Below are 115,343 nucleotides of genomic sequence, written 5' to 3' on the forward strand. Positions count from 1 at the left end.
CTGACTCCGCCCGTTGACGCAATGTCATCAGGCCGGCCTCCGTGATGTCGTCGGGTAAGCCTTTGCCGTTATCGACGACGTCGATGCACAACTCGTCGGCAACCTCGATGGCAATGGTGAGCTTGGTCGCGGCGGCGTGCCGTACCGCGTTTGTGATCGCTTCCGTGACAACAGCTTCGGCTTCTTCGGCCAGCGCACCCTCAACCACCGAGAGCGGACCCTTGTACTGAACGGTGGTGGCCAGATCTTCTGACAGTCGGCCGATCACTTCATCTAAACGCTGGCGTAATCCGGTGACATCGGTGGGTTTACGACGCAGGTCGAAGATCGCCGTGCGAAAATCTTGCACGACCGCGTGAAGATCGTCGACCGCGGTGTTGAGGCGCTCCCGCACGTCGACCGAACGTGCCCGCATGATGGTGCCCTGGAGCGCGAGGCCGACAGCGAAGACGCGCTGGATTGCATGATCTTGCAAGTCCCCGGCGATGCGGTCACGTTCGGCGAGCACTTCGGCCTGGGCGCGGTTCTCGGCGAGCTCGGCCTGGAGTGCCAACTGTTGGGTGATATCGCGGATGGCCGCCGATACCATCACGCCTTGCTCGGTCTGCAGTGGGCTAAGGCTCACGTCGACCGGGAACACTGTCCCGTTGCGACGCTGTCCCCAGAGCTGCAGACCCGCCCCCATGCGCCGCGCCGCGGGCTTGTGGAAGAAGCCGGCTCGATGCCGTTCGTGGGCGTCGCGCAGCCGGGGCGGGATCAGGATCTCGATTTCCCTGCCGAGCAAATCTTCGCGCTGATAGCCGAACATTTGGTCGGTGCGGGCGTTTGCGAGCATGATGCGCCCGTCGGGCCCGACGATAACCATCGCGTCGGGGGCCGACTCCAGCAACGCATGAAACATGGTTTCGGCTCGCTGGTGCTCGGCGGTCACATCCCGCATCACTTTCGTGAACCCGGTGAAGGCGCCCGTGCCGTCCTTTATCACCGCCAGCACCACTCCGGCGCGAAACCGTTGACCGTTCTTGCGCACCCGCCAGCCGTCGAACTCGATGCGTCCCGATTCGCGCGCCCCAGCCAACTCGCGTTCGGCCAACCCGGCGGCACGGTCCTCGTCCGTATAGAACATGGACACAGGTTGATCCAGCGCTTCGGCCACCGAGTGGCCCATCATCGCCTCTGCGCCCGGGCACCAGCGGACCACGTCACCGTTCGCATCGAGCTGAATGATCGCGTAGTCGGTGATCACATCAACCATTGCGTCAACGTCAAATAGACGCTCCCGCAAGCTCTTGTTGAGTAATGTCGCGCTCAGATAGCGTTCGGCGCTGGGCGATGTCATCAGGGCCCTCTCTCGTTGCCTCGAGCTCCAAAGATGCTACCGTCCGGACACACGCATGACTTGGGAATTCCCATCCGCCGCCTCGGAAATCCGCCGTTCGGAGCTCTTCCCCGGCGCAACGAGGTCCGTCATTGAATCGCGATGTCTGACATGCCGTTCACAGCGCTGCCTTGGCTTTCGACGGTCCGGGCTGCGCGGTGCCCGCACGCCGAATTGCTCGACCGGCCCGTACCAACCGCTCGACACCATGTTCAATTCCACGGGCCAGCGCATCGATGTCTGGTGCGGTGTCGTAGTCGGCGGTGATGCCGAAGTTGAATTCATCGGCGTAACTGACCATCGCGATGCCCGTGCGCAACTGAAGAGCGATCGGAGGAATGGGCAGGATCTCCAGCACCCGACGCCCCATCAATCGCTGCTGTCCTCGCGGACCGGGAACGTTGGTGGCCAGGGCGACGACCGCTCGCTGCGGCAGTCGCATCAGCAGTCGGATCGTCCACGCGGAGAACGCGAACGGGACACGCCTGACCGCTGAAACCACAGCGTTCCCGCCTTCGCTCTGGCCGCTCGCTTTGGCTCGGATGAGCCGATCATGCACCAGCCGCAGCTGCTTAACCGGGTCTTCCTCGTCGACCGGCAAGAGCGGCAACATGGCCGAGACCCGGTTGTCGGGGACATTGAACTGGTCGGCCGAGCGGACCGAAACCGGAACCAGCGTGCGCAGTGAGTTGTGTCCCGGCTGCTCACCGCGTTCGAGCAGCAGCGTGCGGTAGCTGCTGGCAATCGCGGCAAGCGCGACGTCATTGATTGTCACACCGAATTGCTTCGCTACCTTCTGCATGTCCGCCAAGCGGACCCGGGCGGCGCTGTATCGGCGCATTGTCGTCACCCGTCCGTTGAGTGACGATTCCGGGGCGGGGACAAGCAGACTGGCCGCTAGTTCGGCCGCCCCCACCGCAATATGCTCGACGGCGGCCGCCGCACCGATGGCGCTCCGTCCGAACCCACCCACCCAGTTCAACGGGTTGAGGCTCGGTTTCGCCGAACTCGGCTCGCGCCCGGCCGACCGCTGAGTTGCGTGAATATTTTTGGCGAAGCTGCCGGCCGTGTCATCGTCGCCGAACTTCGCCATCAATTGCGTTGCCGCGATGCCGTCGGCAATGCAGTGGTGAATCTTGGTCAGCACCGCCCACCGGTCGTCACTGAGCCCTTCGACGAGCCAGCAATCCCACAGTGGCCGTTCGCGATCTAATCGGCGCTCCATCAAAGACGCGACCATCTCGAACAGTTCGGTATCGCCCCCGGGATGCGGAAGCGCTAACCGGTGAACATGCCGCGCGATCTCAAAGCTGGGGTCGTCGATCCATTCGGGCGGACGCAGATCGAGTGGATGAGTCCGCAGCATTTGCTTGAATCGCGGAATTGCCGGCGTCCGTTCGGCAACAGTCGAAACGAACTCGTCGTAGCTGGGGGCCGGACCCTCCACGATCGACACAGCGCCCACCGCGAGACTCACGTGTGGGTCGGAGTCTTCGGCCTCGAGGAAACCCGCATCCAAGGCGGTTAGTTGCTCCATTCCGTCCCCTTCCGGGCCGGTCTTTCTGATGCAGAGACCGCGTATGTGGATGGTGGTTGGCGGTAGACAGCGGCGCCGCCAGTAGCGCCGGCACCAGCAACGACGAGAAGGATTTGAGCGCCGGTGGGTGACGTGTCGGCGTGCTGTCCGAATGCTGCCGCCAGCGCCGCGGTGTGCATACGCGGGTCGTCAGCGACGATGATCTTGTCGATCGGCACCCCGAGCTTGTCCCTGAGCAAGGTGTGGTATCCGTGGCGCGAGGGCGCCGCGACTATCATGTCGATATCAGCCAGTCGCGCCGATTGGGCTTCGAGGCACGCACACACCGCCGTTGCGGCCGCGCCGGCGAACCGCTCATCCATCTCGCCCGACTGGTCGAACCGGAGAACATTGCGCGAGTCGGCGAATCCCACTGTGGCGGTGAAGCTCTGCGTTTCTCCCATCGGCTCTTCAGCATTCGACCACGACACCGGACTCAAACCGTAGTCCTCGTCGGTCCACCGACACAGCAGCGCGGCACCGGCGGCCGAAAACGGGAAGCGCTCGCTCATTCCGTGTCCGGGATCGGCATCGCTGGCGACGATGAGTGCCAGGTGGATGGCACGTGAACTCAGAAAGCCATCGACAATCTGGAGCGCGGTGAGCACCCCGCAAGCGCCGTTGGCGATGTCGAAGGAAAATGTGCCGTGGGCGCCCGTGTGCGGATCTTCGGGATTCGCCCCGATGTCGTCTTGGATCAGCGCCGCCAATGCCGGTTCTCCGAGATTCCGGTCGCGATAGATGCCCGCGTTGACCACGAGATCGAGTTCGTGGGGATCGCGGCCGGCTAGCTGCAGGCAGTCCTTCCCGGCGGCCGTGGCCAGATGCAGCGCGCTGTGCCGGCCACGCCACCGCGGGTGCGCGATGGCCACTCGATCAATGATCGTGCCCATACTGGCTCACCAATCCCTCGTCCAGGGTCATTAAGACCACGCCGATTTCGAGCCCTGACGCCAGTGCGAGCAGGGCGATCCTCTCCCCCCCCGCGATGCGGCCCGCTTCGAGTTCCTCGACAAGGGCCACCGTGTGCGTCGTGGATGCCGTGTTGCCATATCGATCGACGGTGATCACGGCGTCATGGCGGGGGCTGTCGCCGAATGCTTCCGACATTCGTGCCATTCCTTTGCGGATGGCACGCGCCGAGGTCTGGTGCGTGATCACGTGGTCGATGTCGTGAATCGAAATGCCCACGGCATCAAGGACTTCGTGGAGCAACAGCGGTGTGTCGGCGATCGCGGCGCGCTGGATGGCGCGGGAATTCGTGAACATCCGCGCACCTGGATCGTGCCCCTGCGGATACGCCAGGCAGAGCCTGCTGTAGTCCGCGACGGTGGTGAATCCGGCCAGGGTGATGCCGGCTGAGCCGACGGGCGCCCGCTCGAGGAGCAGAGCCGCCCCGGCGTCGCCCAGGGTCAGGCACGCCAATTCTTTACTCATGATGTTGCGGATGTGGCGTGCCGCGTTGTGGCTCAGCTGCGAGATGTATTCGCCGCTGACCACGAGCCCACGCTCGACGATCCCCTGCCGAATCCAGTTGTTCAGTATCGTCACTCCGGTGAGCATCCCCGCACACGCGTTGGACACGTCAAAGGTCATCGCTTGCGGAGCGCCGATCCCGCGGGCCACGGCACTGCTCATCGTCGGCTCGAGCCATTGAGTCAGGCCACCACGAAATTTTGTGATACTGCAGCTGATTACCACGTCGAGCGACCCCGGATCGTGTTGCGCCCTGGCAAGGCAGTCGATCGCTGCCGAGGTCGCAAGGCTGTACGAATCTTCCTCGCCGACAGAGATTCGGCGTTCGTGGATTCCGGTCAGCCGTTCCAGGTCGATGTGCGTCCGATGGCGCGTGGTGGCCATCAACTCGTCGGTCGTCAGGTGCGTCGGGGGCAGGTGCCTGCCGGCACCCGCTAAACGGGTGACGTATGGTGCCGTGGCGCCCTCCCCGCAGGCGTCCATCACCAGCCAATGCCGCGGCATCGGTCACGCCTGGTTTCGGGGCGTGGTCCAGCTGCTGGCGGATGCCGCTTCCAATAACAGTCGCCGTTCGGCGGCGGCAACCGCACGCCGAGTGGCCGCGACCGCATCGGGGTTGACCGACACCGAGGTGATCCCCATCCTGACGAGATGCTCGGCAAAAGCGGGGTTGGTCGAGGGCGCCTGGCCGCACAGCGATGACGTGATGCCGTGCTTGCGGGCTGTCGCAACAATGCGGCCGATGGCGTCGAGGACGGCCCCGTCCGACTCATCGAACAGCTCGGCACAGATTTCGGAGTCGCGATCGACCCCCAGGATCAGCTGGGTCAAATCATTGCTGCCGATGGAGACTCCATCCACGCCGAGTCCGATGTATTCGGGCAGCCAGTACATCACCGAGGGCACCTCGGCCATCACCCACCGATGCAGGCCACGCTGGGAACCCAGCGGACTCATGTCGACGAGAGAAAGGCACGTTTCCAGTTCCCACCGGGTCCGGACAAAGGGGATCATGAGATGCACGTTCGGATTCCGTTCACGCACCCGCGCCAAGGCCTGGAGCTCCAGGCCGAACAGGTCCCGTTCTTTGACGTATCGATAACACCCGCGGTATCCGATCATCGGGTTGTGCTCCACGGGTTCATAGGCCTCACCACCCTGCAGTCCGCGGAACTCGTTGCTACGGAAATCCGTTGCACGGTAGATCACCGGCCGGTTCCCGAAGGCCGATGCGATGCGACCGATCGATGTCGCGATGGTCTCGATGAGAGCGAACTGCTCGCCGTGCGCGATGAGATCGCGGGGGTGCCTGCCGGAAAGCGCCTGGGTGAGCAGGAATTCAGCTCGCAGTAGTCCCACGCCGTCGACATCTTGGGCCGCGACCGCTTCCGCGGAGTCGGGGATCGCAAGGTTGACGTAGATTTTGGTACCGGTTGTCTCGACGCCACCGGTCGTGACCGCCGGATGCTTGGCAACCGAAACTTGCAACTGCGGGCCTAAACTGCCGGCGCTGACGTTGCCGCTCGAGCCATCGACGGTGACGGATTGACCGTCACGCAGAACGGTTGTTGCATCGCGGGCGCCCACCACGCAGGGAACGCCGAGTTCGCGCGCCACGATGGCCGCGTGACAGGTCATACCGCCGGTCTCGGTCACCACTGCCGCCGCGCGCCGGATGGCGGGCAGCCAATCCGGATTGGTCATCGGGGCCACCAGAATCTCGTTGTCCATCAACCGGTCGCCCTCTTCCGGGGTACGGAGGACTCGAACGCGTCCGGAAGCAGATCCGGGTGCCGCCGGTAGACCCCGTACCAGGACTCCCGTTGATTCCGCCTCGTCGGGTGCGTGTGTGTCCAGCGTCGTGATCGGCCTGGCCTGGACCAACCAGACCTTGCCGGAAGCGACCGCCCATTCGACGTCCTGCGGGCAACCATGGTGCGCTTCAACGGCAATCGCCAACTCGGCAATGCGGCGCAACGATATGTCGTCGAGGACTCGCGCTTGAGCCTGTACGGGGTCCAATTCCACGATGACGTCGTGTCCCTCGGGACCGCGCTCGATCTTGAAAGCCTGGTAACCGACCTTGACGTCGACCACGTCCATCGTCATTTTGTCGACGACGTAGGTGTCCGGCTGAACCTTTCCGGACACCACGACCTCGCCAAGCCCGAGGGCGGCTTCGATAACGATGTGTTCCCGGTCCCCCGTGCTCGGGTCGGTGGTGAACGCGACGCCTGACTGCTCAGACGCGATCATCTGCTGAACGACGACCGCCATCGCGGGATCGGCGGCGAATCCGCGGCTGGCCCGGTAAGTGACGACCCGGGGGCTGAACAACGAAGTCCAGCAGGTGGTAACCGCCTCGAGGAGAGCGATTTCCCCTGTCACGTTGGTCACCGTCTGGTTCATTCCGGCGAACGACGCGTCGCGGCCGTCTTCACCTGTCGCCGAAGAGCGCACCGCCACAGTACAGTTCGGGCCCAGCGCACGGTAGGACTCGAGCAGCTGATCACGGACGTCTTGACTCACACCCGCTTTCGTCACCAGGGTCCGCAGGCGTTGACAAAGCTCAGCCAGGCGGGCGGCGCTGTCCACCTGCGTCAACGCTTCGCGATGTAAGGCGGCGAGTTCGGTATCGACCCCGCCTGCCTCCATCGAAGCCAAGTAGCTACGCCGCATCAACACGAAACCCGGCGGCACCGGAAGGCCTGCGGCGACCAACTCACCCATGTTGGCACCCTTGCCGCCGGCCTCATCCGCGTCCGATAGGCGTAGCGTCGCGATGTTCGAAACATACTTGTCGGTAAGGGTTTCGGTTGACATGTCTAGCCTTTCTCAATCTGGTTTCGCTGCGTCGGCAGGTAGGCCGCCTGACGCCAGACATCGTGGGCTCGTTCGATCGAGCAGTCGAGCGCCTGCGTCGTGTCCAGCGGGTGGGCCGTCTCCCACTCGTCGTTCAATTCGAGCTCTCGACGGCATGCACGTTCGCGCTGCTCCGGTGTGCGGAAGTCGAGAAAGTCGGTCAGCACCGGCGTCTTCGCCTTGTATGCGCGATCACCGGCCAGCACCACCGCACCGGTATGGGTTTCGTGAATGTCGACATAGGGTGCGGTGGACGCACCCGATGCTGAGGCGCCGGCAGCCACGCCCCCGGGCCCTCACAGCCGTCGGTTTGTGCGTCGCCGTTGACATCGGTGTGGCTTAAGACGGCCGGGCCACGATCACCGGCATGCGAACCGAGTGAACGACGGCGTTGCTCACTGAGCCCAGCAGGATGCTCGTCAGGCCCCCGCGGCCGTGACTACCCACGACGGTCAGCTGGGCGGTCTCCGATTGCTCGATCAGCTGCCGGCCCGGCTGATCGCACACGACGATTCGGTGCACCGTGACGTCGGGGTAGCGTTCTTGCCAGCCCGCCAGACGTTCGGCCAGACTTCGCTTCGCTTCTGCCTTCACCGCCGCCCAGTCCATCCCGGGAAGCTCGAACACAGGGGTGTCGCTCCAGGCATGAACCGCCTTCAGTTCGACGCCACGCCGTGACGCCTCATCGAAGGCGATGGCCGTGGCGAGGTCGGAGGCCGGCGATCCATCGATCCCAACGAGGACGGGCGCCTGCCGGGGGTACGGCATCAAGGGGTCCTCGTCGTGAATGACGGCGACCGGACAAGTCGCTCGTCGCACTACGCCGGAACTGACCGAACCTAGTAAGGCCCGGCCGATGGCTCCGCGCCCATTGGATCCGACGACGACCATCTCCGCCTCTTCCGACATCTCGACCAGTGTCGGCACCGGGGGTGCGTGCCAGAGTTCGCTCGCGATGTCGATTTTGCGGCTCGTTCTGGTGGCGTCTTCGGCGATCTTGACCGCTTCTTGCAGGAGCCGGCGGCCGTCGTCCTCCTGCCATGCCAGCGCTTCGGCCGCCATGGGCACCTGCGGCCACATCGTCGTGGCGTTCACCATGTGGACCAGGGTGAGCGGGACGTTACGCATCGCCGCGTCCCGCGCGGCCCAGCAGACGGCGAAGTTCGACGCGGGCGATCCGTCGACCCCGACGACGATGCCATGGCGCTTCGTGGATGCAGTCATTTCGTTCTCCCTCGCTCATCCAGAACGCTATTGCCCGAACTGGCACCGGTCAGGAGACTTTCGTCCTCAACCGCATGGACGAGAGACCCTCATTGGGCGCTGGGGCTTGACCGTGGCGCGGGCTGTGGAATCGTGACGAAGGTGACCGAGTGGCCCGCCACTCTTGACAGGCGCTACCACGATGGCGTGATTTTCGACCTCGCTTGCGTGGTCGAAAAGACCGGCGCGCAAAAGGCGAAGGCCCGAGATTCCACCCCCTTCTTGTTCCGGAGGCTGCGAGATGTCGGCATCGCAATCGCCGTCTACTCATGTGCCCCGGGCTGCGGGGAGGTCCTGCGAACCGCAGAGATCGACGAATCCGTCGACGTAGCCATTGATGCGGAGAGTGGCGGACGTCCCGACTCGGCATTCCTGGCGAAAGTAGCGACGCGCTTGGGCGTCCGTAACGAACGTTGCGTGGTGATCGGACCCGATCAACCCGGCGTCGATGCCGCCATGGAGGTCGGCTTCGGTCTGATCATCGGCCTTGGCCACCACGGGGATGCCGAGACCCAACTCCTTACACACGGCGCGGACATCGTTGTCGCCGACCTCGCCGAGATCTCGGTGCGAAGCGGTGGCACTCCGATGTCGGACATCGCCGACGCCGTCGCGGCCTACAGTCAGCTGAAAGAGCTGGTGGTGGCGCGACGACCGGCGGTGTTCCTCGACTTCGATGGAACACTGTCCGAGATCGTCGAGCATCCCGAGTCGGCGACGCTCGTCGACGGCGCCGCCGATGCGCTGCGGGCGCTCGCCGCACACTGTCCGGTCACGGTGATAAGTGGCCGCGATCTGTCGGATGTTCGCGCGCGGGTAAACCTCGAAGGCATCTGGTATGCGGGCAGCCACGGCTTCGAATTGCTCGAACCCAACGGAGCTCACCACGAAAACAGCTCCGCCACCGACGCTGCGGAGGCCCTAGCCCTTGCCGCCCCGCGGTTGGCGGAGATGCTCAAGGACATCTCGGGAATAAAGGTTGAGCACAAGCGATTTGCGATTGCAGTGCACTACCGTAACGCGGACGCCGGAAGCGTCCCTCGGGTGATCGCGACGGTCCGGGCATACGGTCGTTCCGAGGGCCTCCGCGCCAGCCTAGGTCGCAAAGTCATCGAGCTTCGCCCTGACATCGTCTGGAACAAGGGCACGACTCTCGATTGGCTCCTCACACGCATTGCGGACCGCGACGGGGACCGCAACGCGATGTTACCGATCCACATCGGAGACGACCTCACCGACGAAGATGCGTTCGACGCGGTCCAATTCGACGGCGTGGGCGTGGTGGTGCGCCACGATGAGGACGGTAATCGCGCGTCCGCCGCGCTGTTCAGCTTGGAAAACCCGGCCGCGGTGTGCCGATTGATTCGGCGGCTTGCCAACGATCTGGAGGAGCTAAACGCGGCATCGGCTGATGCGTGGGAACTCGTGTATGACGGCTATCAGCCGGCTGATGAGCGGCTGCGAGAAGCTCTCTGCACGGTGGGCAATGGCTACGTCGCTACACGTGGTTGTGCGGCGGAGGCGTCGGCGTCCGAAGCGCACTATCCGGGTACCTATGCGGCCGGCGTTTACAACCGACTCAGCGATAGGATTTCGGGCCGCGTTATCGAGAACGAAAGCTTGGTAAACCTGCCTAATTGGCTCTCGCTGACGTTTCGAATCAACGACGGGCCATGGTTTCACGTCGACAATGCTGAATTGGTGTCGTATCGGCAGGTGTTCGATTTGCGTCATGCCACGCTTACTCGCACGCTCCGGTTCGTTGACAGTGCCGGCCACAGCACAACGCTGACCCAGCAGCGTTTTGCGTCGATGCACCAACCTCACGTGGTCGCGATGCTGACCGCCGTTGCTGCGGAAAACTGGTCGGGTACAATAGAATTCAGGTCGTTGCTGGATGGAACCGTACGCAACACTCTTGTGGAACGCTATCGCTCACTGTCGGACACCCATCTCACCGATATGGAGATCAGCGAAATAGCGCCTGAATCAGTGCTTTTGCGAGCGCAGACGTCTCAGTCCCGCATCGCGATCGCCGTAGCGACGCGCAGTACCGTCTGGCGGGACGATATCCGCGCTGAGGCGCGGTACGCAAGGGTGCGAGACGGTAACCGTCGCGGTCATGACATCCGGGTGGCCATGTCTGTGGGACAGTCGGTCACGCTGGAAAAGGTCGCGACGATCGTCACCGGACGTGACGCAGCTATTTCGGAAACGGCAAGTGCGGCTAGGAATTATCTCGAAGAATCCGGCCGCTATTCTGCCCTGCATCGTCAGCACGCCCAGGCATGGGATCGGTTATGGGAACAATGCGCGGTCAATCTAGATGACAACACCGAAGCTTTGCGCATCCTCCGACTGCATCTGGTCCATGTACTGCAGACAATCTCTCCACATACCGCCGAACTCGATGCCGGGGTCCCGGCCCGTGGCCTGCATGGCGAAGCCTACCGCGGACATGTCTTTTGGGACTCGCTGTTCGTCTGTCCGGTTCTGAGCGTGCGCATGCCGAATTTGGCTCGCTCCCTGCTGCTTTATCGGTATCGACGGCTTCCCGAGGCCCGTCGCGCGGCGCATAGGGCGGGATATCTCGGTGCTATGTATCCCTGGCAATCGGGCAGTGACGGAAGAGAGGTGAGCCAGCAACTGCACCTCAATCCGCGATCCGGCAGATGGAATCCCGATCCCAGTGCGCGGGCGCATCATGTGAGTCTCGCGATTGCGTTCAACGCGTGGCAGCACTACCAGGTGACCGGAGACCGCCAGTATGTAGTCGATTACGGAGCCGAGATGCTGGTCGAGGTCGCACGCTTCTGGGTCGGCCTGGCGCAATTCGACGAAAGCCGTGGCCGCTACATGATCCGGGGAATCATCGGCCCTGACGAATTTCATTCCGGTTATCCCGGCATGGAGTACGACGGCATAGATAACAACGCGTACACCAATGTCATGGCGGTGTGGGTGATCATGCGGGCAATGGACGCGCTGGAAACACTGCCGTTGCGAAATCGGCTCGATCTCGTCGGGAGGATCGGTCTGACGGCACAGGAACTCGATGGGTGGGATCACGTGACTCGGCGGATGTTCGTCCCGTTCCACGACGATGTGATCAGTCAGTTCGAAGGCTACGCCGAGCTGGCGGAACTGGATTGGGGACATTACCGGCGGCGTTATGGCAACGTCCAGCGCCTTGACCGCATACTCGAAGCCGAGGATGACAGCGTCAACAACTACAAGGCGTCGAAGCAGGCGGATGCGCTGATGCTGTTCTACCTGTTGTCATCGGAAGAATTGCTAGCACTGTTGGGCCGTCTCGGCTACAACTTCGCAGCGGAGCAAATTCCGAAGACCATCGACTACTACCTGGCACGTACGTCGCACGGATCGACGTTGAGCGCCGTCGTGCACTCCTGGGTTCTTGCTCGCGCGAACCGGCAGATGGCCATGCGCTACTTCGACCAGGTACTGCAGTCCGATATCGCCGACATCCAGGGCGGAACAACATCGGAGGGAATACATCTGGCGGCGATGGCCGGCAGCGTCGATCTGCTGCAACGGTGTTTCACCGGACTGGAAACTCGCAACGATCGACTGATACTCGGCCCGATGTGGCCGGAAACGCTGGGCCCGATGGAGTTTGCCATCGTGTACCGCGGCCAGCGCCTTCATCTTCGGATCAGGGGGCGAACCGCGACGGTAACCGCGGAAGCCGGGAAGGCCCAACCGATTGAGGTGGAATGCCGCGGCCGCGTGGAACGACTCGCGCCGGGACACACCATCGAGCTCGGTTGAACCTCGATTCAGGTGACCATTGCCGCGACGCAAGGGCCGAACGGCCCTGCCCGCGGCCGGCAACACCCAAATAGCGTCTCCGGTGACCATGAGTTATCCCGCTAGCCCAGCGTCTCGATCGGAGGAATGTGATGAACGACCCGCACTCACCACAATGGATAGTCGTGGGTATCGACGGCTCCGACGCAGCGATCAAGGCGGCGAAGTGGGCGGTCGCCGAGGCGACCAGTCAGGACATACCGCTGCGCCTGGTGTATGCCATTCCCGAGCGAAAAGAGGACGCACTCGCCAACGAGCCCCTTATCGATGTGGAGTGCGGCGAAGCTGCCTTGCGCGCCGCTTGTGCAGCGCTGCATGCCATGACGGAGGAAATCAAAATCGAAACCGATCTGGTGAGCGGCTCACCGGCCGATGCGCTGGTCGAGGAATCGCGCCACGCGACCATGGTCTGCGTAGGTTCTGTTGGGATCGGGCAGATCGCCCGAAAGATCATCGGCTCGACTGCCGAGTTCGTGGCGGAGAACGCCTATTGCCCGGTAGCGATCGTGCGCGCCAACCACGATGGCGGCGAGTCACTTTCGGGATCAATCGCGGTGGTGGTCGACGACTCACCCCAGAACGACTGTGTGCTCGAGCATGGCTTCAGAGAAGCGCGGCTTCGGAATGCGCCGATCCTGGCAATGGGTACGTGGCGATGGGGTTTCGGAGAGATTCCCTACCGTCAGTTGGACCGCCGGCTGCACCGCTGGGTGACTCAGTTTCCGGAGGTGCACGTGCGCCCCGCCGCGGCCAGACGTGGGGCCGCTGAATACCTGATTGGCACACAGGAACCCGTGCAGCTCGCTGTAGTGGACCGCTGGTATTCGGACAAGGTCTCCCGGATGATCGGTCCTCTGACGCCCCGCTTCGGACACACCGGATGTTCGGTGCTCGTGGTGCGCTGAAAGTCAGCGACCGCGGGTGACTATCACCGGAACCTTCGCCCCTTGAGCGACGTGTGAGCCGACCGATCCCAGCAGCATGCCCGCGAAACCGCCTCGCCCGCGGCTACCGACGACTACCAGCTGAGCGTGCTGGGCTTCTTCGAGCAGCCACCGCGACGGTTTGTCGCACACGATCACTCGCTTCACTCGGACGTCCGGATACTGTTCGTGGAAGCCGGCGAGGCGTTCGGCGAGGATCTCGTGTCCCTCAGCTTCGTTGTCGCGCCAGTCCATTCCCAGCATGGGAAAGACGCCCACATCACTCCACGCGTGCAGTGCAACCAGGCCCACGCCCCGGCGCGACGCCTCGTCGAAGGCCAAGGCGATTGCGGATTCCGACGCGGGTGATCCGTCGGTACCCACCAGCACCGGCGCACCGGCGGCGGGTGTCACGGATGCATCGGAGTGGATGACCGCCACCGGGCAGTGGGCATGGTGAAGTAACCCGGTAGTGACCGAACCCAGCAGCAAACGGCCCAGCGCCCCGAGCCCCTGGCTGCCGACAACGATCATCGATGCGTGCTTCGAAGCCTCCATCATCGCTGGCACAACATCGGAATAGATTGTCTCGGTGCGTATTTCGCGCGGCTTCCGGTCGTCCAAGTTGGCATTGGCGACCTTGCGCGCTTGATCCATGACCTGCTGCGCAGCTTCTCGCTGCCATTCAGGCATGTCCGCATACAACTGGCCGGCCGGCCAACCGACGACCACCGGCGCCACGACATGCATCAGCGTCATCGGCAAGTCACGCAAGCCGGCCTCGCGGGTCGCCCACGCCACGGCGGCTTCGGCGGCCGCCGATCCGTCGACGCAGACCAGTATTCCGCGATCTTTGGTCCCCGACATGTCGCGCTCCTCTACGAATGCTGTTGGCTGGCCGATGATGACACTTCGATGCGGTCGGGCAGGCCGATGTCCAGGTGGAGGACCGATCCGAAGTTGCTTCGCTCACGCGGCCAGCCGAAACCTGACAAGACAGCGAGCATCAGGTGGTTCTGAGCCAACACGTCGGCGACGAATCGCCGAATCCCATGCGTTCTGGCGATCTGTGCCAGGCGTTTGAGCAATGCCGTTCCCACGCCCACCGAATGATCTTCATGAGCGACCACGATGGCGATGTCGGCAGCCGTCGGATCAGCGCAGACCGTGTAGTTCGCCACACCGATCAGCCGGTCCCCGTCGAATGCCCCCAACGCGTATTGACCGTCCTTGGGTTCGATCAGGTTCCTCACCAGCTGGTCGAGATGGGCTGGATGCAGGGTGAAAAAGCGGAAGTACCGGTCATGATCGCTGAGTTGTCGGTGAAGAGCCACAACAGCTTCGGCGTCTTTTTCTTCGATGCGACGCAATGAGATGACCCGGTCGTCCAACAATCGGGATGTGGCAGTGTCCCTCACCGCTTGACTCCCCATTACGTCTCCTCGGGCAGGATCAGGTGCCGCGCTGCGGTCTTTCTCGCGGCCTGGGCATGACCCTATGGGCCAGGGCGATGATCGGGCAGGGCCGTTGGACCCCGCGTCGGTGCCATTGGTCCCGTTGACGCGCAAAGCGGATCAGCCACTGGTGAGCGGAGCGATCCAGTGAACACGCGTACCCCCGGTAGCCTCGTTGGAGAATTCGCAACGGCCGCCGACCTGTCCGGCGCGGTACCGCATATTCGCTAAACCACTGCGCCGCTGATTATCAGCGGGCAGTCCACTTCCGTTGTCGATGATGTCGAGCGTCAGCATGTCGCCGACATCGATTTCGACGGTCAGCCTCGAGGCGCCGGAGTGGCGGACGGCGTTGCTCACGGCTTCCGCGGTGACGGCTTCGGCGTGTTCGGCAAGCTCGCCGCAGACTGTGGTGGTCGGTCCGTGCATACGAACGGTGGTGACGATGTCGCGGTTCTCAGTGAGATCGGTGACCACTTGCTGAATTCGATGCCGGAAGCTACTTTCGTGCTCCAACGGAGATTTCAGCTGAAAGATCGTGGTGCGGATCTCCTCGATGATGGTCTGCAGATCATCCAGCGTCCTGTTGAGTCGTTCGCAAACCTCAGGCGAACGCGCGCGGGCAACGGTGCCTTGTAGGTCCATCCCCGCGGCGAACAATCGCTGGATGACGTGATCGTGCAAGTCATGCGCGATGCGCTCCCGCTCTCCCACCAGCGTCAACTGGCGCGCGTGCTCGCGAGCCGAGGAGAGCATCAGGGCCAGCGCCGCGTGGGTGGCGAAATCGCGTACCAGGTCAAGGTAACTGTCGTCGAACGGTGGCCGGTCGGCACCGCGTGCCACTGCAATCACGCCGGCAACTTCATCCCGGGTTCGCAACGGCATCAAGATCGCGCTGCGCTGACCGACGTCGGTGAACGCATGAATCGGGTAGCTCAGCGACTCGGTGACCACCGGCTCACCCGAGCGGAAAACGCCACCGCTGGTGGAGGCCTCCACCGGAATCCGTTGACCGATGACCTCAGAGGCGTTGAGCCCGACCGCCGCCGAGATCACCAGCGTATCGATCTCGTCGACGGGCAGGTCATCATCGACGGGGACCAGCACGATCGCCTGCTCTGCTTCGGTGAGAGCGCAGGCACGGTCGGCGATCAATTGCATTGGGGTCAAGCTTGATTGGGCATTGGACAGTAGGGCGGTGGTGATCTCCCGGCTGGCTTCCATCCATTTCACCGACATGCGTTCACGCTCGAAGAGTTGCGCATTGTCGATAGCGACGGCGGCCGCAATCGCCAGAGCCCGGGCTGCGACCTCATCGGATTCTGAGAACACCCGACCTGGCTCGTCGTGGGTCAGATATAGATTGCCGAAAACCGCTCCGCGGATGGTGATCGGCACCCCGATGAAGCCTTGCATCGGGGGATGATGATCTGGGAAGCCAACCGCAGCCGGATGTCTCGTGAGGTCGTCCAGGCGCAAAGCCGGCGCATCGAGAAGGGAGACAGAAAGAACTCCCTTACCGACGGGCAGATGCCCGATCAGTTCCGTTGTCTTGGCGTCGATTCCGTCGTGGATGAACGACATCAACGTACCGCCGGGGTCGCGCACGGCAAGCGCACCGTATGGGGCTCGAGTCAGGTCCTTGGCCGCGTGAACGATCCGGCGCAGCGTCGCGTCGAGATCGAGATCCGAGCCAATCTCGACGATCACACGCAGCAATCGCTCCATCTGATCGCGCGCCGCCAGCAGATCGTCGAGCCGCTGCTGCATCCTGCTTACCAGCCCAGGCTCGCCCAGTCCGGCAAAAGCCGTGTCGTTATCGTCGTTGGCCACCCAGCCTGTTACCTCCGACAACTAAGCCCCTAGCAACCGCGCGTCACACAAAACACGTCCGAAGGCATCAACGCGAAGGTGCTCAGGCCAGCTTAGTCTCATCGGGCCAGGACCCCAACCGGTACACGGAGGCCCGCGGAAGGCTATCTTCGCAGATCAGAGCCCTGTAGGCGGTGGCGCAGAGCGCTGGTCGAGCTTCGTCGCAAATACCGCGGCCTGAGTACGCCGCTCCATGCCGAGTTTCGCCAGCAGCCGCGACACGTAGTTCTTGACCGTTTTCTCGGCCAGGAACATCCGGGCGGCGATCTGCCTGTTGGTCAAACCCTCGCCGAGCAGGCCCAGTAGCGTTCGTTCCTGCTCGGTCAAGCCGGACAGCGGATCCTTCCGCTCCGTGCCGCCCCGGAGCTTGGCCATCAGTGCGGTGGCCGCGCGACTATCCAGCAGCGATTTGCCTGCACCGACGTCCTTGATCGCTTGAGCAAGCTCCATTCCCCTGATGTCCTTGACAACGTAACCGCTGGCACCGGCCAGGATCGCCTCGAGCATCGCCTCGTCGGAAGTGAAAGACGTCAACATCAGGCACCGCAACTCCGGAAGCTCCGACAGGAGATCACGGCACAGTTCGATGCCGTTGCCGTCGGGGAGGCGCACGTCGAGTACGGCGACGTCGGGCTTAGTCGCAGGTATTCGGACCATCGCCTCGGACACCGATCCCGCGTCGCCGACGACTTCCAGTTCGGGGTCCGATGCAAGCAAGTCGGTGAGTCCGCGGCGAACGACTTCGTGATCGTCGACCAGAAAGACGGTAACCATTGGCGAGCCCTTCCTACGCTGCCGTACAAACTTTAATGTAAGAACGCCTCGCGACCCTCCACATTTTCAATCGTCTCCGGCCTCACAGATGTCGGCCGTTGACGACCAGCAACGAGCAGCCGGCGGCTTGGAGTACGGCACTTCCGACCGGCCCGATCAATTCTTGAAGGTGCTCACGATTCTCGGAGCCGACAATTGCCAGCTGTGCGGATCCGTGGTTGCACCCAAGGTATTCCAGCAGGGTGTTGTGTGCCGCCGCCGCCACCTTGACATGCGGGTAACGACGTCTCCAACCGGCCAGCCGGCGATCGAGGTCGACTACCGCCCGCAGATCGCGATTACCGTCGACCGCCTTATCACAGGACACGCTTCGCCGGCACGCGATTGCGCGAACGGACGCGTTACGCATCCGAGCTTCCTCCATGGCAATGCCCAGCAACTTCGCGCTGTCGGGGGAATTGTCCACCTCGACAACGATCCCCGGCCCGGAATGGTGATCGTCAGACTTTCGGATGATAGCCGTGGGGCACAGCGCGGAGATGGCCAGAGCGGCAGCGGTAGAACCCACCCGGCCGGGCCGAAAATGGCGCAGGCCCACCGCACCCACACATGTCATGGCCGCTGAAGCTGACGCCTCGACCAACGACCTGACCGTCGGCCCCCGGACGATGTCAATCTCCGTCTTCACTTGTCGCCCCGTCGCTTCGATTGCCGTGAGTGCACGTCCGATAGCAGTTTCCGCCGCGGAGAACATGCGCGCCAAGGCCTCCGGACCGGCATCGCACCCATCACGTTGCTCGATCGCATGAAGCAGTCGCAGCGGCGCGTCGCGATCCACCGCCTCGTCCACAGCCCAGACAGCCGCCTGCAACGCCGTCTTCGACCCGTCGATCCCCACCACAATCGGGCGCTCTCTCGGTAACTCGTTCATGGGCGAACTTCGGGGCCTAATCACGGACAATCAGCACTGAGCAGCTCGGATATCCCACAATGGGGTGATAATTGGGCGTGCCAAGCTCGGCAATGTGGTTGGCATCGGCCTTACCCACAACGGCGAGTTCTATTGCTTTGCTGTGGTTTTCAGATGACCTCGGCCCGGTGCCCGTGACGATCTGGACGGGCACGTCCGGATACCGCCGAACCCAGCTGTTCAGGCGCCGATCGATCTGCCGCACCGTGGCGTTGCGCCGACGTCCTTCCTCCATAGCCTGGTGGACAACTTCTTCGTTGTCGGGCTCATCGTTGAGGACTACCGCGATCACCCCGGGCTTTGCCGGCGTTCCGTCGGGGCTGGTGCGGATGATCGCCACCGGGCAGTGTGCGCGCATCGCCAACGCGGCCTCGGTTGTGCCCAGGACCTTGTCGACGGCCCACCTGCGCTGGTCGGTGCCGACACACACCAGCGCCGCATCCAACGACTCATTGATCAATACCTGTTCCGCGTCGCCCGAGAGCAAGACCGTTTCGACCTCGACGGGTTTCCCTACGCCTTGCACCGCAACTTCAGCTTGGTATAGGGCGGTTTCGCCGGCTTCGAGCTCACGGTCCGAAGGTGGTGCCGACGTGGACCGCGGCCGCTTGCGTCCCGCGACATGAACGAGGCGAAGGGGCAGCTGTCGAGTGATCGCCTCGTCGACCGCCCATCTGGCCGCGTTAACCCCGGCTTGCGACCCATCGATGCCGACGACCACCGACTTCGAGTGCAGTTGATTCATCGGAGCTCCTGGACTTGCCGTTGTAGTCGGGCACTGATCGACTCAATGCCAGGCTATGGATTTTTCACCGGCTATGGAGGAGTCCTTAGGCCCCTTCTCGACAGCCGTTCGTCCCGAAAATGCCGCGCTGAAGACGCTCTGACGCACATTCAACGGCGCATGAGGTCGTACGGCTCGGCGGCGAGGGCAAACAATGTTTCGATGTCCGCTCGGCTGCAGACTTCGGTACCGGGTGTCCTCGACATCGCTGCGCCCGCAGCTATACCCAAGCGAACGGATTTGACCAGCGGCCATCCACGGCTGAGGCCGGTTGTGATCGCGCCGACCATTGCGTCGCCCGCCCCGACGCCGCTTCCACCGCCGGGTATCGCGATCGCGGGAAAGCGCTGGCTGACCTGCCGCGTCGCGAGGAGCGCTCCCCGGGAGCCCAACGACACCAGAACCGCTTGCGCACAGCCGTTGTCGACAAGCGAATGCGCTGCGGCCAATTGCTCCGACTCGGTGGCAAGGAGACGCCCGACACGTTCGCCCAGTTCCCGCACGCTTGCCTTCAGGAGATAAACGCCGGAAGAGATATGCCGCAACCCACCGCCCGACGTGTCCAAAATGAGGCGGGTGTCCGCATCCTGGCAGATATCGGCAACCCGCTGATAGTAGTCCGGGGGCACCCCCGGCGGCAGGCTACCGCTGGCGACGACGAACTCGGCGGACTGCGCGTCCGTCCGTAGCCGGTCGAGGCATTCCGACTGTTCGGCGGGCGACAGCCGCGGTCCGGGAAGAACAAAACGGTATTGCTGACCGGAACTGTTTTCGTTGACGGTGAAGCTTTCACGGGTCGGCGCTGCGATCTCGACCTGCTCGCAGGGCACTCCCTCATCCCTGACGAAAGAGGCGATGAGAGCACCGGCCGGTCCGCCGACGGTGAAAATGGCCGATACCGAAGCGCCGAGCACGTTGGCGATACGCGCAACGTTGATGCCGCCGCCGCCCGGATCGTAACGCGTTGTCTGGCAGCGCATTTTGTCAGTCGGCCGCACCACGTCCACACTTGTCGTGATGTCCAGAGCCGGGTTCATGGTCAAGGTGACGATCTGTACTCGTCCGGGATTCGACCGGGCTCGTGCGTCCATGTCCGTTGACTCCGCTTCGTTGGTCACAGTCCGGTGGTCAGGAGAGACGCGCCCGGTGACTCAGCCGCTCTGGCCATCGCGCCGCGATCACTGTCCGTCTGCCGAACGCACTTCGATGTGCCGCTCGGCCGGCTTTGCTGCCGAGACTCCCACCGAGACAGTGAGAATCCCTTGGTCATAGGTGGCGTCGATGCTTCCTTCGTCCGCACCCGCCGGCAGCGACACAGTCCGGACAAATGAGCCGTACGAGAACTCCGACCGTCCATCGAAGTCCTTTTTCTCGCTACGCTCCGCCTTGATCGTCAGCTGCCCGTCGCGCACGGTGATGTCGATGTCCTTTGCGGGGTCTACGCCCGGCATTTCCGCACGCACTACATAGCGGCCGTCTTTCATCTCGTCCTCGAGGCGCATCACGCGTGTGTCGAAGGCGGGGCGTAGCCCTGTCAAGGCCGGGAAGCCGGCGAACAACTCCGAAAACTCCGGGAACAGCGAGATCGGCCGGCGCTGAACGGAAATGGTGCTCATGGGAATCTCCTGATGACGAGATCTGATACTTGCACTGTCCATCGCACCAATTAGCCGGTAATGCCAAAAGGGACCGAAGTCCCCGGGTTGTAGGTCGTTCGTCAGCTCGCACCGGTCGCGAGTTATGCCCGTCAAACCCCGCCGGACGACGCACCGATGCATGCCATGACGCGGTCGAGCACGAAACCGAACGCGTCGCCGTCTTCACCGATGCTGAACAATCCCCGATGACGCAGGCCGCCGATCCAGCGGCCAGGCCGCATAGATGGCGCCCGCATAGACGGAATGCGTGAACTGCCAAGCCAGCGCGTCGACGTCGGAGTCGGTCAGCACCAGCCGATCATCTCCGGGAGCAGCCATTTCTCGCTTCCTAGCGTCGGATCCGCAACACGTCGCCCAGGGGGCGCCGGGGCGTCGGCCGGGGTGCCACCTCGTCCTCCGGTTCAACACCCACCCGGATCAAGACCTGAGGTAGGACGATGCGGCGCGTGAGATCCCTAATCATTTCCCTCGTGGCTTCCAGCTCCGTGATGTGCGTTACCGGACAAGTCGACAAGCCGGCCATCGTGCATTCCAGCAAGGTCGTCGACAACGCCTCGCCGCATCGGAGGGCATCGGCCCGGGTGTCTCCGAGTGTCGAGAGAACGAGTATTTTCGCTTCGTCGTAGGAGCCCGCGGAGCTCCGCTCGTCAAGCGGGTCGACCGGGAACCGACGGTTCACATCGACTCTGCGGTCGTCCGCTTCTGAAACCAGTGCGCTGTCGGGAATGCCTTCGAATTTCCTCGACGGCGATGTCCACCAGCTCAATTCGTGGTGATACCCGTCATCGTAGCGGCGCAGGGCTTCGGCGAGCCGAGCCGCTTCCGCCAGCCGTGGCCGCGCGTCGGCGCCCAACACGTCCAGGGTGACGAACTCGCCTTGCAAAGCGTTGCGAAGCACCGGTTCCAACGACGACCAATGTCTCGGTGGCGCGAACGGCAGGCGGCTGGTGTGGCGCCGCAGGATCGCGTCGGCGAGGTCCCGACGGGCCTGTGCGACATATTCGGTCGGTCCGAAGTTGATCGAGGCGAGGTGGTTATGATTGTTCGGATTGGGAAACCGGTCGACGTTCGTGCTCCAGCCGGACGCGGCCATCGCCACCCGAAAATGATCGAGCGCGGCGCCACAGCTGATGATCGCCTCTCTGCCGGATTTGTCGGTCGATGTCACCGTCCGGCGTGGATCGAGGAATAGGTCAACGCTGGCGTCACCGGCAACCCAGTGCCAGGGCTGACTGTTGTACAACGACGGGGCATGGCACGCCAACTCGACCGCGGCTGTGATTACGTTGGTGTCCGCGGTCAATTGGGCCATCATCCTCACCTGCCTGTCCTTTCGGTATGACCTTCCGACGCATCGGCAACCGAAGCAAGGGTCCTAGGTCCCCACAGTCAAGTCCTCGGACTCAAATCCGCCCAACGACGCCGTCGCTGCAGGCGTTGGCGCTGATCTGATGGGACGTAAATCCACTACGACTCGGCGATGGCCATGTGGCCGTGGGTCACAGCCCGTAAATCCCGCCTGAGTGAAAACTCCGAAGCGAGCCAGATTCACGACGAATGTCCCGATGGCGTGGGACTTCCGTCCCTCGCCGGCATCGCGCCCGAATGCTGAAATATCGCTATGAGATGGATATCTCATGCGCGACGACCTGTCATTGCATGGATGCCAGGCGCGCCAATAGAGGTGTAAAAATGAGTACTTCCAGTACAGAACTACCAGTGCTTCGCACCCGAGTGTTCGCCCGCGTGCTCGGTCCGTTTTTCGTCATCTTCGCCGCAACGACCGTGGCCCGCGCATCCGATATGCGGAAGCTTCTGTCAGATTTCGAGGCCAACTCCGCATTGCCATGGGTCACGGCCGGTTTCCTGCTGCTGGCCGCCCTGGTCATCATCGGGCTTCATCAGTATTGGCGAGGTGCGGCGGCGATCACCGTGTCGGTAATCGGATGGGTCTTTGCGCTGCGCGGGGTATTCCTGATGGCCTTCCCGGATGCCTTCATGGGTGTCGCCGACGCCGCAATGCGCATGACCGCCTTATGGGTGAGTGTCACCGTTCTCGTCGGGCTGGTAGGGCTCTACCTGACCTATGTCGGCTGGAAGCCGGTGCCGGCTCCCCCGTCGGCGCAAGTCACGACGTCGAGTCCCAACTTCCCGCGCGCTGCATAACGCCGGCGCCCGGCTAGCCGGCAACCAAAGTTGGTTGAGCCAGTGCGGCTGAACCTTTGGGGTGCCGATTACCAACCTGCACAAGACTTTCGGTGAAAGTATGGCCTTGGCGTCTCGCCGATAGCGGGATGCGCTGGACGCCGCCTCGGCTCGTGGACGGGCTACGGCGCCGGCCGATGCGACCGACGAGATCGAGTGGCTCAACTGAACCGCCTATAGCAGTCGGTAGCTGCAACCCACCGCGACAGGCGCGAGCTGCCAAACCGATTCCGCACCAACTCGCCAAGCACACAACTAGGGGCCAGGTCATGTCATCGCGAAACGCATCGTTGGGAGTCGTCGTCGGTGTCGACGAATCACCGGGCGCCAAAATGGCAGTGCAGTGGGCGGCGCGCGACGCCGAACTCCGCAGTATCCCGCTGACGCTCGTGCACGCGATCTCACCGGAGATCGTCACGTGGCCAACGACGCGGCTAACTGCGGGAATGGCGCGCTGGCAGCAAGATCGCGGACGTCGGCTCGTCACCGAGGCCCTCAAGATCGCCGAAAAGGCTTCGCGGGGCAGCGGTCCTGCCGAAGTGCATACCGAAGTCTTGCCCTCGGCCGCCGTTTCGACGCTGGTCGATTTGTCCAAGAATGCGGAGTTGATGGTCGTGGGGTGTCGTGGAGGCGAATGCTGGGCCGGCCGGCCTATGGGTTCGGTAAGTTCCGGAGTACTCCGCTACGCACATTGCCCGGTAGGGATTATCCCCGACGAGGCCGAGTCGATATCGCATGAGAGCCAAGCGCCGGTGCTGGTCGGTATCGATGGCTCGGCCGCCTCAGAGCTGGCGACCGCGATGGCATTCGACGAAGCTTCGCGGCGAGAAGTCGCGTTGCTCGCACTACACGCGTGGGCCGATACCGACATCTCAGAGCGCCCGGAAATCGATTGGCCGACAACACAGTCGATGGCCGAAGAGGCCTTGGCTGAGCGTTTGGCCGGCTGGCAGGAACGATATCCCGAGGTACGGGTCGATCGCATCGTCGTGCGCGACAGGCCAGCACACCAGCTGGTCCAGCGGTCCGAAGGTGCCCAACTGGTTGTAGTGGGCAGCCGTGGCCGTGGCGAAAGCGTCAAATTGTTAGTGGGTTCCGTTGGTGAGGCCGTTAGCCAGATGGCGCGGGTGCCAGTAATCGTGGCGCGCGAATCGCCGGTCTAGGCCTGCAATTGCCACCGCGCCGCCTGCACGCCCGGTTCTTCCCCCAGATGCCGCACAGCACGTTCTGGTAGGCGATCATGATGCGTCGGAATGGTTTTCGATTCCCCGAGGATGTTCATTATGACTCGGGCCCGGATGTGCAAGCCGGTATACGTCAATAAGCCGTGCGAGATCGCTTGGCGTGATGATGCCCACCACGCTGCCACCGTCGACAACCAGGGCACGGTTACAGTGACCGGCCGCTGCCAACCTTTCGATGACCGCACTGAGCGGTTCGACGGGCTCCGCGGTCGGCACGCGTTCCAACGGCAACGCGATCTCGCGTACCAGCGTCGTGGCGCGGCGGCCGGGTGCGACCTCCCGCAACTGTTTCAGGGTGACCAACCCTCCGATCGAACCGTCGGGGTCGGCGACCGGGTACGCCGAGTGCGGGGCGCCGAGCAGATAGCGCTCAATGAATTCCTCCACCGTGACCCAGCCAGGAGCCGAACGCGGATTCGCCGTCATCGCGTCGGCGACACGCACCCCCGCCAGAGCCTGCCGGGTCGTCGCTTGGAGTTCCTCCTCGCGCGCGGCCGCAAAGATGAACCAGCCGATGAATGCGAGCCAGACACCGCTGACGAGGCCGCCCACCAAGAACTCCGCCAACCCCAACACGATCAGGATGATCGCGACGATGCGCCCGGCATGCGCCGCGCCGACCGAGGCACGCACGCTATCGCCGTACCGGTGCCACAGATACGCACGCACCAAACGACCGCCATCCAATGGCGCGCCTGGTAGCAGATTGAACAATCCCAGCACGAGGTTGATCACAGCGAGCCACCAAACAACGCTGACCGCAATGGCTCCGGCGTGCACGACCGGTAGCACTGCGGCCAGCGCGGCAAACGCTGCCGACAGAATAAGACTGGTCGCCGGGCCCGCGAGGGCGATCCGAAACGCGGCTATCGGTGTTTTCGCCTCTCCCTGCATCGTCGTCACCCCGCCGAACAGCCAGAGCGTCACTTCGCCGACACGAACTCCCATACGGCGCGCGACAACAGCGTGCGCCAGTTCGTGCGCCAACAGCGACGCCAGCAGGACCAGCGCACCACACGCGCCGGCGACCCAATACATCGGTCGCGAATACCCCTTGACGGCACCGGGCAACGTGGTAGCCAAGCTCCAGGTGAATAACCACAGAATCACCATGACGCTCCAGTGGACCTTGACTTCGAACCCGGCAATTCGCCCAAGCGGGATCGCGTCACCCATCTCATTACCTCCGACGACATTCTCCAATAGCTGGTTTCACTCCAAAACCAATTGGCGAGGCTGACGGCATCTTCTGATGCTTCACGTGTTGTCCACGCTCTGGTAAGGGCGCAAAGGCACAAAGGCCTGGGGCCTTCGTCACTTGAGGTCGTGGCCGTGCGCCAAAGGCCGATGTAGTGACTCCAAGTCGTCTTCGGCAGTCCACGCCATGACAGGTCACACACGGGGACGTTCGCCGAAGTTCGCGTGACCTTTGCCTCTACCCTCGGGCCGCAAGCAGCGGCACGATCAGGGCAGCAACGTACGCTCTTAGGAGCGTAATTCGATTCGGCACCAATGGATTAGCACCATGAAAGCATTCAACCTCCCCGCCGAGAGGCCCGACTTCGCCAAGATCGAAAGTCGCGCACCGTCGGTGGCGCACATGTTCCTCAACCGGGTCGCTGCCACGCCGCACGCCGAGGCTTTTCGATACCCGCAGGACCACTCCTGGGAGAGCGTGACTTGGCAGCAGGTCAGCGAACGTGTCAGCAACATCGCCGGCGGTCTGATTTCGCTGGGAATCGAACCCGAGGACCGGGTCGCGCTCGCATCCTCGACGCGCTATGAGTGGGTGCTCAGCGATTTCGCCGTGATGTGTGCCGGTGCGGCAACCACAACGGTGTACCCGACGACCAACGCCGGCGACACCGCCTACATCATCGCCAATTCCGGGAGCCGGGTGGTCATCGCCGAGGATCAGAGCCAGCTCGACAAACTGCTCGCACACCGAGCCGAATCGCCGGATGTGGGCAAGGTAGTGGTGATCGACGGCAACGGTGACGGTGACTGGATGATCAGTCTCGGTGAGCTCGAGCAACTCGGAAAGCAACTGCTCGCCGATACACCGAATGCCATCACAGAGCGTGTCGCAGCCATCGGCCCGCGCCGGCTCGCCAGCCTGATTTACACCTCCGGCACGACCGGTCGCCCTAAAGGCGTGCGGCTGACCCACGGCGCATGGACGTACACGGCCGCGGCCATTGACGCACTCGGCATCCTCGGCCCGGACGACCTGAACTTTTTGTGGCTACCGTTGGCGCACGCTTTCGGCAAGGTCATGCTGGCGCTGCCGCTGCAGATCGGGTTCCCCACCGCCATTGATGGCCGAGTGGACAAGATCGTCGACAACCTTGCGGCCTTACATCCGACCATCATGGGCGCTGCCCCTCGCATATTCGAGAAGGCCCACGCCCGCGTCCAAGAGATGGTCGCCGAGCAGGGCCGGTTCCGCAGGAAGATGTTCGACTGGTCGATCGGAGTCGGCTTGAAGGTCTCGACCGCCCGGCAGGCGGGCAAGAAGCCCTCGTTGACATCGTCGCTGGCCTACAAGGTGGCGGACCGAATGGTCTTTTCGACGATCCGGCAGCGGTTCGGTGGGCGGCTGCGGTTCTTCGTCTCCGCTGCCGCGGCCCTCGACCATGACGTCGCGCAGTGGTTCGACGCGATCGGCATCGTCGTGCTCGAGGGTTACGGCCTCACCGAGACCGCCGCCGCGTCGTTCATCAACCGTCCCGGCGCCTACCGTTTCGGAACGGTCGGTTGGCCTTTCCCGGCCACCGAGGCAAAGATCGCCGACGACGGCGAAATCTTGCTCAGAGGACCAGGTTTGATGACCGCGTACCACGATCTACCCGATGCCACCGCCGAGGCGCTCAGCCCGGACGGTTGGTTCCGCACCGGCGACATTGGTGAAATCGACACCGACGGCTTCCTGCGAATCACCGACCGCAAGAAGGACATGTTCAAAACCTCGCAGGGAAAGTACGTGGCGCCATCGGCGATCGATGCGAAGTTCAAGGGCCTGTGTCCGTATGTAAACGAGTTCCTCGTCTATGGAGAGGACAAGCCGTACTGCGTGGCACTGGTAGGCCTCGATGCCGAGGCGATCACCGAGTGGGCCGGCAAACACGGGCTTGCGGGTAGGCCCTTCGCCGAGGTCGCCCGCGACGAGAAGACGCACGCGATGATCGCCGGATACCTCGACGTGCTGAACTCGGAACTGAACCGCTGGGAACAGATCAAAGGCTTTGCGATCGCCGAGCGCGAACTCTCTGTCGAAGCCGGCGACCTTACGCCGAGCATGAAGCTACGCCGCAAAGCGGTCATCGAAGAGTTCGCCGACCGCCTGTCGGCGCTGTATCGCTCTGCCAACGAAACTCATCAATAGCAAGAGAACCACATCAATGCAAGAGAACCACTTTGTGTGGCCAGCATCGTCTGGCCAGCATCCGCATTCAGCGGTGCAGGCCTGTGACCGGCTCGTGAGTGTTGGCTCGAATATCGGCTGATGTCATCGCGAACAACTGATCCGCGAGATCTGAAAGAGCCCGGGCCACGGCGAGCTCGTCGCCAATCCGGCTCACCGGTTCGTCGGCGGGATCGAGACGTGCCAACCCGATGCCAACGAGATCCTTTCCCGCCCAGGCTATCCGGGCCTTAGCGCGAGTCTTCTCCTCGCCGCGTCCTTCGATCAGCACGTCGATCTGATAAGCCCTGGTGCCGTGATCGTCGGCCCTCATCCGATTCTCCTTCTATCAATAGCTGATGTGCGCTAGTCGGCCAACCGGTTCTTATGGGAGATGGCCGACTGTACGGCCCCGAAACGATCCCGTGCGCGCCGGTCAGCGTCCGCCTGTTCTGCGGCGGTCACAATGACGGCATCGGGGCCCGGGAAAACCGTCGCCTCGTGGTCGTTGGCAAGCCATCGCACCACATACGGTGGTGCACCATCTGATGCGTGAACTTCGGTGATCAGCCCCCGCTGATCGTGTTGCGCAATCGTGGTGCCCTTGATCACCAGCCAGTCACCAACTTTCGCCTTCACGAGAATCTCCTTTCCCGCTGGATTTTCCTGTCGACAATCAAATCGTGTACATGTCGGGCGCGGTGACGCGAGCGGTATCAGGTCACAAGTCCGACGCCAAAGGTCCTTATGATGCAGAGATTTCGGCCGAATCAGGAAGAGGGTCCTGCGCCCGCGGCCCACTGTGTGGCTCGTTCGAGCTCGTCGAGCCCGAACACGGCAAGCTCACCTGGGACCATCCACGCCAGCGCATGCAAGGTATGCGCGACCCACTCCTTGTCGGACACGACCGCGATACGCCTGAACGCCGAATGGTGCGGCAAAACGGTGCCCAAGCCCAGCTTGATGTCCTCGACCAGACCACCTGGGCCAAAACCCTCGTAATCGGAGCCGATAACCTCCACGATCCTGACTTCGCCGGCGTTCAGCATCTCCTCAATGGCGGGTCTGGCTTCACGCAGTTCATCACCACGCAGCCGGCCCGATATGCGGATGCCGGTCACTCCTTGCGGCATGTCTGGCAACACCTCGATCATCGATTCCTCCTTCGCTACACCCCTACTCTGCGTGCGCCCCTAACGACCGCCAAGTGCCGTAGGTCACCAAACCGACCTGTGGCGCCGTCCCGAGCCGCGCTCGAACGATGTTGTTCGTTAGCTGTAAAGACGAACAGAGGTCCTCTACGGTCGGGACTTCGGTCCCTATCAACCGTTTCGGCGAACCGCTCAAATGAATGGTGTTACTGCGACGCTTCGCGGACCGAAGGGACCATGCTGTGGACGTTTTCTCACGCCACCTAGGACGTTCAATCGCCGTTCCGGCAGGAGGGCAAGTAATCGTCCTTGCACCGCATCCCACCTGGATTTCGGCGCAACGGTACGCAGCTGAGCGCCTCGCCGCGATGAGCCGTCATCCGTCATCGTCGGCGATGCGTCGCGCGCAGGGCGAGATCGGCGGGTCCAGGCGGTGAGTGAAATGCCGGCTTGCCCCGCAGACCACGTATCAAATGCCCCCTGGTTTCGAGGGTTGGTGGTGCTCTTCGCGGCCGCGCTCATGCTGCTGGCTGCGCCGCCAGGCATGGCAACAGCAGACAGCGGGCGCCAACAAGCCAAACCGGAGGAACGGGCGGCCGACCTGATTCGGCCATCGGTTATGTACCTCGCCGGCGAAGGCTACGGGCTGGTACGCCTGCCCAACGGCGAGGTCCTGTCTCAATTCGGACGCGGGTCCAGCATGCCTTTCCTGGCCACCTGGAACTGCACGGCTTTCGTCGTTAATCCCGACGGTTGGGTGGCGACGGCAGGTCACTGCGTGGACCCGGCGAGCGCCAAGCTGCTCCTCCTCAAGCGGGCCGCCAACGAGTACCGCAGTCAGTACCCGGATGCCCCGGAGTCGCGCGAGCCCGCTGAGACCCTCGACTGGCTGCAAAAGAACGCGATGGTGGAAGGTGACACGCCCGGGCAAGGTCCGCACGTGAGTTTCAAGGTGATTTCCGGCACCGGAACCAAGCTCAACGCTAAGCTGCCCGCCAGCGTCGTCGATTTCCGTCCCCTCGGAGAGGGCGACGTCGCAGTTCTCAAAATAGCCAAGCCCAACCTTCCATCCTCCGAACTGGGAGCCGACGCTGACGTCACTGTTGGTACGCCAGTCCTCGCAGTGGGTTTCCCCGAAAGCACCCAAAACATAACCGGCCCTTCGCTGGATCCCACTTATAAGAGCGGAAAGATCAGCAAGAAGTCGATTATGGGGCCAAGTCCCGAGTATGAGATCGACGCTGCGATGACGGACGGCATGAGCGGTGGCCCCACAATCGGACTGAACGGCAAGGTGGTCGGTGTGAACAGCTTCGCCCCCACCGGCGAAACCCAACCATTCAACTTCATCGCACCTGCCGATGGGCTTGCCGCACTCTTGGCTGCGCGTGGCGTGAAACCGACGCTCGGGCCTGCCGACCGCTCATATCGAAGAGGGCTGAAGAACTTCTACTCAGGTCGCTATACCGATGCGATCGGCGAATTCGACCAGACATTGGCAATGTCGCCCGGGTATCCGGGCCTCGACGATCTCAGGACCAGCGCTGTCAACCTGCGCCAGCAGTACGGAGATACATCGCCGTTGAGCGGCGCAGTGCTGTGGTGGTACCTGGCCATCAGCGTTGTATCGGTGGTCGGCGTGAGCGCCGGGCTGACGTTGTTAGTGCTCAAATTGCATTTCCCCCTTGTGCATTTGACCCCGGCATCGAGAAGTCCCATCCCCCCGGGCGGTCAATCCTCGCTCCAAGGTGTCAACGCCGAACCGACCGATGCACAGGCGATTACACCTGCCGATGAGGGATCGGTGACAGAGGTTGCCGGCGACACCAGCGGTCTGCAGGCGCTTCGTCTGATACCGAGCCAATCGGACGCCAACGAACCTCACTTCTGCGCGCATTGCGGTGCTGAGCATCACCCCGCCGAACGATTCTGTCCGAACTGCGGCCAACGAATAAATCGTTCAACATCGGCCGGGAAAACCGGATTGATATCGTGAGCGCCCTGATCGAAGCCATGTCATGCCCGAAACGCGGCGGGGTGGTCAGCGGGCGTCCGCCACTTCCCAAAGTCAAGGAAGATATCACCGCACAGGCAGGACACGGTTGATCTCGGCCACAACCGTATCGACCATCTTGGCCACGGCACCCGCGACGGCTGGGCTCAGGCCGATGCCGTGGTCAGTATGCGGCACCTCGATCGTGAAGATGACGAGTTCGCCGGGCACACGTCCAAGCGCTTGACCCAGTGCATAAGTGCGGCCGACATCAATGCTGTGGGAGTGCAAACCTTCGAATTGAATGGCCACATCAGTCAATTCGCAGCGTCGTATTCGACCAGGAGTCGACGGGCTCGCGACCGCAGCGTCGATGATCACCACCAACGAGGCACCCGTCCACGCCTCGAGCAGACTCATCGGGTCCGCTATACCGGTTTTTACGACAACATTCGGGATCGCCCGGGCATCGAGTGCGGCCGCAACCGCAATGCCGACGCCGTCATCACGCCGGTAGCCGTTTCCGATACCGATGATGACGATTCCACCGGACGCGGCCATCATGCTCGATCGACCGTCAACCGCAAGAAGTGTGCCGAGCACGAAATGCACGGATCGTAACTGCGAATCGTCTTTTCGCACAGTGCGGTCAGCGAGTCATCGTCGAGAAACAGATTGTCCGTAACAACGCGGGCCAGGTCCGCCTCGATGGCCGCCTGATTCTGAGAGGTAGGCGGAATGATGGTCGCCGACGCTATCAGCCCGGCTTCGTCGATCTGGTAGCGGTGATAAAGCAGGCCACGTGGGGCCTCGCTGACACCGTGCCCTACGCCGGGGCGGAAGGCAACGTCGACGCATGGGCGCGCCGGACGCTCATATTCGTCGATGATCCGCAACGCCTCTTCGATCGCACAGACTACTTCCACTGCACGAACAACGATGCTTTGGAATGGATTTCGGCACTCCGCCGACAATCCCGCGTTGGTGGCCGCTTGGGCAGCAATGGGCGATAGCGCCGACGAGTTCAACGAATAGCGTGCGAGCGGTCCGGTCAAGTAGCGTCCGCCGTCCAGCGTCGCATGCAGCGCGGTCGAGTACGGCACCTGCGCTTCGGCGATGTGGCTGGTGAAATCGGCCGCCGAAAACACGGGGCCGGCAGTGCGTGCGATTAGGCCATTTTCGATGGGATACCGGTGGTCGGATGCCCTCAGCGCAAGGAATTCGTGGTCGAGCTCGAGGTCGGGGAAATCGAATCCTGACACCCACTCAACCGTGGCCAGTGCGTTCTCCAGTGCCCCACGCAATTGTTCGGCCACTGGTTTGAAGTCCAGCTTTGTTGGAACGGAATAGAATCCGCCCAGGCGCACGTTGACAGGATGGATCGCCCGGCCACCAACGAACTCCATCAGCTGGTTACCGGCCTTCTTCAACGCCAGTCCTCGCTCGACTGCCGCGGCGTGCTCGCGTGCCATACCGATGATGTCGGCGTACCCGAGGAAGTCCGGTGCGTGCAGCAGGTAGATGTGCAGGGCATGACTGTTGATCCATTCACCGCAATACAACAGCCGGCGCAGCGCGATCAGATCGTCATCGACGCGGATGTCACAAGCTTCCTCGATCGCGTTGCAGGCACTGACCTGATAGGCGACGGGGCATATTCCGCAGATTCGAGCCGTCAGGTCCGGGGGCTCCGTGTAGCCACGGCCACGCAGGAACGATTCGAAGAACCTCGGCGGCTCATAGATATTGAGCTGAACGCTCTGCAGCGTCTCCCCCTCGAAGGTGATGTGCAGCGCGCCTTCGCCTTCCACCCGGGTGAGCGTGCCCACTCCCAGCGTGCGCCTTTCCGGCGTCATTGCTTTGCCCGCTCCGCCGTGAACGGTGCGACATTGAACGTCGAGAACACCCGGTCAACCTCGCCATCGGACATCCCGTCACGGCGTAGCAGTGGAATCAGTGTGGCGGTTCTGGGTACCGCCGAAGGCCCGAAGCAGCCGTAGCAACCTCGATGATGCCGCGGACACAAAGCTCCACAGCCGGCGTGCGTGACCGGCCCCAGGCATGGGATGCCGTCGGCGACCAAGACGCACGTCACTCCGCGCAGTTTGCATTCCGTGCAGACCGTCTTGGCCGGCAGCCGTGGTTTGCGCCCGATGAGCAAGGCCGCAAGGGTGTCGAGCAGCTGCCCCCGATCGATCGGGCAACCGGGCAGCTGATAGTCGACCTTCACGTGTTCCGATGCCGGCGTGGAGGTGGCCAGAGTATCGATGTATTCGGGTTTCGCGTACACAACGGACGTGAACTCGGCGATGTCGGCGAAGTTGCGCAGCGCCTGCACTCCCCCGGCCGTTGCGCACGCGCCGATGGTGACCAGTACCTTCGACTGGTCGCGAATCTCGTTGATCCGCTGAACATCACGCCGGGTGGTGATCGAACCTTCGACCAAGGACACGTCGTAGGGCCCGCCGACCGTTGCACTCGAAGCTTCTGCGAAGGTGGCGATCTGCACCTGGTCGGCCAGGGTGAGCAACTCGTCCTCGCAGTCCAACAAGGTCAGCTGACAACCGTCGCAGGAAGCGAACTTCCACACGGCCAGCGTCCGTCGGCTCATTCAGAGCTCCTTCACCGTTAACAGGGGCCCGGCAATGTCGTAGCCGACCACAGGACCGTCACGGCACAGCAGTAGTGGCCCCAACTGGCAATGACCGCACCACCCAACTCCGCATTGCATGTTGCGTTCTAGTGAAACCCGAATATGCTGCGCCGCCAGCCCCTTTGCGAGCAGGGCCGTGGCCCCGAAGCGCAACATCGGCTCCGGCCCGCACAGGAATGCGGTGGTGCGTTCGGCATTCAGTTGCAGCCGGCTCAGCGGTGCCGTGACCAACCCGACCTCACCGGTCCAGCCGGGTGTCGCGGCGTCGACGATCAAATGCATTTCGATCTGCGGTTCTTCGGCCCATTCTTCCAACTGGGCGGCGAATACGAAGTCGGCCCGGGACCGCGCGCCGACGACGAGCGTGATCCTGCCGTATCGCGCCCGCTGCGCCAGCGCGCCGAGCACCGCCGGGCGCAAAGGGCACAAACCTACGCCGCCTGCGACCATTACCAAATCCCTGCCGGCCGCCTCGTCCAAACCCCACCTGGTGCCAAATGGACCGCGCACGCCGACAACGGTTCCGGGGCCGGCGTCGTGGAGAGCTTGGCTGACGGCCCCGACCGCGCGGATGGTGTGCGTGATCGAGCCGTCAGCGACGGTGGGATCGCCACTGACAGAAATCGCCGCTTCGCCCACGCCGAACGCGTAGAGCATCATGAACTCTCCAGGTAGCGGCGTTCGCAGCGCTTCGCCGACCGGCGCGAGCGTCAGCGTGACTGAGTCCGTACTCTCCACCACGCGGGTGCGCACCCGGTACGGAACCGGCGCCATGGCTGACACCTGCGCAGGGAGTACCGCCTCGTCAGTCATCACCGGCCATCTTGTTCATCTCGGCAGTGATGTCGATGCCGGTGGGGCACCACGCGATACAGCGCCCGCAGCCGACGCAGCCCGACATGCCGAACTGGTCGTGCCAGGTGCCCAATTTGTGCGTCAGCCAATGTCTATAGCGCGATGCGCCCGACTGACGGACGCTGCCTCCGCCGTGAATGTAGGTGAAATCGAATTCGAAGCACGACGCCCAGTGTCGCCAGCGTTCGGCGTGCTCCCCGGTGAGATCGCTGACGTCTTCTGTGCTGGTACAAAAGCAGGTCGGGCATACCATCGTGCAGTTTCCGCACGTCAGGCAACGGCTGGCCACCTCATCCCACTGCGGCGACTCGCGGGAGCGGACGAGCAGATCCCGCAAATCGGCCTGCGGCATACTGCGGCCCATTCGGTCTTTCGCCGAATCGACATCGGCACGCGCAGAATCGATTTCGTCTCCCGCAGCGGCGCGGACGGGGATCATGGCGAGCACGTCGGCGCCCTCCTGGGTACCCACGTCGACAAGGTAGGACGGCTCGTCACCCCCGAGGCGCTCGGTGAGGGCCAGGTCGTAGCCCGGCCCGGCTGCGGGGCCCGTGCCCATCGATGCGCAAAAGCACAGGCCACCAGGCTCCGTGCAGTTGACGGCGACCACGAATGCCTGGCGTCGACGGCTGACAAACGACTGATCGGCATGTTCAGAAGTGCCCAGTACGCGGTTGAGCGTGGCAATAGCCGCCAGGTCGCATCCCCGCACTCCCAACAGTGCGTATCGGGGCACTTGTTCTTCGGCTTGCGGTTCCTGGGACCCGTCCCGATTGCCGGCCCACAACCGCTGCCGTGGTGGATGGAGGAATTGCTTCCACGACTGCGGACCCGCCGAGTGCCCGAACGCCGCATCGTCGTCGCGTCGGCGGACCCGGTAATGGCCCGGGGCCACGTCGACACCCCAGCCTCGCGGCAGATCGTCTGCCGAGTCGAGCTCGGCCAGCACGATTGCGTTGTCCCGCAAGGTGGGACCGACCACGCGGTATCCACGCTCCATCAGCACCTGGACGAGGCCGTGCAGCCCAGCGGCGGTCAACATCGCGGGACCGGGGTTATCACCATGTCCGCTCATCGCCCTATCATCCGCCCGAGCCCCTGCCCTGCATAGGGGCGTTTGGCCCCGATGTCATCGCCGTTTCGTCCGGCATCCCCTTTGGAGGAAACACGACTCAGCGGAGGCTGCGTTCCCGGTCGGTCGTCCATTCGACGAAATCGGAGAACTCGCGTCGCGGGGTGGACGGCAAGGGCTCGGCGTTGATCGGCGCCCACCCGATCCGCAGCAGCATCTGCGGATAGCCGCTGTCACCGAAGATCTCGGTGCGCACCGCCTCGCGTGTTTCCGCGACTTCCAGCGGCTCGGTTACCGGGCAGCTGGCTAAGCCCATGGATGTCGCGGTCAATAGCACGATGCTGGTGGCCTCCCCAGCACGCAGCTGGGACAGCCTGTCATCATTGCGGGTCCCGAGCGCCAGCACTACCGCATTGTCCTCGGCGGCCGACGATCCCGATGGCATCGACAATGCAGGACCGGCAAACAGCCGACTCGGAATCCTTGCGCTGGAATCGGATTCCGGCGTATTCCTGGCCGGCACACCAGCTTCCGATGCGTAGCGTCCACTCCATGCGGTGAGCTCGACGAGATAATCGTGGTTCATGTGGTCCCAAACCGATCGCTTCACAAGTGTATGTAGCTTGTCGGTGTCTTCGACTTGGCACAGCATCACGCCGTTGCGGGCGGCCCGCGCGGACATCACTGCGATGTCACCTACCGGTACTGCCCAGGAGTTGTAGTGGCGCCGGTCGGTTCGTCGCCGAGGTATAGCGGCGGCAAGCGCTATGTCAACAGAATTCGGAGAAGAACGCGACAACTCAATTGCGGCAAGGTGACTGGGGTCATCCGGGTTAGGTAAGCGGGTGACCTTGGGCTGCCAACCCACCGCCGCGAACGCAACGGCGCAATGGTTGAGGGCCGCACCGCAACTCAGGATCAGGTCACGGCCGTCCGGATCGGTGTTGGGCAACTGCCGATCGAGGTCAGAGTAGAGATGCACGCTCTCCTCACCCACCAGCCAACGCCACGGCTGGGTGTTGTGCACGGACGGAGCGCGAGACGCCAGAGCCAAGACCGTCCGGATGGTCCCCTCATCGGGAAAGTGCCTGGTCATAACTGGACCCCTTCCATGGCGTCGATATGTCAATGGTTCTTTGGTTACCTTGATTGCACGAGGGGATGACGTCCCGAGCCGTGAGGGACTTTGGGCCATAATCCGGGAATCACCAGGATTTCGGATGCACCGTTACGCAGCGGGCGCAGCGCTGACGCCCACGGACAGCTGATTACCGACGGCACAGGCGGTCGTCCAATCGCCGACGCACGCCGCGCGTGCCAAGTCCTCGACCAGGGGGCTGTGAGCGCCCAACTCGGCCAACCACATCGACACGATGCGGGCGATCTCACGTCCAGGCACCGCGACAGTGCGGCCGTCGTGCAAGCGGTCGGTAACGTAGTAAGTCATCTCGACTCGGCTCGAATGCTTCGGGAACCTCATCGCAGCCTCCTCTATCGGCCCTGGGATTTATCCGACCGCACCGCTTGCGAGCCGCGTAGAGCCGAACGAAACCCAGCTGCAGTGCTTCGGTCGCTTCTCACGTCCGTCCGAAGTCCCAACTGGGAAGGTCCTTAGTCCTTGCCTCCCGGAGACCCGACGACCCAAGCGTGGCCGCTGCGTATCGCTCAAATCCAGCCTATTTGGCTTGCGGCTCAGCGTTGTTGAGCGAGGGCGAGATCATCCTCCATGAGAACGAAGTAGTTTTCTTCCTCCTGGACAAAGTGAAGTCGCAACAGCGTGTATAGACCGTAGAGGCACGCGAGTAGGTCATCGACTTGGTCGGGCTGTATCGCTCCGGTCGACTGAGCAACGGCCAGATGCGTGCCGATGCGGTCGGAAAGGCTCTGAATCTCAGCGTGGGCCCGGCTCATCGTGGCCGTGGCTTCGCTGCCCAGAGGCTGGGCCAGCGCCGGATAGAGCTCGCTTTCCTCGGCTTGTTCGTGGGGCAGAATCCGCTCCACCAGCAAAGTGTGCGCGGCGGTCAGCGATCTCAAGGCCGCCGCATCTGGGCCGACCGCCAGCCGGTCCGCACTGTCGCGCAGCAGTCCTATCGTGTCGCGTAGCCGTTCGTGGTCGGCGGCGAATCGGTGCAGCAAACGTTCGGTGTCTGCGGCCAATGGCGTCTCGGTGTGAGGGTTGCCCCGCAAAGCCCGCAACGCGTTGAGGATCACCGCGAGGTCAATGCCTTCTTGCAGTAACGCACCCGGAGCCGGCGGCAACCAGCCGAGCGTGGCGATCACCATGGCGATCAGCGAGAGGGTCATACCGAAAACGGCGCTCTGCACTGCGATCCGCCGAGACCAGCGGGCTATGTCCATGGCGTCAGCGAGCCGGTCAATGCGATCGGTGGTCAGCACAACGTCGGCGGCCTCTGAGGATGCCGTGGCTCCGCGCGCACCCATTGCCACGCCGACCGTCGCTGCGGCCAATGCCGGAGCGTCATTGATGCCGTCGCCCACCATCACCGTCACCGCGCGCGAGCTTTCGTCGCGCACCGCGCTGAACTTGTCTGCCGGGGTCTGCTCAGCGCGTACCTCGTCGAGCCCCAAGATCGCGGCGATCTCGCGAGTCGGCTCGGCCCGGTCGCCGGTGAGCATGACCAGCCGATTCAGCCCCGCCTCGCGTAACCGCCGCACGGTGCGGGGCGCCTGCCGGCGCAGGGGGTCTCGCAAAAGGACCGCGCCGACGGGCCGATTTTCGGTGCAGACCCAAGCGATGGCCGCGCTGTCAAGGCGGGCGCGATTGAGCACGGTTCGTGTCCACGGACTGCTCACCGCGTCGGCCGGCAGCTTGCCCACTGTGACACGCCTTCCATCAACCGTCGCCTCGACACCACGACCCGGATGTTCGACGACGTCGGTTGGAAGCGAAAGCTCCAGGCCGCGGCGCAGCCCTTCGGTGACGATGGCCTCAGCCAGTACGTGTGGCGAAAGCTGGTCCGCCGAAGCCGCCAACCGCAGGATTGAACTCGGTTCCTCGCCCGGAGCGGCCATCGCGTCGACCACCATCGGGCGTCCCATCGTCATCGTTCCGGTCTTATCCATCACCAGAGTGGTTGCGTGACCGAGGTTTTCCAGTACGCCGCCGCCGCGGACGATGACACCGGCCCGGGATGCTCGGGACAGACCCGAGACGATTGCGACGGGTGCGGCCAACAACAACGGGCACGGCGTCGCGACCACCAGCACCGCCACGGCGCGCACTGCTGACCCGCTGGCCACCCACGCGATTGCGGCGAGCAGCAGCGCCAGAGGCAGAAACCAGGTCGCGTACCGGTCGGCCAACCGCACGATCGGTGCATTCTCTGCGCCGGCCCGCTGAGCCATTTCGACGATTCCCGCGTACGTGCTGTCGGCGGCGGTTTTGGTTGCACGCAGTTCAAACGCGCCGCCGGCGTTGATCACACCGCTACGGACAGGTTCGCCCACACCGCGCTCGATCTGGAGCGGTTCCCCGGTGAGCGCGGACTCATCCAACACCGCCGTGACGTCGGCCACCCGCCCATCTACCGGCACCACCTCACCGGGACCGATCACCACCATGTCGCCGACGGTCACATCATCCAGCGGAACCACACTCACCTGCGTTCCGATACGTCGCCGCGCAAAGCGTGGCGCGCGCTGAAGTAGAGCACGCAGGTCGTGCGAGGCACGGCGCTCGGCCGCTGCATCCAACGCACGGCCACCCGTCAACATCAGCGCTATGAGCGCGCCGGCCAGGTACTCGTCGACCAGCAGACAACCGATCAGCGACAACAGCGCGATGAAGTCGACACCTCCGCTTCGGTGGCGCAGTGCCGACATCATCCACACTGCGGCCGGCCCGATCGCAAGTATCGTGCCCGCGATCCAGCAGTCGTCGGCCACCTGGTGCCAACCGCCCAGCCATGCGATCCCCCCGGCTGTCAATGCAGCTACCGTGCCTGCCACCAATGCCGGTTCGGCCCAGCGCCGCAGCCGCGGGATTCGACGGCCGAGCGCACCGGGAACCATGGAGACTTCCTCCCGCGTCGCGATTCGCTGTCCATCGAGAACCGAAGCTGACTAGCGCGGCCATCGGTTCCCCAATCGAGTCGATCAATCCTGCATTTCCGGAGCAAGTGCCGTATTGCCCTTACTCCCCGGGCCTTTCGGCCCCAGCCGCATCGGTCTCGACGTGGTGCTCAGCTGGTCGGCTTTCGCATGGGTGGCCGTCCGGTGAAGACCGCGAGAACAGCACCACCCCGGTCCCGCTGAGGCCTTTGTGCCCTACGGCGCGGCCTTGTCACCCTGCCAATGTCGTCGTGGGAAGGAGACCGTCGAATGTCTGGTCGGGGCCGGCGAGCCGGTGAAGTCACTGCGGCGCGAACGACAACGCCGGCAGCGCCCGCTGTCACGGGGTGGGCCCTGCCGCGCGTCGTCCAGTGGTTATGAAACCGAACGTTGCCGAGGAAGCCGATCGACGGTCGCGGACCGCCCGGCATGCCGTCAGCGCTTCTCCCGCCGAGCTCCTCGACCTTCTGAACAGCTCAGCGGACGGCCTTTCGAGCCCCGAGGCCGCCGCGCGGCTGGCGCGGGTCGGCCCGAACGCGGTGCGTACCCACCACGTGAAAGCACTCGCGGTGCTGGGCCGCCAACTGCGCAACGCTGTGCTGATCCTGCTGGCCGGAACCGCCATCGTGTCGTACTTTCTCGGCGATTCGATGCAGGCCGTCATCATCGGCATCATCCTGGTCGCCAGCATCGGATTGGGGTTCGTCAACGAGTACCGCGCCGAACGTACCGCCGCGGCCCTGCATTCGCGGATGCGTCACACCGCCTTAGTGCGCCGCGACGGCCAATTCGTCACCGTGGACGTCACCGCACTGGTTCCCGGGGACGTCATCCGGTTGTCGCTGGGCGAGACCGTCCCCGCCGACGTGCGGCTACTCGAGACAACCGGACTGGAGTGCAACGAGAGCATCCTGACCGGCGAGCCGATGGGTTCGGAGAAGTCACCGGAACCGGTGGCTGCCGACACCGGTCTGGCCGACTGCACCGATTTGGCATTCATGGGCACCATCGTCAGCGCCGGCGAGGGTATCGGCGTCGTGTACGCCACCGGCCGCGACGCCGAATTCGGCTGCATCGCAGCTGGTTTGGGTGAACGTCAACCCGAAACCGACTTCCAGATCGGGCTGCGCCGCTTCTCCTATCTGTTGTTGCAGGTCGCTGTCGCGTTGACCGTGCTGATCCTGGCCAGCAACCTGCTGTTGCGCAAGCCGCTGATCGACTCGGTGCTGTTCTCACTGGCGATCGCGGTCGGCATCACACCGCAACTGTTGCCGGCGGTGGTCAGCGCCAGCCTGGCCACCGGGTCGCGACAGCTGGCCAAGGCCAAGGTGCTGGTGAAACGACTGGTGTGCATCGAAGACCTGGGCGACATCGACATCCTCATTACAGACAAGACCGGCACCCTGACCGACGGCCGCATCAGCCTGGTTGGCGCCGTCAGTCCCTCAGGCACACATAGTGATTCGGTTCTACGCCTGGGCCTGCTGGCCTGCGACATCGACTTCGTCGCCGGCGGGGCAGGCGCCAACCCCCTCGATACCGCGCTGTGGGAGTCAACCAACGCCCGGGAGACCGTAGGCACGGCCAAGCGAGTGGCGTTACTGCCCTTCGACCACGTCCGGCGCTCGACGTCGGCCCTCATCGACGATGACGCCAACCGCATCCTGGTGGTGAAGGGAGCCCCGGAACAGATATTGGCCCGCTGCTCGATGACCGAATCAGCCGCCGCCGACATCCTGGCAGAGCTGTTCACCGCCGGCCGCCGGGTGGTGGCGGTCGCGGTCAAACCCGCCCCCGACCTCACCGCCATCAGTGCCGATGACGAAACCGACCTGATGCTGGCCGGGTTTTTGGTGTTCGCCGACGAACCCAAGGTCGCCGCTCGACCATCCCTGAACGAATTGGCCGCCCTGGGCATCGAACTCAAGATCGCCACCGGCGACAACGCCCAGGTGGCCGAAAAGGTCTGCCACGAACTCGGATTGCAATCCAAGGGCACCATCACCGGCACTCAGCTCGGCGACCTGGACGACGACGAGTTCACCGAAGCCGCGATGAACCACACCATATTCGCGCGCATCTCTCCCGAGCAGAAGGCCCACCTGATCACCGCCGCGCGACGTAGTGGGCGCTCGGTCGGCTTCCTGGGCGATGGCGTGAACGACGCGCTGGCACTACACGCCGCCGACGTCGGCATCTCCGTTGACACCGCCACCGACGTCGCCAAAGACGCAGCCGACGTGGTGTTGCTCGAAAAAGATCTCGGGGTGCTTGCCACCGGGGTGGCCGAGGGCCGGCGAATCTTCGCCAACACGATCAAGTATGTGCTGATGGGCACGTCCAGCAACTTCGGCAACATGTTCTCCGCCGCCGCCGCCTCGGCACTGCTGCCGTTTCTGCCGATGCTGCCCAGCCAGATCCTGCTCAACAACCTGCTCTACGACAGCTCCCAGCTGGCCATTCCGACCGATCGCGTCGACGACGAACAACTGCATGCGCCCTCACACTGGAATGTCGCCTTCATCCGCCGGTTCATGCTCGTCTTCGGTCCGATCAGTTCACTGTTCGATTTCATGACCTTCGGTCTGATGCTCGGTGTGCTGCGCGCGGGACCCATCGAATTCCGCACCGGCTGGTTCGTGGAATCCCTTGCCACACAGACTCTGATCATCTTCGCGATCCGCACCCGCAAGGTACCGTTCTTCCGCAGCCGGCCCAGCGGGTGGCTGACCGTCGCCACCCTGTCCGTGGTGTCGATCGGAGCGCTACTCACGGTGTCCCCGCTGGCGCACACCCTGGGCTTCACCCCGCTGCCGTGGCAATTCTTCGGTGCCCTCGGCGCGTTCGTGATCAGCTACCTCGCCCTGGTAGAGCTGGCGAAAAAGGCGTTCTACTCCGAATCGATGGGACTTTTCGGCCACCCGCACCGCACCCGCGATTACGCGCATCGCATCCACCGCCGAGCGGCCCGCTTCTCGCACGCCGGCGCCATCAACTCCTAGATCACCGAAGGAGTATGTCCGGCCTAGCATTCGGCCGCCGAACCGCTCTCAGCCAACGATGTCGAATACCGCCGCAGCGGAGGTGACCGCCTTGTCGGCATTGCCCTCGTCGTGCAGCAGCATGCGCACGCCGACGCGGCCGGGTCCGCCTGGATGCGCGGACCCCTCGACCCGGAATGGCCCCACCTTGCCGCGCGACATGAACATGACATGCCAACTGACGACCTGCAGGTGTCGGCTCCCGGCGACCTCGGCGGCGAGGTCGATCGCCGCGGTCTCGAGGACGACGTGTTGAGGCCCGATGTGCAACGCGGCATCCGGCGACGCGAGTTCGGTGCTCAACTCGGGCAGTATCCAGTGACCGTCGCCCCGCCTGCTGGCGCCGAACGCCTGCCACAGCGGGGGCAGATCGGGAGAGTCCTCGACCACCAGCTCGGTGCCCGAAACATCCATGCGATCAAGGCCTTCCGGCGGTATACCGATGATCGCGCCCTGACCCTCGTTGAAGGCGATGACCCGGCTCGGGTTGTCGGCGTCGACGATGGTGCAGCGCCCGTAGCCCATGGTGCGCCCCTGGTGCACGATCCCCGACCCCACGATCTCGATCCTGTCGACGTCGTAACCGGGATCGATGATCTGGACCGACGCGATAACGGGATTGGGCACGGCGACCATGTCGGTTTGACAGCCTTCCGGCGAGGAGATGGCCAACGGCGCCACCATGATTCCGCCCGCTTCGTTGCGCATGTCACGGCGGATGGTGACGGTGTCGTCGGTCTCCCCCAGATTCATCGACGAGTGCTTGCGGCCGATGTAGCGGTAGCTCAGTAGGCCGGTCCAACGCCGGTACAGTTCGTCGCGATAGGCGTCGGAATCACCCATCAACTCTCGGATGTCGCGAAGGTGGCCGCTCAATTCCGTTCGCCTCCTTATCTTTTGCCGTGCCGCACCTGGTTGAACGGCACGCCCCGGTCGTCGGCGCGCTCGCGTGGGAAGTTCAGCACCCGCTCGCCGATCACATTGCGCGCCATCTCGGTGGTACCGCCGCCGATGCTGGCGGTCTGACGGCCCAGATAGCGCGTCCCGATGTCGACCAGCCCGCCCTCGTCGTCAACCACCGCCGCCGGGCCCGCCACGGCCAGCGCGGTATCCGTCTCGACGTCGTGTACCTCGGCCATATACAGGCGGATGATCGATCCCGCGGCGGGCGGCAGGGATCCACTGGCCACGGCGTGAAAGACGTGCTCACTGAGTACGCCCTGCGCCGCCCGGTGCACCAGCGCCCGGCCGACCATTTCCTGGAATCGTTGATTGCCAGCCTGGTTCGTCTTTTCGATCAGCGACATCAGATCGACTGAAACATCATGGGCCTCAGCGATTCCCGGCCCGCTGGTGTATTCCGAGCCGTCCCCCATCGTGCGGCGCTCGTGGTACAGCTGCCGCGACGCGACGTCCCATCCCCTGCCCGGTTCTCCGACGACGGCGTCGTCGCCGACATCGACGTCATCGAAGAACTCCTCGCAGAATTCGATCGAGCCGTTGACTTGCCGGATCCGGTTGATGGTGACACCGGGATGGTCTAGCGGCACCAAAAACATCGTCAGCCCATCGTGTTTCGGGACGTCCCAGTTGGTCCGCGCCAGGCACAGGCCGTAATCGGCGGCGAACGCCCACGTGCTCCAGGTCTTGGCGCCGTTGATGATCCACCGTCCGTCCCGGCGCTCGGCGCGGGTGATGACACCCGCCAGGTCCGATCCCCCGTTGGGCTCGGACAGCAACTGCACCAGCACCTCGTCGCCGCGCAGCGCGGCCGCGATGTGCGTGCGCTTCTGCTCTTCGCTGCCCATGTCGAGAATCGTTGCGCAGCAGATGGCGAACGATGGGACGTTGAGCAGCAACGGAGCCTCATACGCCTGGGACTCGATGTCGAACGCCTTCTTGTATTCGTAGCTCAGCCCGAGCCCGCCGTACTCGCGCGGAAAACAGATCCCGGCGAACCCGCCGTCCCACAGCAGTTTCTGCAGTTCTCGAGCCCGGTGCCACGATGGCAGCTCATCGCGCTCCAGCAGCGCCGCCCTGGCCGCATCGAGTCGCGGCATGGTCGCGGCCAGCCAGGCCCTGGCCCGGCTCCGAAATTCTTCGACCGACTCGGACGTCACCGGATGGCCTCTCATTCGAGCGTCGACCCTGTGCTGGGCGACTGTACAGCACCGCCTTGGCGGGTGTACAGGTCGGCGCCCTAAGAGCCGTTCAACTTCACCGCAGCGCGAATGAGTGCCGTCAGCGCCTTCTCGTCGATCTCGTCGCCCTCGTGGAAATCGATCGCGCGTCTGGTGTTTCCGTCCAGGCTGGAGTTGAACAGACGCGCGGGATCATGCAGCGACGCGCCCTTGGCGAAGGTCATCTTGACGACGTTCTTGTACGTCTCGCCGGTGCAGATCATCCCGTCGTGATACCAGGTTGGAACGCCCCGCCACTTCCACTCTTCGACCACCTCGGGGTCGGCCTTCTTGATCAGTGTCCTGATGCGAGCGAGCGTGTCACCGCGCCAATCCGCCAATTCTTTGATCCTGGCATCGATCAGTTCGGCGGGTGACTTGGCTGCGGCGTCGTCCTTGTTCGCCATCGGGGCTCGCTTTCGGTGAGGCTGTCGCTCGCAGGACCGTACATCAACGAATGGTGGTCGGGCGGCCCACACGCCAAGACCCCGTGTTCGGCAGCGAGGCCGCCCGCAAGTAGTCTGCGGTCGACTCGTGGGCCTGTGACGAATGCGCGGCCCGGCAGCACCGCGCCGCGTGCTCTGGCGAAGAAGGAACCCACATGACCAACCGACATCCCTTCGACGAAGCCCTCGATCTCGTCAGGCTCGGCGCGGGCGTCAGCCGTGGCCGCACCCACCCCGAATGGGCCAACATGGTCGGACCGTTCGGGGGGATCACCGCCGCCGTCATGCTGCGGGCCATCGAAGCACATCCCGACCGCATCGGGGACCCGCTGGCCCTGACCGTCAACTATGCCGCCCCAATCGCCGACGGCGACTTCGATGTCACGCTGCGGGCGGCACGCACCAACCGCACCAATCAGCACTGGATCGTCGAGCTCAGCCAGGACGATGTGGTCAAGACGACGGCGACCGCGATCTTCGCGGTCCGGCGTGAGAGCTGGGCGGACACGGAAAGCCATCCGCCGAGGGCTCCGGGCCCCGAGCGGGTGCCCGCCGTCGATCCGGGCCTGGTTCGATGGACCAGCCTCTACGACATGCGCTATGTCGAAGGTGCGATGCCCGGTAAGGGCGGGGATCCGAGCCCGTCGTCGACATCGACGCTGTGGGTCCGTGACGGCGCGGGACGCCCGGTCGACTATCCGGCGCTCGCGGCGCTGTGCGACATCTTCTATCCGCGAGTGTTCCTGCGCCGCGGCGGCTTCGTCCCGTCCGGAACCATCTCGTTGACCACCTATTTTCACGCCGACCAGGCTGATCTCGACGCCGTTGCGAGCGACTTCGTGCTGGCCACCGCGCACGCCAACCGCTTCTCCGGCGGGTACTTCGACCAGAGCGCGAAAGTGTGGACCGCCGACGGCGGGCTACTGGCAACGACCCATCAGATCGTCTACTTCAAGGGGTGAGGGGTTTACACTTCGCCAGTGAAACGTCACGCGAGGACGCTTACGGAAAGAATCGAGCCGCAATGACACCGGAAGGCCTGATCGACGAGACGCTGCCGGCGATCGAATCGATCAAGCAGCTCAAGGCCCGCTACTGCCGCTACCTGGACACCAAGGACTGGGCGGCCTGGCGGACGATCTTTACCGACGACTTCGTCAGTGACACGTCCGAAGCGGGCGGCAAGGTGATCGCCGGCGCCGACGACTTCGTGGGGTTCACGCGTCGGGCCCTTGGCCGAGCGACGCAGCCCACCGCCCACCAGGTACACACGCCCGAAATCGAGCTCACCTCCGCGACGACGGCGCGCGGGATATGGGCGCTGCAAGACGTTGTTCGATTCGGACCGGGGGTCACCCTGGTGGGCTACGGCCACTACCACGAGACCTATGAGAGCGTCGCCGGCCGGTGGCTTATCAAGAGCTCTAAGCTAACTCGCCTCCGGGAGGACATCGTGACGCCGTTCTGCTCGATCTACGTCTCTCCCCGAGTCCGCACCGCGATCGGCAAGATCGCCGGCCGGCTGATCGATCGGTGACGCGGCGATGACCGTCGAAACCGTATTGGTCACCGGCGCATTCGGGCAAGTCGGTAAGCGCTGCACGCAGATCCTGCTGGAACGGGGGCGAACCGTCATCGCGATGGATCTGCGCACCGACAGCACGGTCGCGGCCGCTAAAGAGCTTGCCGGCGCGGATCATTCGGGAACGTTGATTCCCGCCTACACCGATCTGCTGGACGCCGAGGCGGTGGACCAGCTCATTGCCGCCCACAAGCCGGGGGCCGTCATTCACCTGGCCGCCATCGTGTCCCCACCGTCATATCGCAACCCGGGGTTGGCCCGGCGCGTCAATGTGGGCGGCACCGAGAATCTCTTGACGGCCTGCTCGGCACTCCCCCGCCCGCCACTGTTTCTCATGGCTTCCAGTGCCGCGGTGTACGGATCGCGCAACCCCTACCGTCGGCCCGAGCGGATCACCCCGGATACCCCGGTGAACCCCATCGATCAGTACGGCCAGGACAAGGTGCTTGCCGAGGCGGCGATCCGCGGTAGCGGCCTGCCATACGCGCTGTTTCGGCTTGCGGGTGTCATCTCCCCGGACACACAAGCCGGTATCAACGGTGACTACCTCATACTCATGCGTTCGATGCCGATCGACAACCGCATCCACACGGTGGATGCGCGCGATGTGGCGCTGGCGTTCGCCAACGGCGTCGACCGGGAGGCCTCGATCTCCGGCAAGGTCGTGCTCGTCGGCGGCAACGAAACGTACGTGCTGCTGCAGCAGAGCCTGCAGGACGATCTGATGAGCGCGGCCGGCCTGGGCCCACTCGGGCCCGCCGCGGGCCTGCCCGGCGACCCGGCCGACGACCGCGGCTGGAGTTTCACCGGCTGGTACGACACCACCGAGGCGCAGGCGCTGCTCGACTTTCAAGAGCACGACTGGAGTCAGACGCTGGCGTGGATCGCCGAATCGCAGGGCCGCGTGCGCACCGTGCTGCGGGTGCTTGCGCCTCTGCTGCGGCCGGCGTTGCGCGCGGTGTTGATCGTTCAGCGCCGGATCGAGGGACGCGGCCCCTACGCCGCCCCGTGGTCGTTGATCGAAAAGAAATATGGCACAGCGGCTTTAGCCAGCGTCGACTAGCGCGACCAGCACCGGTCGCTAGCGGTCAATCCATGCCATCTGCGCATCGGCGTGATGCCCTCCGACCGGTGGAGTGAGTCCATCCAGTCTCGCCAGTTGGTCGGCAGTCAGCTCCACCGCGTCGGCTGCGACGTTTTCCTCCAGGCGCGTGACACGCTTGGTTCCCGGAATGGGCACGATGTCAGGGCCTTTCGCGAGTAGCCAGGCCAGGGCGACCTGGGCCGGCGTCGCGCCGACGTCCGCGCTGATGTCGCGCACCTCGTCCGCGCACCGCAGGTTGTGCGCGAAGTTGTCGTCGAAAAACCGCGGGTTCGTCTTGCGGTAGTCGGTGTCGGGCAGCTCCTGCGTGGAGCGGATGGCGCCGGTGAGGAAGCCACGGCCCAACGGCGAGTAGGCGACGAAGCCGATCCCCAAATCGCGTAGCACCGGCAAGATCTCGTCTTCTTGATCGCGCGTCCACAGCGAGTACTCGGACTGGACGGCCGCGATCCGGTGCACGGCGTGGGCGCGACGAATGGTGTCCACGCCGACTTCGGACAGACCGATGTGCCGGATCTTCCCGGCGGCGACCAGCTCGGCCAACGCGCCGACCGTGTCTTCGATCGGGGTCTGACGGTCGAGTCGGTGCTGGTAGTACAGATCGATATGATCGGTCGCCAACCGTCGCAGCGAACCGTCCACGGCGATGCGGATGTTGGCGGGGCTGCTGTCCAGACCCTCGCGGCCGGTGTGCGAGATCAGGCCGAATTTGGTTGCCAGGACCACTTGATCGCGTCGGCCCCGCAAGGCACGGGCCAGAAGTTCCTCGTTGACGTAGGGGCCGTAGACCTCGGCCGTGTCGATCAGCGTGACACCCAGGTCGATGGCGCGATGAACGGTGCGGATCGATTCCGCATCGTCACTGCCCGCGCCGGCGTAGGCCACCGACATCCCCATCGCACCCAGCCCGAGGCGACCGACCTGCAGCTCGGCGAGTTGAGCCAGTTTCATCAGATGTCTCCTATTTACGGTTGCGCGGAGCCTCAACGAGTGCCGAACGGTACCGTGGCGCTGTGTACCGCGTCGAGCTTCCCCCGATCTGATGGACCGCGCAAACACCCCGGAGCGCAATCTGGCGGTCGACTACTACCGCGTGTCGGGCGTGGTGTTGATCGTGCTGGGACACTGGCTGGCCGGATCGGTGACCTACCACGACGGGCAGTTCGGCAGGCAGAACCCGCTCGTCGACATCCCCTGGACCCAGTGGCTGACCTGGCCCTTCCAGGCTGTCCCGGCGTTCTTCCTGGTTGCCGGCTACGCCGGCGCCGTGTCCTGGACGCATCGGCATGACACCGACGGAGTTTCACGCCGGACCTGGGTGCAGCGCCGGTTGGCGCGAGTGCTCGGTCCGACGGCTGTGTACACCGCACTGGTGTCGGTGGTTGTGGTTGTGCTGGGCGCCTGCGGCGTGCCCGGCTCGATCCTCGAGTACGCCGGCTGGGCGGTGGCCATGCACCTGTGGTTCCTGGCCGTGTATCTGGTTGTCGTGTCGCTGACGCCGATTGCGATTGCCGCGCAACGCCGTTGGGGGTTACTGGTGCCGGGTGTTCTCGCATTGGTCGTCGCGATGGTGGATGTCGCCCGGCTCGCGGGCCACGTGCCCTACCTCAATTGGGTCAATTATCTGCTGGGCTGGGGCACCCTGTATCAACTCGGGATCGCTTGGCACGGCGGATCATTGGCCGGACGCAGGCCCTGGCTACTGGCCGGTGCTGCTGCAGTGGTGCTGGCGCTGCTGGTATGGCTGAGAATCTATCCGGTCAGCATGATCGGAGTTCCGGGACAGACCATCGACAACACGACTCCACCTACCGTGGCCCTATTGGCGTTCGGGTGCGCCCAAGCCGGAATTGCGATGGCGGTCACTCCAGCGCTCAACCGCGCGCTGCGCGCCATGCGCGTCGAGCGCGCGCTGTCCATCGCCAACAACAACATCATGGCCCTTTACCTGTGGCACATGATTCCCGTCGTGGTCGTAGCGATCGTCGGCTACCCGGCCGGACTCCTGCCGCAGCCGCCCGAAGGTAGCGCGGATTGGTGGCTGGCCCGGCTGGAATGGGTGGTCGTCCTCAGCGTGGTGACCGCGGTCGAGTTGGTGCTGCTGTTCTGGGCGCGAAGGCTTTTCGCGGCTCCGCTGCCCCTGCTCGGTGTCCCGCTCACGGAGCGCTGGGCGGAACCGGCAATGCTGGCCGGCGCCGCTATGGCGGCATACGCTTTGTCCCTGGTTGCCGCCGAGGGCTTCGCTCCCGACGGACGCTTTCCCTGGCTGACCGCAGCGATCTTCGCCGCGGGAGCGCTGCTGGCGGCGTTTCGCCCCATGGCCCGCGTCGCAGCTCGCGCGCGGGTCGCCCCTCGCTAAGCGACTTTCGGCCCTGCAAGAGGGGCCGTAGTGCCCTGGCCGGCGTCGGACGCGGAGAGAAACGTCGCCGGCAGGCTCGGAATCCTCGAATGCTCAAGCACCGGGCCGATGAGGGAGCGAGCACATGTTGGACAGCGTGAACGTCCAGGACGGCGAAATCCCTCAGCAGCACGCATTGAATGCCGGATACCCTGCAGCACAACTATTTTCACGAGGCTGCGCGACCGCGAACCGGCTCGCGATTCGCGAGCACGTTTGCCGCTGCCGTCTCCGTCCCGCAACTGTGTGCGGCCCGACATGACCGCGGCGCTGACGGCCGCCGGCAAATTAGGCCGACGGATGAGGCCGGGCACGGAGGTGGCCGGCGGCTTCTTCAGAATGTGCGTGCTGACGGCCAAAGCGCTGAGACAGCCGTTCGAGTGGCGCGAGTTCATCTGGAATGGCTGGTTTCTCATGCGGGTATCGCTGCTGCCCACCATCGCGGTGTCCATCCCTGAAACCGTGCTGCTCATCTTCACGCTCAACCTCTTGCTGGCAGAGATAGGCGCCTCCGACGTCTCCGGTGCCGGTGCCGCGATCGGCGCGGTCACCCAGCTCGGCCCGATCGTGACGGTGCTGGTGGTCGCCGGCGCGGGCGGCACCGCCATCTGCGCCGACCTCGGCGCGCGCACCATCCGCGAGGAAATCGACGCGCTCGAGGTGCTCGGCATCGACCCCATCCACCGGCTGGTGGTGCCCCGCGTCGTCGCCTCGACACTCGTCGCGGTGCTGCTCAACGGTCTCGTAGTCGCCGTCGGCCTCGGGGGCGGCTACCTATTCAGCGTGTACCTGCAGAACGTCTCGAGCGGTGCCTACCTCTCCACGCTGACGGCGCTCACCGGCCTGCCCGAGGTGGTGATCGCGTTCATCAAGGCCGCCACGTTCGGCCTGATCGCCGGCCTGGTCGGCTGTTACCGCGGGCTGATCGTCCGCGGCGGATCCAAAGGGTTGGGCACTGCGGTCAACGAGACGGTGGTGCTGTGCTTCATCGCGCTGTTCGCGGTCAACGCGGCGCTGACCACCATCGGCGTCCGATTCGGAACGGGGCGCTGAGATGACAACGACATCAGCGGTTCCCGCACGGCACATCCGCTTTCCGCGGGCGACCCTCAGCCGGTACGGCGCCGCCCCGGACCGGCTGCTGGTCGAGATCGGTCAAATGGTGTGGTTCGCACTGACCGCCATCGGGCAGATCCCCTTCGCGATGCACCGCTACCGCAGGGAGCTGCTGCGAATGGTTGCCCAGATGGGCATGGGTAGCGGCGCGATGGCCGTGGTCGGTGGCACCGCCGCCATCGTCGGCTTCATCACGCTGTCCGCGGGTTCGCTGGTCGCCATCCAGGGCTACGCGACGCTGGGCAACATCGGTGTCGAGGCGTTCACCGGATTCTTGGCCGCGCTGGTCAATGTGCGGTTCGTGGCGCCGGTGGCCGCCGGTCAGGCGCTGGCCGCTACGGTCGGCGCCGGCGCCACCGCCGAACTGGGCGCGATGCGCATCAGCCAGGAGATCGACGCGCTCGAGGTGATGAGTATCCGGTCGGTCGCCTACCTGGCGTCCACCCGGGTCGTCGCGGGTCTGATCGTCATCATCCCGCTCTACGGGTTGGCGATGACCATGGCCTTCCTGTCCCAACAGGTCACCACGGTTTTCTTCTACGGACAGTCCGTCGGCACGTACAACCACTACTTCCACACATTCCTGCGCCTCAACGACGTGGGCTGGTCTTTCGCCGAGGTCATCCTTGTTGCAGTCGTCGTGATGACCACCCACTGCTACTACGGCTACACCGCCACCGGCGGCCCGGTCGGTGTCGGCGAGGCGGTCGGCCGATCGATGCGGCTGTCGCTGATCACGATCGTCGTGGTGGTCGTGCTGACCGCGATGGCGGTCTACGGAAAAACGCCGAACTTCAACCTCACCGTGTAGCCGCCATGACACGCCCGGTTCAGGAGAACTCGCCACGCATCCCGCCGTACCGGACGGCGGCGTCGGTATTCCTGGTGGTCGCCGCCGCGGTGCTGGCGTTCGTGTGGCTGCAGTTTCGGGGCCAACTGTCGCCGACGACCCGCTTGACGATGTTGGCCCCCCGGTCGGGTTTGGTAATGGACCCGGGGTCGAAGGTCACCTACAACGGCGTGGAAATCGGCCGGGTGGCCAGCATTTCGGAGGTCGAGCGTGACGGGACTCCGGTGGCCAGGTTCGTCATGAACGTGAATCCGAAATATATCGAACTGATTCCGGCCAACGTGGACGCGAACATCAAGGCGACCACGGTGTTCGGCAACAAGTACGTGTCGCTGACCTCTCCAAAACACCCTGCACCGCAACGTATCACGTCACAACATGTGATCGATGCGAGGTCGGTGACAACGGAGTTCAATACGCTCTTCGAGACGATCACCGCCATTACGGAGAAGCTCGATCCGGTCAAGGTGAACATGACGCTGGCCGCGGCCGCGCAGGCGTTGACCGGGTTGGGCGACAAATTCGGGCAGTCGATCGTCAACGCCAACGCCATCCTCGACGACATCAATCCGCAAATGCCGCAGATCCGGCATGACATTCAACAGTTGGGGGCCCTGGGCGACATCTACGCCAACGCCGCGCCGGATCTGCTCGACTCCTTGAACAACGCGGTGATCACGGCGCGAACGCTGCACCGTCAGGAGGCCGACCTGGATGCCGCGTTGCTGGCCGCGACCGGGCTGGGCAATACCGGCGCGGACATCGTCGCCCGTGGCGGCCCCTACCTGCAGCGGGGGACCGCCGATCTGGTTACCACCGCCGGACTGCTCGACACCTACAGCCCCGAGATCTTCTGCACCATCCGCAACTACTACGACGAAGAGCCCCATGCCTACGAAACGACCGGCGGCGGCAACGGCTACGCGCTGAAAACAATGACCGAGCTGACGTCGGGATTGGGAAACATCCTCACGCTTCCCGGTTTGACCGGCACGGCGGCCACCTTGGGTCTCCTCGGGCTGGCCGGGCTGGTCGGCGGTGCGCCGAATCCCTTTGTGTATCCGGACAATCTGCCACGGGTGAACGCCCACGGCGGCCCAGGGGGTGCGCCGGGCTGCTGGCATGCCGTCAGCCATGACCTGTGGCCGGCGCCGAGCCTGGTGGTCGACACCGGCGCCAGCCTCGCGCCGTACAACCACCTGGACACCGGCTCGCCGTACGCAATCGAGTACGTGTGGGGCCGTCAGGTCGGGGACAACACGATAAACCCATGAAAATCACCGGCTCCGCGATCAAGCTCGGCATCGTCTCACTGGTGCTGCTGCTGATCACCGTGTCGATTGTCGTGGTGTTCGCCCAGATGCGCTTCAACAGCACCAACACCTATTCCGCGGAGTTCAGGAATGCCGGCGGGCTGAAAAACGGCCAGTTCGTCCGCGCCGCGGGAGTCGAGATCGGCAAGGTCAAAGCGGTGCGCCTGATCGACGGCGGCCAGCGGGTTTTGGTGGACTTCGACGTCGACCGCTCGACAACGCTCTTCCAGTCGACGACCGCACAGATCCGCTATCTCAACCTCTTCGCCGACCGCTACCTGGAGCTCAAGCGCGGCGACGGCGAGGGCGTCGACCGGGTCCTGCCGCCGGGCGGATTCATCCCACTGTCCCGAACGTCGCCGCCGCTGGACCTCGACGCCCTGATCGGTGGTTTCAAGCCACTGTTCCGGGCGCTCGATCCGGAGAAGGTCAACACCATCGCGTCGGCCATCATCACCGTCTTCCAGGGGCAGGGCGGCACCATCAACGACATCCTCGACCAGACCGCGCGGCTGACCGCGCACATCGCCGAACGCGACCAGGCGATCGGCGAGGTGATCAAGAATCTGAACACGGTGCTGGACACCACTGTTCGGCATCGCAAAGAGTTCGACCAGACCGTCGACAACTTCGAAAAACTGATCACCGGGTTGCAAAACCACGCCGACCCGCTGGCCGCCGGCACCGCGAACATCAGCAACGCCGCCGGAACGGTGGCGGACCTGCTCTCGGACAACCGCGCCTTGCTGCACAAGGCGATCAACTACCTGCAGGCCCTGCAGCAGCCGCTCGTCGACCAACGGGATCAGCTCGGTGATCTGATCCACAAAACGCCGACCGCGCTCAACCTGATCGGCCGCAGCATCGGGCTCTACGGGGACTGGGTGAACTTCTACGTCTGCGACCTCACGATCAAATGGAACGGACTGCAGGCCGGGGGCCCGGTGCGCACAGTTCGAATCTGGCAGCAACCCACGGGCAGGTGCACGCCGCAATGAGAACGCTGACGGAATTCAACCGCGGCCGAGTCGGGCTGATGGGCATCACCGTGCTTTTGCTCGTGGTCGCCGTCGGCCAGAGCTTCACCAGTATCCCGATGATGTTCGCGAATCCGAGCTATTACGGGCAATTCACCGACACCGGTCAACTCAACAAGGGCGACAAGGTGCGCATCTCCGGCGTGAACGTCGGCAAGGTGGAAGCGTTCGAAATCGACGGCGACCACGTCCGAATCAAGTTCTCCATCGGGGCCAACACCATCGGCACCGAGAGCCGGCTCGCGATCAAGACCGACACCATCCTGGGCAAGAAGGTGCTCGAGATCGAGCCGCGGGGAAGTCGGCCGTTGCGGCCCGGGGAAGGGTTGCCGCTGGGCCAGAGCACGACGCCCTACCAGCTTTACGACGCGGCTTTCGACGTCACCAGGGCCGCCACCGGCTGGAACATCGACACCGTCAAGCAGTCGCTGAACGTGTTGTCGCAGACCGTCGATCAGACCTCCCCGCATCTGAGTTCGGCACTCGACGGCCTGGCCAAGTTCTCCGACACCATCGGCAAACGCGACGAACAGATCAAGCACCTACTCGCTCAGGCCCACCAGGTGGCCAGCGTGCTCGGCGACCGCAGCGAACAAATCAACAGGTTGTTGGTCAACGCAAAGACGCTGCTGGCCGCTTTCAACGAACGCGGTCGTGCCATCGCTGCTCTGCTGCATAACGTTTCCGCCTTCTCGACCGAGGTGCAAGGGTTCGTCAACGACAACCCGAACCTCAATCCCGTGCTCGAGCAACTACGTGCAATCAGCGACGTGCTGGTTGCACGCAAAGACGACCTGGCCCAAACCCTCACGTACGTCAGTCAATTCGCCGCATCACTGGGGGAATCCGTCGCATCGGGACCGTACTTCAAGATAGTCCTGTCCAACCTGCTGCCCTATTGGGTCTTGCAGCCGTGGGTCGACGCCGCCTTCAAGAAGCGGGGCATCGACCCGGAAGACTTCTGGCGCAGCGCCGGTCTGCCCGAGTTCCGCTGGCCCGACCCCAACGGCACCCGATTCCCCAACGGCGCGCCGCCACCCGCACCTCCGGTGCTCGAGGGCACCCCGGATCATCCGGGGCCGGCCGTCCCGCCCGGAACGGCGTGCTCGTACACGCCGCCGCCCGACGCCCTGCCGAGGCCGTGGAACCCGTTGCCGTGCACGGGTGTTGACGGCGGCCCGTTCGGCGGCAGCTTCCCGGCGCCGATTGATGTGCAGACCTCGCCGCCCAACCCGAACGGCCTGCCACCGACCCCCGGAATCCCGATCGCCGGGCGACCGGGCGAACCCCCACCCGACGTCCCGGGCACACCGGTTCCGTTGCCCACCCAGGCTCCCCCGGGCGCGCGCACCGAGAACCTGCAACCCGCCGGCCCCACCCCGCCACCGTCGACATTCGCGCCCGGACTGCCGCCAGGGCCAACCGCCCCACCGGGGCCCGGGCCGCAGCTGCCGGCACCGTTCGTCAACCCCGGCGGCACGGGTGGCAGCGGCATCACCGGAGGGAGCCAGAATTGAGCAGCGTCTTTCACATCCGCAAACTGCGGCCCCGGACGGTCATTGCAGCGCTGGCGGTGTTGCTGGCCCTGGTCGCCGCCATCGTCGCCTGGCGGCTGTACCAAAAGTTGACCACCAACACCGTAATCGCTTATCTCCCAATGGCGAACGCGCTGTATTCCGGGGACAAAGTCCAAATCATGGGCGTTCGCGTGGGTTCGGTCGACAAGATCGAACCAGCCGGCGACAAGATGAAGGTGACTTTTCACTACGACAACAAATACAAGGTGCCGGCCAACGCGTCCGCCGTGGTCGTGAGCCCCACCCTGGTGGCGTCGCGCAGCATTCAATTGGAGCCACCCTACAAAGGTGGTCCGGTGATGGCCGATAACGCGGTGATCCCGATCGGGCGCACTCAGGTGCCGACGGAGTGGGACGAACTGCGCGAAAGCGTCGCCAACATCATCAACAAGCTCGGCCCGACACCGGAGCAACCGAAGGGACCCTTCGGGGACGCCATCGAGTCTTTCGCGGATGGGCTGGCCGGGAAGGGCAAGCAGATCAACACCACGCTGAACAGCCTGTCGCGGTCGCTGACCGCGCTGAACGAGGGCCGTGGCGACTTCTTCGCGGTGGTGCACAGTCTGGCCCAGTTCGTCAACGCCCTGCACAAAGACGACCAGCAATTCGTCGCGCTGAACAAGAACATGGCCCAGTTCACCGACAAGTTGACGGGGTCCGACCGCGACCTCTCCACTGCCCTACAGCAATTCGACAACCTGCTCTCCACGCTGCGGCCGTTCTTGACCAAGAACCACGAGGTGCTCACGCACGACGTCGACAACCTCGCCACCCTGACCACCACACTCGTCCAACCCGACCCGCTGAACGGCCTGGAGACCGCCCTGCACGTCCTGCCGACGCTGGAAACCAATTTGAGCCAGATCTATCACCCGTCGCACGGCGCTGTCATGTCCATCCCAGCGATCCCGAATTTCGCGAACCCAATGCAGTTCGTCTGCAGCATGATTCAAGCCGGCAGCCGGCTGGGCTATCAGGACTCGGCCGAACTGTGCGCGCAATACCTGGCACCGATCCTCGACGCGATCAAGTTCAACTACCCGCCGGTTGGGCTGAACCTGTTCAGCACCGCCGAGACGCTGCCCAAAGAAGTCGCCTACTCCGAGGAACGGCTGCACCCACCGAACGGATACAAGGACACCACGGTGCCCGGAATCTGGGTGCCCGATACCCCGCTGTCGCACCGCAACACCCAGCCCGGCTGGATTGCGGCGCCCGGCATGCAGGGCACGCAGGTCGGACCGATCACCGGCGACCTGATGACCCCCGAATCCCTGGCCGAATTGATGGGCGGCCCGGACGCGACTCCCCCGCCGCCGGGCCTGCAGACCCAGCCGGGACCGCCGAACGCGTACGACGAGAACCCCGTGGCGCCCGGTCCGGTCGCGCCGACCCCCGCGGCCGCATCGACAGGAGCGGGATCGTGATGAATGCGATGCGTGCATTCGGCTCTCGCGCCCGGCGCCGCACCCGGAGAGGGTTGGCCCTGTTGAGCATTGCGATGGTGCTGGCATCGTGCGCGAAATGGCATGGGATTGCAAATGTTCCGATGCCTGGTGGCCCGGGCTCCGGGCCCGGCTCCTACACCGTCTACGTGCAGCTGCCCGACACGCTGGCGCTCAATGACAACAGCCGGGTGCGCGTGGCCGATGTGTTCGTCGGCACGGTGCGCGCGATAGAACTGAAGAACTGGGTCGCGACGCTCACGCTACGTCTGGGCAAGGGCGTCAAGCTGCCCAAGAACGCGACGGCCAAGATCGGGCAGACCAGTCTCCTTGGTTCTCAGCATGTGGAGCTAGCTGTGCCACCCAACCCGTCCCCGGAGCCACTCAAGGACGGCGACACCATCCCGCTGAAGAATTCGTCCACTTACCCCACGACCGAGCAGACGCTGGCAAGCCTCGCCATCGTCCTGCACGGCGGCGGCGTCCCGAACCTCGAAGTGCTTCAGAACGAGGTCTACAACATCGTGCACGGGCGGGCCGACCAGATTCACGCGTTCCTCGGCAAGCTGGACACCTTCACCGCGCGGCTCGACGAGCAGCGCGCCGACATCACCCGAGCCATCGATTCCACCAATCGGCTGCTGGCGTACGTGGGCCCCCGCTCGGACGTCCTGGACCGGGTCCTCACCGAATTCCCGCCACTGCTCAAGCATTTCGCCGACAAACAGCAACTTCTCGTCGACGCGATCGACGCGACCGGACGGCTCAGCCAGCTCACCGACCGATACCTGTCGGCCTCGCAAAGCGACCTGCACCAGGATCTGCAGTCGCTGCAGTGCCCGCTGCGAGAACTCGGCCGCGGCGCTCCATACCTGATTCGCGCACTCAAGCTAATCCTGGTGCGCCCGTTCGACCTCGACGCGGTGCCCAAGGCGTTTCGTGGCGACTACTTCAACCTGTCGCTGACGCTCGACCTGACCATGAGCGCGGTCGACAACGCAGTGCTCACCGGCACCGGATTCTCCGGAGCGCTGCGCGCACTCGAGCAATCCTGGGGCCGCGACCCCGAAACGATGATTCCCGACGTCCGGTTTACGCCGAACCCCAACGACTTTCCGGGCCGCCCCCTGGTCGAAAGGGCGGACAGGCAATGCTGACCCGCTTCATCAAGCGACAGCTGGTCATGTTCGCAATCCTCACGGCCGTCACGGCCGTGGCGCTGGGCTGGTACTACTTGCAGATTCCCACTGCTGCAGGGATCGGCCAGTACACGCTGAAGGCCGACCTGCCCGCGTCGGGCGGGCTGTACAAGACGTCCAATGTCACGTACCGCGGTGAAACCATCGGCACGGTCACCGCCGTCGAGCCGACCGCCGCGGGAGCGCGGGTGACCATGAGCATCGGCAACCGGTACAGGATCCCGGTTGACGCGTCCGCGAACGTGCATTCGGTGTCGGCGGTCGGTGAGCAGTATCTGGACCTGGTCTCGTCGGGCAACCCGGGCCAGTACTTCTCGCCGGGTCAGACCATCACCACGGGCACGGTGCCCACTGAGATCGGGCCGGCGCTGGATGCGGCCAACCGCGGGCTCGCGGCACTGCCCAAAGACAAGATCGCCTCTTTGCTCGACGAAACGGCCCAGGCGGTCGGCGGATTGGGCCCGGCCCTGCAACGACTGGTCGATGCGACGCAGGCCATCGCCGGTGACTTCAAGACCAACATCGGAGACGTCAACGACATCATCCAAAACTCGGGGCCGATCATCGACAGCCAGGTCAACTCCGGTGACTCGATCGAGCGCTGGTCGCACAACCTGGACATCCTGGCTGCCCAAAGTGCGGAAAACGATCAGCACGTGCAGAGCATCCTGTCTCAAGGAGCCCCGACGGCCGATCAGGTCAACGACGTATTCGGCGACGTCCGCGAGTCGCTGCCGCAGACACTGGCGAACCTCGCGATCGTGCTCGAGATGCTCAAGCGCTACCACAAGGGCGTCGAGCAACTATTGGTTGCCTACCCACAGGGCGCATCGGAGGGCCAGACCGTCACGTCGGCCTTCCCGGGTTATGCGTCACTCGGCACCTCGTTGACGATCAATCAGCCCCCGCCGTGCCTGACCGGGTTTCTCCCCGCCTCCCAGTGGCGGTCTCCGGCGGACACCAGCCTGGAGCCGATGCCGCCTGGAATCTATTGCAAAATACCGCAGGACACTCCCGCCAACGCCGTGCGCGGCGCACGGAACCTTCCGTGCGTCGATGTTCCCGGTAAGCGCGCCGCGACGCCGCGGGACTGCCGCGACGCCAAGCCGTACGTTCCGCTGGGCACCAACCCCTGGTTCGGCGAACCGAACCAAATCCTGACCTGCCCGGCCCCCGCAGCGCGCTGTGACCAGCCCGTGAAGCCCGGCCTGGTGATTCCTGCGCCGTCGGTCGACAACGGCCTCAACCCGGCGCCCTCGGACCGGGTAGCGGGGACGCCGCCCCCGATCAGCGACCCACTGCAGCGGCCCGGATCCGGAACCGTCGAATGCAATGGGCAGCAACCCAATCCATGCGTCTACACCCCCGGCGGTCCTCCCCGCGCCGTTTACGCCCCCCAGAGTGGCGAACTGGTGGGGCCTGACGGTGTCAAGTATGCGGTCGACAATTCGAGCAAAACGGGTGACGACGGCTGGAAGGACATGCTGGCGCCGTGGGCCAGCCGTTGAGCACGCGCTACTTCGATGAGGTTGCGGCGGGGCAGACTAACGAGGTCACTCGTGGCGGCCGGCCGGTTGCACGCATCGTCTCGGTGGCCTAGGAACGACGTCCGCCTGCGCTACCGGCCGGTGGCCCTTTCGATACCGCGAGGAAGCTTTGCGCCGGTGACATTGTTACGACGGGTATGACCGCGACCGGGTTCCACGAGGGAGAACTCGCAATGCAGCGCCGAGCGGGCGTCCAAGGCGAGGCCGGGCGACTGGAGAGCATGCTCGATTCGTCTTACCTGTCCCGGGGCGCCGCACGCTTTCTCGCTTCACAGCGGTTCGCCGCGTTGACCGGACGCGACCACAACGGCGTCCTCTGGATCTCGCCGTTGGCCGCGCCCCCGGGTTTTCTCCGCGGGCATGAAGGCATCTTGCACGTGTCGGCCTCGCCCCGCGGCGGCGATCCCCTGCACGAGATCCAGATCGGTCAGCAGGTCGGGCTGATCGCCATCGACTTCGCCACCCGCCGCAGGCTACGAATAAACGGCGAACTCATCGGCGCTGACCACGCGAGCATGACCGTCCGCGTCGACCAATCGTATGGCAACTGCCCCAAGTACATTCACCGCCGCGCGATCGATGTCACTGATCTTAGCGCCCCTGGTTCGCAAGACCCTGGCCGCACATTGCTTCTCAGCCCCTCCGATCAAGCAATGATTGCGGTGTCCGACACGTTCTTCCTGGGCACGAGTCATCCCACCCGCGGTGCCGATGCATCACACCGCGGCGGCCCTCCCGGATTTGTCCGAGTCGACTCGCCAGACCGGCTGTGGTGGCCGGATTTCCCGGGGAACAATATGTTCAACAGCTACGGCAACCTGGCCATCGACGACGAAGCCGCTTTGCTGTTCCTCGATTTCGCTACCGGCGCCACTTTGCACCTCACCGGGACCGCGCACGTGCGATGGACCAATCCCGGCGCCCCCGGTGATGATGGCGGCGTTGGGCGAAGTGTCGCAGTCTCCGTCGGCGCCGTGGCAACGCTTGCCGGTCCTGCCACGGACAAGTAGCACGACGGCCCACAACTCGATCGGGCGCCGGGTCGCGACTGCTAAGCCTCGTCGAAGGCGCTGTCGGGCAGCGGACGTCGACATATCGCGTGCGCCTCGGCGGGGCTGAGCCCGAACAGCCGCAGAACGCTCTCGGTGACCGTGTCGGCGGCGTGCGCGTCGTCGCGGTCCGGGTGATCCCGCAATAGGTTCCCGAGTCCCAGCAGCGCGCCCCCGGCCATGGCGAGGGCAAGTTCGGGGTCTTCCACCGTGAACCTGCCGGCCTCGACGCCGGCCTTGATGTCGCGCAGGGCGCGTGGTGCCAGGCCATTGGACGACGACAACAGCGCCATCCCGTTCGCCAGCAGGATCTGGCTCTCCTGCGGGCGGCGCCGGAAGAGCCGGCCGGTGAGCCGGAAACTGGTGGCGAACGTCTCCGCCGGGTCCTCGATGGATTCGGTGAGTCGGTCAAGCATTGCCCCGTAAGCGTCGAGGACGTCGCCGACGGCCGCGTCGAACAGCTGCTCCTTGCTGTCGAAGTGGTTGTAGAAGGAACCCATCCCGACGTCGGCAGCTTGGGTGATCTCCAGGACCGGCACGTTGACCTTGCCCTCGGCGATCAGCCGCTGCGCGGCTCCGATCAGCGCCGCTCGGGTGCGCTGTTTGCGCCGCGCCAAGCGGTTGGGCGTCTGACCATCGGGCATCGCGCTCATCTTCAGCAGTATGCATCAGTTATGAGGATTCCGTCAGAACACTTGACTGAACGTTGACTCGTATGTGACGATTTCGTCAGTTAACGACGGAGATGGCCGATGCAAACGACCAAGAACGCCCACGGGGACCAACACAGCCCGCACGGCGCGCTGCCCGGGGAGCACCCGGGCAGATCGGGCAGCCCGGTGATCAAGGTCGTCGATATCGCCTGGCTGGAGTTTGAGCGACCGGACCTGACGCGCGCCGAGGCGTTCGCGCGGGACTTCGGATTTCACACGACCCGAAGCGGCCCGGGCGAAGTGCAGTTGCGTGGCACCCTGCCGGGCGGACCGTGCGTCCTCCTGCGTCGCGGACCGAGGCGACGATTCGCCGGTGTGGCGTTCCAGGCATGCGATGAGGCGGACGTGCTGAGGTTGGCCGATGCCCACGGCGCGCCCACGCGCCCGCTGCCCGACGCCGTCGGCGGCCTCTCGGTCGAGCTGATCGACCCCAGTCGCGTTCCGGTCCGCGTCGTAGCCGGCATGACCGAACTCCCGGAACTTCCGGCGCAACAACCGCTTCCGCTGAACTTCGGAGGCGACCCGCGCCGCATCAACGCAGCCCAGCGCCCCGGGCGTGTGCCCGCGCGTGTGCAGCGCCTGGGACATCTCGTCATGCAGTCGACCAAGTACGTCGAGACGCTGAACTGGTATCTGGACAACCTGGGGATGATCGTCAGCGACTTCCTGTACTTCCCCGGCCAGCGCGACCGAGGCCCGACGATGAGTTTCATCCGCTGCGATCGCGGCCTGACTCCGGCCGACCATCACACCCTCGCGCTCGCTCTGGGCCCGGCCAACCGCTACGTCCACTCGGCCTATCAGGTCAGCGACCTCGACGCATTGGCCGCCGGCGGCGAATACCTGCGCGAGCGCGGCTACTTCCGCTCGTGGGGAATCGGCAGACACATCCAGGGCAGCCAGATCTTCGACTATTGGCGGGATCCCGACGGTTACCTGTTCGAGCACTTCGCCGACGGCGACCTGTTCGACAACACGCTAGAACCCGGATGGGCGCCGTTCACCGCGTCCGGATTGGCCCAATGGGGGCCCCCGGCGAGCAGGGACTTCCTCGGCACCGACCTCAAATCGGCCCGCCATGAACTCGTTTCGATCGCGACCGCGTTGCGCCGACACAACGAATTCAATATCGGCCGCCTAGCCGGACTACTGAAAGTGCCTGCCTCATGAGCATTTCCATCTTGCACACCGCCGACGCCTGGTGGCTCAAAACCGCGCGCGGTGCCGCCAAAATCGACACCGCCGCCACCAGCACCGCGGGGCTGCTGGCCGATCGGGCCGCCATCGACGCCGCCGCCGACACCGCCGACACCGCCGAGCTCGACGGTTTGCGATTCGTCTCACCGGTGACCAGACCGTGCCGGGTGATAGCCCACATGACCAACTTCGAATCACACGTCAAAGACGCCGGAATGGACCCTTCGTCGGTGCCGCTGACCTTCTTCCGCAAGGCGTCGGCATCGATCAACGGCCCGTTCGACGACATCGTCAAACCGCCACACGTCAAACTCCTCGACTACGAGGTGGAGATCGGCCTGGTGATCGGCAGCCCGATCCCGGTCGGCACCAACATTTCCGAAGCGAACCTCGGCGACTTCATCGCCGGGCTCGTCGTCACCAACGACGTCTCCGCGCGCGATGTCCAGCTGCCACAAACACAGTTCTACGAGGCCAAGTCCTATCCGACGTTCACCCCGGTGGGCCCGGAACTGGTGCTGCTCAGCGCGGACGAACTCAAGCGGTTCGGCGATCTGCGACTGCGGTTGAGCGTCAACGGCCACGAGCGGCAGAACGCTCTCGTCGATCTCGACATGCTCTACCGTCCGCTGCAGGCGCTGCAGTCACTCACCCAGTTCCAGGAACTCGCACCCGGCGATCTGTTGCTCACCGGAACCCCGGCCGGCACCGCGTTGAGCGCTCCGCCGAAACCGCTGCAGGTCATCGGAAACCTGTTGCCACCCAACCTGAAATGGAAAGTCTTCTTCTCGCGCCAGGCCAACAACGCGAACTACCTGCAAGACGGCGACATCGTCGAGGCGTCGATCGGGACCGATGACGGCGCCATCGATCTCGGAACACAGCGCGCCACAGTCCGATTCGCGTGAACCGCGATGACATTCGGCGTCGCTCCGTTGTCATAGTCGGCGCCGGACCGACCGGTATCACCGCCGCGACCCTGCTGGCGCAACACGACGTGGATTGCCTGGTGCTCGACCGATGGCCCGCCGTCTACCCGCAGCCACGCGCCGTGCATCTCGATGACGAGATCTACCGCATCATCGCCCGCATGGGCATCGCCGGCGAGTTCGCCCTGATCTCTCGGCCCACGCGGGGTTTGCGGCTGCTGGGCGCGGATTTCGGTGTCCTCGCCCAGTTCAACCGCGAGCGGACCCGCGACGCGAACGGCTTCCCGCAGGCCAACATGTTCGACCAGCCCGAGTTGGAGGCGCTGCTACGCGCCAACCTCAAGCGCTACCCCACCGCGCAATTACGCGGCAACGCCGAGGTCACCGGTATCAGCGACGGCGCGGAGGGCATCCGCGTGACGTTCACCGACCGCTCCGACGGCCACGTTCACCACGTAGACGCCGACTATGTGCTGGGATGCGACGGCGCCAACAGCATGGTGCGCGCCCACATCGGCGCCACGATGCGGGACTTGAACTTTCGGCAACGCTGGCTGGTCGTCGACGTCGCCACCGATGCCGATCTCGGCCAGTGGGATGGCGTCCACCAGGTATGTGACCCGGTACGCGCGGGAACCTACATGCGCATCGGAGCAGCGCGCTACCGTTGGGAATTCCAGCTGCTGGCGGGCGAAACCGCCGAGGACTTCGGCACGTTGGCCGCATTGCGACCGTTGATCGCGCCCTGGGCGGAAACGGTCACCGACAACGAGCTGACCCTGTTGCGGGTCGCCGAGTACACCTTCCGTGCTCAGATCGCGGACCGCTGGCGACGCGGCAACGTGTTCATTCTCGGCGACGCGGCACACCTCACTCCCCCGTTCATCGGCCAGGGCATGGGCGCAGGAGTTCGCGACGCGGCCAACCTGGCATGGAAGATCGCCGCGATCCATCGCGGGGCCATGGCGAACGGCGTTCTAGACAGCTACGCACAGGAACGCGCGCCGCATACCCGGCAGATGATCAGGTTGGCGTTGAGCGTCGGCTGGGCGATGACCGGCGGTGGCCGCCTGGGCGATGCGGCGCGCCGGTTGGTGCTGCCGCGGCTGCGCTTCATCCCCGGCCTGCGCCGCAGGATCGTCGACTCCACCACCCCGGCGCTGCATTCCTCTGCGCTCGTGAGCAATTCGCGACTGCCGCGCCGGCTCGGCGGACGGCTCTGCCCGAATCCGTTGCTGCGCGACGGTCGACGCCTCGATGACGTGGTAGGGACGGGCTTCGCGCTGATCACCACGGTTCGTCCCGCGGCCGCCGACGAAGCATCCCTGCAGCGCCGCGGCGTCGTCGTCCTGATCGCCCAACCCGGCGATGCCTTGGCGACGTGGTTGCGCCGGGGGCACGCCAACGCCGCCGTGGTGCGCCCCGACCGGACCGTCGCCCGGGCCGGACGTGATGTCGCGGCTCTGTGCGCCTGGACAACCGGAGTGCTGCGCGAGCGGTGAGCGCGCGTTATGCGGCGTGCGGCCGAGCGACGATAACCGGTACCCGAACCGAGTGCAGGACCGCGTTGCTGACCGAGCCCAGCACCATCCGGCTCAGACCGCCCCGACCGTGACTGCCAACGACCACCAGCTGCGCGGCGTCCGCCTTGTCGATGAGGTGCCGCGCCGCGCGATCCCGAGCCACGAAACGGTGAACGGAGACGTCAGGATAGCGTTCTTGCCAACCCGCCAGGCTCTCGGCGAGGCTGCGCCGCGCTTCCTCCTCCACGGCGGGCCATTCGATGTCGAAAACTTCGGTCACCGCGGCATCGCTCCATGCATGGACGGCGACCAGGTCGACACCGCGACGAGACGCCTCGTCGAACGCGATTTCCGTCGCGAGTTCGGACGCCGGTGAGCCATCGGTGCCCAGCAGGACGTACCCAGTCCGCGCATCCGGCAGCGCTCCTTCCCTGACAACCGCGACCGGACAGTCCGCGTGCCGCGCCACGGCCGAACTCACCGACCCGAGCAGGCCACGCGCCAACAGCCCGCGGCCGGAGCTGCCCACGACGATCATGTCCGCCGTATCGGACATCTTCAGCAAGGCCGGGACGGCAGCCGAGTAGATCAGCTGCCTGCCGATGGGAACCTTATGGTCCGCCGGCATCGCCTCTTCAGCGATCTTCGTCGCGTGCATGATCGCCTTCTTGCCCTCGTCTTCCAGGCTCATGACGAGGGACTCGGGGTAAGGAACCGGCGGGAAGGTCGCGGTGGGGGTCGACACCGCGTGCGCGACGGTCAGCGGAATGTTTCTCATCGCCGCTTCGCGGGCTGCCCAGCCCGCGGCGGCAGTCGACGCCGGCGAACCGTCGACCGCGACGACGATGCCGAGCTCTTTAACGGGTGCGGACATTGCGTTCTCCCTCCATCGCGGACAACGCTATCCAAGGAGGACGTACCGAATCGTGAGGCTTTGGTCCTCACCTGCCGGGCCAGAGGTCTCCGGGCACCGCCTGTCGACGGTCTTGCTCAGCTGAACAGGCTCTGGCCGATGTAGTGACCTTCGGCGGGCGGCGGCGGCACCGCGAAGATCGCCGATCCGATGTGGCGGACGTATTCGTTGAGCAGGTCGTGCGCGCCCAGTCGGTTCTGCAGGCGGATAAAGGCTTGGGGATCGTTCTGATACGAGATGAACAGCAGACCGGCGTTGAGTTGGCCGTTGGCGTCCAGACCGTCCGTGTAGTTGTAGGACCGTCGGCGGATCATGACGCCGTCGTTGTTTTCCCGGGCTGCAAGACCGACGTGAGACATCGGATCGATGAGTGGATTACCGTCCGGGCCTTTCGCGGCGAAATTCGGTGTGTCGAATTCGTTCTTGCCGCTCAGCGGAGCACCCTCCTCTTTGGTGCGCCCGAAGATCCTCTGCTGATTGCCGATTCGGTCGACATCCCACGTCTCCATCAACATCCGGACCTTGCGGACGACCTGATACGTACCGCCGTTCATCCACGGCTGATCGCTGTTCTCGATCCAGACGAATTTCGCGTACTCGGCGTCGGTGGCGATATTGCGGGTACCGTCCTTGAATCCCAACAGGTTTCGCGGCGTGTGCTGACCGGGGCCGGCGGAGGCTCGACCGAAACCCAGCACCGCCCAGTACGGTGAGACGATGTTGCGGCCCAGCCGGGCCAGGTTGCGCACCGCGTGGTAACAGACCTGAGGATCGTCGGCGCAGGCCTGCACGGACAGGTCGCCGCCGTGCAGGCGGGGATCGAGATTGTCCCCGTTCAGCGGTGGCAGATCGGTGAACGCGGCGGGGCGCCGGGCGGCCAGCCCGAACCGATCGCCGAACAGCGAGGGGCCCAACCCGATGGTGACGGTGAGACTGGCGGGGCTCAGCCCGTAGGCCTCCCCGGTGTCCGCGGGAGGCTGCACGTCGACCTGTGGCTGGACCGTCCCGACCGGCTTCCCCTGCTGCAGGATCGCGGCGGCGGCCGACCAGCGCGCCAACAGGGTCTGCAGGTCGGTGTGGCCCGCGCCGCCGGCCACCGAGAACGACATGAACATGGCGTAACGCTGTGGGGGCGTGTCGATTCCGCCTTGGTGGGGCTGGCCGTAGAAGCGGTAGCTGCGGCGGAGATCGACGGTGTCGTCGTCGTCGTCGCCCCGCTGTTCCGCCGCCACAGCATGCCCGGCGAAGCCCCCGCCGACGGCACCAATCGTGACACCGCCGAGGCCGGCCAGCATGGCGCCGCCGAGCGCGCGCCGACGCGAGACCGCGCTGGCGTCTGACGGTGTGCCGGAGCTGTTCTCGACGTCGGAGGGTTCGGTGATGTCGTCGGTCATGATCAGCCGGCCGTGACGACTTTTTGGGCGACGGTGGACAGGCTTTGGTGTAGCGGCTGGATCACCGCGGTCAACTTCGGTGCGTCGCTGGCCTTCAGGGCCGGCGTATAGGTCTTGTAGCCGCCGAGCGCGGTCGGGTCGCGATACCCGTCCAACGTGGCGAGAACGGCTTGGAACTGCTGATCGATCTGGTGGACCAGATTGGCGTCGATCTTTTCCAGTCCCGGACGTAGCGAGGCGTACGCCTGCTGGGCCCCTTCGACATTGCCCGAAAAGTCCACCAGGTCAATGTGACTGAAGGCCTCTTCCTCGCCGGTGATCTTGGTGTTCTGAATCTCTTCGATGAGATCGCTGGCGCCGTTGGCCAAGTCCTCGGGCTTGTACTGCAGCGTCGCGACGATGCCGGTCAACTTGCCGACGTTGCCCAGCAATTCGGTACTGAGCGCCTTCGTGCCGGGCGTGATCGCGCCGCCCTGCCACAGATCGCGCTCGATGGCGTGAAAGCCCTTCCAGCCGACCTTGGCGTCGACCGGCGTCGACTCACGCATGTCGATCAGATAGTCCAGGTTGCCGGCATTGTCGCCGACCGCGAAGCCCGGCAGCACGAAGCCCTCCACGGTGGATTCCGAACGCTCCCAGAACAACCGGGCTTTGGCGTAAGCCGCCTTCGCGGCGTCGACGTTGCCCGATTGCACGGCGGCATCGAGCGCCTTCACGCCGTCGTTGAGCTGGCCGATCTGGCTGACAATGTAGGCGGCGTAGTCCTTGGTGCCCTGGCCGAGGATGCTGGCCACCGTGCCCGTCGGCGTCGCGGGCGCCTTACCCGACACCGTCAGGGTCTGGTATTCGGTGCTGGCCCCCGGGCAGTAGAGCTGGTAGGCGCCGCCGTCCAGTGAAACTGTGAACGACACCGGGTCCAGGCCGGGCGCGAGGTTCTCCTTCTCCCCCACAATCCGCTGGTCCCTGAGCAATTCGACCTCGCTGATGCCGGGCGCATTCGTATTGGCGACGGTGAAGGTCACCGGCCCGGCGGGCACGCTGGTGGTGTCCAGTGTGCAGCCGTCCTGGCCACCGTTGTTCGCCATCGTGACCTTGACCGCGTTGGTACCCCCCGGCTTCGACTGCGGGGAGTTGTCACCCGAGTGGCTGCACGCGGTCACCGGCAACACCGCCACCGCAACAAGAGCCGTCGCGGTCAACAAGTCACGAGACCGGCACGTGGCCCAGGCGATGCGACTCACCATCAACCGATTTCCTCTCATCTGATTGCCGGCGGTCCACGCGCAGCGAGGCTACCGCTGACAGCGCGCAAGCCAACGCGAAACCCACCAATACCAGTGGCAGCCAGATCTTCCAGAGCTGCCGCTCCCCGCGATGGCGCTCGCTCGCGACGATCTCGGCGAGCGTCGAGTGGTCTTCGGCAGCGGACGTGGACCAGTCTGTCGCCAGTCCGCCAAGGCTGACGGTCTTGGCACCCGTCAACCCACCGCCGGTCAAGAGCGCCGTGCGGTTGCTCGTCGCGTGCGCACTGACCACGGAATCACCCCGCGCGAACACGGTATAAACGGTGGTCGTTGACCATTGACCCTGGAACGGCCCCGGGGTCCGGCCCGCCGCGAGGCCGACTGGCAGCCGGCCCCCCGTCATGCTCAGCAACTGATCCAGCGTGACTTCCGGCGCACCATCGGCCCCGGCGGCCTCGGAAACCTGCCATACCTGCACGGGCACGCCGTCCACTGTCTGGTCGTCTGCCGGAACAAGCACGACGTCGTGGGCGGTCGAGGCGCCCTGGGAGACAATTCTCAGCTCGCGTCCGTGCGGCCCGGTCACCATCGACACCGCAGCGGTGTGGCCGGAGCGGTCGGTGACGGTGCGCACCCGCAGCGTCGGCGGCGAGGCAGCGGCGGGTGTCATGATCGCCAGCACCGCCCCGACGATGAGCAGCACCGCGGCGCCGGCCGCCAGCAGCCGGCTGCGGGCTCGCGGAGTGGCGCCAAGCCGGGCGGGCCAGAGAAAAACGACCAGGACGGGGACGGCATAGAGCACCCAGCCCAGCACCTCGATGAGCCGAGGGTCGGCGGGGATGCCGAACACCCCGGTCGTTGCCGCGCCCAGCACCGAATTGCTGGGTATCCAGCCGGACAGGTCGAGCACCTGTTGCTGGCCGATGCTCACCCAGCCGGCCTCGTGCGCGGTGCGCAGCGCGCCCAGCACCAGCCCGGCGGCGATCAGCACCAGAAACACCCCGGTGACCCGAAAGAACCGGCCGAGGTTGATCCGCAGGCCGCCGTAGTACAAGCCCACACCGAGCCCGACAGACGTCAGGATGCCCACGGCGCCGCCCAGCACGGCGAACCACCGGTTGCCGTGCGACGTCTCGGCGGCGGCCAGCAGGAACACCGACGTCTCGAGGCCCTCCTTGAGAACGGCCAGGAACGCCATCGCAGCCAGGGCGAACGCCCCACCGCGGTTGACCGCTTGACGGGCCTCGCGCTCGAGTTCCCCCTTGAGCTGCGCGGCGTTTCCGTTCATCCAGATGATCATCGACGTCACGAAGACCACCGCGATGGCGTTGATGACGGTTTCCATCATCTCTTGCTGGGCCTGCGGCAGGCTCGTGGCGAACAAGTCGAGGCCGACGCCCACGCCGACGCTGAGCAGCACGGCCACTGCGACGCCGACAAACATCGGGCGGACCGTCGAGCCGTTTCGTCTGAGGAAAGCAGCGACGATGCTCACGATGAGCGACGCCTCCAGGCCTTCACGGAGACCGATCAGGAAGGTGCCGATGAATACGCCGAAGATGCCCTGCATACGCCTTGTTTCTGTCCCGCCGGTCGAGACTGTCGGCTTAGCCTAGCCTAACTAATCGACGCGCATTAGCCCTGGTCCACCAGCCGCCGCGTCAGGAGGCCGGCGCCGTCACGAAGTCGATAAGTTCTTCGACCCGGCTGATCAGTGCCGGCTCCAGATCGTTCCAGTCGCGCACCCGCGAACGGATGTGCCGCCAGGCCCTGGCGATGTCCGCCTGATCGTGGTGCGGCAAACCGAGCGCCTGACACACGCCGTGCTTCCACTCCACCTGCCGTGGCACCGTCGGCCAGACGTCCAGGCCCAATCGCTGCGGTTTCACGGCCTGCCAGATGTCGACGTAGGGATGACCGACGACCAGCGTGTCGATGCCGCCGGGGCCCCGCCTGACCGCATCGGCGATCCGCGTCTCCTTGGAACCCGCGACAAGGTGGTCGACCAGGACCCCCAGCCGCCGCCCCGGCCCCGGCGCGAACTCGGCGACAATATCCCTTAGGTCGTCGACGCCGCCGAGCTGCTCGACGACCACGCCTTCGATTCGCAAGTCCTCACCCCACACCTGCGCGATGAGTTCGGCGTCGTGGCGACCTTCGACGTAGATGCGGCTGGCCCGGGCGACGCGGGCGCGGACACCGGACACGGCGACGGAACCGGAAGCGGTCCGGCCCCCGCCGGTCGGTGCCGGCCGGCGCGGCGCGGTGAGGATGACGGGCCGCCCCTCGAGTAAATACCCAGGGCCCAAAGGGAACCCACGCACGTGACCGCGTCGGTCTTCGAGGTCCACTCGCCCGTATTCGACGCGCACCACCGCGCCGACGTATCCCGTCTCCACGTCCTCGACCACCAGGCCCAGTTCGGCCGGGTGCTCGGTCGAGCGGGGCTTGCGTCGTCCCGCTGCGAGGACATCGGTTCCATAGCGATCCACCACGCGGCCATACTAGAAAGCATTGCGGCCAAACATTGTTACGGCGCGCCACGTTCGGCGAATCGTCACCGAAGTCACTCCGGGGTGCGCCAGCGCCACGGCCGTAAAAGTTACGTTTAACTGTGTGGCGTTACTCAGCTGATGGCATCGCCGATGGTAAGTTGCTAGCGAAGCAAGCACTGTCGCATAGGCGCAACTTGCGGCGGTTAGCGAGGTGGACATATGGACCTGTCGCATTGGGTGACGAGCATTGTGGCGTTTGTGCGAGCCGGGTACCCTTCCGGCATGCCGGCCGCCGGGTATGTGCCACTGGTGGCGTTGACGCGCCGACGACTCTGCGGCGACGACATCACCGCCATCGCAAGGGATCTCATCGCACGTCGGCTTTGGCCGATAAGTACCATCGATATCGGCGTCGAAATCACCCGCATCACCAATCAGCTTCCCTCGCCCGACGACGTCGCGCGCGTCCAGCGTCGCATCCATGCGCTTCGCTGCTCGCGCGGATAGGCACCGCCGAGTCAACAGATTCGGCGGCCATCCACATCGAAGAAATGCAGGTGCCCCGGCTCCGGGTGCAGACGCACCCTGCTGCCCTTCTGCGGTGGGTTGCGCCCGTCCGCGCGCGCGACGAGCGGCGCATCGATTACCTTGCCGGAGCCGGTGATTCGGCCATACAGATAGGCGTCTGCCCCCAGTTCCTCCACCACGTCGACCTCCATCTCGACACCGAGGCCACCAAGCTCGAAATGTTCGGGACGAACCCCGACCACGACCTCACCCGCGGCGCTGGCAATCTCCCGGGGCAGGGTTATGGGCCAATCACCTAACGACACAGTGGAATCCACGATGGGAAGGGTGAACAGGTTCATCGCCGGCGACCCGATGAAACCCGCCACGAAGACGTTGTCCGGATTGCGGTAGAGCTCGCGGGGTGGCGCGAACTGCTGCAGCACGCCGTCGCGTAGGACGGCGACTCGGTCGCCCATGGTCATGGCCTCGACCTGGTCGTGGGTGACGTAGACGGTGGTGGTGCCCAACCGCCGTTGCAATGCGGCAATCTGGTTACGCGTCTGCACCCGGAGTTTGGCGTCGAGGTTGGACAGCGGTTCGTCCATCAAGAATACGTGCGGCCGGCGCACGATCGCGCGGCCCATCGCCACTCGCTGGCGTTGCCCGCCGGACAGGTCCTTCGGCTTGCGATCGAGATACGGTTGCAGGTCAAGCAGTTTCGCCGCGTCCAGCACCCGCTCACGAACCTGGTCCTTCGGCGTCTTGGCGATCTTCATCGCAAATCCCATGTTCTGGGCCACCGTCATGTGCGGGTAGAGCGCATAGTTTTGAAAGACCATCGCGACGTCGCGATCCTTGGGATCGACGTTGGTCACGTCTCGCTCGCCGATCCGGATACGCCCGGAGTCCACGACCTCAAGCCCTGCCACCATCCGCAGCGACGTGGTCTTGCCGCACCCGGACGGTCCCACCAGGACGACGAATTCGCCGTCGTCGACGACGAGGTCAAGGCTGTCCAGGGCCGGGCGATCCGTCCCGGGGTAGCGCCGGGTCGCCTGCTCGAACGTCACCGAGGCCATGGCTAGCCGCCCATCCCGGTGACGGCGATTCCCCGGACGAACGAGCGTTGCGCGATCGCGTAGATGATGACCAGGGGCAGCATGATGAGCATCGAGGTTGCCATCAGAACCGGCCACCGGGCGACATATTCGCCCTTCATCCGGACCAGGCCCAGCGTCAAGGTGGCCAGGCTGTTGCGCTGAATCATCAGCAGCGGCCACAAAAAATCGTTCCAGACGTTGACCCAGGTGAGCACGGCGAGCACCATCACCGCCGGTCGCGCATGGGGCAGCAGGATTCGCCAATAGACCTGCCAGGGTGAACAGCCGTCGAGTATCGCGGCCTCCTCCAAATCGGTGGGCAGGGTGCGGAAAAACTGCCGCATCAGGTACGTGCCGAAGGCGCTGCCGAAAAAACCCGGCACGATCATCGCCCACGGCGTGTCGACCCAGCCCAGGGTCCGCATCACCAGGAACTGCGGGATCACGGTGACCGTCAGGGGCACCATCAACGTTCCGAGGTACACGACGAATAGCGCGTCGCGGCCACGAAAATCCAGGCGCGCGAAGGCATATCCGGCCAGCGAGCAAAAGAAGACATGTCCCGCGGTGACGCAGCCCGCGTACAGCACGGTGTTGAAAAACATTCGCCCGAACGGCATCAGCGCGAACACCTCGGTGTAGTTGGACCACCGCGGGTGGGCCGGCAGCAGGGTGGGCTCGCTGACCTCGCCTTCCGTTTTCAGCGAGCCAGACACCGCCCACGCGATCGGGAACAGCGCGCACCAGGCTACGGCGAGCAGCGCGCCGTACACGATGCCGCCGCGCACCACGGTGTGCTTGATGACATCCTCACTTGAGCCCACGCGAAGTCTCCAAAGATCGGCGATGGCTGACCCGCAACTGCACCACAGTCAGCACTAGCAAGACGGCGAACATCACCCATGCCAGCGCGGAGGCATATCCGAATTCGAGGAACGAGAACGCGTGCTGGAACAGCATGATGCCCAGGACGTACGTCGCCGATTCAGGCCCGCCACTGGGGCCGTTGAGGACGTACACCATGTCAAACGCCTGGAAGGCGTGGATGACCGAGATGATGATCACGAACGAGATCGACCCTCGGATCAACGGAACGGTGATGGAGGCGAATTGCCTTATCTCGCTGGCGCCGTCGATCTTGGCCGCCTCGTAGACCGTTCCCGGAACGCCTTGCATCGCGGCCAGCAACACCACGGTGGCGAAGGGCACGCTGCGCCAGACGCTGACGATGCACAGTGAGGCCATGGCCCAATGGGGAGCCACCAACCACGGGACGGGGCCAAGCCCGACCCAGCTGAGCATGATGTTGAGCAAGCCGTTGTCGGTGTTGAAAACGAATTGCCACACGACCGCCATCACGACCGATGAGATAGCCAGCGGCAGAAAGACAATTGTTCGGAAGACACCGATGCCCCTGACCTTCTGGTTCAGCACCCCGGCGACGGCCAGACTGATGAGGACTGTCGGCACGACCGTGCCGAGGGTGAAGACCACCGTGTTGCGCACCGCGATCAGGAAGAGCGGATCGGAGCTGAACAGGTCTGAAAAGTTCCTCAGGCCCACGAATTTCGGTGGGGTGAACACATCCCATCGCTGAAAGCTCATATACAGCGAGAAACCCAGTGGAAAGAGCATGAACACGGCGACCGCCACCATGTTGGGTGCCACGAACAACCGACCCGCCCAGGCGTGTCGGCGCCACGGGCTCGGGTCCTTCCGGGCCCTCCTCGTCGTGCCGGCCAGGGCGGTCGCGCCAGGTGCGCCCGAGGTCATGGGCTGCGCAGCACTTCGTCCACGGAACGGGACAATCCGTTCAACGAGGTGGCCGGTTGATGTCCCCGCAGAACGGGGCCAAAGTTGCGGTCCATCAACGCATTGACCTTCTCCCACGCCGGCGTGATCGGCAAGCCCTGTGAAAACGCGGGCCCTTCGGTGAGCACACTGAGGTTGCCGAGCCGTCGATGAGCCTTGGCGAATCCGTCCGACCGCAGCGCTGAGCGCAGCACGGGAACGAACAGAAGGGATTCACCGATCAACGCCTGCCCGACGGGACCGGTCGCGAACTTCACGAACTCCCACGCCTGCTCCTTGCGGGGGCTGCTCGCCGAGATGGCCAGCCCGGTGGCGCCGATATCGGAGCACGCGGCGTGGCCCTTTCCCAGCGCAGGGCCGACCGGCAATGGGGCGACATCGAAATCCAAGTCCTCGGCCCGGATGTAGGTCTGGTAGCGCCAATGGCCGCCGAGCGCGATCGCCGCCCGCCCCACCGCAAAAAGATTGGGTGTCGCCATCGACTGGGTCTCCGACGCGTTGGGCGCAACCCGGTAGGTGTTGGCCAGATCGGCGTAGAACTGCACCGCTTCCTGGAACGCCGCCTTGTCGAAGTTGAAGTGGGTCGGGTTGAGCCGCGGGTCGGACCACGCCACGCCGTTGTTCATCGCGAACAAGCCGGCCGAATAGTAGGAACCCCAGGTGTTGACGAAGCCGTACTGCGCGGCGCGCCCGGACGCGTCACGCTTGGTCAGGGCGCGCGCCGTGTCCAGAAATTCGGTGAAATCCCAAGGCTGTTCCCACGTCTTGGGCGGCGCCGGCACCCCGGCCTCGGCGAACAGCCGCTTGTTGTAGAACATGTAGTTGCCCGACCACTGTTCGGGCAACGCGTACTGCTTTTCGTTGAATGTGAAGGTTTCGTACAGCGCCGGGATGCTGTCCGCCTTGAGCTGATCGGCAAACGCCTTGTCCCGTGCCAACAGCGTGTTCATGTCCAGCAGCACGCCGCGGTCGGCGAGTTCGGCGTAGGACAGTTCCCAGGCCATGAGCACATCAGGGCATTTGCCGCCGACGCAAAACGTCGAAAGCTGTTGCATGACGCCCGGACCGGACTGCACCGGCCGAACCTCGATATCGGGATGGCGGCGCACGAATTCGTCGATGATCCGCATCCTGGCGTCGCGCTCGTCCGGGTTGGCCGCGAAGAAGAAAGTGAGGGCGTCGTCTTCGGGGGCGCACCCGGTTGGCCACGGTGCCAGCGCGGCCGCGGAAAGCGCGCCGGCGCCCCGCAGCAGGTTGCGCCGTCCGAACGGCTTATCGAGCATGACTCTCCCGGTCTTGCCCCGTGGCCGGAAGCCCGGCCGACTCTGTATGACGTCCTTGGTACCCGATGACATTGTGATGTTCCCGGATCGGCCACCGGGGCAGCGTCAGCACGGTCCGACGGATCCGCTCGGCGTCGCCGGTGATGTCGATCGTATGGATGCGACCGTCGGCGCGGATGCCTATCACCAGCAGGACCTGAGCGTGCCCGCGGGCCGCGAGCACGATGCCCGGCGCCCCGTCGATGAGCATGACAGCACCAGCGCGCGCCCGCTGCGCGAACCGACGAGTCTCGGTGGCGACTTCGGGGGCGCCACGCAAGGTGGTTGGCACGTCGGCCGCAACGAGGACCGGATCGACCGTGCGCACCACCTCGGGAGCCAGCAGTTCGAGCAGGCCGGTGATATCACCGTCGCGGGAGGCCGCCAGGAAGGCCTCCACCACCTTCGTGTGGTGGGCCGTGCGGCGCGCGGGGGCGGCCGGCTTCGCATGCACACGCCCGCGGGCCCTGCTGGCCAGCTTCTTGGTCGCGTCCGGGGAACGATGCATGACCGCCGCGATCTGCTCGAACGGCATCGCGAAGACGTCGTGCAGGACGAAGGCGACGCGCTGCGCCGGGGAAAGCCGGTCGAGCACGACCAGCAACGCGCTGCTCACCGACTCCGTCAGGAGTACGTCCTCGTCGGCAGGCGCCGACGTCGTCTGGGCCAGCCGGTCCAGTTCGTCGGACCCGGCGAGCGGTTGCTCGGCGCGACGCTTGCGCGCCCGGAGCTGGTCGAACGCCTCTCGCGCGGTAATCGTCGTGAACCAGCCGGTGAGGTTCTCGACAGCGTGAAAGTCGGCACGGCTGGCCTTGAGCCACGCCGACTGCACAGCATCATCGGCGTCGGCCACCGAGCCCAGCAGTTGGAATGCGACCGACCTGAGATGTCGTCGGTCGGCGTCGAAACGCGCCGCCAGGTCCGCCAAATCCCGTGTTGCGTTCATGGGTCACCTTTTCCGCACGAAAGTCGTCAAGGAGATGACCGTGTCCAACGGACTTCCTGTGGCAAAGGAGACAAGCACCATGACCTTACCGATTGTGCGCCGCTGCGCGCAGTGCACGCACACGACTCGCCGCTGCGGAATTTGCTGCGCGACAAGGGATTGATCCAGATGAACACCGCACTTGTCGTGATCACGCTGATCACCGCCGCCATCACCGCCGCGATCGCCATCGCCGACTTCGTCCCGGCGCGATTCGTATTGGCGAACTCTGCCCAGGTCGGGGTGCCGCAGTCTTGGTTGCCGGCGCTTGGCGCGGTGAAGTTGGCCGGAGCCGCCGGGATGGTTGTCGGCCTGCTGGGGCCGTGGCAATTGGGCATCGCTGCTGCCGCCGGCCTGGTTGCGTTTTTCGTCGGTGCGGTGGTGACGCACCTGAGGGCACGCGTCCTGTACAACATCGCGTTTCCCGGCGCGTTTTTGTGCCTGTCCACCGCATCGCTGGCGCTGATGGTGGTCCGGTGAGACATGCCTGAAGGCGGCGAATCAGGCGGGAAAGTACCTGATCCGGTTGACGGCGTCGCCGCGCCAAGCCACGTCGGCGAACATGATGGCGCGTCCGTGACCCGAGTTGAGTGAGACCGCGACGGTGGGGCCCGCGCTGTTCATCTTGGTTGCGGCGGCCCCGTCGAGTTGCTCCATCAGTTCGGCCAGTTCGAGCGGGTCATGATCACCCAAAGTTATTGCGGCATCCGATGACAGCGCCCGCACCGCGGAGAATTTGTCTGCCCGCGCGACGGCCTCGAGGAACGTCGTCAGCAGCCGCTGGTGGCGCGCTCCCGCCCGCCGGAATCCTGCCATGAAACCTGCGGTGCCACGCCAGCCCTGATTGCTTAACAACCCCTTGGACAGGTTCAACGCCGGCGCCACGGCACCCGAACCCGTGCGCAGGAACTGCACCATCATGGCGGGAAGCTCCCAGTAAGCCCGCAGTTCGCCAATCTTCCACTCGCCGTTGGCTTCTCGGAGGTCATAGCGCAGGAAGGCGGGGATGTACATCGTCACGGCCGAACCCATCGACACCTCGAGCTCGAGGTCACGCAGCACCGTCGTGCCGACGACGATGTCGAGGTCGCGATGGAACTTGATGTCGCGCGGGCCGATGAAGGTGTCGTAAAAAAGCCCAATCTGCTCCCGCCCCACATGCGGTCGCGAGCCTACCGGGTCCTCGACGCTGCCGTCGTCGGTGAACAGTCCCACCCACCCGGCGCGATCGTGCGCGGCGGCCGCCTGCGGCGAACGCTCCACGGCGGCGATCAGGCGTTCCCGGTCCAGCGGCACCACCACTACGGTCCCCCAACCAACTCGATGCCCGCGGAGCGCATTTCCGCCAGCGCTTCGGCCGCCGAGTCCGCGGTGGCGGCCGCGGTCAGGTCCACCAGCACTCTGGTGGTCAGGCCCGCCGCTGCGGCGTCCTCGGCTGTCCGTCGCACGCAGAAGTCGGTGGCGATGCCGACCACGTCGACCTCGACGACCCCCCTCGCCCGCAACCACCCGAGTAACGTCGTCCCGTTCTGGTCGACGCCCTCGAAACCGCTGTACGCCGCTGCGTGGGCGCCCTTGCGAAAGACGGCGTCGATGCGCCGGGTGTCGAGGTCCGGGCGAAGATTTGCGCCCGCACTTCCGGCGACGCAGTGCACGGGCCAGGACGACGAGTAGTCCGGGTGGTCGGAGAAATGATCACCCGGGTCGATGTGGAAGTCCTGCGTCGCCACGACGTAGTCGTAACCCGGGTCTTCGGACAGGTAGTTGTTGATCGCGGGCGCCACCGCGGCGCCGCGGGCCGTCGGCACGGAGCCGCCCTCGCAGAAATCGTTCTGCACGTCGACGATGATCAACGCTCGCACGCGCTCCACCCTATCGGTGTGGACCTTGATGTCTATGCCGGTCTAGCTGGGCATATCGACGTCGCGGTTTGCTCGACAGACAGCCGGGTAATACACCGGCCATGGTGCTCAGGAGAATCGCGCGACCCCTGTTATCAGTGGCATTCATCGGGCAAGGAGTCAATTCGCTGCTCAACCCGAAATCGGCGGCGGAGGCCGCCGCGCCGGCAGTGGACGGCCTTCAGGCGCTGCCGGATTCGGTGAGCAGCAGCATTCCCAGCGACCCCGAGACGGTCGCGCAGATCACCGCGGCCGTTCAAATCGGTGGCGGCTTGCTGCTTGCCACCGGCAAACTCCCCCGCATCGCGTCGGCGGCGCTGGCGGTGACCGTGTTGCCGGCCAATCTCGGGACGCACTCGTTCTGGAACGAAAGCGACCCGGTGGCCAAGGCCCAGAAACGGCAGCAATTCCTGACCGACCTCAGCTTGCTGGGCGGACTGTTGATCGCCTCGGCCGACACCGCTGGTAAGCCCTCGCTCGGGTGGCGCGGGCGGCGAGCGGCCGAACGGCTCTCCGACCGGGTGTCGTCGGCGTGGCCCGGTTCCGACGACTCAGCCTTCGATGCCGATCTGTCCGAGCTGGGCGATCGGATCGCACACGGCTTGCAGATCGGCGCCGAGCGGGGCCGCGAACTGGCCAGCACCGCAGCGGAGCGCGGAGCGCCCTACGCCGAAGCCGCACTCGAACGCGGCCGCGAACTGGCCAGCACCGCGGCCGAGCGGAGCGCGCCCTACGCCGAAGCCGCACTCGAACGCGGCCGCGAACTGGCCAGCACCGCGGCTGACCGCAGTAGGCCGCTGGCGAAGAAGGCCCGCAAACGCGGGGAGCAATGGGCCGACGAGGCCGCCGACCGCGCCGCCTACCTGGCCGAGAAGGCACGCAAGCGCAGCGAAGAGTTCGCCGACGAGGCGGCCGACCGTGCCGCGCCGCTGGCCAAGAAGGCCCGCAAGCGTAGCGAGAAGCTGGCCAAGAAGGCCCGCAAGCGCAGCGAGAAGCTGGCCGACACGGCTCGGGCGCGCGGCGAGGAGTTCGCCGAAACCGCCCGTCAGCGCGGCAGCGACCTGGCTGACACCGCACGTGAGCGAGTCGGCAGTCAGGTCGACACCGGCCGCCGCAAGCTGTCCTGGCAGTAGCGGCAGCGACGTTACGCGGGCCAGCGAGCCCGCAGGTTCTCCGGCGCCCACGTGGGCCAGTCGGGCGCGCCGATCGGCAAGCCTCCGCTGAGCCTCACGACGATCCGCGGGCCGCGAAGCCGGCTGTTGTCATAGACCGCTGCGAGGTCGGACATGCCGATGGCCTCGGCGACCGGTACCCACAGCCGTTGATGGCGCTGCCGAATCTTGGCTTCCGGTACGTCGTGACCGCCGGCTGTCACGCGGTGCCGGACGCGTTCGACCGCAAGGTCTTCCGGAATGAGCAGCACGTGCAGCGCGACGGTGAAGCCCGCACCGCGAGCCGCGTGAATGAGGTCGAGTTTCGACGGATGGGAGAACACCGTCTCGGCGATGAAGGACCGGCCCAATTCGATCAGCTTTGCGCGAGTGTCGGCGGCGATGTGCGCGGCGTCGTAGGCGTGCGACGCCGGATCTTCTGGCCAGCGTTGCCTCGCGATCTCGTCGGCGTTGACCACGAGGCTGCGCGGCAACAGCGGCGCCAGGGTGAACGCGATGAATGTGGACTTACCGGCGCCGTTCGGCCCGACCACCAGATCGAGTCGGTCCATCGGGCCGCCGAACCGCCGACCGACGCCGGGTCAGCGCCCGGTCGCGAGCACCACGGCGGCGCCGTCGGGGCGGTGCTCGACGATCTCGCCGTCGTCGTTGAGGGCTACGGTGGTGACCCCTTGCCCGGCAAGCGTCGCCCCGTAGTTGGCGCGCGCCAGGCTTTCTTCGATGGCCGCGGAGATCTCGGCGTTGAACACCACGCCCTCCTCGACCGTGAGTTCGCTGGTCGCCAGTTGGCCGGTGAGTGCGGCTTCGACCCGTCGCCGCGAGGCCGTGTGCTGGCTGGACACCGCGCGCCCGACCCGTGCCCAGTGATCGAGTTGCTGCTTGGCCGAGCGGCTCTGGCGGGCACCCTCGGCCGCGGCGCTGTCCATCAGGTCGGACGCGACCCGCGTGACACGATCGAGTGCCTCGGCCATGATTTCCTCCCACGCAACATCCCGCTACAAACTGTAGCATAATGCTACACAGTCCGGCCCGGCTACCCGCGAGCCTTCACGACGATATCCACGATCGCGTCGGCGCCGGGACCGATGTCGACGGTCATGCCGGCCTCGTCGGGACCGAGGGGTTCCAGGGTGTCCAATTGCGAGCGCAGCAGCGTGGGCGGCATGAAGTGGCCGGTGCGGGCCGCCAGCCGGCCGCGGATCAGCTCGGCCGAACCCGATAGGTGCAGGAATTCCACGCCCGGGCAGTGGGCGCGCAGCTGGTCGCGATACGCCCTCTTCAGCGCCGAACAGCTGACCACCCCGCCGTCGCGGTGGGCGGCCAACCAGTCGCCGACCCGTTCCAACCAGGGATAGCGGTCGTCGTCGTCGAGCGGTTCGCCCGCCGACATCTTGGCGATGTTCGCCGCCGGGTGCAGGGTGTCGGCATCGACGAACGGGACCCGCAAGCGCTGAGCGAGCGCCGCCCCCACCGTCGACTTGCCCGATCCGGAGACGCCCATCACCACGACGGGGGCCGGTCCGCTCACCTAGGTCTGTTCGCCGAGATTGCGGTTCCACTCCAGCCAGCCCACACCGCTACGCCCGTCGGCGGTGCTGATAGTGGCCCAGGCACGGGGAAACTGGCTGACTCGCCCGTCCGTTGCGACGAGCCGGACCGGTGCCTGACCGCGCACCTCGACGTCCGCGGTGATGTCCGCGGGCTGGAGCTTCAGCGTCGCACCGAGCGGTAAACCATTGCCGGCGAAGGATTCTCGCGAGTCAACTGTCTGCAGCTCGGCGACCTTGCCGTCGGCGTCCTGTTCGTAGCCGATGCTGAACGCGGGCGCCCCGGGAATCCGGATGTTCACACCGTGCAGGTGGGTGCCGTCGTCCAAGTGCAGCGCGCTCCATATCCAATCCATGCCCCACCAATCGCGCACGCCCCACGAGTGATCGCGCTGGCCCGCAACGGATTCCAGAGAGTAGCGGCGGTCATCGATCGTCACGCTGCCCGAGACGGTGCACGGAATTTCGTAACGGGTCGTGAGCCCATACTTGTACGGCGTGCCATCGGTGGCCCACACCAGGCTCATGGTCATCTCGGCCGGGGTTCCGGGCTCCCCGCGCAACAACGCCGACGGGTCGGCATAGGCCTGCGCCCGCGCCCGCACGTCGACGCGGTAGCTCTGCAGGGGTACGTCGGCTGAATGGCTGAGCTCGACGTCATCGGTGCGCAGGGTCCACGGGTCCGACGGCAGCGGCACTTGCGCGTCCACGGCGACGGTCGGCATGTCGGGTCCGCACAGCAGAACGTGTACCCACGCGATCCGCTCGTTGGCCACTCTGCCGAGTCGGAACCAGCCGCCCAATCCCTGTGCCGCATCGGCGAAGTCGGCGTACCAGCTCTCACTCCACAGCGGTTCGGCGGCGGGATCGTGGGCGCGTTCGTCCTCGGTCGACGGCCGCAACGGCTCGGGGGCTATCGCTTCGGGCAGCGTGGACAGCGCGTCCGTGTCGAGGACGTGGTCGCAGTGCCGTCGCAGCATCGTCATGAACATCTGGTCGCCGCGGTCGGTGCGCTCGACCAGCATCGACGAGACGATCGCCATCATCACGCCGAAGAAGCTCTGCCGCCGTACGCCGTCGGCGACGTCGGCCAGGCTGAGCGGCGCCTGCGGACCGAGCGCCTCGTGGTAGGCCCGCAGCAGCGCGTCGTAGTGCTGCCGGCGGTCCTCGGAAGGCAACGCGCAACCGAGGAAGTACGCCAGGTCGGTCAGGGCCGGGCCCCAGGACACCGTCTGCCAATCAACCACCGTTAGAGCGCGATCCGCGCCATCGGTGCCGAACAGCATGTTGTCCAGGCGGTAATCGCCGTGCACCAGGCCCTGGATGCGCCCTCGCCCGGCCTCCTCCGCCGCGCCCTCCTTTTCCAAGGCCAGGTAGCCGTCGAACGCGGCAACCAGGCGCTCGCACACCACGCGGTGCTCCGGCGCGATCTGGTCGCCGTAGCGGTCGACGAAACCCGCGTACAACGTGGCGATCATCGCCTGGTTCAGCGGAGCCGCACGGTTGAGCCACGGCGCCTCGGCCAGCGAGGCGTCACCGAGCAGCGGCCCGTGCAGCCGCCCCAGTTCGACCGCCCCAAGGAGGGCTTGTTCTATTGTGGCGCCGGCGATTTCGTCGCCCACGACGGCCGGTCCGGCATCCCCCAACAACAGATCGAACACGCCTGTCGAGGTGTCGACCGCCGCGTGGTAGCAGGGCGCGATGGGGCCGCCCAAGCGCGGTGCGATGTCGCCGTAGAAGCGCACCTCCCGCTCGTAGAGGCCTAGCGCCAGACCGGTCTGTCGGCTGACCGGATCGGTGGCCGCGACCTTCAGCACCACCGACTCGGGGCCCCCCGCGGATCCCTCGGCATACCTGAGCCCGACGCGATAGCACTCGCTCATCTGACCGGTACCGATGCGCTCCACCGAGAAATCGGCGACGGGTCCGGTGCCGATGACCGCGGCCAGCCAGGAGGCGGTGAGGTCACTGGGTCGTTCGATGACTTGTTCGGTCTCGGCATGCATGGGGGTTAGCGTGCCAGGTCAACGCGCCAGTGAGAAGCCGTCCCATGCCATTCGGCGATGTTGGTGCGGATCGAACTCGACGCGGGACTTGCGGTCGAAGACCATCACCGCGCGGTCTTCAGCGGTGTACCGGGGCCAGTCCTCTCCCGGCACCCCGGTGCGGCTGAACGCGCGCCAGCGCCGCTGCACCTGGTTGCTGACCCGCAACGCGGCCCGCTGGTCCGCCGCCGCGGTCAACAGCGCGCCGAATCTCGTGCGGTAGACGTCGAAGACCGCGAGCAACTCGGTGGCGTGGGTGGCACCGAACCCGGACCAGCGCAGCGTGCGCGGGGCGTAGTCATACCGGTAGAGGTACGTCGGAGCATGCGCGCTGTGGGCCTCGGCGATCTGCCAGGCCGCCGAGGCGAACGCGAAGTCGCCGCCGAGCTGGATGCAGGCCTCCCGGTCGGGATAGTTTGGGTATGCAGCGGTAATGCGTTCGCGGATAGCGGGATCCGCCTCGGCGAGCAGCTCTTCGACCATCGTCTCGTTGGTGGGCAGCATCGCCAGGAACCGCGTGAACAACCGGCCCTCTTCGGCATTCGTGCCCACGATCAACGGGACCTGGTGGGCCTCGCCGCGCCGCATCGCCTCGACCGGATCCATCGGCAGGATGTCGTCACCGAAGACGGGGCCGATCGGGAAGGCGCCCAGTCTGTCCTGCATACCCTCGTCGATCAATCGGTGCTGGGTTTCCACCAGCTGGGCCGCGGGCACCTGCATCAGTGCGTTGGCGGCGTCCTGCCTGCGCACCCCGAGCAGGTTGGTGAAGCGGTTCGCGAACTCTGCCGCAACCTCTTTCGACCGCACCAGGCCCGACGCGGGGCTTTCCGAGATCGCGCGGGCGAACAAGCCTTCGGCGGCGGGCACCGCCAGCAGTGAGGCGGTGATGCACGCACCCGCGCTCTCGCCGAAGATGGTGACGTTGTCCGGGTCACCACCGAACCCCGCGATGTTGTCGCGAATCCACTGCAGCGCAAGCACCAGATCGCGCAAATACAGGTTGCTGTCAATGGTGATCTCCGGCGTCGACAGCGACGAGAAGTCCACGCACCCCAGCGCGCCCAGTCGGTAGTTCACGGATACGTACACGCATCCCCGGCGCGCCAGAGCCGCACCGTCGTACAACGGTGTCGCCGAACTGCCCAGGAAATACCCGCCGCCGTGGATGAACACCATGACGGGCAGCGGTCCTTCGGTCGCGAACTCGGGCGCCACGACGTTGAGGGTGAGGCAGTCCTCGCTCATCGGCTGGTAGCGGCCACCCAAACCCGACATGCCGAGCAGGGTGTAACGGCGTTGCTGAGGCGCGCAGTTGCCGAAGCCATGGCAGTGCCGGACACCCGACCACGGCTGGGCCGGCTGCGGCGCCCGGAAGCGCAGGCTTCCGACCGGTGGGCGGGCATACGGGATCGACCGCCACCGAGTGACCCCGTCGCGGGTGAAGCCTTCGACGGTGCCGATGGCCGTGCGTGCGCGGACAGTGCGGTCATGCATAATCCGACGGTAACCGACATGACGGTCGTAACGCGCGCGCAGCGCCTTATTTGCCCGGCGCGGCGGTTAGCCTGACTGAATGCGGATAGCTGCGATGATCGCCGCGGCATTACTGATCGCCGGATGCTCACACGGCACGGGCGGTCATTCGGGGGCCCCCGGAAGCACCAGCCAGACATCCACCGGCGCCGCGGCGCCGGGAAGCGCATCACCGGGACCATCCGCCGCGCCGGCCGTGGGTGCGGCGATTTCCGACGTCATCGCCTGGATCGAGGCCGGTCATCCCGCCGATCCGGGGCGCTTCCACGTCGCCACCCGCGACGGGGCGACCACGCCACTGGGCGACGACATCGCGCTGACCGCGATGGCGGGCAAGGTCTCGTGCATGACCGATGCCAAACACACCGGTGGTGCGCTGGCCTGCCTGGTGAGGCTCACTAACCCGCCGCCGGCGCCGTCGACCGCCTACGGCCAGTGGCAGGGCGGTTGGATCAGCTTCGACGGGATGAACCTGCAGGTCGGATCCGCCCGAGCCGATCCCGGTCCGTTCATCAACGGCAACGGACCGGAACTGGCAAGCGAGGACTCGCTGTCGTTCGGTGACTACCGCTGCCGCGCCGACCAGTCGGGTCTGTATTGCGTGAACTACGCGCACCAGTCGGCGGCCAAATTCAGCCCCGCCGGAATCGAGCCGTTCGGCTGCCTGAAGTCGGCACCACCACCGGACGGTGTCGGCACGGCGTTCAGCTGCTGAAGCCGGCCATGATGGTCGCGAAGAGCTCGCTCATCTCGTCGGCAGTTCCGCCCGGCACCGTGTAGCCGGCTTCGTCGCGTATCTCGCCCAAATGGTCGCGCACGTCCTCGATGGACAGTTCGGGACGGTAGATGCCCTTTGTCCTGCCGATGAAGAACAGTGAAACATGGCCTGCCCCAACGGTATAGATCTCCCCCGACACCGGGCAATCCCGGTGGGTCAGGTAAGCCGCCACGGGAGCCACCAACGCGGGATCCAGCCGTTGTAGGTATCGACTCACCAGGTCATCCAGCACCGCCTGCGCGGCGGGATCATCGGGTTGAGCGGCACTGTCCACGGAGTGCGCCAGCATCCGCGTGTAGGCGATCGGGGCGATGGCGTTGACCTTGATGTCGCGACCGGCGGCTTCGGCGGCGAGAACGCGAGTCAGGCCGATTAATCCGGTCTTTGCCGAGCCGTAGTTACTCATACCGGCGGCGCCCAGGATTCCGGCCGCCGAACAGGTATTGAGAATGCGTCCATACCCTTGCTCGCACATCGCTTTCCACGCAGGCCGCGTCACGTAGAAGGCGCCCTTCAGATGCACGTCCAACAGCGGTTCGAAGCGGTCGGCGGTCATGTCCTCGAACGGCCCGTCCCGCACAATTCCGGCGTTGTTGATCAGGATATCGACTCGCCCCCACGCGCTCAGGGCGGTGTCGATGATCGCCTGCCCGCCTTCGGGATTGGTGACGCTGTGGCTGTCGGCGACTGCTTCACCGCCCAGGGCGCGGATCTCGTCGACGACGGCGGACGCCGCTGCGGCGTCGGATCCGTCCCCGGTCACCGAGCCGCCGATATCGTTGACGACGACGCGCGCGCCACGCGAGGCCAGCAGCAACGCGTACTGCCTCCCGAGACCGCCTCCCGCGCCGGTGATCACGGCGACCTGGTCGTCGAAACGCAACTCGTTGAGCGACATCGTCACCAACTCACCGGGAGTTCTTTCATCCCGTAGATGTTGGCGTCTTTGAATCTCAGTTCTTCGGCCTTCACCGCCAGTTTGAGTCCGGGCAGCCGGCGTGCCAGCGTAGCGAACGCGACCTGCATTTCGACGCGAGCGAGGTTGGCCCCGATGCATTGATGGACACCGTATCCGAAGCCCAAGTGCCCGCGGGTGTTTCGGTCGACGTCGAAGGATTCGGGATTGTCGACGAATTCCGAATCCCAGTTTCCGGCGAGCAAGCTCATCATCACATACTCCCCGGCGCGAATCAGCTGACCGCCGATCACCAGATCCTCAGTCGCCACCCGGTCGACCTGGCTGTGCACGATGCTGAGGTACCGCATCAGCTCTTCCACGATGTTGGCGATGACGGCAGGGTCCCCAGTGTCGCCGAGGCGCTCGAAGACATCGGGATGTTCCAGCAGCGCAACCGTTCCCAACGAGATCATGTTGGCCGTGGTCTCGTGACCGGCTTGCATCATGATCACGGCATTCATGGCCGTGGTGGCGTGGTTGAGTTGGCCGGTCGCCACGTATTCGGTGACGAGGCGGCTGATCAAGTCGTCGCCCGGTTCGCGCGCCTTGCGTTCCACCAACTTCTCGATGTATGCGTACATGGCCCCGAAAGCCTGTCCCTTTTCCGCGTCGGTGGACCGCTGGTCAAGCCCCTTCGTGGTGTTGAACTGGAACAGCGCGAGGTCTTCGGGTGGCACTCCCAGCAGCAGCGCGATCACCATTGACGGCACCGGCAAGGCGAATTCACGCACCAGATCGGCCGGCGCGCCGTGCTCGATCATCTGGCCGAGGTAGTGATCGACCATGTCCTGGATCTGCGGCCGCATCGATTCACAACGCCTGAAGGTGAAGTTGCTGGTCATCATGCGGCGCAAACGGTGATGCTCGGGATCGTCGGTCCGCGCGAACATCACCGGGACCTTGTTGTCGTCGTCCTTGGGCATGATGTCGTCCGGAATTGTCTTCGCGGACAGGCGAGGATCGACAAGCGCCGCCCTGATGTCCTGGTAGCGGCTCACCACCCAGACCTGATTGCCCTGGAACATCGCCTGACGCAACCCGGGGCCGTCCCGCCATTCCTGGAACTCGGGCGGGGGTGCCAGTGGGCAGGTCGCCGGCCGCGGGATGGGCAGGACCGGTAGGCCGGCGTCGGAACGCACTTCGGAAGTTGTTGACATGACCCGTGTTTCCTATTAACTGTCAGATGGCTGCCAGTTCTAGAGCGTAAAGCCAGCCTAGTTGGCAGTCAACCGTCAGTTAGGCTGTCACCATGACCGCGGTTGAGGACCGGCCGTTGCGGGCCGACGCGGCGCGCAACGTCGAGCGCATCCTGCGTGCGGCGCGCGAGGTCTATGCCGAGTTGGGGCCCGACGCCCCGATGGAGGCAGTGGCGCGCCGTGCGGGCGTCGGTGAGCGGACCCTCTACCGCAGATTTCCGGCGAAGGCCGATCTGGTCCGGGCTGCCCTGGATCAAAGCATCGCCGAGGATCTCACCCCGGTGATCGACAGCGCCCGCCTCGCCAAGGATCCGCTGGCCGGCCTGACCCAACTGATCGAAGCGGCGATCTCGCTGGGGGCGCGCGAACACAGCCTGCTGACCGCCGCGCGCCGAGCCGGATCACTCACGTCCGACATCTCGGTGTCGCTCAACGCTGCGCTCGGCGAGCTCACCCTTGCGGGCCAGCGAGCCGGCAGCATTCGGGCCGACCTCGTCACCGACGATCTGCCCCGCCTGGTCGCGATGCTCTTCGGCGTGCTCTCGACGATGGATGCGGGCAGCGACGGTTGGCGACGCTATGTAGCTCTGGTGGTCGACGCGATATCGGTCACCGACCGGCACCCGCTGCCTCCGGCCGCCGCGTTGCGTTATGAGGTGCAGCCGGACAGCTGGCCGCTATAACGAGCGGCGGCTCAGCCAGTCGGCAGGCCGGCCTTGATCGCGGCCTCCTGCTTGCGGGCGAGATCGAGCATGACATCGTCCGGCGTGGGATTGCCGATGACACAGTCGGACTCCAGGTCGACCATGGCCCTGCCCTCGACGAACACCGCCTCGGAGATCTCCATCGGGTTGGCCGGGTCGGTCCCCTGCCCGATCACCAAGAACCCGTTGGCGCCGACGTCGATGGGCTGCTGCTGCCCATTGACCTTCTTTCCGACGACATCGCGCATGTTCGCCGCCGTCTGGGTGGCCGTGGCCGCATCGGGGAACACCGCGATCGTGTCGATGATGGTGCGCTTGCCGTCGGGGTTCTTGAAAACCTGTCCCACGCCGGTGATGCCGCTGGGGTTCTGACTCGGCGGTCCGTCGGCGGTGGCGTTGGGGCCGACGTCGCTGGGCTTGATCAGCAGGTGGCTGTAGTCGGCCGGCGCTCCCGGCGAGGCCGGGCCCGCGCCTGCCGAAGCGCTCGGCGACGTGCCCGACGGCGAAGCCGAACCCGATGATGGCGGGGAGCTCTTGTCCCCGCCGCAGGCCACCGCCGTCGCGCTGATCAACACCGCGGTAACCGTCACGCCGAGCACCGTCTTCATCAGGCTCTCCTTTGAGCTCTTTTGTATCCGTTACCGCGCCCGCCGGCGGGGCGAACACCCGAAAGCGCCACATGAAAGTGCATCTGACAGCCCAGCCTATGGGCTTGACGCTATCTCAGTAAGGGCATTCGTTTGCCGGCGTGGCTTTGCCCTTCGATGTCCTAGTTGATGGTGACTCCCGCGTCGACCTTGAACTGCAGTCCCGTCACATAGCGTGACTCGTCGGAGAGCAGGAACAAAACCGCGTGACTGACTTCCGCGGGTTCGACGGCCGGTGTGGGCATCGCGTTGACGAATATGGGAATCAGGTCGGACCGCCGTTCGCCCAGCAGCGGCCCGAATGACGACGGGATCATTCCCGTCGGAACACCGGTCGGCAGCACAGCGTTGACGCGCACGTTCTGTGCCGCCAATTCGTTGGCCAAGGCCAGTGTCACGCCGACCACTCCGTATTTGGCCGCCGTGTAGGGCGTCTGTAGCGGGAAGCCTTTGATGGCACCCGCGGAGCTGACGTTGACCAGGCTGCCACCACCCTGGCTGAGCAAGTGGGGTATCGCCGCGGCGCAGGTGTTCCATACCCCGATGAGATTGATGTCGACCACCGTGCGCCACTGCTCGGCAGTCGTCTCGTCCCAAGACGCCACCGTGAGCACGCCGGCATTGGCCACGGCGCCGTCGAGACCGCCGAGCTCAGCGACGCCGCTATCGACCGCGGAGCGCACCTGCTCCTCGTCGCGAACGTCGACGACACAGCTGACGCAGCGCACCCCGAAATTCTTTACTAGCCTTACTGTTTCGGCCAGGTCGTCTTCCGTGGCCAGGGGATACTCGATCTGCGGCAGCGATTGGCAGATGTCGAGCAGGATGAGGTCGGCCCCCTCTTGGGCAAGCCGCAAGGCGTGGCTGCGGCCCAAACCGCGGGCGGCGCCGGTAACCACAATTCGCTTACCGGCGACGCGGCCGCTTATTGCTCGCTCCACATCAGCCCGCGCATCGTCGCGGACAACGGAATGTCCTCGACAGCGATGAGCCCCTGGGGCGCGCGGCACACCCAGTCGATCGCGTTGACGACCCGACCGGCCGTCGAAATGCAGCCGGCATCAGTGGAATCGAACAGCGGGTGGGAAACGTGGGTGTTGATCTCGACCCGCGGCTCGCCCTCCACGACGACGCGATGCACTCCGGTGTGACCCTCGGGCGGGAATTCCCAGTCGGGTGCGGCGGCCTGGGTGAGTCTGGTGACGTGCTCGAGGGTGATGACCGGCTCGCCATCGCGCACACCCTCGGTGGCGAACCGGACGGCGGCCATCTGCCCCGGCTGCACCGTCATCATGGTGCAGTCGATCCGTTCCGGCGTGTACCAAGGTTCGACGCGCTGACGCAGGTCATCGAGCTTGATGCCCAGGTTGTCCGCCAGAGAGCGGACCTGACCGCCCCACATCGACACGATCACCCCGGGCAGGAACATCATCGGCGAATCGTCATCCGGAGTTGATCCGAAACCCATTGCGGCACCGGTGAACTCCGCGTCGTCGTAGTTGCCGTAGTCGAAGATCTCCTGGACGGTGATCGCGGAGACCCGCGTGGTCAGGCTGGCCGCCGAGTGCACCAGGGTGTCACCGGAGAACCCGGGGTCGATGCCGTTGACGTAGAGCGACGCGTTGCCGGCCGCGCAGGCGCGCTCGAGCGGTTCCCGCAGCCAATCGTCGGCGTGGCGGGGCGTAACCAGCCAGACCATCGATGTACCGACCACGTTGGTGCCCGCGGAAAGGAATTTGGACATCTGCTCGATGGCTTCCATCGGCCGGGTCTCGCCCTGCGATGTGTAGACAACGCAGTCGGCGCCGAGGCCCACCAGCGCGTCGATGTCGTCGGTGGCGACGATGCCGGTCGGTTCGTCGAGCCCGCACAACTGCGCCGCGTCGCGGCCGACCTTGTCCGCGCCGGCGGCGTGCACGCCGACCAGTTCCAGATCCGGCCTGCCGATGATCGCCCGCAACGAATGCCGGCCGACGTTTCCGGTGGAGAATTGGATGACTCTGCGCACGGCTGCCCTCGTCCTTCCGGCGGTGGGTGACGACCCATCATGACGCTGTCGAACGCGGCGCAGGGTCAGTAATCCGGTATCGGCAGCGGCGAATTGTTCGAGTCGATGCCGCCGTCGACGTGAAAGATCGCGTTGGTCGCATAACAGTCGCGCGTGGACAGGTACACCGTCAGCCGCCCGAGGTCCTCCACGTCGCCCAGCCGATGCAGCGGCGTGGCCTCTTGCATCTTCTCCAGCGACCCGGGCATCAGATCCAGGCTGCCCCGCAGGCCATCGGTGGCGAAAGAGCCCAGGGCAATGGCGTTGACGCGGATCTTGGGTGCGAGTTCCTGCGCCATGGCGCGGGTGAGCGCTTCGAGGCCGCCCTTCGCGACGCAGTACGCCGTCAATGCCCGGATGCCGAACCGGGCCGAACCGGACGAGATGTTGACGATGGAACCGTGTCCCGCGGCGAGCATGTGCGGCGCCGCGAGCTGGCTCATGATGAAGGCTGACGTCACGCACCAGTCGAAGGTGTGCCGGAAATCCTCGTCGGTGATGTCCAGAAAACGCGCATAGGTGGAACCACCGACATTGTTGACCAGAATGTCGATGCGGCCGAACCGCTCCATGGCGGTGTTCACGACGCGCTCCGAGTCCGGGCGGCTCATCGCGTCGGCGACCAGCGCGAGGCCCTTGCCACCCGCGGACTCGATCCCCTCAATCGTGCCAACGATATCCGCTTCGGTGCGTGCGGTCCCGACGACCGTGGCGCCGGCCTCCGCCAGCACTCGGGCAATCCCTGCACCGACACCCTTCCCGGCACCCGTGACGATCGCGACCTGTCCGTCCAGCCGGAATTGCTCCAACGCCATGCCGGGCTCCCTCGATCGAGTGTGTGCGCCGTTCAATCTAAGGAGGTTGCTGACTAAAGTCAACGAATAACCGCAGCAGATACCGAAGGTTATAGTACAGGCGCAAGAATGATCAAGTTATGCAAGCGTTCCTGGCGTCGACACGGCATAATGGTTTATTGAGCCTGGCCACTTCGACTTGAGTCAGGTCAACCGTGAGGACTGGCAATGGCTGTGACGGACAGGCTGTCGGCGCGCGAAGCCAAGCGCCTGCAGACGCGAGAGCGCTTGATGGGCGCCGCGATCGCGGAGTTCGCTCGCGCAGGCATGGCCGAGGCCGACGTCAGCGCGATCGTGGCCGCCGCCGGAGTTGCCCACGGCACCTTCTTCTTCCACTTCCCCACCAAGGAGCACGTGCTGCTGGAGCTGGAGCGCCGCGAAGAGGACCGGATTGCCAAGCAGTTCGCCCAATTTCTCAAGTCGAAGCACGACCTCGTTTCCGCGTTGAACGAGGCGGTCCGCTTGGTGGTCGGATTGGAACGCCGCTTGGGCGACCTGCTCTTCAATGACTTTCTCGCGCTGCACTTCTCCCAAACCCGTCCGCAGACCGAAGACGGCCGGGACCACCCGTTGATCGTGTTGGTCGCCCGCGAAATCGAGATGGCCCAGCAGCGCGGTGAGACGGACCAAGAGGTCAATCCCATGAACAGCGCGGTGTTCTTCCTGCTGGGCCTGTACGCGCTGCTGATCACCACCAACCACTGGCCTACTGGGCATACCCTGCTGGAGGACTACGTGGCGAGGACTTTGCGCAGCCTGAAGCCCTGACGCCGGAACGGCTTTCGCGTGCTAGCGGACCACGCCGAGCAACGGCACCAACCCGAGTTCCTTATGGGTGAGGAAGCCCGGCGCGGCATCGCAGACGGCGGGAACAGTATTAGCCGGACCCATTGCCGTCCACGTGTAGCCCGGCTTCGGGTAGTTGCCCTGTGGGTCGGCCGGTGCCTGCAGGATCAGTTCGGTGGGTTCGTCGCCCTCGATCACGATGCGGTAGTGGTAGTGCCCACCCCAATCCGGTTGCGGTTCAATGGCATCGTATTCATCCATCGTGTACATCTCGTGGAAGGTGATGAGGGGCTTTTCGTCGACCCACGTCGTCCACTTGTGATGTTGCGAGGCGACGGTGCCTTTCTTGATCGTGCCCTTGAAGCCCGGCATGTCGCTGGACGGCCCTCCCTCATAGGGGATGTCGCGGATCGCCGTTCCCAGTTCGACGTCCGTCGTGTATTTGTCGACCGTCTTCCCCAGGCCGTCGACCACCATGGCCATCGATTGCGCGAAGAGTGGCCAGGCGTTGCCGAGCAGATTCGGTCCCGCCCGAAACTCCTCGGGGGTGTTCCCCATCCCCATCTCGTGCAGGTACTTCAGAGTGTCCTTGCCGAAATTCACCACCTCGTAGATGTGGATGGCGTCGATCCGGCTGACGATGCGGGCGAGCGTCAGAACCAGGAGGTCACCGGCAAAACCCGGGTTGACTCCCCCGGCATGGAATGACGTCCCGCCCTCGTGGCACGCCGCATCGATCTTGTCGATGTCGGCCTGGCTGTGCTCGGTACGAAACCACCATGCACCCCCGGACGCCACAACGTTCTTGCCCGACCGCAGCAGGCGGCAGACCTCGTCGGGATCCGACCACAACGGCGCGTAGAACACGCAATCGGCGTCGAGCGCTTCGATTTCCGCCTTGTCGGTGGTGGCGAGCACCCCGATCGGCGCGACACCGACCAGCTCCCCGGCGTCCCTGCCCACCTTCTCCTGGCGGTTGCACAGCACCCCGACCACCGCGTAAGCGGGGTTGTGCGCGAAATGGCGCAGCGCGATCGTCCCGACATTGCCTATGCCCCACTGGATAACGCGATACTTCTTCTCGGCCGGCGATTTGAGCGTCATTGCTACTCCTTTGCATGGCCGCAACGGCTGAGCGCTCGCTGAGCGTAGGCGTCCGCGGAAGCTCGTGTCAACGCAGGGAGGCTGACTCTCGTCAGTAGCACCCATTCGAAGCCTAGGCTCATTCGGCGACAGTACTCATAACTTCTAACGCTCCATCCATGTTCGGCATGGGCCTGCTCGACGTCTTCTGCTGACTACAGTCAGCCTGTTATAGTGCAGACGCCGATCCAGGAGGGTTCGTGAATCTGCCCAAGCTCGAGTCAACCGGCGCCGCGCAGGCGACCCTGACCATCGACGAGCACATGGAACGCTCGCAACTGGCCCAGCGCCGGGCCGACAAATGGCTGATCTCCGGCAGCCTGCTGATCGGCACCGCTGCCCTCGGCATCTTCGGCCTGCCGCTATTCCTGTGGGGAGTGCGGTTGCTGCGCCGCGCCCAACGCGACGGCCTCTCGGTTCGGCCCATGCTGGTCACGTTGCTCGGTTACCTCGTGATCATTGACGCCGCGATCAACACCGTCGGATGGGCGCTCGACCTGGTGGCGAACCACACCATTCTGGCCCGCGTGCTGCTCAACGGCTGGGGCAACATGTTCGACGCCGGCTACTTCTGGCACTACAACGAGTTGTGGGTCGGCGGCGCGGCCGGCCCAGGTGAAAAGGCATTGGAAGTCGGCCTCATCCTGACCGTCTTCACGATGCGCATCGCCGCCGCCATCGGGTTCCTGCAGATGAAGCGCTGGGGCCATCAGTGGATGGTCATCACCTGTTGGATGGGCGTGGTCATCTGGATCACCTATGTCTTCAACATGACCATGTTCGCCGACGTGCGCTTCGCCGGCGTCGTGCTGCCGGTCGTCGGCTGGTGGCTCTACGACATCTTCTACATCACCCCGTTCCTCGCCATCCCTTACCTGCACACCGTCAACCGCGAACTCTTCTCCGACTGAAATGTGCGAGCTGAAATCCACTACGTCACCGAGGAAGTCACATCATGGGTTATCTGTGGGAAATCCTTCGCTACATCGCCGCATGGGGTGGCACGGGCCTGATCATCTGGTTCTGGTACTGGCTGTTCTCCAACATCGGCACGTTCTGAGCGGCGGTAAGCGCGAAGCACGGGAAGTGTGCAATGGCTGACCACTCCGATGCGCACGCGATGGCGCTGGAACGCAGTTGCGCCGTCACGGCGGTCGCGCTGAGCGAGCAGCGCCGCGATGGTGTCCGGCTCGTCACGGGCGAGCGGCGGAGCTTTGGCTTGAACGCGGCACTCACGTTCGTTCATGTCCCCTATCCCATACCGCAGAACTGGACGCGCCGGACCCTGACTTGCGGTGTGGCGCTGCAGTGTTCGCCGTCTAAAGAACGCGTCACGGAGTATCGCCTGAGCGAGCTCACCGCTCGCGAGCTGTGTGCGCTCACCCTTATCGAGGCCCGCGTGGCGCTGGGCTGGATAGCGTCGCGGTGGCCGGGCCTGCTCTCCGACTTCCAACGACTCCTTGCCGACTTCAAACCCGAGGCTGCCGACATGGACGCCGCCGAGATGCTCAACCGGGCAATCGCATTGGCCGCTACAGGCCAGGAAGTGGCGATTCATCCGCTACTCGGCGCCTTGCCGCTGGCGTACACGACACCGCACGGATTGACCGACAAATTGCGGCGCAGCTTCGGCCGGATGCCGTGGACGACGACGCAGAAGCGTATTCCACGACCGTACTCGGTTCCCGTCGGGGGCGACGGCGGCGTGCGCAATCCCAACCTGCCACCGCCGAGCCGGCCGCAGGACAACGATCTCGACGTCACCCCGCAGCGCCGGCCCGGAATTCCGTATCCGGAATGGAACATGTGGACCCAACGGTTCATGCGCGACCATGTCGCCGTGATCGAGCATGCCGACGGCCGCAGCACACGCCGTCCGGTTGCGGTGGCCGTCGACGTCCGCACGTGGTTCGAAGAACACACCCATCGGGCGATGACCAACCGTCTCGAGGACGGATCGGACCTCGACGTCGACCAGTACGTCAACCACTACATCGATTTGTCCACCGGCGAGGCCAAGGAGCCGAGGGTGTTCCGCGACCTCCTGCCCAGCAGCCGCGACGTGACCACCGCGTTGCTGCTCGACGGCAGTTCGTCGCTGGGGGTGCACGGCGGCCGGGTCTTCCAGCTCGAATTGGCCTGCGCCGACGCGCTTTCACGCGCCATGACGCTGGCGCGCGAGCGGCACGGGGCATTCATGTTCACCGGCAACACCCGCCACCGCGTCGAAGTGCGGTGCCTGAAGGACTTCGAAGACCGGCGGTTCGTACCGCCCAGCGGTCTCGGTCTGGCCACCCGGGGATATACCAGACTCGGTGCGCCGCTTCGCCATTTGACGAGCCGGCTGCTCGCGCAGCCGTCCGAGCGTCGCCTGCTGATCGTCATTGGCGACGGACTGATCTCCGACGAGGGCTACGAGGGCCGCTACGCCTGGGCCGACGCCGCGCACGCCGTCGAGGAGGCCAACGAGGCCGGCGTGTCGATCTACTACGTGGGGGTGGGACCCACCCGCGTCGATCCGCTGCCCGAGGTGTTCGGGCCTCGCCGGTCGCAGCGGATCCGGCGCATCGAGGAACTGCCCCGGGTACTGGCCCATGTCCATCGTGAACTGGTCGCCGCATGAACGCCGGCCTACTGAGGAAGAGATGACCATCGACACATATTTCGCCAACGGCAACGAGGTCCAGCTGTTCGAGCAGGCCTTCCTCCGGCGCATCCCGGTCATGCTCACGGGCCCGACCGGATGCGGTAAGACCCGGTTCGTCGAGCACATGGGCTCGCTGCTGCAGCGGCCCGTGGTCACGATCAGCTGCCACGACGACCTCACCAGTTCCGACCTCGTCGGCCGATTCATGGTGATCGGCGGCGATGTGGTCTGGACCGACGGCCCGCTGACCCGCGCCGTCAAAGCCGGCGCGATCTGCTACCTCGACGAGGTCGTCGAAGCGCGGCACGACTCGCTGGCCATCCTGCATTCGCTCACCGATCATCGACGTGCGCTGTACCTCGACCGGGCGGGTGAGGTCGTCACTGCGCCCGAGGATTTCATGCTGGTGTGTTCGTACAACCCCGCCTACCGCAGCTCGCTCAAGGAGCTCAAACCGTCCTTCCGGCAACGGTTCGCGACGCTGGCGATGCACTATCTGCCGCCCGACCGCGAGGCCGAGGTGATCGTCGCCGAATCCGGGATCCCGCTGGCCACCGCGCAGCGGCTGGTCGGCTGCGCGGTCGCGGTCCGCACCGCCGACGAGGCATTCCACTTCGAGCCGCCGTCGACCCGGGTCCTGGTCACCGCTGCGCAGCTGATCGCCGCCGGCGCAACCGAGTTGGATGCGGCCGACGCCTGCATCCTGGCGCCGCTGAGTACCGACGGCGCGGTCACCGATGGACTTCGTGAAATCGCGGCGGCCAGCCTGGCCGCGTCGAGCAGTTCGCCTTAAGGAGAGGAGCAACGGACATGGATCAACAGGAGCGCAAGCGCAAGAGGGCGCTCATCGTCTTTCAGATCTTCATCTACGGCTACCTGCTGGCGATGTTCGGCGTCCAGCTCTTCATGTCGTTTGCCCGAGGCTGGTGGCATCTGTGACTCTCTCCGCCGCGCAGGCGAATTCGGTGGGCATCGACGATCATCACGACGAATCCCGCCAGGCTCAGCGCCGCGCCGACAAGTGGATGATCGTCGGCGCCGCCCTGATGGGCATGTGGGCGCCCGGCCTGATCGGATTTCCCATTTTCATGCGCGGGGTGTGGCTGCAGCGCCAGGCCCTGCGCGCAGGACTCTCGGTCCGGCCGATGATCGTCACCCTGATCGGCTATCTGGTGCTGATCGACGGGATGCTCAACAGCCTGGGCTGGGTGCTGGACCTGGTGGCCAACCACACGCTGATCAACCGCGTGCTGATGGTCGGCTGGGGCAACATGTTCGACGCCGGTTATTTCTGGCACTACAACGAACTCTGGGTCGGGGGTGCCGCCGGGCCGGGCGAGAAGGCCTACGTCGCCGGCCTGATCCTCACGGTCTTCTCGATGCGGGTGGCCGCCGCGATCGGGTTCCTACAGATGAAGAGGTGGGGCCATCAATGGATGGTCATCACCTGCTGGATGGGCGTGGTGATCTGGTCGGCCTACGTCTTTAACATGACCATGTTCGCCGACGTGCGCTATGCCGGTGTCGTCTTCCCGGTCATCGGCTGGTGGCTCTACGACATCTTTTACATCACCCCGTTCCTCGCGATCCCGTACCTGCACACGGTTAACCGCGAAATCTTCTCTGACTGAACAGGTTTAAGGAGCATTGCTATGACCGCACCAACAGATACCGATGAAAAAGACCCGACCGCAAATCTCGAACCCGGCACCACGCCGTACTACGCACGCATGCACAAGTGGATCAAGCGAGCCGTCTTGGTGTGTCTGGTGGCACTGGTGGTCGAGGGTGCGTTCACGCTGCCGTTCATGGCGGTGTACTACGGCTATCCGACGCTGAGCCTGACGGAGATCTGCAGCGAACTGCTGAAGATTCGCTATTCCAACGACACGCTGGAGTGCAAGTACCCCTACCCCCCGTTCGGTCCGCCCGAGGGCGCCGAGGGCAAGGCCACCGCCCAGGACGTGTGGGGAATCCAGCCGATCCCGAAATACCACCGGCTGGGCTTTCGCGAATTAGTTCGCATCCACGACGAACGACTCGCTCGTCAGGCTGCGCAACAGCACGCAGGGTCACACCCTTGACGTACCGCGTCGTCCAGTGGACGACGGGGAACGTGGGAAAGAAGTCGGTCCACGCGATCGCCGATAATTCATTGTTGGAACTCGTGGGCTGCTACGCGTGGTCACCCGACAAGGTCGGCCGGGACGTCGGCGAGTTGTGCGGCGTCGAACCACTGGGCGTACGCGCGACCGACGACATCGATGCGCTGCTGAGCATGAAGCCCGATTGCGTCGTCTACAACCCGATGTTCGCCAGTGTCGACGAAGTGACGCGGATTCTCGAAGCGGGGATCAACGTCGTGACCACATCGGAGTTCATCACCGGGCACGAACTGGGCCCTGACCGTCAGCGGATCAGCGAGGCGTGCGCGCGTGGTGGCTCGACCATCTTCGGTAGCGGCATCAACCCGGGTTTCATCCAGCTCTTCGCAATCGTCACGGCCGGCATCTCCGACCGAGTGGACCGTATCTCGGTTCTCGAGTCCTTCGACACCACCATCTATAACTCGCCGGCGACAGAGATCCCGATGGGTTTCGGCTACCCGATCGACCAGCCCGATTTGCACGCGATCACCGAGAAGGGTTCCGGCATCTTCCGGGAGGCGGTGCTCCTGATGGCCGACGCCCTTGGCGTCGAGCTCGACGACGTGCGGTGTGATGCGGAATATGCGCAAACCACTGAGGATCTGGTGCTGCCCGGGGACTGGACGATCAAGAAGGGTTGTGTCGCGGGCATCGACGTCCGGTGGAAGGGATTCTTCGGTGCGCGCGAAGTGGTCGAGGTACGCGGGATATGGACGAAAGGCCAATCCCTGGAACCGGCTTGGTCGACAGATTTCGGTTACACCGTCACGGTGCAGGGTCGTCCAACGATCAAAAGCACATTGAGTTTTGAGCCTCCGGCGGATTTTCAGGCCGAGACGATCGACGACTACATCATGCTCGGTTTGACCATCACCGCCATGCCGGCGATCACCGCGATACCCGCTGTCGTCTCGGCGCCGCCCGGCATCGCCACCTACAACGACCTCCCCCTACTTCTTCCGCGCGGAGTGCTGGCGCGCAACTGAGAGGACGGCAAGTGACCACCACCACGCACGCGCCCAGCATCTTCGAGGCGGGACTTCCGGCCCTCGAGTATGACGCCACTGAGTCGCCGGACAGCGTCTGGGACAGGATTCGGGCCGCACAGCGGCGGGCGCCAATCGCGATCGGTCCGCTTGGTCCCGAAGTATTGTCCTATGATCTTGCCCGAAATATCCTGCGCGACAACCGATTCGTCATCCCCCCAGGTCTCCATCTGAGCGCGCAGGGCGTGACCTCGGGGCCGCTCTGGGACAGGGTCGTCGGCAGCATCATCTGCGCGGAAGGAGCCGAGCACCATCGGCTTCGCAGCCTGGTATCACGGGCGTTCACGCCGCGGGCAATTGCGCGTCTGGACGCAACGATCGGCCAAGTGATCAACGACCTGATCGACAGTGTGGCCGCCGCGGGCCGCTGTGACGTCGTCACCGATATCGCCCGGCATTATCCGATTCCCATCATCTGCGCCCTGCTTGGTGCACCACGGGCGGATTGGACGCACTTTGAACGATGGGCCGAAGCGATCTTCAAGATGGTCAACTTCTCCGTCAATCTTGTCGACGAGATGCCCTCTGTCCTTCGGGGCTGGGCCGAACTCGACGCCTACGTCGACGAGATGGTTTCCGAAAGACGAGACCACCTGACAGACGATCTGCTGTCCAATCTCATTCGCGCCGAGGACCCTGCTCAGGCAGGCGACCGCCTCAGCGCCGACGAATTGCGTATGACGGTGGGCGGTTTGTTGCTCGCGGGAACCGATACCACCCGCAATCAAGTGGCCGCTTCCATGCAGGTGCTGCTCGACCACCCGGAACAATGGGCGTTACTGCGGGATCACCCGGAACTGGCAATGTCCGCGGTCGAGGAGACCATGCGCCACTCGCCCGCCGTGTGCAACACCGTTCGCACCGTGAACGAGGACGTCGAGTTCGGCGGATACACCTTCCCGAAGGACACGTACATCTTTGTGAATTCCTTCGCCGCCAACCGTGATCCCGCAACCTATCAGGATCCCGAGCGACTCGACATCACCCGCAAGGGGGCCCCGGCAATATTGACCTTCGGCGGCGGCGTGCACTACTGCCTCGGCGCCAACCTCGCCAGATTGGAGCTCGCTGAAGGTCTCAGGAACCTGTCTCACCGGATGCCCGACGCCCGGCGTGTCGGTCCGGCTCCGTGGAAACCGATGCTAGGCATGAGCGGACCGCAAACCCTGCCCATCGAGTTCGGACCGCGATGAACCGCCCGGGCCGCGTGGTCCGTCTCCCCGACCCCTCTCTCGATTCTGCTCGGAGGTCGCAAATGAATGATTCAGCATCACGCTTGCACCACGTCGTCTTCGCCGTGTCTCGCGACGAACATGACACCGTCGCACAACTGCTATCCGAGCTGGGCTTCAGCTTCGAAAAGATCGAGCTCGACGAACTCGGGATCCGGGTCCTCTTGGATTGGAATCGCGGCATCGAGCTGATCAGTCCCAACCCGGATTCCACGGGAGAGGTCGCGGCATCGGTGACCGAATTCCTGGCGAGTCATGGGAATGGCATTTTCACGGTAGTCCTGCAGGTGCCCGAAGCGTCGGCGGCAGAGGACACCGCCGAGCGCTACGGGTCGGCCACCCGCTTTCGGCAGGGCTTCAACGGCGACGGCAACTACCTCGAAGAGATCGACCTAACGGTGATGGGCTTGCCCCTGACCATGCTGTCGACCAACTTGCCGTGACGGGTCGGAAGGTATTGGCATGAGCCAACTTCGGTTCGACGGCCAGGTCGCCATCGTTACGGGGGCTGGTGGCCAAGCCCCAAGTCTGGGTCGGTCCCACGCCGCGCTGCTCGCCGAGCGTGGGGCCAAAGTGGTGGTCAATGACCTCGGTGTCGGTCCCGACGGGCGCGGGATCATGCGGGCGGACGCCGACCAGGTAGTTGACGAGATTCGCGCTGCCGGCGGTGAGGCGGTTTCCGATTGTCACAGCGTCGCCGAGGAACAGGGTGCCCGCCGTGTCGTTGCGAGGGCGCTGGACACCTGGGGACGGCTCGACATCCTGGTGAACAATGCCGGCGTCTGTTTCATGGCCCATTTCGACGAGATCTCTAGTGCCGACATCCGCAACGTCATCGACGTGCATCTGATGGGCACCGTGTGGATGTGCCGAGCCGCGTGGCCGCACATGCGCGAGGCGGGGTACGGGCGGATCGTGAACACCACATCAGGCGCGATGTTCGGGATCGAGAACCTTTCTATCTATGGTGCCGCCAAAAGCGGCATATTCGGATTGACCCGCGGGTTGGCCGTCGAGGGTGCGGAATTGGGCATCAAGGTCAACGCATTGGGACCGGCCGCCAACACCACCGCGATCCGCCACTTCAATGAGACGTCTCCGTTCACCGACTTGATGGAAGACCACTTCCCCACCACCCTGGTCTCCCCAGCCGTCGCGTACCTATCTCACCGCTGTTGTGAGCTCTCCGGAGCCAACCTCGAAGCGGCCGCCGGCAACATCGGGTTGCGTATCTTCGGCCAGACCGCGGGATACACCGACACCGATCTCACCGTCGAGAAGGTGCGCGACAACCTCTCGACGATTGTGGACAAAAGTACGGCCACCATGATCCCCGACCCGGGCGAATCAGCTCCCGGACCCACCGGTGCGGGCCAGCTCGGCGCCGTGCTGAAGCCCTATCGTCCGGTTGAACCGTTGCCAGCCAGAAGGATTCGTGGGTCCCTCACGGCACAGGCCCAAGTCCACAGCCAGGAGGGATCATGACCGCGACACATGACGCACCGGAGATCCTTGGCCGACTGCCGCTGCCCACTCTCACAAGGGAGACATCATGACCGTCGGCACCGCAAAGCCCAGTGTCTTCGACGCCGATCTACCGGTGTTGAACTACGACATCACCGACACGCCCCAGGAGATCTATCCGCAATTTCGGGCCGCCCAACAGGTGGCACCGATCGCACTGGGTCCCGTGGGCCCAGAGGTGCTCTCCTACGAACTCACCCGAACCGTCCTCGGCGACCCAAGGTTCGTGATTCCTCCAGGCATCCACCTCACCGCTCACGGCTTGACATCAGGCGAGCTCTGGGATCGCGTCGTTGCCAGCATCCTGTGCATGAACGGCGACGCTCATCGTCGGTTGCGCAGCCTGGTGTCGAGGGCATTCACACCCCGCGCAACCGCCCGCATGGACGAGACGATCCATGCGGTCATCAATGAGCTCGCCGACGCGGTTGTCGCGGAAGGTAATTGCGAGTTCGTCGAGCAGATCGCGCGCCCATACCCGATTCCAGTCATATGCGCCCTGCTGGGCGCGCCACGGGAAGATTGGCAGCTGTTCTCGAAGTGGGCAGAGGACATCTTCAAGGTGGTCAGCTTCGACTGCAATCTTGCCGACGAAGAGCCCAAAGTTCTGAAGGCCTGGGACGCTTTCGATGAATACATCGACGGAATGATCGCCGATCGTCGCAAAGCGCTGACACACGACTTACTCTCCGAACTCATCCGTGCAGAAGATCAAGGCGACCGCCTCGATGCCGGCGAAGTCAAGATGCTGGCGTTCAGCATCCTGCTGGCCGGAACCGACACCACCCGAACGCAGTTGGGGGCCTCGATGCAAGTGTTGTGCGAGCATCCAGAGCAGTGGGCGTTGCTCCGTGACAAGCCTGAGCTTGGAATGAACGCCGTCGAAGAAACCATGCGGCACTCCCCGTCGATGTGCAGCACCCTGCGCAGCGTGACTGACGACATCACGGTCGGCGAGTACACATTCCCGGCTGGCACCTTCATCATCGTCAACACGTATGCGGCCAATCGCGATCCGGCCATTTACGACGACCCCGTCCGTTTCGACATCACCCGCAACGATCCGCCGCCCATCTTGACCTTTGGCGGGGGCGCGCACTACTGCCTTGGGGCTAACCTCGCCCGGCGGGAACTCTCCGAAGCACTCAAGATTCTCGCCCGCCGCGTACCGCATCCTCGGTGCACCGAAAATCCTCCGTGGCGGCCACTTCTCGGCATGAGCGGGCCCACGCGCCTACCGCTCGAGTTCGATAACTGAGACGCGCGATAGGTTGCGTTCCTCGGGAATCATTCGCCTTAGAACTACTGTCGTGCACAGTTTGATCCGCCGCTTCGCAGGACACGCTGCCGGTGCAGCAAGCTCACGTTGAAATACGTCAGGTAAATAACTGTGGCGGCTACGGCGGCGCGACGAGTGCGAGAATTTAAAAGCGCTAGGCCCAGGCCCGCTTCGATGGTGCCGTTGATAAGCACGTGGGAGCGAATGTGGTCTGTGAAGGCCATTCGATTCACCGATTCGAACGCATTCGGGCGCAGAAGGTGCGCGATACCGGACGCCATGAGTCCTAGTGCCCCAAGCAATGCCCATCTTTCGGATCGTGTGCTTCCGGACTTCATGGGGTCGACCTCTCGTGGAGAACGACCGGAAGGTGGGTTGGGCCACGCAGCGAGCTGTTGGTGGACCACGTTGTCGGTCCGGTGAGCGAGATTCGGGACACGCGGTTGACCAGTTCACGGAGGACGGCTTGTGCCTCCATCCGTGCCAGCGGCGCTCCCAGACACAGGTGTGGACCGTAACCAAATCCGACGTGGGTGCGTGGATTTCGGTCCGCGCGGAAGGTGTTTGGGTCGTCGAAGGCGAGTGGATCGCGGTTGGCCGCTCCAAATGACATCAACACACGGGAACCCCGGGGGATGGTGACATTGCCTACTTGATAGTCGGCACGGGTGTATCGGTAGAGGTTTTGAATGGGACTGGTGTAGCGGATGTGTTCTTCGATGGCCGCAGGGATGAGGTCGGGGTTTGCGCGGATCATGTCGTATTGATCGGGGTAATTGGCGTAGGTGTGGAACATCCCCCCGAGAAGGTTGGTTGTGGTCTCATTGCCGGCAATCAAAAGCAAGATGGCGATGTAGAACAACTGGTTGTCCGTCATCGCACCATCGGTGCTGTGCGCTAACAGGCGGCCGAGGACGGTGTCCGATCCCTTAAGGTGACCCTCTGCCAAATGTTTCAAGAAGTAGCGGCGCAGCGCTACCGCGGCCCGCATCGATCGGGCTGTACTCGCAACGCCTTTCATCGTTGGAGTGAAGTTGATGATGCGGGTGCTGTCGTCTGACCAACGGCGGAAGTCGGCGATGTCGCTGTCCGGGACTCCGAGGATGGCGGCGATCACGCGAAGGGGCATCGGGATTGTCAGCCGCTGTACGGCATCACAGTCGCCAGCAGCGATCATGTCATCGACGAGCTCGGCGGCGAGCTCATCGATGATGCGGCGCCAACTCTCCAGTGCACCTTTGGTAAATGCCGGCTGGACTTGCTTGCGCAGGCGGCTGTGCTGTTCTCCGTCGGTGACCACAACAAGATCGGCGACCATCCGTACTCGGGTCACGCCGTGGCTGCTGGTCACCTGATCGGTGTCGCGCAGGGCTGCGCGGACATCGTCGAGTCTGTGCAGGATCCACGTGGCACGCCGGGGGTTGTAGTGAACACGTCCGCTGCGGTGCAGGGAGTCGTAGGCAGCGTGGGGCTGCGCCGCGACGGCCGGGTCCAACGGGTCGTAGTCGGTATTGATCGCACCCGTCCACCCCGTGTAGCCACGACTGCGTGTGCGGACCGCCGCAGCGACGTTTAATCGCCCCGCCGCAATGAGCGGCGACAACATGGCGATGGAACCGTCAGCGGCCTTTCCGAGCTTCAAGATGAGCGCACCTTTCCCGATAGCAGTGGTCTCAGAGTCCGTTCCGGCCGCTAGGCGGTCAATACCTGCCAGCGATGTTGAGAAGGCCCCGCACCGGGCCGAAACGCACTTCTGGCCGCAAAATCAGCAGGAGCTGCGCTTACCTATGAGACATTAAGTCCAATATGTCTCGTGGTGATAAAACGGATTTGTTGTCGATCGAAGCTTCGAGGGAAGGAGGACTCGAAGGTGGCGCTAGTCATGTTCGTCCTTCGTGCCGGTCGAACACTGGTCGAGCCAAAGCTCGCTACGCGGACCGACCCGCTTGCGATCCGCCTCACGCCCGCCTGGCGCGGATCGTTGCTGGCGCGCCAAGGAGACCGAGCCTCCTAAGTGGCCGCTTCGATCACCCGGATTTCTCCGGTGGCCCCGTCGACCTCGACGAGCGCACCGGACGGTAGCGACTTGGTAGCCCCTTGGACGTCGACGACGCAGGGGAAGCCGAATTCGCGGGCCACCACCGCCGCGTGCGACATCGGGCCGCCGAGTTCGGTCACGACTGCGGCGGCATAGCAAAACGCCGCGGTGTAGCCGACGTCGGTGACCTCCGCGACGAGGATCTCACCGGGTTGCAGGTCGTCGATGGTTTCGGGGCGCACGATGCGGACCCGGCCGCGCACCCGTCCCCCGCAGACGCCGACGCCGCGCAGGGTGTCGCCACTGGTGAGGGGCGGTGGAAAGGTCGCGGTGGGCTGCCAGCTCCCACTGAACACCGTTGGCGGGGAGATGGCGACCAGTCGGCGGTGGTCGGCGCGGCGCCGGGCAACCAGCGACGCGACATCCGCCGGAAGTGCATCGAGCTCGTCGACGAGCAGATAGAAGACATCGTCGACGCTCTCGAGGAGCTCGGCTTCGACCAACCTGCGTCCGTACTCGCGCATCAGGTTACGCAGCACCCAGTTAGCCCGCACCACCTTGTCGCGCCGAACTTCGCGATCGCGGAGTTGGCGTGCCGCCAGGTGGGCAATAGGCTTGGCCCGCAACGGGATCCGGGGCGGCGAAGGCTGCGGCATGGAAGGTGCGCTCATGGCTCTGGTCACCATGCGGACGAGCAACTCCGGATCGTCGGCGTAGCTGGTCGAGAGCATCTCGAGCTCGGCCGGGCCCCGATGACCGATCAGCGCCAGCTCGGCCAGCACCGCCGCGTGGAACTCGGGGGCCTCGACGGCCAGCTTTCCCAGTCGCTCCCCCGGTTCGGCCAGCAGCGCAGTCACTTTCGCGTCGCGCTGCGCGGCAACCACCAACCGCTGCATCGCCTCGACCGAGCGGGCGCTGACCAATTCCGGTCCCGCCGGTGCGGCGGTGTCTCGCCCACACAGGCCGCGCAGCAACACGTTGAACGCCGCGCACAGCATGAACGACGCCGAGGCCAGCACCCAGCCGTGCACGACCTCGTCGCGCGCCAACGAGACCAGGCTGAGCAGCCGGCGAGTGTCGAGTTGGGTGACATCGTCGCCGGCCAAGCGTTCCAGGCGATCGACATCGGCAACGAACTCATGGGTGTCCGCCGACGACCCGGCGGACAGGCCGATCAGGTTGACGCCGAATACGCCGATGTTGCGCGGGGTGCGCAATAGCTTTCGGAGGCGGCCGGTTTCGGCGCGCGGACGCTCCGCGCCGAAGACGGGAAGTGCGGCCATGCTGGGGCCGAAAAACCCGCTGTTGCTGACGATCATCGTGGGCTTGGCGAACGGTACCACCTCGGCCATGAAGTGCGCCGAGGTGATGGCGCCGTAGAGCCGGTGCGCGAACACCGCAACGGTGCGCATCGCGATTTCACGCTGGATGATCCCGCCGGGTCGAAGCCGCTCGGCGATCGCCACGCCGCCGGCACGCAGCCCGCGCACCGTCACCGACGCCGACGCCGGAGAGAACGGGCCGGGTAGGGCCTCCGACAAATTGGTGGCCAGGAAGGTGGGAAAGCGTGGGTCGATCGGGGTGTCGAATTCTCCGTTATCCCCCGCCGGGCCGGCCCAATCGGGCTTCACGCCGTCTTCGGAGGGCGCATCGACCGACGGTAGGTCGCCGATGCTGGCCATCCGCCACGGTAGGGATACCACTCGGTTGCCGATGGTGACCCGTCCGCGCACCGCGAGCGCGAAATCCTCGACGCATTCAGCGGAGCTCCACGCCGGCCGAAATCCCCACTGCTCACGCAACCGCGCCGTATCCATGAACGCGGCGCCGTGCACTCGTTGCAGCTCGGAGCGCCCCGGGCCCCACCGCACGACCGGGCGTCCGAGCATCGCGGCGATGCGGTGGAAGGTCAGTTCGCCCGGCGCAGCGAGATTGACTGGGCCACTGCCGATTTCGGTGTCCACGATCGCCCCGTCGAACAGCCGAAGCGCGTCGTCGAGGTGGACGACCTGCATGTGCCGGTCGGGCGATTCGTCGGGGTATGCCGGCAGCGCCAGCACTCGGCGCACCCAGTTGTCGACACTGCGGCCGAGGATCAGCGCGGAGCGGATCGCGATCCATTCCATGCCCGATTCCGCAAGCATCCGTTCGACCCGGACTTTGTGCAGGCCGTCGGCGCTGACCGGGGTTGTTGCGTCGTGCTCGGTCCTGGGTGCGTCCCCCCCGCCGTACACGTGTGCCGATGACGGAAAGACGACGCGACGAGCGTCCGTTTCCGCCACCGCCGCAAGGACATTGGCCGTTCCGTCGATGTTGACCTGCAAGCTGATCGGGTCATCCGGTCCGGGGCACGTCCGCCATGCGCAGTGCGCGACGACGTCCGCGCCGGCAAGAGCGCGTTTGACGGCGTCGGCGTCGCGGATGTCGGCCGTGACGAACTCGGCCGCGCTCGGCCAGCTGTCGGGGCGGTGCCGCGCGATCCCCGCGACGTCGTGGCCCTGGCTGAGCAGCCGGGTGATGAGGCCGCGGCCAAGCACGCCGCTGGCCCCGGTGACCGCGATTCTCACGTCATCCCTACTCGTCGTCGTCGCGCAGCGCAGCGTTGACCAGCGCGTCGAGATCCATGTCCGCGATGTCCTTTTCGGTGGTCACCGCGGAAGCCTGTCCGGTGGCCCCGGACTCGCTGGCCAACGCGAGCAACAGCTCCAGCACCCCCGCCTGCCGCAGTCGCTTGACCGGAATGGATCCCACCACCCGCTGGATGTCCGCCTCGCCCGGTGCTGTCGCGGCCGCGGGCTGGTCCGGCGATCCCACCAATTCGCGATACATGTAGCCGGCCAGCGCGGCGGAGTTCGGGTAGTCGAAGATCAACGTCGGCGAAAGCGCCAGCCCCGTCGCAGCTTTAAGCCGGTTGCGCATTTCGACAGCGGTCAGCGAGTCGAAGCCGAGTTCCTGGAACGCCCGGTCCGGGTGGATCGCCTCCGGGCTGGAGCTGCCCAGCACGGTGGCGATGTTGGCACGCACCAAGTCCAGCAGGATCGCTTGCTGCTCATCCTCGGGTAGACCTTCGAGGCGTTGCAGCAGAGCGGATTTCGACTTTGCGGCGGCCAGCGAGTCGTCGACCTGACGCCGCATCGGCGCGTTGATCAGGTCGACGAACATCGGCGGCAACGTGCCGCCGTCGAACTTGACCCGCAACGCCGCGAGGTCGATGTGGGCGGGCAGCATGAACGGCTCGTCGACAATCAGCGCGGTATCCATCAGTTCCAGCGCCTGGTCCGAGGACATCGCGACGATCCCGTCCCGGCCGAACCGGGCACGGTCGGCGGCGCCCAACGCACCGGTCATTGCGCTGGCCTGATCCCACAGGCCCCAGCCCAGCGAGATCGCCGGCAGCCCGTGCGCCCGTCGATGGGCGGCCAACCCGTCCAGGAACGAGTTGCCGGCCGCGTAGTTGGCCTGACCCGATGCGCCCGCGAGCCCGGCGATCGATGAAAACATCACGAACGCCGCGACATCCAGCTCGCGGGTCAATTCGTGCAGGTTCCACGCCGCGTCGACCTTGGACCGCAACACGGATTCGATCCGGTCGGGCGTCAAAGAGGTCACCACCGCGTCATGCAAGACCCCGGCGGCGTGGATCACCCCGGTCAGCGGATGCTGCATCGGGATCTCGGCGATCACCTTGGCCAATGCCTCGCGATCGGCGGCATCGCAGGCCACCGCCTCCACCTGCGCGCCGGCCGCGGTCAGTTCGGCGACCAGCTCCGCCGCGCCCGGTGCGTCCAGGCCGCGGCGGCTGACCAGCACCAGATTGCGTGAGCCGTGGCGGGATACGACGTGCCGGGCGACCGCCGAGCCGGCCATGCCGGTGGCGCCGGTGATCAACACGGTGCCCGCCGCCCACGCGTCGGGCATGGTCATCACGACCTTGCCGACGTGGCGCGCCTGGCTCAGGTAGCGCAGCGCGGCGGGTGCGCGTCGCACATCGAATCTGGTGACCGGCAACGGCCGCAGCACGTCTTCGCCGAACATGGCCGCCAGCTCGTCGAGCATCTGCGCGATGCGATCCGGACCGGCTTCGAAGAGATCAAATGCGCGGTAGCGCACACCCGAGTGGTCCCGTGCGACGGCCTCCGGGTCGCGGATGTCGGTCTTGCCCATCTCCAGGAAGACCCCGCCGGGGGCCGTCAGACGCAGCGAGGCGTCGACGAATTCACCGGACAGGGAGTCGAGGACGATGTCCATCCCGCGGCCACCGGTGACCGCCCGGAACTTCTCCTCGAACTCCAAGCTACGCGAATCGGCGATGTGATTGTCGTCAAAGCCCATGTCCCGCAGGGTGTCCCACTTACCGCGGCTGGCGGTAGCGAACACTTCCAGGCCGATGTGGCGGGCCAGCTGGACAGCGGCCATCCCGACCCCGCCGGCCGCGGCGTGCACCAGGACCCGCTGACCGGGCTTGGCGGCGGCCAGATCCACCAGCGCGTAATTCGCGGTAGCGAACACCACCGACGCGGTCGCGGCCGCGGTGTGTGACCATCCGGCCGGCATCTTGACGAGCAGGCGCTGGTCGGTCCTGGCGATGGTTCCGGTCCCATCCGGGAACAGCCCCATGACCCGGTCACCGACCTCCAACCGCCCGCCCTGCGAGGCGGTTTCGATGACCACACCGGAGGCCTCGATCCCCATGATCGCCTCGGGGTCGGGATAGAGGCCCAACGCGATCATGACGTCGCGGAAGTTGGCCGCGATGGCCGAGAGCGCCACCCGCACCTGGCCGGGGCCCAACGGCGCATCGGCGTCGGGAATCCGCTCTATGCGCAGATTCTCGATCGTGCCGTAGCTGCTCATGCCGAGTCGCCACGGTCCGTCGTCGGGTAGCAGCAACAGAGAACCGACGGCCCGGCTGCCGAGCACTCGCGCGGTGTAGACCGTTCCCTTGCGCACTATCGCCTGCGGCTCGCTCAGCGCGAGCACCGCTGCGACCGTGTCGGCATCCAGGGGCGCATCCGTGTCGACGAGCACCATTCGTCCGGGGTGCTCGGTCTGCGCCGACCGCACCAACCCCCAGACCGCCGCGCCCGCCAGATCGGTGACGTCCTCGCCCGGCAGCGTCATCGCGCCCCGGGTCGCTACCACCAGGGTTCCGGCACCGTCGCGCGACAACCACGATTGCAGCACGGGCAGCACCGCCCGCGTCGCCGCGTACACCTCGGTGATCACGTCGCCGGCCACCGGCCGGGATTCGAAGAGCACCGCCGGGGTCTCGGCGTCATTCAGTTCCGGTGCGCCCCAATGGGTTAGCGATACCGGCTGCACCGCCGCCGACGGCTGAGCTGACCAGATGACCTCGAAAAGCCGGTCCGGTCCCGAATTCGACACCGCGGCCAGGAGCTGTTTATCGGTGACCGGGCGGGCGACCATCGACGCCACCGAGAGCACCGGCAGCCCCAGCCCGTCGGACAATTCGATCGACACCGTGGACGGGCTGACCGGCACGATCCGTGCGCGCACCGCGCCCGCGCCCGCGGCGTGCAGCGACACCCGCTGCCAGGAGAACGGGACCAGCATGGACCCGTCCGGCAATTCGTCGCTGTCGGAGGCCAACATGACCGCGTGCAGTGCCGCGTCGAGCATGGCCGGGTGAACGCCGAACCCGGCCGGTGAAACCCCGGCGTCGGTGGGCAGCGACACCTCGGCGAAGACTTCGTCGCCGCGTCGCCACATCGACGTCAGGCCGCGGAACGCGGGGCCGTATCCGTAGCCACGCTCGGCCAATTGCTCGTATCCATCGCCCACATCCACCGGGACCGCACCGACCGGCGGCCACGCCGACAGGTCCGCACTCGGCTGCACCGACCCCGCCCGCAGCACGCCTTCGGCATGCAGCGACCATCCCGAGCCCGCTTCGGCCCGCGAAAACACCGACACCGCGCGGGCACCCGAATCGTCCGGACCGCCAACGACGACCTGAACGGCGACCGAACCACCAGCCGGCAACACCAGCGGCGCCGCGAGATTCAGCTCGTCGACGACTCCGCAGCCCACCTCGTCGCCCGCTCGGATCGCCAACTCGACGAATCCTGCGCCGGGGAACAGCACGACGCCGCCCACGGCGTGATCGGCCAACCAGCCCTGCGTGCCGAGGGACAACCGGCCGGTGAGAACCACTCCGCCGGTGGCCGGCAGTTCCACCACCGCGCCCAGCAAGCCGTGTTCGCCGGAGGCCAGGCCCAGGCCCGCGGCGTCGGCCGGGGTGCTGTTGGCTGAAAGCCAAAAGCGCCGCCGGTCAAAGGCATACGTCGGCAATTCGACCAGATTTGCGTCGCCAAGGGCACCGCGCCAGTCCACATCCATGCCAGCGACGAACCCTTGCGCGACGGCATTGAGCAGGGCGACCGGCTCCGGGCGGTCTTTGCGCAGCGCGGACATCGTGGTCACCGGGGCCGGCGACGGATCGGAAGCCAGCGTCTCCTCGATCGATGCCGTCAGGCCGCTACTCGGCCCGACTTCGAGGAAGCGGTTTCCACCCGCCGAGTGCACGAAACGCACGCTGTCGGCGAATCGCACCGCCTCGCGCACGTGCCGCTTCCAGTAGGCCGCCGAGCCGAAGTCGTCTCCGGCCAGCTGTCCGGTCAGGTTGGAAACAAGCGGAATGGTGGGCTTGCCGACCGCCAGCCCGGCAGCGACGGTTCCGAATTCGTCGATCATCGGATCCATCAACGGCGAGTGGAAGGCGTGCGACACGGAGAGCCGGTGCACACGGTGGCCGTCGGCGCGGAGCTGATCGGCCACCACGACCACCGCTTCTTGTGCGCCCGAAATCACCACCGAGGCAGGTCCGTTGACCGCGGCGATGCCCACGCCGACTTGTTCGAAGGGCGCCAGCAACGGCCGCACCTGGTCTTCGGTGGCCTGGACCGCGATCATCGCCCCGCCCTCGGGCAGCGCCTGCATGAATCGGCCCCGGGCCACCACCAGCACCGCGGCGTTCTCTAAAGACAGCACGCCGGCGACGTGCGCGGCTGCCAACTCCCCGATCGAGTGGCCCAGTACGAAATCGGGCCGCACACCCCAGGACTCGAGCAACCGGAACAACGCGACTTCCACCGCGAACAGCGCAGGTTGCGCGAATTCGGTGCTGTTCAAGACGTTTTCGTCGTTGCCCCACATCACCTCGCGCAGCGGGCGGAGCAGGTGCCGATCCAGTTCGGCCACGACGGTGTTGAAAGCCTCGGCGAACACCGGATAGCCGGCGTGCAATCCCATTCCCATGCCCAATATCTGGGAGCCCTGGCCCGGGAACACGAAGACCGTCTTGCCGGCGGTCGCCGTGCCACGAATGGCCGAGCCGGCCGGGTCGTCGCCGGCAAGCTCGTCCAGCCCGGCCAACAGGCGGTCGCGGTCGCTGCCCACGATGACGGCCCGCTGTTCGAAGGCCGACCGGCCCGCCAGCGACCACCCCACATCGGCGATGTCCAAGTCCGGGTGGGCGTGCAGGTGGGCCGCCAACCGGGCGGCCTGAGAGTTCAACGCCGACAGCGATTTCGCCGAGACCGGCCAGGGTACCGCCGGCACCTTGGGACCTTCCACGAGGCGCGGCGCCCCGGCCGGCACGGCCTCGACGATGACGTGCGCGTTGGTGCCGCTGATGCCGAACGACGACACGCCCGCCCGGCGCGGGCGGTCGCCGGGCTTGGGCTTCCATGCCCGCGCCTCGGTCAACAACGAGACCGAGCCCGTCGACCAGTCGACGTGCGGGCTGGGCTCGTCGACATGCAATGTCGCCGGCAACATCTCGTGGCGCATCGCCAAGACAATCTTGATCACGCCGGCCACCCCGGCGGCGGCCTGCGTGTGGCCCATGTTCGATTTGATCGACCCCAGCCACAGCGGCTCGCTGCGATCCTGCCCGTAGGTCGCCAGCAGGGCCTGCGCCTCGATCGGGTCGCCCAATGTGGTTCCGGTGCCATGCCCTTCGACGACATCCACCTCCGCGGCCGTCAATCCGGCACTGGACAGCGCGGCACGCACCACCCGTTGCTGCGAGGGACCATTGGGCGCGGTCAACCCGTTGGAGGCGCCGTCCTGATTGACCGCCGAGCCCCGCACCATTGCCAGTACCGGATGCCCCAGCCGCTGCGCGTCCGACAGGCGCTCCACCACGAGCATGCCGCCGCCCTCGGAGAATCCGGTGCCGTCGGCCGCGCCGGCGTAGGCCTTGCAGCGGCCGTCCTCGGACAACCCGCGCATGCGGCTGAACTCCACGAAGATGTCGGGGGTCGCGTTGACGGTGACGCCGCCGGCCAGGGCCAGATCGCACTCCCCCGAGCGCAGCGACTGTGCGGCCATGTGCAGGGCCACCAACGACGACGAACACGCCGTATCCACCGACACCGCCGGGCCCTCCAGCCCCAGCACATACGACACCCGCCCCGACGCCACACTCGACGACTGTCCGGTCAGCCGGAAGCCCTCAGCGGTCGGTGCGGCGCCAATGCCGTAGCCCTGCGTGTACACCCCGGCGAACATGCCGGTGGCACTCCCACGCAGCTTGCCGGGCTCAATCCCCGCCCGCTCCAACGCTTCCCACGACAGCTCGAGGAACATGCGCTGCTGCGGATCC

General features: G+C 65.1%; 100 protein-coding genes and 2 pseudogenes (2 of these 102 cut by a window edge). 40 read left to right on the plus strand and 62 right to left on the minus strand.

Annotation, left to right across the window (positions count from 1 at the left end; all coding sequences use genetic code 11):
• The 7 genes and pseudogenes from AC5Y4H_RS06800 to AC5Y4H_RS06830 form a co-directional block, all read right to left on the minus strand.
• Positions 1-1,339, minus strand: the 5' portion of a protein-coding gene (locus tag AC5Y4H_RS06800; RefSeq protein ID WP_499979686.1) for a PAS domain-containing sensor histidine kinase. The gene continues 74 nt to the left of window position 1, outside the view; only the first 1,339 of its 1,413 coding nucleotides appear in the window; the start codon lies at positions 1,337-1,339; its stop codon lies beyond the left edge, outside the window.
• A gap of 157 nt (positions 1,340-1,496) precedes the next feature.
• Positions 1,497-2,915 (minus strand): WS/DGAT/MGAT family O-acyltransferase, encoded by a 1,419-nt coding sequence (locus AC5Y4H_RS06805; protein ID WP_499979688.1) that lies wholly within the window; start codon positions 2,913-2,915, stop codon positions 1,497-1,499.
• A complete protein-coding gene (locus tag AC5Y4H_RS06810; protein WP_499979691.1) occupies positions 2,903-3,847 on the minus strand; it encodes a 3-oxoacyl-ACP synthase in 945 nt (314 codons plus the stop codon). Before AC5Y4H_RS06810 ends, AC5Y4H_RS06805 begins: the two co-directional genes overlap by 13 nt.
• The gene (locus tag AC5Y4H_RS06815; protein WP_499979693.1) at positions 3,831-4,934 is read right to left on the minus strand and encodes a 3-oxoacyl-ACP synthase III family protein; all 1,104 of its coding nucleotides are present in this window, start codon (positions 4,932-4,934) and stop codon (positions 3,831-3,833) included. The genes AC5Y4H_RS06810 and AC5Y4H_RS06815 overlap by 17 nt, the downstream gene beginning before the upstream one ends.
• A gap of 3 nt (positions 4,935-4,937) precedes the next feature.
• The gene (ppsA, locus tag AC5Y4H_RS06820) at positions 4,938-7,253 is read right to left on the minus strand and encodes a phosphoenolpyruvate synthase (protein WP_499979695.1); all 2,316 of its coding nucleotides are present in this window, start codon (positions 7,251-7,253) and stop codon (positions 4,938-4,940) included.
• Between the two features lie 127 nt (positions 7,254-7,380).
• Positions 7,381-7,525: pseudogene (locus AC5Y4H_RS06825) on the minus strand (hypothetical protein); the annotation flags it as partial.
• 106 nt (positions 7,526-7,631) lie between these two features.
• Positions 7,632-8,516, minus strand: a complete 885-nt coding sequence (locus tag AC5Y4H_RS06830; protein WP_499979698.1) for a universal stress protein — start codon at positions 8,514-8,516, stop codon at positions 7,632-7,634.
• A gap of 207 nt (positions 8,517-8,723) precedes the next feature.
• Between AC5Y4H_RS06830 and otsB the strand changes: the two genes are divergently transcribed.
• Positions 8,724-12,347: a trehalose-phosphatase gene (gene otsB, locus AC5Y4H_RS06835; RefSeq protein ID WP_499979941.1), complete on the plus strand. Its 3,624-nt coding sequence runs from the start codon at positions 8,724-8,726 to the stop codon at positions 12,345-12,347.
• Between the two features lie 164 nt (positions 12,348-12,511).
• Positions 12,512-13,291: a universal stress protein gene (locus tag AC5Y4H_RS06840; protein ID WP_499979702.1), complete on the plus strand. Its 780-nt coding sequence runs from the start codon at positions 12,512-12,514 to the stop codon at positions 13,289-13,291.
• 3 nt (positions 13,292-13,294) lie between these two features.
• Here the strand turns inward: AC5Y4H_RS06840 and AC5Y4H_RS06845 are convergent, their stop codons facing one another.
• The 10 genes from AC5Y4H_RS06845 to AC5Y4H_RS06890 form a co-directional block, all read right to left on the minus strand.
• Positions 13,295-14,176, minus strand: a complete 882-nt coding sequence (locus AC5Y4H_RS06845) for a universal stress protein (protein WP_499979705.1) — start codon at positions 14,174-14,176, stop codon at positions 13,295-13,297.
• Positions 14,177-14,187: 11 nt separating this feature from the next.
• Positions 14,188-14,700, minus strand: coding sequence for a GNAT family N-acetyltransferase (locus AC5Y4H_RS06850; protein WP_499979707.1), 513 nt, complete (start codon positions 14,698-14,700; stop codon positions 14,188-14,190).
• 183 nt (positions 14,701-14,883) lie between these two features.
• Positions 14,884-16,533 carry a GAF domain-containing sensor histidine kinase gene (locus AC5Y4H_RS06855; protein WP_499979946.1) on the minus strand — a complete coding sequence of 550 codons (1,650 nt, stop codon included), beginning with the start codon at positions 16,531-16,533 and terminating at the stop codon, positions 14,884-14,886.
• A gap of 219 nt (positions 16,534-16,752) precedes the next feature.
• Entirely contained in the window at positions 16,753-17,409 is a 657-nt protein-coding gene (dosR, locus tag AC5Y4H_RS06860; RefSeq protein ID WP_499979709.1) for a hypoxia response regulator transcription factor DosR/DevR, read from the minus strand.
• Positions 17,410-17,491: 82 nt separating this feature from the next.
• Complete coding sequence (locus tag AC5Y4H_RS06865) at positions 17,492-18,340, minus strand: universal stress protein (RefSeq protein WP_499979712.1); 849 nt, start codon at positions 18,338-18,340, stop codon at positions 17,492-17,494.
• Positions 18,341-18,356: 16 nt separating this feature from the next.
• A complete protein-coding gene (locus tag AC5Y4H_RS06870; protein WP_499979715.1) occupies positions 18,357-19,124 on the minus strand; it encodes a universal stress protein in 768 nt (255 codons plus the stop codon).
• A 149-nt stretch (positions 19,125-19,273) separates the two neighbouring features.
• The gene (locus AC5Y4H_RS06875; protein WP_499979717.1) at positions 19,274-20,254 is read right to left on the minus strand and encodes a 1-phosphofructokinase family hexose kinase; all 981 of its coding nucleotides are present in this window, start codon (positions 20,252-20,254) and stop codon (positions 19,274-19,276) included.
• An 87-nt stretch (positions 20,255-20,341) separates the two neighbouring features.
• Complete coding sequence (locus AC5Y4H_RS06880; RefSeq protein WP_499979719.1) at positions 20,342-20,779, minus strand: Hsp20/alpha crystallin family protein; 438 nt, start codon at positions 20,777-20,779, stop codon at positions 20,342-20,344.
• A gap of 204 nt (positions 20,780-20,983) precedes the next feature.
• The gene (locus AC5Y4H_RS06885) at positions 20,984-21,139 is read right to left on the minus strand and encodes a hypothetical protein (RefSeq protein ID WP_499979721.1); all 156 of its coding nucleotides are present in this window, start codon (positions 21,137-21,139) and stop codon (positions 20,984-20,986) included.
• 10 nt (positions 21,140-21,149) lie between these two features.
• Positions 21,150-22,136, minus strand: coding sequence for an Acg family FMN-binding oxidoreductase (locus AC5Y4H_RS06890; RefSeq protein ID WP_499979951.1), 987 nt, complete (start codon positions 22,134-22,136; stop codon positions 21,150-21,152).
• A gap of 419 nt (positions 22,137-22,555) precedes the next feature.
• Here AC5Y4H_RS06890 and AC5Y4H_RS06895 point away from each other — a divergent pair, with 419 nt between their 5' ends.
• Together AC5Y4H_RS06895 and AC5Y4H_RS06900 are read left to right on the plus strand one after the other, a co-directional pair.
• A complete protein-coding gene (locus tag AC5Y4H_RS06895; protein ID WP_499979953.1) occupies positions 22,556-22,987 on the plus strand; it encodes a hypothetical protein in 432 nt (143 codons plus the stop codon).
• Between the two features lie 308 nt (positions 22,988-23,295).
• Entirely contained in the window at positions 23,296-24,189 is an 894-nt protein-coding gene (locus AC5Y4H_RS06900; RefSeq protein ID WP_499979724.1) for a universal stress protein, read from the plus strand.
• A 75-nt stretch (positions 24,190-24,264) separates the two neighbouring features.
• Here the strand turns inward: AC5Y4H_RS06900 and AC5Y4H_RS06905 are convergent, their stop codons facing one another.
• On the minus strand, positions 24,265-25,446 hold the full coding sequence (locus AC5Y4H_RS06905; protein ID WP_499979956.1) for a site-2 protease family protein: 1,182 nt from the start codon (positions 25,444-25,446) through the stop codon (positions 24,265-24,267).
• Positions 25,447-25,795: 349 nt separating this feature from the next.
• Between AC5Y4H_RS06905 and AC5Y4H_RS06910 the strand changes: the two genes are divergently transcribed.
• On the plus strand, positions 25,796-27,655 hold the full coding sequence (locus AC5Y4H_RS06910; protein ID WP_499979725.1) for an AMP-dependent synthetase/ligase: 1,860 nt from the start codon (positions 25,796-25,798) through the stop codon (positions 27,653-27,655).
• A 67-nt stretch (positions 27,656-27,722) separates the two neighbouring features.
• Here AC5Y4H_RS06910 and AC5Y4H_RS06915 read toward each other — a convergent pair whose 3' ends face one another.
• The 3 genes from AC5Y4H_RS06915 to AC5Y4H_RS06925 all read right to left on the minus strand — a co-directional run bounded on the left by AC5Y4H_RS06915 (position 27,723) and on the right by AC5Y4H_RS06925 (position 28,827).
• Positions 27,723-28,007, minus strand: coding sequence for a dsRBD fold-containing protein (locus tag AC5Y4H_RS06915; protein ID WP_499979727.1), 285 nt, complete (start codon positions 28,005-28,007; stop codon positions 27,723-27,725).
• Positions 28,008-28,039: 32 nt separating this feature from the next.
• Positions 28,040-28,312, minus strand: coding sequence for a DUF1918 domain-containing protein (locus AC5Y4H_RS06920; RefSeq protein WP_499979728.1), 273 nt, complete (start codon positions 28,310-28,312; stop codon positions 28,040-28,042).
• A 131-nt stretch (positions 28,313-28,443) separates the two neighbouring features.
• Positions 28,444-28,827 (minus strand): SpoIIAA family protein, encoded by a 384-nt coding sequence (locus AC5Y4H_RS06925; RefSeq protein WP_499979730.1) that lies wholly within the window; start codon positions 28,825-28,827, stop codon positions 28,444-28,446.
• Between the two features lie 493 nt (positions 28,828-29,320).
• On the opposite strand from AC5Y4H_RS06925, the gene AC5Y4H_RS06930 reads away from it, so the two are divergent.
• Positions 29,321-30,820, plus strand: a complete 1,500-nt coding sequence (locus tag AC5Y4H_RS06930) for a trypsin-like peptidase domain-containing protein (RefSeq protein WP_499979960.1) — start codon at positions 29,321-29,323, stop codon at positions 30,818-30,820.
• An 84-nt stretch (positions 30,821-30,904) separates the two neighbouring features.
• Here AC5Y4H_RS06930 and AC5Y4H_RS06935 read toward each other — a convergent pair whose 3' ends face one another.
• The 8 genes from AC5Y4H_RS06935 to AC5Y4H_RS06970 form a co-directional block, all read right to left on the minus strand.
• Positions 30,905-31,381: a hydrogenase maturation protease gene (locus AC5Y4H_RS06935; protein ID WP_499979732.1), complete on the minus strand. Its 477-nt coding sequence runs from the start codon at positions 31,379-31,381 to the stop codon at positions 30,905-30,907.
• Positions 31,378-32,673 (minus strand): Ni/Fe hydrogenase subunit alpha, encoded by a 1,296-nt coding sequence (locus tag AC5Y4H_RS06940; protein ID WP_499979733.1) that lies wholly within the window; start codon positions 32,671-32,673, stop codon positions 31,378-31,380. The genes AC5Y4H_RS06935 and AC5Y4H_RS06940 overlap by 4 nt, the downstream gene beginning before the upstream one ends.
• On the minus strand, positions 32,670-33,428 hold the full coding sequence (locus tag AC5Y4H_RS06945) for an NADH-quinone oxidoreductase subunit B family protein (RefSeq protein ID WP_499979734.1): 759 nt from the start codon (positions 33,426-33,428) through the stop codon (positions 32,670-32,672). Before AC5Y4H_RS06945 ends, AC5Y4H_RS06940 begins: the two co-directional genes overlap by 4 nt.
• Positions 33,429-34,283, minus strand: coding sequence for an FAD/NAD(P)-binding protein (locus tag AC5Y4H_RS06950; protein WP_499979735.1), 855 nt, complete (start codon positions 34,281-34,283; stop codon positions 33,429-33,431).
• A complete protein-coding gene (locus AC5Y4H_RS06955) occupies positions 34,276-35,400 on the minus strand; it encodes a 4Fe-4S dicluster domain-containing protein (RefSeq protein WP_499979736.1) in 1,125 nt (374 codons plus the stop codon). Before AC5Y4H_RS06955 ends, AC5Y4H_RS06950 begins: the two co-directional genes overlap by 8 nt.
• A 97-nt stretch (positions 35,401-35,497) precedes the next feature.
• Positions 35,498-36,493: an Acg family FMN-binding oxidoreductase gene (locus tag AC5Y4H_RS06960; protein WP_499979738.1), complete on the minus strand. Its 996-nt coding sequence runs from the start codon at positions 36,491-36,493 to the stop codon at positions 35,498-35,500.
• A gap of 132 nt (positions 36,494-36,625) precedes the next feature.
• Positions 36,626-36,877 carry an Rv2628 protein family gene (locus AC5Y4H_RS06965; protein WP_499979739.1) on the minus strand — a complete coding sequence of 84 codons (252 nt, stop codon included), beginning with the start codon at positions 36,875-36,877 and terminating at the stop codon, positions 36,626-36,628.
• A gap of 212 nt (positions 36,878-37,089) precedes the next feature.
• A complete protein-coding gene (locus tag AC5Y4H_RS06970; RefSeq protein WP_499979740.1) occupies positions 37,090-39,429 on the minus strand; it encodes a heavy metal translocating P-type ATPase in 2,340 nt (779 codons plus the stop codon).
• A 416-nt stretch (positions 39,430-39,845) separates the two neighbouring features.
• Between AC5Y4H_RS06970 and mgtA the strand changes: the two genes are divergently transcribed.
• A complete protein-coding gene (gene mgtA, locus AC5Y4H_RS06975; RefSeq protein ID WP_499979742.1) occupies positions 39,846-42,470 on the plus strand; it encodes a magnesium-translocating P-type ATPase in 2,625 nt (874 codons plus the stop codon).
• A gap of 48 nt (positions 42,471-42,518) precedes the next feature.
• Here mgtA and AC5Y4H_RS06980 read toward each other — a convergent pair whose 3' ends face one another.
• The 3 genes from AC5Y4H_RS06980 to AC5Y4H_RS06990 all read right to left on the minus strand — a co-directional run bounded on the left by AC5Y4H_RS06980 (position 42,519) and on the right by AC5Y4H_RS06990 (position 45,096).
• Positions 42,519-43,385 carry a hypothetical protein gene (locus AC5Y4H_RS06980; protein WP_499979744.1) on the minus strand — a complete coding sequence of 289 codons (867 nt, stop codon included), beginning with the start codon at positions 43,383-43,385 and terminating at the stop codon, positions 42,519-42,521.
• A gap of 14 nt (positions 43,386-43,399) precedes the next feature.
• Positions 43,400-44,629, minus strand: coding sequence for an acyl-CoA dehydrogenase family protein (locus AC5Y4H_RS06985; protein WP_499979745.1), 1,230 nt, complete (start codon positions 44,627-44,629; stop codon positions 43,400-43,402).
• Between the two features lie 80 nt (positions 44,630-44,709).
• On the minus strand, positions 44,710-45,096 hold the full coding sequence (locus tag AC5Y4H_RS06990; RefSeq protein WP_499979747.1) for a DUF1801 domain-containing protein: 387 nt from the start codon (positions 45,094-45,096) through the stop codon (positions 44,710-44,712).
• Between the two features lie 194 nt (positions 45,097-45,290).
• On the opposite strand from AC5Y4H_RS06990, the gene AC5Y4H_RS06995 reads away from it, so the two are divergent.
• The 3 genes from AC5Y4H_RS06995 (at position 45,291) to AC5Y4H_RS07005 (ending at position 47,780) form a co-directional block, all read left to right on the plus strand.
• A complete protein-coding gene (locus tag AC5Y4H_RS06995; RefSeq protein WP_499979748.1) occupies positions 45,291-46,097 on the plus strand; it encodes an acyl-CoA thioesterase in 807 nt (268 codons plus the stop codon).
• A gap of 62 nt (positions 46,098-46,159) precedes the next feature.
• Positions 46,160-46,672: a nuclear transport factor 2 family protein gene (locus AC5Y4H_RS07000; protein ID WP_499979749.1), complete on the plus strand. Its 513-nt coding sequence runs from the start codon at positions 46,160-46,162 to the stop codon at positions 46,670-46,672.
• Positions 46,673-46,679: 7 nt separating this feature from the next.
• On the plus strand, positions 46,680-47,780 hold the full coding sequence (locus AC5Y4H_RS07005) for an NAD-dependent epimerase/dehydratase family protein (protein ID WP_499979750.1): 1,101 nt from the start codon (positions 46,680-46,682) through the stop codon (positions 47,778-47,780).
• Positions 47,781-47,798: 18 nt separating this feature from the next.
• Here the strand turns inward: AC5Y4H_RS07005 and AC5Y4H_RS07010 are convergent, their stop codons facing one another.
• Positions 47,799-48,770, minus strand: coding sequence for an aldo/keto reductase (locus AC5Y4H_RS07010; protein ID WP_499979751.1), 972 nt, complete (start codon positions 48,768-48,770; stop codon positions 47,799-47,801).
• A 91-nt stretch (positions 48,771-48,861) separates the two neighbouring features.
• On the opposite strand from AC5Y4H_RS07010, the gene AC5Y4H_RS07015 reads away from it, so the two are divergent.
• The 10 genes from AC5Y4H_RS07015 to AC5Y4H_RS07060 all read left to right on the plus strand — a co-directional run bounded on the left by AC5Y4H_RS07015 (position 48,862) and on the right by AC5Y4H_RS07060 (position 61,311).
• Positions 48,862-50,178, plus strand: coding sequence for an acyltransferase family protein (locus AC5Y4H_RS07015; RefSeq protein WP_499979753.1), 1,317 nt, complete (start codon positions 48,862-48,864; stop codon positions 50,176-50,178).
• Positions 50,179-50,517: 339 nt separating this feature from the next.
• A complete protein-coding gene (locus AC5Y4H_RS07020) occupies positions 50,518-51,270 on the plus strand; it encodes an MlaE family ABC transporter permease (protein WP_499979755.1) in 753 nt (250 codons plus the stop codon).
• 1 nt (position 51,271) lies between these two features.
• Positions 51,272-52,144, plus strand: a complete 873-nt coding sequence (locus AC5Y4H_RS07025; protein WP_499979757.1) for an MlaE family ABC transporter permease — start codon at positions 51,272-51,274, stop codon at positions 52,142-52,144.
• A 5-nt stretch (positions 52,145-52,149) separates the two neighbouring features.
• On the plus strand, positions 52,150-53,457 hold the full coding sequence (locus tag AC5Y4H_RS07030) for an MCE family protein (RefSeq protein ID WP_499979758.1): 1,308 nt from the start codon (positions 52,150-52,152) through the stop codon (positions 53,455-53,457).
• On the plus strand, positions 53,454-54,494 hold the full coding sequence (locus AC5Y4H_RS07035) for a virulence factor Mce family protein (protein WP_499979760.1): 1,041 nt from the start codon (positions 53,454-53,456) through the stop codon (positions 54,492-54,494). Before AC5Y4H_RS07030 ends, AC5Y4H_RS07035 begins: the two co-directional genes overlap by 4 nt.
• Positions 54,491-56,050, plus strand: a complete 1,560-nt coding sequence (locus AC5Y4H_RS07040) for a virulence factor Mce family protein (RefSeq protein ID WP_499979761.1) — start codon at positions 54,491-54,493, stop codon at positions 56,048-56,050. Before AC5Y4H_RS07035 ends, AC5Y4H_RS07040 begins: the two co-directional genes overlap by 4 nt.
• Positions 56,047-57,537 (plus strand): virulence factor Mce family protein, encoded by a 1,491-nt coding sequence (locus AC5Y4H_RS07045; protein WP_499979763.1) that lies wholly within the window; start codon positions 56,047-56,049, stop codon positions 57,535-57,537. The genes AC5Y4H_RS07040 and AC5Y4H_RS07045 overlap by 4 nt, the downstream gene beginning before the upstream one ends.
• The gene (locus tag AC5Y4H_RS07050) at positions 57,537-58,712 is read left to right on the plus strand and encodes a virulence factor Mce family protein (RefSeq protein ID WP_499979764.1); all 1,176 of its coding nucleotides are present in this window, start codon (positions 57,537-57,539) and stop codon (positions 58,710-58,712) included. The genes AC5Y4H_RS07045 and AC5Y4H_RS07050 overlap by 1 nt, the downstream gene beginning before the upstream one ends.
• The gene (locus tag AC5Y4H_RS07055; protein WP_499979766.1) at positions 58,706-60,262 is read left to right on the plus strand and encodes an MCE family protein; all 1,557 of its coding nucleotides are present in this window, start codon (positions 58,706-58,708) and stop codon (positions 60,260-60,262) included. Before AC5Y4H_RS07050 ends, AC5Y4H_RS07055 begins: the two co-directional genes overlap by 7 nt.
• A gap of 212 nt (positions 60,263-60,474) precedes the next feature.
• Complete coding sequence (locus tag AC5Y4H_RS07060) at positions 60,475-61,311, plus strand: pyridoxamine 5'-phosphate oxidase family protein (RefSeq protein ID WP_499979767.1); 837 nt, start codon at positions 60,475-60,477, stop codon at positions 61,309-61,311.
• Between the two features lie 41 nt (positions 61,312-61,352).
• Here the strand turns inward: AC5Y4H_RS07060 and AC5Y4H_RS07065 are convergent, their stop codons facing one another.
• Positions 61,353-62,003: a TetR/AcrR family transcriptional regulator gene (locus tag AC5Y4H_RS07065; RefSeq protein WP_499979768.1), complete on the minus strand. Its 651-nt coding sequence runs from the start codon at positions 62,001-62,003 to the stop codon at positions 61,353-61,355.
• 99 nt (positions 62,004-62,102) lie between these two features.
• Between AC5Y4H_RS07065 and AC5Y4H_RS07070 the strand changes: the two genes are divergently transcribed.
• Genes AC5Y4H_RS07070 through mhpA form a run of 3 tightly spaced genes read left to right on the plus strand, consistent with a single transcriptional unit; the run spans position 62,103 to position 65,691 of the window.
• Complete coding sequence (locus AC5Y4H_RS07070) at positions 62,103-63,233, plus strand: VOC family protein (protein WP_499979769.1); 1,131 nt, start codon at positions 62,103-62,105, stop codon at positions 63,231-63,233.
• The gene (locus AC5Y4H_RS07075; RefSeq protein ID WP_499979770.1) at positions 63,230-64,168 is read left to right on the plus strand and encodes a fumarylacetoacetate hydrolase family protein; all 939 of its coding nucleotides are present in this window, start codon (positions 63,230-63,232) and stop codon (positions 64,166-64,168) included. The genes AC5Y4H_RS07070 and AC5Y4H_RS07075 overlap by 4 nt, the downstream gene beginning before the upstream one ends.
• A complete protein-coding gene (mhpA, locus tag AC5Y4H_RS07080) occupies positions 64,165-65,691 on the plus strand; it encodes a bifunctional 3-(3-hydroxy-phenyl)propionate/3-hydroxycinnamic acid hydroxylase MhpA (RefSeq protein ID WP_499979771.1) in 1,527 nt (508 codons plus the stop codon). The genes AC5Y4H_RS07075 and mhpA overlap by 4 nt, the downstream gene beginning before the upstream one ends.
• 7 nt (positions 65,692-65,698) lie before the next feature.
• Here the strand turns inward: mhpA and AC5Y4H_RS07085 are convergent, their stop codons facing one another.
• The 5 genes from AC5Y4H_RS07085 to AC5Y4H_RS07105 form a co-directional block, all read right to left on the minus strand.
• Positions 65,699-66,586 carry a universal stress protein gene (locus tag AC5Y4H_RS07085; protein ID WP_499979773.1) on the minus strand — a complete coding sequence of 296 codons (888 nt, stop codon included), beginning with the start codon at positions 66,584-66,586 and terminating at the stop codon, positions 65,699-65,701.
• 116 nt (positions 66,587-66,702) lie between these two features.
• Complete coding sequence (gene efeB / locus AC5Y4H_RS07090; RefSeq protein ID WP_499979774.1) at positions 66,703-68,019, minus strand: iron uptake transporter deferrochelatase/peroxidase subunit; 1,317 nt, start codon at positions 68,017-68,019, stop codon at positions 66,703-66,705.
• 2 nt (positions 68,020-68,021) lie between these two features.
• Positions 68,022-69,188, minus strand: coding sequence for an iron uptake system protein EfeO (gene efeO / locus AC5Y4H_RS07095; protein WP_499979964.1), 1,167 nt, complete (start codon positions 69,186-69,188; stop codon positions 68,022-68,024).
• Positions 69,189-69,222: 34 nt separating this feature from the next.
• Entirely contained in the window at positions 69,223-70,833 is a 1,611-nt protein-coding gene (gene efeU, locus AC5Y4H_RS07100; RefSeq protein ID WP_499979775.1) for an iron uptake transporter permease EfeU, read from the minus strand.
• Positions 70,834-70,924: 91 nt separating this feature from the next.
• Complete coding sequence (locus tag AC5Y4H_RS07105; protein ID WP_499979777.1) at positions 70,925-71,758, minus strand: DUF3097 domain-containing protein; 834 nt, start codon at positions 71,756-71,758, stop codon at positions 70,925-70,927.
• A gap of 219 nt (positions 71,759-71,977) precedes the next feature.
• Between AC5Y4H_RS07105 and AC5Y4H_RS07110 the strand changes: the two genes are divergently transcribed.
• Positions 71,978-72,265 carry a DUF3349 domain-containing protein gene (locus tag AC5Y4H_RS07110; RefSeq protein ID WP_499979779.1) on the plus strand — a complete coding sequence of 96 codons (288 nt, stop codon included), beginning with the start codon at positions 71,978-71,980 and terminating at the stop codon, positions 72,263-72,265.
• Positions 72,266-72,276: 11 nt separating this feature from the next.
• On the opposite strand, the gene AC5Y4H_RS07115 is transcribed toward AC5Y4H_RS07110, so the two are convergent.
• The 5 genes and pseudogenes from AC5Y4H_RS07115 to AC5Y4H_RS07135 all read right to left on the minus strand — a co-directional run bounded on the left by AC5Y4H_RS07115 (position 72,277) and on the right by AC5Y4H_RS07135 (position 77,448).
• Positions 72,277-73,347: an ABC transporter ATP-binding protein gene (locus tag AC5Y4H_RS07115; protein ID WP_499979780.1), complete on the minus strand. Its 1,071-nt coding sequence runs from the start codon at positions 73,345-73,347 to the stop codon at positions 72,277-72,279.
• Positions 73,348-73,349: 2 nt separating this feature from the next.
• Entirely contained in the window at positions 73,350-74,171 is an 822-nt protein-coding gene (locus AC5Y4H_RS07120; RefSeq protein ID WP_499979966.1) for a carbohydrate ABC transporter permease, read from the minus strand.
• A gap of 7 nt (positions 74,172-74,178) precedes the next feature.
• A pseudogene (locus AC5Y4H_RS07125) lies at positions 74,179-75,125 on the minus strand (carbohydrate ABC transporter permease).
• A gap of 12 nt (positions 75,126-75,137) precedes the next feature.
• Positions 75,138-76,463, minus strand: a complete 1,326-nt coding sequence (locus AC5Y4H_RS07130; RefSeq protein WP_499979782.1) for an ABC transporter substrate-binding protein — start codon at positions 76,461-76,463, stop codon at positions 75,138-75,140.
• A complete protein-coding gene (locus AC5Y4H_RS07135) occupies positions 76,453-77,448 on the minus strand; it encodes a sigma-70 family RNA polymerase sigma factor (protein ID WP_499979783.1) in 996 nt (331 codons plus the stop codon). Before AC5Y4H_RS07135 ends, AC5Y4H_RS07130 begins: the two co-directional genes overlap by 11 nt.
• 168 nt (positions 77,449-77,616) lie before the next feature.
• Between AC5Y4H_RS07135 and AC5Y4H_RS07140 the strand changes: the two genes are divergently transcribed.
• Complete coding sequence (locus tag AC5Y4H_RS07140; RefSeq protein WP_499979785.1) at positions 77,617-77,967, plus strand: DoxX family protein; 351 nt, start codon at positions 77,617-77,619, stop codon at positions 77,965-77,967.
• A 21-nt stretch (positions 77,968-77,988) separates the two neighbouring features.
• On the opposite strand, the gene AC5Y4H_RS07145 is transcribed toward AC5Y4H_RS07140, so the two are convergent.
• Both AC5Y4H_RS07145 and pncA read right to left on the minus strand, forming a co-directional pair.
• Positions 77,989-78,789: a ketosteroid isomerase family protein gene (locus tag AC5Y4H_RS07145; RefSeq protein WP_499979787.1), complete on the minus strand. Its 801-nt coding sequence runs from the start codon at positions 78,787-78,789 to the stop codon at positions 77,989-77,991.
• Positions 78,789-79,349 (minus strand): pyrazinamidase PncA, encoded by a 561-nt coding sequence (gene pncA, locus AC5Y4H_RS07150; RefSeq protein ID WP_499979788.1) that lies wholly within the window; start codon positions 79,347-79,349, stop codon positions 78,789-78,791. The genes AC5Y4H_RS07145 and pncA overlap by 1 nt, the downstream gene beginning before the upstream one ends.
• 101 nt (positions 79,350-79,450) lie before the next feature.
• On the opposite strand from pncA, the gene AC5Y4H_RS07155 reads away from it, so the two are divergent.
• Positions 79,451-80,521 (plus strand): DoxX family protein, encoded by a 1,071-nt coding sequence (locus tag AC5Y4H_RS07155; protein WP_499979790.1) that lies wholly within the window; start codon positions 79,451-79,453, stop codon positions 80,519-80,521.
• Positions 80,522-80,532: 11 nt separating this feature from the next.
• Here AC5Y4H_RS07155 and AC5Y4H_RS07160 read toward each other — a convergent pair whose 3' ends face one another.
• From AC5Y4H_RS07160 to AC5Y4H_RS07180, 5 genes are all read right to left on the minus strand, one after another.
• A complete protein-coding gene (locus tag AC5Y4H_RS07160) occupies positions 80,533-81,111 on the minus strand; it encodes an ATPase (protein WP_499979791.1) in 579 nt (192 codons plus the stop codon).
• Positions 81,112-81,141: 30 nt separating this feature from the next.
• Positions 81,142-81,531 (minus strand): TA system antitoxin ParD family protein, encoded by a 390-nt coding sequence (locus AC5Y4H_RS07165; protein ID WP_499979792.1) that lies wholly within the window; start codon positions 81,529-81,531, stop codon positions 81,142-81,144.
• Between the two features lie 62 nt (positions 81,532-81,593).
• The gene (locus tag AC5Y4H_RS07170; protein ID WP_499979793.1) at positions 81,594-82,088 is read right to left on the minus strand and encodes a gluconokinase; all 495 of its coding nucleotides are present in this window, start codon (positions 82,086-82,088) and stop codon (positions 81,594-81,596) included.
• Positions 82,089-84,113: a DUF7064 domain-containing protein gene (locus AC5Y4H_RS07175; RefSeq protein ID WP_499979794.1), complete on the minus strand. Its 2,025-nt coding sequence runs from the start codon at positions 84,111-84,113 to the stop codon at positions 82,089-82,091.
• 18 nt (positions 84,114-84,131) lie between these two features.
• Complete coding sequence (locus tag AC5Y4H_RS07180; RefSeq protein WP_499979795.1) at positions 84,132-85,649, minus strand: carboxylesterase/lipase family protein; 1,518 nt, start codon at positions 85,647-85,649, stop codon at positions 84,132-84,134.
• Positions 85,650-85,728: 79 nt separating this feature from the next.
• Here AC5Y4H_RS07180 and AC5Y4H_RS07185 point away from each other — a divergent pair, with 79 nt between their 5' ends.
• On the plus strand, positions 85,729-86,403 hold the full coding sequence (locus AC5Y4H_RS07185) for a hypothetical protein (RefSeq protein ID WP_499979797.1): 675 nt from the start codon (positions 85,729-85,731) through the stop codon (positions 86,401-86,403).
• Here AC5Y4H_RS07185 and AC5Y4H_RS07190 read toward each other — a convergent pair.
• Both AC5Y4H_RS07190 and AC5Y4H_RS07195 read right to left on the minus strand, forming a co-directional pair.
• On the minus strand, positions 86,393-87,364 hold the full coding sequence (locus AC5Y4H_RS07190; protein ID WP_499979968.1) for an SDR family NAD(P)-dependent oxidoreductase: 972 nt from the start codon (positions 87,362-87,364) through the stop codon (positions 86,393-86,395). The genes AC5Y4H_RS07185 and AC5Y4H_RS07190 overlap by 11 nt on opposite strands.
• Before the next feature lie 2 nt (positions 87,365-87,366).
• Positions 87,367-88,581 carry a cytochrome P450 gene (locus AC5Y4H_RS07195; RefSeq protein ID WP_499979799.1) on the minus strand — a complete coding sequence of 405 codons (1,215 nt, stop codon included), beginning with the start codon at positions 88,579-88,581 and terminating at the stop codon, positions 87,367-87,369.
• 92 nt (positions 88,582-88,673) lie between these two features.
• On the opposite strand from AC5Y4H_RS07195, the gene AC5Y4H_RS07200 reads away from it, so the two are divergent.
• A complete protein-coding gene (locus AC5Y4H_RS07200; protein ID WP_499979800.1) occupies positions 88,674-89,303 on the plus strand; it encodes a TetR/AcrR family transcriptional regulator in 630 nt (209 codons plus the stop codon).
• Between the two features lie 11 nt (positions 89,304-89,314).
• On the opposite strand, the gene AC5Y4H_RS07205 is transcribed toward AC5Y4H_RS07200, so the two are convergent.
• The 4 genes from AC5Y4H_RS07205 to AC5Y4H_RS07220 form a co-directional block, all read right to left on the minus strand.
• A complete protein-coding gene (locus AC5Y4H_RS07205; protein ID WP_499979802.1) occupies positions 89,315-89,932 on the minus strand; it encodes a hypothetical protein in 618 nt (205 codons plus the stop codon).
• A gap of 161 nt (positions 89,933-90,093) precedes the next feature.
• Positions 90,094-90,900, minus strand: a complete 807-nt coding sequence (locus AC5Y4H_RS07210) for a mycofactocin-coupled SDR family oxidoreductase (protein WP_499979970.1) — start codon at positions 90,898-90,900, stop codon at positions 90,094-90,096.
• The gene (locus AC5Y4H_RS07215; RefSeq protein WP_499979804.1) at positions 90,897-91,979 is read right to left on the minus strand and encodes an NAD(P)H-dependent amine dehydrogenase family protein; all 1,083 of its coding nucleotides are present in this window, start codon (positions 91,977-91,979) and stop codon (positions 90,897-90,899) included. The genes AC5Y4H_RS07210 and AC5Y4H_RS07215 overlap by 4 nt, the downstream gene beginning before the upstream one ends.
• A gap of 65 nt (positions 91,980-92,044) precedes the next feature.
• Positions 92,045-92,833, minus strand: coding sequence for an SDR family NAD(P)-dependent oxidoreductase (locus AC5Y4H_RS07220; RefSeq protein ID WP_499979807.1), 789 nt, complete (start codon positions 92,831-92,833; stop codon positions 92,045-92,047).
• A gap of 207 nt (positions 92,834-93,040) precedes the next feature.
• On the opposite strand from AC5Y4H_RS07220, the gene AC5Y4H_RS07225 reads away from it, so the two are divergent.
• Entirely contained in the window at positions 93,041-93,640 is a 600-nt protein-coding gene (locus tag AC5Y4H_RS07225) for a TetR/AcrR family transcriptional regulator (RefSeq protein WP_499979810.1), read from the plus strand.
• A gap of 21 nt (positions 93,641-93,661) precedes the next feature.
• Here AC5Y4H_RS07225 and AC5Y4H_RS07230 read toward each other — a convergent pair whose 3' ends face one another.
• The gene (locus AC5Y4H_RS07230) at positions 93,662-94,762 is read right to left on the minus strand and encodes an NAD(P)H-dependent amine dehydrogenase family protein (RefSeq protein WP_499979813.1); all 1,101 of its coding nucleotides are present in this window, start codon (positions 94,760-94,762) and stop codon (positions 93,662-93,664) included.
• 302 nt (positions 94,763-95,064) lie between these two features.
• On the opposite strand from AC5Y4H_RS07230, the gene AC5Y4H_RS07235 reads away from it, so the two are divergent.
• From AC5Y4H_RS07235 to AC5Y4H_RS07285, 11 genes are all read left to right on the plus strand, one after another.
• Complete coding sequence (locus tag AC5Y4H_RS07235) at positions 95,065-95,712, plus strand: hypothetical protein (RefSeq protein ID WP_095532428.1); 648 nt, start codon at positions 95,065-95,067, stop codon at positions 95,710-95,712.
• Positions 95,713-95,894: 182 nt separating this feature from the next.
• Positions 95,895-97,424 carry a nitric oxide reductase activation protein NorD gene (locus tag AC5Y4H_RS07240; RefSeq protein WP_499979814.1) on the plus strand — a complete coding sequence of 510 codons (1,530 nt, stop codon included), beginning with the start codon at positions 95,895-95,897 and terminating at the stop codon, positions 97,422-97,424.
• Positions 97,425-97,446: 22 nt separating this feature from the next.
• Positions 97,447-98,241: a CbbQ/NirQ/NorQ/GpvN family protein gene (locus AC5Y4H_RS07245; RefSeq protein WP_499979816.1), complete on the plus strand. Its 795-nt coding sequence runs from the start codon at positions 97,447-97,449 to the stop codon at positions 98,239-98,241.
• A 17-nt stretch (positions 98,242-98,258) separates the two neighbouring features.
• Positions 98,259-98,387: a hypothetical protein gene (locus tag AC5Y4H_RS07250; RefSeq protein WP_499979819.1), complete on the plus strand. Its 129-nt coding sequence runs from the start codon at positions 98,259-98,261 to the stop codon at positions 98,385-98,387.
• Positions 98,384-99,079 carry a hypothetical protein gene (locus AC5Y4H_RS07255; protein WP_499979820.1) on the plus strand — a complete coding sequence of 232 codons (696 nt, stop codon included), beginning with the start codon at positions 98,384-98,386 and terminating at the stop codon, positions 99,077-99,079. Before AC5Y4H_RS07250 ends, AC5Y4H_RS07255 begins: the two co-directional genes overlap by 4 nt.
• Before the next feature lie 21 nt (positions 99,080-99,100).
• Entirely contained in the window at positions 99,101-99,532 is a 432-nt protein-coding gene (locus AC5Y4H_RS07260) for a hypothetical protein (protein WP_499979822.1), read from the plus strand.
• The gene (locus AC5Y4H_RS07265; RefSeq protein WP_499979825.1) at positions 99,529-100,581 is read left to right on the plus strand and encodes an NAD(P)H-dependent amine dehydrogenase family protein; all 1,053 of its coding nucleotides are present in this window, start codon (positions 99,529-99,531) and stop codon (positions 100,579-100,581) included. Before AC5Y4H_RS07260 ends, AC5Y4H_RS07265 begins: the two co-directional genes overlap by 4 nt.
• Positions 100,582-100,592: 11 nt before the next feature.
• Positions 100,593-101,834, plus strand: coding sequence for a cytochrome P450 (locus AC5Y4H_RS07270; RefSeq protein WP_499979827.1), 1,242 nt, complete (start codon positions 100,593-100,595; stop codon positions 101,832-101,834).
• A 62-nt stretch (positions 101,835-101,896) separates the two neighbouring features.
• Positions 101,897-102,316, plus strand: coding sequence for a hypothetical protein (locus AC5Y4H_RS07275; RefSeq protein WP_499979832.1), 420 nt, complete (start codon positions 101,897-101,899; stop codon positions 102,314-102,316).
• 19 nt (positions 102,317-102,335) lie between these two features.
• Complete coding sequence (locus tag AC5Y4H_RS07280; RefSeq protein WP_499979834.1) at positions 102,336-103,358, plus strand: SDR family NAD(P)-dependent oxidoreductase; 1,023 nt, start codon at positions 102,336-102,338, stop codon at positions 103,356-103,358.
• Between the two features lie 67 nt (positions 103,359-103,425).
• Positions 103,426-104,655 (plus strand): cytochrome P450, encoded by a 1,230-nt coding sequence (locus AC5Y4H_RS07285; protein ID WP_499979836.1) that lies wholly within the window; start codon positions 103,426-103,428, stop codon positions 104,653-104,655.
• Positions 104,656-104,699: 44 nt separating this feature from the next.
• On the opposite strand, the gene AC5Y4H_RS07290 is transcribed toward AC5Y4H_RS07285, so the two are convergent.
• From AC5Y4H_RS07290 to AC5Y4H_RS07305, 4 genes are all read right to left on the minus strand, one after another.
• On the minus strand, positions 104,700-105,014 hold the full coding sequence (locus AC5Y4H_RS07290; protein WP_499979837.1) for a DoxX-related protein: 315 nt from the start codon (positions 105,012-105,014) through the stop codon (positions 104,700-104,702).
• Positions 105,011-106,282 carry a cytochrome P450 gene (locus AC5Y4H_RS07295; protein ID WP_499979838.1) on the minus strand — a complete coding sequence of 424 codons (1,272 nt, stop codon included), beginning with the start codon at positions 106,280-106,282 and terminating at the stop codon, positions 105,011-105,013. The genes AC5Y4H_RS07290 and AC5Y4H_RS07295 overlap by 4 nt, the downstream gene beginning before the upstream one ends.
• A gap of 404 nt (positions 106,283-106,686) precedes the next feature.
• A complete protein-coding gene (locus tag AC5Y4H_RS07300) occupies positions 106,687-109,281 on the minus strand; it encodes a sugar epimerase family protein (RefSeq protein WP_499979840.1) in 2,595 nt (864 codons plus the stop codon).
• 7 nt (positions 109,282-109,288) lie between these two features.
• Positions 109,289-115,343 carry the end of a type I polyketide synthase gene (locus AC5Y4H_RS07305; protein ID WP_499979841.1) on the minus strand. 6,491 nt of this gene lie beyond the right edge of the window, so only the last 6,055 of its 12,546 coding nucleotides appear in the window; the start codon falls outside the window, past its right edge; its stop codon occupies positions 109,289-109,291.

It is taken from the genome of Mycobacterium sp. NGS58 (assembly GCF_059812385.1).

Coding starts and splice junctions, on each gene's coding strand:
- AC5Y4H_RS07025 (WP_499979757.1), top strand. CDS start 51,272: ATGACAACGACATCAGCGGTTCCCGCACGGCACATCCGCTTTCCGCGG.
- AC5Y4H_RS07160 (WP_499979791.1), bottom strand. CDS start 81,111: ATGGACCGACTCGATCTGGTGGTCGGGCCGAACGGCGCCGGTAAGTCC.
- AC5Y4H_RS07190 (WP_499979968.1), bottom strand. CDS start 87,364: ATGTCGCTCAACGAGTTGCGTTTCGACGACCAGGTCGCCGTGATCACC.
- AC5Y4H_RS07295 (WP_499979838.1), bottom strand. CDS start 106,282: ATGTTGTCGCCGCTCATTGCGGCGGGGCGATTAAACGTCGCTGCGGCG.
- AC5Y4H_RS06995 (WP_499979748.1), top strand. CDS start 45,291: ATGACCAACCGACATCCCTTCGACGAAGCCCTCGATCTCGTCAGGCTC.
- AC5Y4H_RS07110 (WP_499979779.1), top strand. CDS start 71,978: ATGGACCTGTCGCATTGGGTGACGAGCATTGTGGCGTTTGTGCGAGCC.
- AC5Y4H_RS06890 (WP_499979951.1), bottom strand. CDS start 22,136: ATGATGGCCCAATTGACCGCGGACACCAACGTAATCACAGCCGCGGTC.
- AC5Y4H_RS07040 (WP_499979761.1), top strand. CDS start 54,491: ATGAGAACGCTGACGGAATTCAACCGCGGCCGAGTCGGGCTGATGGGC.
- AC5Y4H_RS07020 (WP_499979755.1), top strand. CDS start 50,518: ATGAGGCCGGGCACGGAGGTGGCCGGCGGCTTCTTCAGAATGTGCGTG.
- AC5Y4H_RS07030 (WP_499979758.1), top strand. CDS start 52,150: ATGACACGCCCGGTTCAGGAGAACTCGCCACGCATCCCGCCGTACCGG.
- AC5Y4H_RS07220 (WP_499979807.1), bottom strand. CDS start 92,833: ATGGCGTTGGAGCAATTCCGGCTGGACGGACAGGTCGCGATCGTCACG.
- AC5Y4H_RS06925 (WP_499979730.1), bottom strand. CDS start 28,827: ATGATCGAGGTGTTGCCAGACATGCCGCAAGGAGTGACCGGCATCCGC.
- AC5Y4H_RS07065 (WP_499979768.1), bottom strand. CDS start 62,003: ATGAGCGCGATGCCCGATGGTCAGACGCCCAACCGCTTGGCGCGGCGC.
- AC5Y4H_RS06815 (WP_499979693.1), bottom strand. CDS start 4,934: ATGCCGCGGCATTGGCTGGTGATGGACGCCTGCGGGGAGGGCGCCACG.
- AC5Y4H_RS07015 (WP_499979753.1), top strand. CDS start 48,862: ATGGACCGCGCAAACACCCCGGAGCGCAATCTGGCGGTCGACTACTAC.
- AC5Y4H_RS07245 (WP_499979816.1), top strand. CDS start 97,447: ATGACCATCGACACATATTTCGCCAACGGCAACGAGGTCCAGCTGTTC.
- AC5Y4H_RS07185 (WP_499979797.1), top strand. CDS start 85,729: ATGCGGATAGCTGCGATGATCGCCGCGGCATTACTGATCGCCGGATGC.
- AC5Y4H_RS07155 (WP_499979790.1), top strand. CDS start 79,451: ATGGTGCTCAGGAGAATCGCGCGACCCCTGTTATCAGTGGCATTCATC.
- mgtA (WP_499979742.1), top strand. CDS start 39,846: ATGAAACCGAACGTTGCCGAGGAAGCCGATCGACGGTCGCGGACCGCC.
- AC5Y4H_RS06900 (WP_499979724.1), top strand. CDS start 23,296: ATGTCATCGCGAAACGCATCGTTGGGAGTCGTCGTCGGTGTCGACGAA.
- AC5Y4H_RS06990 (WP_499979747.1), bottom strand. CDS start 45,096: ATGGCGAACAAGGACGACGCCGCAGCCAAGTCACCCGCCGAACTGATC.
- AC5Y4H_RS06910 (WP_499979725.1), top strand. CDS start 25,796: ATGAAAGCATTCAACCTCCCCGCCGAGAGGCCCGACTTCGCCAAGATC.
- AC5Y4H_RS07075 (WP_499979770.1), top strand. CDS start 63,230: ATGAGCATTTCCATCTTGCACACCGCCGACGCCTGGTGGCTCAAAACC.
- efeB (WP_499979774.1), bottom strand. CDS start 68,019: ATGACCGACGACATCACCGAACCCTCCGACGTCGAGAACAGCTCCGGC.
- AC5Y4H_RS07250 (WP_499979819.1), top strand. CDS start 98,259: ATGGATCAACAGGAGCGCAAGCGCAAGAGGGCGCTCATCGTCTTTCAG.
- AC5Y4H_RS07240 (WP_499979814.1), top strand. CDS start 95,895: ATGGCTGACCACTCCGATGCGCACGCGATGGCGCTGGAACGCAGTTGC.
- AC5Y4H_RS07010 (WP_499979751.1), bottom strand. CDS start 48,770: ATGAAACTGGCTCAACTCGCCGAGCTGCAGGTCGGTCGCCTCGGGCTG.
- AC5Y4H_RS06970 (WP_499979740.1), bottom strand. CDS start 39,429: ATGGTTCCCGGTGCGCTCGGCCGTCGAATCCCGCGGCTGCGGCGCTGG.
- AC5Y4H_RS06950 (WP_499979735.1), bottom strand. CDS start 34,283: ATGACTGACGAGGCGGTACTCCCTGCGCAGGTGTCAGCCATGGCGCCG.
- AC5Y4H_RS07225 (WP_499979810.1), top strand. CDS start 93,041: ATGGCTGTGACGGACAGGCTGTCGGCGCGCGAAGCCAAGCGCCTGCAG.
- ppsA (WP_499979695.1), bottom strand. CDS start 7,253: ATGTCAACCGAAACCCTTACCGACAAGTATGTTTCGAACATCGCGACG.
- AC5Y4H_RS07175 (WP_499979794.1), bottom strand. CDS start 84,113: ATGCATGCCGAGACCGAACAAGTCATCGAACGACCCAGTGACCTCACC.
- AC5Y4H_RS07280 (WP_499979834.1), top strand. CDS start 102,336: ATGAGCCAACTTCGGTTCGACGGCCAGGTCGCCATCGTTACGGGGGCT.
- AC5Y4H_RS07055 (WP_499979766.1), top strand. CDS start 58,706: ATGCTGACCCGCTTCATCAAGCGACAGCTGGTCATGTTCGCAATCCTC.
- AC5Y4H_RS07275 (WP_499979832.1), top strand. CDS start 101,897: ATGAATGATTCAGCATCACGCTTGCACCACGTCGTCTTCGCCGTGTCT.
- AC5Y4H_RS07005 (WP_499979750.1), top strand. CDS start 46,680: ATGACCGTCGAAACCGTATTGGTCACCGGCGCATTCGGGCAAGTCGGT.
- AC5Y4H_RS07050 (WP_499979764.1), top strand. CDS start 57,537: ATGAATGCGATGCGTGCATTCGGCTCTCGCGCCCGGCGCCGCACCCGG.
- AC5Y4H_RS07135 (WP_499979783.1), bottom strand. CDS start 77,448: ATGAACGCAACACGGGATTTGGCGGACCTGGCGGCGCGTTTCGACGCC.
- AC5Y4H_RS07235 (WP_095532428.1), top strand. CDS start 95,065: ATGGAACGCTCGCAACTGGCCCAGCGCCGGGCCGACAAATGGCTGATC.
- AC5Y4H_RS06915 (WP_499979727.1), bottom strand. CDS start 28,007: ATGAGGGCCGACGATCACGGCACCAGGGCTTATCAGATCGACGTGCTG.
- AC5Y4H_RS06865 (WP_499979712.1), bottom strand. CDS start 18,340: ATGAACGAGTTACCGAGAGAGCGCCCGATTGTGGTGGGGATCGACGGG.
- AC5Y4H_RS07035 (WP_499979760.1), top strand. CDS start 53,454: ATGAAAATCACCGGCTCCGCGATCAAGCTCGGCATCGTCTCACTGGTG.
- AC5Y4H_RS07165 (WP_499979792.1), bottom strand. CDS start 81,531: ATGGCCGAGGCACTCGATCGTGTCACGCGGGTCGCGTCCGACCTGATG.
- AC5Y4H_RS07290 (WP_499979837.1), bottom strand. CDS start 105,014: ATGAAGTCCGGAAGCACACGATCCGAAAGATGGGCATTGCTTGGGGCA.
- dosR (WP_499979709.1), bottom strand. CDS start 17,409: ATGGTTACCGTCTTTCTGGTCGACGATCACGAAGTCGTTCGCCGCGGA.
- AC5Y4H_RS06965 (WP_499979739.1), bottom strand. CDS start 36,877: ATGAGGTTCCCGAAGCATTCGAGCCGAGTCGAGATGACTTACTACGTT.
- AC5Y4H_RS07140 (WP_499979785.1), top strand. CDS start 77,617: ATGAACACCGCACTTGTCGTGATCACGCTGATCACCGCCGCCATCACC.
- AC5Y4H_RS06830 (WP_499979698.1), bottom strand. CDS start 8,516: ATGACTGCATCCACGAAGCGCCATGGCATCGTCGTCGGGGTCGACGGA.
- AC5Y4H_RS06935 (WP_499979732.1), bottom strand. CDS start 31,381: ATGATGGCCGCGTCCGGTGGAATCGTCATCATCGGTATCGGAAACGGC.
- AC5Y4H_RS07085 (WP_499979773.1), bottom strand. CDS start 66,586: ATGTCCGCACCCGTTAAAGAGCTCGGCATCGTCGTCGCGGTCGACGGT.
- AC5Y4H_RS07205 (WP_499979802.1), bottom strand. CDS start 89,932: ATGAAGACGGTGCTCGGCGTGACGGTTACCGCGGTGTTGATCAGCGCG.
- AC5Y4H_RS07000 (WP_499979749.1), top strand. CDS start 46,160: ATGACACCGGAAGGCCTGATCGACGAGACGCTGCCGGCGATCGAATCG.
- AC5Y4H_RS06905 (WP_499979956.1), bottom strand. CDS start 25,446: ATGGGTGACGCGATCCCGCTTGGGCGAATTGCCGGGTTCGAAGTCAAG.
- AC5Y4H_RS07230 (WP_499979813.1), bottom strand. CDS start 94,762: ATGACGCTCAAATCGCCGGCCGAGAAGAAGTATCGCGTTATCCAGTGG.
- AC5Y4H_RS06855 (WP_499979946.1), bottom strand. CDS start 16,533: ATGCAGCAGCGGCTCGACGATCTGCTGGCGGCGCGCGATCAGATGGAG.
- AC5Y4H_RS07195 (WP_499979799.1), bottom strand. CDS start 88,581: ATGTCAACAACTTCCGAAGTGCGTTCCGACGCCGGCCTACCGGTCCTG.
- AC5Y4H_RS06945 (WP_499979734.1), bottom strand. CDS start 33,428: ATGAGCCGACGGACGCTGGCCGTGTGGAAGTTCGCTTCCTGCGACGGT.
- AC5Y4H_RS06810 (WP_499979691.1), bottom strand. CDS start 3,847: ATGGGCACGATCATTGATCGAGTGGCCATCGCGCACCCGCGGTGGCGT.
- AC5Y4H_RS06955 (WP_499979736.1), bottom strand. CDS start 35,400: ATGAGCGGACATGGTGATAACCCCGGTCCCGCGATGTTGACCGCCGCT.
- AC5Y4H_RS07285 (WP_499979836.1), top strand. CDS start 103,426: ATGACCGTCGGCACCGCAAAGCCCAGTGTCTTCGACGCCGATCTACCG.
- AC5Y4H_RS07130 (WP_499979782.1), bottom strand. CDS start 76,463: ATGCTCGATAAGCCGTTCGGACGGCGCAACCTGCTGCGGGGCGCCGGC.
- AC5Y4H_RS06880 (WP_499979719.1), bottom strand. CDS start 20,779: ATGAGCACCATTTCCGTTCAGCGCCGGCCGATCTCGCTGTTCCCGGAG.
- AC5Y4H_RS06805 (WP_499979688.1), bottom strand. CDS start 2,915: ATGGAGCAACTAACCGCCTTGGATGCGGGTTTCCTCGAGGCCGAAGAC.
- AC5Y4H_RS06940 (WP_499979733.1), bottom strand. CDS start 32,673: ATGACGCCGGAAAGGCGCACGCTGGGAGTGGGCACGCTCACCCGGGTG.
- AC5Y4H_RS07200 (WP_499979800.1), top strand. CDS start 88,674: ATGACCGCGGTTGAGGACCGGCCGTTGCGGGCCGACGCGGCGCGCAAC.
- AC5Y4H_RS07070 (WP_499979769.1), top strand. CDS start 62,103: ATGCAAACGACCAAGAACGCCCACGGGGACCAACACAGCCCGCACGGC.
- AC5Y4H_RS06875 (WP_499979717.1), bottom strand. CDS start 20,254: ATGGACGCACGAGCCCGGTCGAATCCCGGACGAGTACAGATCGTCACC.
- AC5Y4H_RS06870 (WP_499979715.1), bottom strand. CDS start 19,124: ATGAATCAACTGCACTCGAAGTCGGTGGTCGTCGGCATCGATGGGTCG.
- AC5Y4H_RS07260 (WP_499979822.1), top strand. CDS start 99,101: ATGACCGCACCAACAGATACCGATGAAAAAGACCCGACCGCAAATCTC.
- efeU (WP_499979775.1), bottom strand. CDS start 70,833: ATGCAGGGCATCTTCGGCGTATTCATCGGCACCTTCCTGATCGGTCTC.
- AC5Y4H_RS07115 (WP_499979780.1), bottom strand. CDS start 73,347: ATGGCCTCGGTGACGTTCGAGCAGGCGACCCGGCGCTACCCCGGGACG.
- AC5Y4H_RS07180 (WP_499979795.1), bottom strand. CDS start 85,649: ATGCATGACCGCACTGTCCGCGCACGCACGGCCATCGGCACCGTCGAA.
- AC5Y4H_RS06960 (WP_499979738.1), bottom strand. CDS start 36,493: ATGACCAGGCACTTTCCCGATGAGGGGACCATCCGGACGGTCTTGGCT.
- AC5Y4H_RS06885 (WP_499979721.1), bottom strand. CDS start 21,139: ATGGCTGCTCCCGGAGATGATCGGCTGGTGCTGACCGACTCCGACGTC.
- AC5Y4H_RS06845 (WP_499979705.1), bottom strand. CDS start 14,176: ATGTCGGGGACCAAAGATCGCGGAATACTGGTCTGCGTCGACGGATCG.
- AC5Y4H_RS07060 (WP_499979767.1), top strand. CDS start 60,475: ATGCAGCGCCGAGCGGGCGTCCAAGGCGAGGCCGGGCGACTGGAGAGC.